The organism is Fibrobacter sp. UWB5 (genome assembly GCF_002210295.1).
Taxonomy (GTDB): Bacteria; Fibrobacterota; Fibrobacteria; order Fibrobacterales; family Fibrobacteraceae; genus Fibrobacter.
Window position 1 is genome coordinate 1 of record NZ_MWQH01000007.1, and the last position, 115,343, is coordinate 115,343.

A 115,343-nucleotide genomic window follows, 5' to 3' on the forward strand; every position below is an offset into this window, starting at 1 on the left:
CGCCGATGGTACCTGGCCCACGGGCCCGGGAGAGTAGGTCGCCGCTGGATTCACGGGCCCCTTGAGCAAACGCTCGAGGGGCCCTTCTTTTTATATACCGCTCGGCTCCATTATATTGTGCATGCGTGGCCCCGCCTCGCTCTCGCCGCCACGGCCTGTCAGTACAGGCCGCTTGCGGCTCACAGCCCCTTGCCGCAAACGCCCGAGGGGGCTTTTTTTTATACGCATTCCCCGCCGCGTCATGCTGAACTCGGTTCAGCATCGGCTTCTTGTAGATGCTTTTTACTCTCTGCAAACATTTGCTTATTGAGTATTGTACAACATTTTTCCGCTAATAATCTGTTATTTATTCCGATTTGGAATAAAGAATATATTTTAAAGATTGGAGTTGTTTGTGCGAAAGATTGGAAAAGTCTTTCGTGATTAAAGGAATTGTGTTTATGAAGCATTGGGTTTGGGTAGTTTATGCCATCTTCTTCTTGTCTGTTGCCGCAAATGCGGCGTTGACTGTGCATATTCAGTCTCCTTGGCGTGATGATGCCTCTAAGGCCGATTATTTCTTGCATGTTCTTGGGGGTGCTGGTGGCGGTTATAACCCTTCTTTTGGTGCTGGTTCCACGACTATTATGACTGACGAAGGTGATGGCTGGTTCAGCTACACCTGGAACAAGAATGTGTCCGATTTTCAGGATTGGGAATCCTTTACGGTAAGCATTTATCCGAATACGGCCGACAACAACTTCAATAACAATAATGGCGAGCAGTGGAAGGCCGGTGGCGAATTCAAGATGGGTACGCTGTTCGGCACCGATGTAGAAGTCTGGCTTTATACTGATCTGTCCGACAAGAGCTATACCAAGTCTTTTGTGGCTCCGGGCTCCAAGATGGTGTGGTTCAAGAGTCCGTGGGGTAATCATGCGCTTCCGCAGATGATTTTCGGGACCGATTCTGTGATGATGCGCTATGCAGTCGATGACAAGTCGAACTGCGGTTGGTTCTATGGTGCGATTTCGCCGGCGATGATTGCTCGCAATCCCGTGCAGTCTGCGCACTTTATTCGTTTGAATACGCCTTACATGGCATACCCCGCGCAGGGTGTAGTTGAACTCGGCAATTACTTTGCCGTCATGGATACCGTTTTTGTGGATGGTACGGTTGCAAATTCTGAAGTAGGCGACAAGCTCGGTTCGCTTGGCGAATGTTTTGATTCTACCCGCGTGCTGCACATTTACCATCCGTGGCGTACGAATTCCACGTTCAAGGACAGCACGATTTTTATTACGGTTGGCAACAATATTATCAATAATCCTGTTGCAACCGAAAAGGATGCGTACCCGTACTGGTACCATTATGATTTTGCGCCTGCAACGGTGAATTCGGCGAACTGGAATTCTACGATGGCCCAGTTTAACATTTACCGCCGTCAGAATGAATGGCCTCAGGTCACTTATTTTGCCGAAGACAAGCGTCCGCTTGCATCTAAGCTGTTCCCGACGGGTGTCTACGAGACTTGGCTGTTTACCAATAGCAATGGAGAGCTCGATCTTTCGTTCAGCCCGCTGGAACCGAAGACGATTCGCTTGATGAGCCCGTGGGACAATATGTCTCCTTCGATGATTGTGGCCGGCGAATTGGTGCGCATGGGCCCGATTTCGGCAAGTCCGTTTGATTCAACCCAGAGCGATACTTGCGGCTGGTACCAGGGCACGTATTACAAGCATACCGATGATTGGAGTGTGCAGTTCAGGCAGTCCTTCGGTACGGATTTCTATAGCCTTGAGGGCCTGATGGGCGAAGGCAAGGAAGCCGGTACTCCGATTTCTCTCGATTCCATGGTCGCGCTTTATGACACGGTGTGGGTTTATCCCTACCCGCTTTCGAGCAGTACGCCCAAATTCAGCGAAACATTCCCAGGTCGCCTGGGTATTTGCCCGACCATGAAGATTTCGGCAATGATTCTCGACTGGGCTGGCGAATCGTATGACGATGCAATCGATATTGACTTCGGTAACATCTATAACGGTAACGAATACACGACCGTTGTCCGCGATGGTGCGGAATACAAGACCTGTGGCGGTCACGTGCTCGGCATGGTGCAAGATACCTTGAGCGAACTTGGGCTCCCGTTGCGCGTAGATTCGCTCGCTTTCCCGTGGGAACAGTGCTCTGCTGGCCGTGAGGTAGACAAGTGGTTTATTCCCGAGGTCTTGGCGACAGACCCTGCGACGGGCCGCGAATACACGAATGCGACTTGCCGCGATATCGACCTGGTGCTCGATGCCGAAGGATTCTGGCTTGCCGATGTGACGGAATCTCCGAACGGCTGTAACGACCCCGTGAATCCGGGATTCTACCCGATTGATGACTTCCAGTATCTTGATTCGGCAAAGACTATCAAGAACCCGAAATACGACTGGGATATTCAGGGTTGCAAGCACAACTACAGTTTCTCGATGAAGATCAATGCGCAGTTCAAGTACGTGAAGGGACAGTTCTTTGAATTCCGCGGCGATGACGATGTGTGGGTGTTTATCAATAACCGACTGGTCGTCGACATTGGCGGTTGCCATAGCCCTGTCGAAGGCGCTGTGGACCTCGATACGCTTGGCCTTACCGAAGGCAAGGAATACCCGTTCCAGATTTTCTTCTCGGAACGTAATGCCACGGGTTCCAACTTCAAGATGCGTACTTCAATCAACTTGCAGACGCAAAAGACTTATTTCCCGGTCGAGAAGGCGAATTCCAAGGGAATTATCGAATACGAACTATTGCAGTTGCTTGTCGATGAATCCCTGAGCTGCGATGTGTCGAGCGTGTCCAAGATCGATACGACGTATGCGCAGTCCGTGTTCCGCCTGGTTGGTGGCGGACTCCCTGCCGACGGAGTGCTGCTTGAACCGGGCCTGAATTACGGCGGTATTTTCATTAGCGAAAACATGGCCGGATTCTCGATCGACACTTCGGCTTTCGTGAATTCGCGCACGCTTAGCCCGGGTCAGTATGTGCTGATTTGCTACTTGGCCGCAGACGAAAGCCAGTATCAGATGATTCCGTTTACGGTGCCTGAATACCCGCTTCCGGATATTGCGTTTGTCGACGTTTTCCATGTGACCGATTCGCTGGTGTTCGACCCGAAGGGCTATACGCTCCGTGGCGATGTGCTTGGACTCGATGGCGGCAAGAACGATACGTTGCTTGCGCACGTGACCTACCCGGATACGGTGCCGTTAAAGGTGGTGCTGTTGTATGGCTCGACGCCGTGCGGCAACATGCTTGCAAGCTCGAATGTCAATTGCGTGGCTACATTGAATTTGAAGACGAAGTATCCGCTCAGTTTCCTGGATGCCGACAACCAGCGCGTAACCACGATTACGACTGATTCTTCGGGCTATGCAAGTTTCTATGTGGTGGGTGATTCTGCAACAGTCGATGCCTTCTTTACCATTGAAGGCGAAGGCGTTGCAAACAAGATTCACTGGACTGATATCCATTTCAAGGAACCGCCTGTACCGTTTGCAGTAAAGGCTGCCATGTTCGATGTGAATGGCGACGGCATTCCGGATAGTCTTTCGGTTCCGTTCAGCAAGGCGTTTGACAAGGTCGTGCCCGATACGGTTTCGTGGGCGTTTGGCGGTACGCAGTTCCATACGATAGCGGGTCAAGAAAATATCTGGCCGCTGGTAGAACAGGAATCGATTATCACCTTGTTCAATCCAGAAGGGCTTCGCGAAGATGTATTCACGGGTTTATCTGACCAAGTTTATTCGGGTTCGCTGCTGTACCACTACACTTATACCGACGAAGATTCTTTCGAAGAAGTCAAGCTTTCGATGAACACCTTGGTCGAGGACCATGTGGCTCCGATTATTCTGAGTGCATCGGTCGAGCCGAAATCCGAAGACGTGAGCGTGGTGACTATCAATTTGAGCGAAGGCTCGAACATCAAGGCGCTTGATGCGAAGAACGCCTTCGTGTTCTACCGCGATTCTGCAGTCTTTATGGATTCGCTCAATATCGTGAGCTGCGACAAGAATGCACAGGGCAATGTGTTCAGATTGTACTTCCAGCGTACGGCGCAGGCAACGCTTCCGGAAGTTGGCGATTACGTAAGGCTGTTGCCGGGCGAACTCAAGGACCGCAGCGAAAATGCGGCCCACGTGAACAACCCGAAGGTGCGCATTGTAGGCGACCAGAGAACCGATGTCAAGGCCCCTGGCGTGGTGACGATTTCGGGCGATGCCGAAGAATGGCCCTACAGTGAACCGATCGTTCCTGTGGTGGTGCCGATGAACAAGACGGTCAAGGAAATCATCGACAGCATCGGTAAGCCGGGCTTGTTGCTGAGCTTTAACCTGGGTGAACTCGCCACTTCGGCAATCATGAATTTACCCAGCGGAGCCAACAGGGATTCTGCCCTTGCGTTAATCAAGATCAACTGGGAAAACTACTATTTCTCGCACTTGGGTAGCTTTGTGAACAAGGCCGATGGAAGCATCGCCTGTAACGACGCGACTGTGTTCTACAATGCGGCCGATCCTGAAAAATCCAACTGCTACGACAATCCGGGCAACCTGTTCTTCGAATGGGGCGCTCGCAGCGACAAGGGCCGCCTCGTAGGCACGGGTGCCTACATTTCCAAGATGAAGGTAAAAATCAAGAACGGAAAAGAACAGGCCGGCAGCAGCGACAACACCTTTACAATCGGCATTCGCCGCAGCAAGAACTAATTCTTGCTAGCGGTGTTGTACAGGTCAAGCGTTTCCTTGAGCTTGGTAGCAACGCCATTGATGGTGTTGAAAATATCGCTCAAGTCAGTCTGGATCTTTTCGAAAATCTCGAGGTTGCAGAACAGGTCGTTTCGATAAGTCTTGTTCGACTGGTAAAGATCGCGTAGTGCGCGCAGGATCTTTGCCTGCTGTTCCATTTGAGCCTGGGCCTCTTTCTGGCAGGCTTCAAGTTCAATCCGTTTTTTCTTGGCGACTTCGGGATCGTTTTCGCGAAGAATGTACGTCGGAAGGGTTGCGAAATCTTCGAACTTGGCCGGAGCGGGATTTTCGTTTCGGGAATTGTTGTTGCGAAGACCCGTGCTCTTGACGGCTGAATTGATGGAGATGGTGCAGCTCGAAGTTCCGTGGAAATTGCAACGCACGTTCTTTTCGACTTTGCGGAGTTCGTTGTACGGGTTGAAATCTTCGTCGGTTTCTACGTAATGCAACGGAACGTAGAGCGGAGCCTGTTCGCCGGCCACCGTAATGCGGTAGCTGATGCAAGGTTCGCCGTTGAATTCCTTTGTTTCGTACAAATTATTCGAACTGTTCAGCATGCCCTTGACTTTGCGGTAAAGGGTGTCTGCATCGTAGGTCGTGGCGATGACGTTTGCAAGGTCTTTGAGAATGACGCTCTTGACAATATCGATAAAGCTTTCTATGATGGAGTTGTTCGATGTAGAACGGCCCCAAATCGGAGTGCCGAGGAAGAGCGTGTCAGAGAATGTCGTTTGGTTGCGCCCGTTAAAGAAGGCGATGGTGCGTGCGATATTGGCAAGCGAGAGCCACTTGCTGATAGGCACGTAGATTGCGTTTTGAATGCAGAGGTCCGAAAGCTTTCCGATGATCGACATGGTTTCGGCGGAAAGGGCGACCTTCTGGATTTCGTCGGCCCACTGCGTTTTTTCTTCTTCAGAAATGGTGTATTCTTCGGGAGCCTTAAAATCTTCGCTCAAGCTGTAGTTTTGCAACAGCATGCACAAGGCGTCCGAAGAAAGATTGTCGGGCATGCAAATGGTCAGCGTGATCTCATCGACGATGTCGGCGCGGCCCATGGCGTTTTCGGGGCGCACGTCGCTGCTGAGAATGAGCGTGGTGTGCTTGCGCTTTTGCAAAGCGTTGCGCACGCATTCCTTGGTGGCGTCATCAATCGGGTTGAATCCTTTGAACAGGACTACATCGTAATCGTCGATAGAGCCTGGAATTTCGTGCGGATGGCTACCCATTTCGATAAAGCGGGGCTTCTTGAACGCTGCAAGCAAGCGGCCAATCATGAAACTCTTGCCCGAACCGGTGCGACCGTACAGGTAGAAAGGCTCGTCATTGATAGCGGCCAGGAATGCCAACTGGAGTCGGTCTTGCCTTTCAGGAAATTCCTGACAAAGAGCCTGCATCAAGTTCTGGATACGGTTTGTGAGCGTCATGATTTCATCCTTCTTTTGCAGAAATATAAAAACTACAAATGAAGTTTGAAATGCGTGCCTGAATTTAGGGGAGATTTTGGACTACATCGGGCGAGACGAGTGTTGCCTGGTATGCGATGTAAATTTGGCTTTTTACGTTTTTTTGAATAAATCCGGCAGGGAGCCTGGCCGCATCTTTTTCGGAAATCACGAAGACGTCTTGCGGGCGGCTTTGAATGATTTTTTCGAGCCGGGTGGCAAACGCTTTGCTGTGATCCTTGAAGAAGAGCTTGCGGTCGATTTTGATACCGAAATCCTGGAGGTCCCTGCAGAATCGCTCGGGGTTTCCGAGACCGCACACGACGTTCGCTTTTGCGCTATTTTTGACAAATTCTTCGCCCGAATAAAAATGCAATACTTTATCTATAACGAATCGTACTGCCGGATTTCCGCCTTCACACCTTAGTATGCGGACCATAGGAGAATCCAGGTCGTGGTCTTTCGCAAGGCTGCGCATGTTGCCGCAGGGCCAGAGTTCCGAAAGTTTCGAGGGTGCATTCTCCCACTGCAAGAGGATGGTGGTTGCGCCGACTAGGCGGGTGTCTTCGAATCCGTCGTCGCAAACGATGCAGTCGAACTTTTGCGAGCGGTCAAGTTCATGTGCCAAACGGTAGCGGTTGCATGTCGCAAAAATCTGGACGCGCGCGTTGTCTGCAAATTGCCGGCGGAGCATGGCGACTTCGTCGAAGGCGTATTCGTGGGCGAGGAGTGCCACCGCCTTGCCTTGGGCGGCCAGGTGATTGCAAAGCCAGATGCAGAAAGGCGTCTTACCTGCACCACCGGTGCGAAAGCTTCCGACGACAATCAATTGCGAATACTGAAGAGGCGCGCCCGGCTTAAGGCAGAGCGCATGATGCAACAGGTATGCGGCGCGGTAGCAGAATGCGGCGAGTAAACGAAACATGAATCCTGCCGACTGCGACTAAACCGCTACAGACAATGACGTTTTTGCTGCAAGAACAAGTCTGCCAAAACGAGGGCTGCCATGCTTTCGACAATCACCGGTGCGCGGACTGCGACGCAGGGGTCGTGACGACCGCGGGCGGCCAGCGTTCCGTTTTCGCCACCGCGGCCCGCAGTCTTCTGTTCCTGCGAGATTGTGGCGGTCGGCTTGAATGCCATGCGGCAGTAAATGGGTTCGCCGTTGCTGATTCCGCCGAGGGAACCGCCCGCGTTGTTGGTGCGGGTGTGGTAGGCGTGGCCGTCAAAGTAAAGTTCGTCGTTGTGCTTGCTGCCGTGCATGCGGGCCGAGGCGAAACCGCTTCCGATTTCAAAGCCCTTGCAGGCGGGGATCGACAGCATTGCCTGGGCGAGTAACGCATCCAGGCGGTCGAACACCGGTTCGCCCAGCGCCACCGGCGGGTTCTTGACCAAGAGGCATACGGTGCCGCCAATGCTGTCGCCGTTTGCGCGGGCATCGAGTACGGCTTGTTCCATCTTGGCGCTCGCGTCCAGGTCGGGGCAGCGTACGGGAGACTTTTCAATCTGTTCGAGCGTGAGGCTGTTCAGGTCCAAGGGGCCGCAATCCACTTCGCCGATGGAATTCACCCAGGCGATGATTTCGGTGCCGTTTACCTGCTTCAAGAGTTTCTTGGCCACGGCACCTGCGGCAACGCGTCCGATGGTTTCGCGGGCGGAGCTGCGTCCACCGCCGCGGTAGTCCCTGAACCCGTACTTGAGGTCGTAGCAGAGGTCGGCATGCCCAGGGCGGTACCATTTCTGGATTTCGGCGTAGTCGTGGCTGCGCTGGTCTTCGTTAAAGACGGCGAAAGAAATCGGGGTTCCGGTGGTTTTGCCTTCGAAAACGCCCGAAAGGATCTTGACCTGGTCCTTTTCGTCGCGGGCGGTGGTCATTTTGCCCTGCCCGGGGCGGCGGCGGTTGAGTTCCGCCTGGATTTCTTCTTCGGTGATTTCGAGGCCTGCAGGGCAGCCATCCAGGACTGAGCCGACGGCCGGACCATGGGATTCGCCCCAGGTAGTAACGCTAAAAATTTTGCCAAAAGTGCTTGCCATGAGTCAAAATATAGATAATCGGCGTTTTTTCTAAGAAAATATCAGATAAGGACTTACCAACATGGCAAAGTTTACTATCTTTTACAAAGATTCTAGGAGAATCCTGTGAAACACTTTGGATTTATTATAACGATTTTGACCCTGCTGCTTTCTCTGGAAGCGGCCGCCCAGCGTTATAATGACTTTGCGGGTATTCCCTTCGGTGCCACCCGTGAGACCGTTATCGAAGAGGTGATGAAGCTCGGTTACGAGCCGTATGGTCAAAGTGGCGAAGGCGAACGTGTCGTCATTCCCGTATTTATGTTCGGTGAACTGCCGGTCCAGGTTGACTTTATTTTTAACAAGAATGACAAGTTCTATTCTTTTGAAATTCGCACCGGTCGTGTCGAACGCGCCCGTCTGAACAAGTCTTTTGAAGCTGTAGCCTACATGTCCGAACAGTTTACACTCAAGTACGGCAAGCCCTCGGGTAACCCGGCCATTGACGAAACTTCGGCCCTGAAGGAAAGCATTTTGAACCTGTACCAGCAGTGGTTCTCGCAAAAGGTTCTGAATATTTACACTGGACTGGTTCAGAAGGACGGCCGTTACTTTGCTGTCGGCGCCGTGACCCACCGCAAGCTTGCGACCGAAAAGAACGCCGGCTCGGGCCGCTCCGCAGAACGCGCCACGTCCAACAAGCCTGTATTCTAGTTTATTCGTAATACTTTCAGATTTTGAAAAAAGAAGCCCGACTTTTCAAGCCGGGCTTTAATTGTTTTGGTCGTGCGCCAAGGTTAGGTCTTGAGCTTGTCCAGGGCCTCGTTCGGGCCAATCACGAACAGCACGTCGTTTTCCTTGAGCACGTAGTCGGCGATGTTACCGATCTTGGGCTTGGGTTCCAGCGGGTCGCGGATAGCGATCACCTGGATGCCGTACTTGTGGGTAAGGGACAAGTCCTTGAGGGTCTTGCCGAGGAATGCGTCGGGGCAGGCGATTTCGACGATCGAGAAGCCTTCCATGAACGGCAGGTAGTCGAGCATGTTCGGGCGGTTGAGCCTTTCAGCCAGCGAAATGGCCATGTCGCGTTCCGGGTGGAAGATGTCTGCCACGCCGAGTTTTTCCAGAATAATGGTGTGGGCTGGGCTGCTGGACTTGGCGATAATGTGCTTGACGCCCAGTTCCTTGAGGTTCAGGACCGTCAAAAGGGAGGCCTGAAGGTCTTCACCGATACAGCAGATGACGCTGTCCACCTTGGAAAGCGGGAGCGACTGGAGCTGCTTTTTACGGGTGCCGTCGGCAACGACTGCCTGGGCTACCTGGTTCGAAATATCCTGGATTTTTTCGGGACTCGGGTCTACGACCATCACGTCGTGTCCGAGTGCGGTCAAATGACGGGCCAAAAAGTAGCCCGTGTTACCCAGTCCTATCACTACAAATTGTTTAGAAGCCATGGCCTAAATGTAGTAACTTAGCCGACCATGATGTCTTCTTCGGCGTACCACATGCCCTGCTCCTGCTTTTTAGCCACTGCAGAAATCAGGAACAAGGGGCCCATTCGGCCGACAAACATCACCGTACAGATCACAATTCGGCCTGGAATCGAAAGATCGGGGGTAAGCCCCATGGAAAGACCGCAGGTACTGTAGGCGCTTGCCACTTCGAAGAATACCTTGAGGAACGAAACTTGTTCGATGGAATTGCCGGCGGCCTCGGTTTCGAGCAACACGAGGGTTGCCACCACCACGACCACGATAGCCACCACGAAGATTCGCACGGCCTTATCCACCGTGGTTTCGGGAATGGTTCGACCCAGAATCTGGGTCTTGTTGCGGCCCAGCAGGCGGTTGAATCCGAGCAGGAAAATCACGGCGGTCGTTGTCGTCTTGATACCGCCACCGCAGCTACCCGGGTTTGCACCGATCAGCATGATAATCACAAAGAAGAACAGCGAACCCACGCTCAGGGCCGAGGTGTCGATGTTGTTGAGGCCCGCGGTGCGGCTGGTGAATGCCATAAAGGCGCTGGATTCCAGCTTTTCTCCGAAGTTCAGGCCTGCAAAAGTATTGCTCCATTCGCTGAACATGAAGAAGGCGATACTCACGAGAACGATAATTAAGGTAAAGCCCGTGGCAATGTGGGTATGCAGCGACACCTTGCGGATAGCACGCTTTTTAAAGTCGAACAGGTAACGGATTTCGGTAATGGCCAAGAAGCCGAAACCGCCCGCCAGCGCAAGCACGCAGGTCGTAATGTTCATGAGCGGGTTCAGCTGGAAGCGCACCAGGGAATCGGGGAACAAGGTGAAGCCCACGTTACAGAAGGAGCTTACCGCCTGGAACAGACTGCAGAAAAGGCGGTCGTATAGTTCCATGTCGCTGAACTGCGTAAAGTAGATGACGGCGCCAATCGCTTCAAGCCCGAAGGTAAAGGGGAGCACGGCCTTGAGGATTCGGCCTGCGTCGACGTTACCTTCCTGGGTGTAGTTCGCAAGGAGGGCCGACTGGTGGTTGAATCCCGGGTGCATGCCGGCAAGGAGGATTATCACGGTAGAAATCGTCATGATTCCAAGACCGCCCGCCTGCATGAGAATGACTAGCACCCAGTTGCCGAAGGTGGTAAAACTGGCACTGATATCGATGGTAGAAAGACCGGTGACGCATACGGCAGACATGGCCGTGAAGAAGGCGTCGAGTACGCCGACCGGTTCACGCTGCGCAAACGGGAGCGACAACAGGAGTGCCCCTAAACACACCAGCGCGAGGTAGCCGGACACAATCATCAAAATCGGGTTGCCCGACTTTTTCTTGACTTCGGCCTTCTTTTCCACGAAGTCAAACGCTTCGTACCTAGAACGTAACATGGGCGTAAATATAGAAATTAATCCCCATCTTGCCTAGGTTTTGGCGGTTTTCTACATTTGGGCCCGTATGAAGAATTTACGTGCCATTTTGATGCCGATTGCGATTTTACTCGGGATTTTGCTCCCGCAGGCACACGTGCTTTCGCCGTTAATGCCGTTTTTGATCGGTACCATGATGTTTTTGACGTTTGTGACTAAAATTCCGCCGCAAACCCATGGCTACACGTTTAAAATTGAAATTCGAGCCCTGATTGTGAGCCTAATCCTGGTGGCAGCTATTGCGGGCATCGTAAAGCTGTTTGACCTTCCGCGCGAAGTCCTTTTGGGCGGTGCGATTATTGCGCTTTGCCCGCCTGCAAATGCAGCCCCTGCCATGGCCAAGATGCTTGGCGGTTCGGCCTCGCTTGCCTTGAAGATTTTCTTGAGCGGAAACCTGATTGCGTGTTTTTCGATTCCGATTGTGTTCGGTTACCTGACCGGAACCGATGCGGGCCTCCGCGAAATCGCGATGAAGATTTTCAATACGATTCAGCCCATCATCAGCATTCCGCTTGCGTTTGCGCTTGGCCTGCGAGCATTCTACCCGGAACTTGCCGATCGCGCCGCCAAATACCAGAAGTACACCATGTTCGTGTGGACGTTCTCGGTGTTCGTAATCTTGGCGAAAGCCAGCTACGACATCCGCGAAATGGGATTCACGGATTTGTGGAATAGCGGAAAGCTCCCGATGATGGCGGGAATTTCGCTCATTCTCTGCATTCTGCTTTACGCCCTCGGCTGGTATGTCGAAAAGAACCGCCGCCCCATCGAAAGTGCGCAGAGCATGGGCCAAAAGAACACCACGCTCGTCATCTGGATTGCCACGCTGTATGCGGGCCCTGTGGTGGCGCTTGCCCCGACTTGTTATGTGGTATGGCAGAATCTGGTGCTCAGCTATCTGAGCGCAAGGATTAAGCCGAAGGAACCTGCACAAACAGGAATCGCAAAATCGGAATAATTATATTTATTCCATGACCCACGCCGAACTTGTCAAGCGCCTGTTGGCCGAACAGGATTTAAAGTATCGCGATTTTCACGCGTCGCTGTTGCCGAACATCGACAAGAAAACGATTATCGGCGTGCGCGTGCCTACCATGAGGAAAATCGCGAAGGAGTTTGTGGATTCGGCGGTGAAGGGGGCAGCGAAGGGCTCAAAAATCATGCCGAAGGATGTCGCGAACTTTTTAGACAAGCTCCCGCACAAGTATTTCGAAGAAAACCAGGTGCACCTTTTTGCGGTGGAACGCATCAAGGACTTTGACGAATGCCTCGCCCGCATCGAGCAGTTCTTGCCCTACATTGATAACTGGGCCGTATGCGACGGCAAATCGCCCAAAGCTTTGCTCAAGGATGAGGCTCGCTTTTTCGCCAAGATTTGCGAATGGATAAAGTCCACCAAGCCTTACACGGTGCGTTTCGGCGTGAACATGCTCATGAACTTTTTCTTGGATGAACGCTTCAGCAAAGAACACTTGAAGCTCGTTGCCGCCATCGATGAAAATCTTTTCGATGACGATTCGACTGGGGCTGCGCAGGCCTCGGTAAATGCCGCCCGTCCCACCGACCGTTACTACGTGCAAATGGTTATCGCCTGGTACATGGCGACCGCCCTCGCCAAGCAATGGGACGCAACTTTCCCCTACATCAAAGGCCGTAAACTTTCGCCCTGGATCCACGCAAAATCCATCCAAAAAGCCTGCGAAAGCTACCGCATCACCGACGAACAGAAGAAAACCCTGCGCGGGTTGAAATAGAACATTTTGCTTGGCAAAGAACCCTGTTTCCCGTGAAGTCGCAATTTGCTACTTCACGGATTTAAGGCGGCATGCTCTATATCTTTCATCGTCAGCTTCTTTGCGTTACAAGCAAAAATACTGCTCAAACACGCAGTGTTTTGGAGTGGAGTCAAGAGAAAAATGAGTTTTTTTTCAAAAAAATGGGAAAGCGGATATATTTGTCGCAAATTTAAGATATATTTTTTATCGACATAGCCCTTGGCCAACGCCTTGGGCGCCCGTTTTATTGAGTATTTGCTCTAGTCTCCGTTCCGAAATCGGCAAAATTTCAAAACATACGAGAATAGGGTAAACTGCTCACGTCCCGATTGGGGCGTGGGTCGTTTGCGTTTATTGGTATGTTAGGCTTTGCCGAGCCTCGGAATGCAGTAAGCGCTTCAGCGGCTCCACGCCTTTTTTATATGCCCAGCTGAAACTCTCGACTGTCTTTTGCTCCATATGCGGTGATTTTTAGATGGAGCGATACGGTGAAGACTGTATTTGGAAGAGATGCTGTTTCGTTAGATTCCCTTTTTGCCGAAAAGGGTTTTACTCCCAATTCTAACCAAAAACTGGCCATTGAAAATACCAGTGGACCACTTTTGCTGACAGCAGGGCCAGGTTCTGGCAAGACTCGCGTTTTGCTTTGGCGTTGCGTAAATCTCATTGTTTTTGAAAATATTCCTCCGGAAGAGATTTTTTTGGCAACCTTTACCGAAAAGGCAGCCTTGCAACTTAAACAGGGCCTACAGGGATTGCTTTCTATCGCGAGTACTTTCACTCACAAGCCTTATGACATTGCGGAGATGTATGTTGGCACACTACATTCGCTTTGCCAAAAACTTTTGACCGACCGTCGTTTTAGGGAACATGGCTTGCGTAGTCGTCGTCCACTCATTATGGACGATTTGGGGCAGTTCCTTTTTGTAAGAGAACATTTCAATAACCTTTTATCGGAATCTGGCTTTGACATCGAAAAGCCAACTGACGTATATAAAGAAATTAATGGCTGGTTTGGAAAGGCATCGCCTTCTCGTACAGACGCAATCTCCAACTGCATATCGTTTTTCAACCGCATGAGCGAGGAAGACTTTGGCGAAGAAGAACTTTCCTTGAAGTTAAGAGATAGAACCATTTCAAAGCTTTTCAAGATGACGATTCTTTATAGGCAACTGCTTTCCGAAAAGGGCTTTGATAGGGTTGATTTTTCATCTTTGCAACAGCGTGCCTACGAATACATTTGTCAGAAGAAGGATGCCGGTTCGGTATTCAAGCACGTTATTGTTGACGAATATCAAGATACTAACACGATTCAGCAAAAGATTTATCTAAAACTTGCGGAAGGAACGAAAAATATTTGTGTTGTGGGCGATGATGATCAGGCTCTCTATCGTTTTCGTGGTGCAACTGTAGAAAACCTAGTTGACTTTGAAAACATATGCAAAAAAGAGATTGGAGTAAGGCCCAAGCGAATAGATCTGAACATCAATTATCGATCTCGCAAGCAAATTGTTGACACCTATACGCAGTTTATTGATTTGGTCTCGTGGAAAAATCCATCCAAGCCTTCTGAATTTTTCAGAATACAGAACAAGGATATTCAAGCTAATAGCAAAGATGCAAACACATCGGTTGTGTTGGAAACGGGCGATAAGCAAACAGTAACTGAAAACATTGCTTCTTTAATAAAGAAACTCAAACGAACGGGCAAAATCAAAGATTACAACCAGTGCGCGATCTTATTTCCAACAATTCGCGGCAATGCCAGCGGTGAAATGTCGCCTAAAGTTCAAGCTTTTGCAGATGCCTTGGAGGAAGCAGGAATCAAGTATTATGCACCTCGTGCAAAAAATTTCTTGTATACTGAGGAATCCCTAATCACATTCGGTCTATTTGCAAAAATATTCGGTTACTCACCATCTGGTATCACTTATGGAGGAATGGCGGATTTCTCTAATTGGGCTGAAATGGCGATTGATTCGGCCGATGAAATTATTGAACAAGATAAACCGCTCGCAAAATTCATAGAAGATACACAACAATCTATCAAGGCGAGCAGACAAAACTACAAGTATCTCAGCGACTATTGTGAAAAGAATGGAATCGATCTGGATGATGATTTAACGATTCCTCTGCTCAAAAAATTCTCTCAAATACAAAGGATAGACGATTCTGTCCGAAGGACTTTGGTGAATAGGGGGATGCTTGCATTTACTACTCGTCGAACAAATGAAGGTAAGCCTTTGCATGTTTCTTACGCACTTTCTCGTGCAACCGCAATGGACTGGACTCTTCTTGACCTGTTTTATAAACTCAATAGTTTTGAGTACTTTGCAGAAAAGTATAGGCAAGCGGAAGATGGCGGTGAAGACTCCGGGCTATATAATCTTGGAATGATAACAAAATACATTGCGCAGTATCATGAAACAGCAAATCCAATTCTTTCTGGAGCGACATTTGCCAAGGATTTAGTTCGTAAAATCTTCTTTGGCTCATATATGTATTCGCTATTTCGCTTGAACGAAACGGAATATGAAGACTCTGAAGACCCGTTCCCAAAGGGGTGTGTGCCTTTTTTGACGGTTCACCAATCAAAGGGATTGGAATTTCCTGTGGTTATTTTGGGATCTGTTTCGCACAAAAGTAAGGATGCTAGAACCCTAGATGTTTTAGTCCGTAGCATGCAACAAAAAATGGGAATTATGCCAACCATATGCGAACCTCTTGATTCTATGGATACATATGACACTATGCGAATGTTCTATGTGGCATTATCAAGGGCAAAAAATCTGCTGGTCTTATCACAATTTAAAGGACAAGGTCAAACGACATATAATCCGTTTAAGGCGTTGATTGAACAAATTAATTTTGAATCAATAAAAAAACTAGATGTAAAAACACTCCCTGATTCTGAAGATAACTCGGACAAACTTCCGCATGTTTATACCTATACGGCCGATTATCTGCCTTACAACAACTGTCCACGAAATTACATGGTATTCCATAAGTACGGCTTTGTTCCTAGTCGTAGTCAAACGATGTTCTTTGGTTCTCTAGTTCATCAAACCGTGGAAGATTTACAAAACTTCGTGATGGAGGACCGATAAATGAAACAATCTGAATTTGAAAGTCAACTCGGCGAAATGTTCGAGAATAATTTCCGCTTTTTATGCGAAGAAGCTGGGCACTCCATTAACGAATACCTGAAAAAATTGGCGTTTGATCAGGTCCTTTATTATTATCGCAAGAATAAGAAAATTATTGAGCAGATAACCCGCGCCGAAGTCAAGTTGTCTCTTCCTGAACAGGAAACACCTAATGACAAGATTCCCTATACAATCGAAGGTGTTGTTGATATTGTGCGTGAAGGGGACGAAACCTGGCTTTACGACTTAAAGACACATGACCCTGATCGTATCAAGGCTGAACCGGGAAAATATAAAGAACAGCTAAATATTTACGCATACATTTGGAAAGGGCTGCAAAAGAATGAGTTGGACAATACAGCAATTATCGCCACACCGTTGCCTAATGGTTTGAGAGCAGCAATTGAAAACGGTACTGAAGAGAAAATTCAGGCCGAATTTGACAAATGGGAACCGGTTATACCCTTCGGTTATGATGAAGACGAAGTTGCTGATATGATTGAAAACTTTGGCGAGACTGTTGAACGAATTGAGAATTCAGAATTCGCACCGCCAGACGTAAAAAGACTTGAAAGTAAGATGCCGGGAATGAAAACAAATTTTGCAACTCATGTTTGTCGTAACTGTGATGTTCGATATTCTTGCTCGTCTTATCGAGAGTATATGAAAAAAACTCGAAATGCAAGAAAAGATAACATAATGAAATTTATGGCCCCTACAGCAAGTGAGCAAGACGAGTTTGTTGAAGGCTGCCTTCAGTCAATTTAATTAAAAAAAGGAATCGCTATGTTAAGGAACTCTTTTATTCAAGCAACAGCTCCCAAAGATGAAAAAATGGAACTACTGAAGCAGGCGTTCCCAGACTTTTTTAAGGACGGGAAGATTGATATTAATGCAGTAAAAGATTTTGTTGGAGAGGAAAACTTCAATGAATCTGATTTAGGTTATGGTTTGTATTGGCCTGGAAAACGCGAGGCTAAAATTTTGGCAAGAAAACCGGCTGAAGGTACATTGAAACCGGTTGTTGGAGATGGTGTTGACGAAGAAAATACAAAGAATATTTATATCGAGGGCGATAATTTAGAGGTTTTGCGTTGCTTGAAAAATAGCTATAAGGGCCGAGTAAAAATGATTTACATTGACCCCCCGTATAATACCGGCAAGGATTTTATTTATCGAGATAAATTTGAAGAACCTGTGGAAGATTTTCTTAAGGCTACAGGCCAAATGGATGAAACAGGCGTTGTACTTGTGTCGAATCCTAAGAGTAATGGAGCCTATCATCGCAGATGGCTAAATATGATGTATTCTCGGTTGCAATTGGCGCGAGAGTTATTAACAAAGGATGGTGTGATATTCATTAGTATTGACGATAATGAATTGGCAAATTTAAAGTTGTTGTGTGATGAAATTTTTGGAGAAGCAAATTTGTGCGGGCAATGGAATTGGTTTAAGTCTGCTACGCCACCAAATTTGTCAAAAAAAATTAAAAAGAATGTAGAATATATTCTTGCATACCATGCTGGCGAAAATGACGAGGTTTTTTCAGGTGTAAAAAAGACTAGTTCAAGCAATGATCCTATAACAAAGCCTCAAAATACAATTAAACAACTGTCCTTTAAATCAGGAGTTCTTCACACAAAATTACCTGACGGCATTTATAAAAAAGGTACTTATGGAACTGACAAATTCCCTAACACTTTGCTTAACGATTTAATTGTGAAAAATGGTGTTAACCAAAACGACGTAACATTCTCAAACAAATTCATCTGGGTGCAAGAAAAACTTGATGAGGAAATTGAAAATGGAACATACATTGAATTGTCAAAATCGCTAGTAATTTCATATAAAAAAGCTGATTATCGACCAGAGGTCCCTCCAAACTTTATCGATGATACAGTGTCTGTAGATACAACAGAAAATGCAGGAACAATGTTGACAAATTTATTTGGTGGGTCAAAAGTTTTTGACTATCCAAAACCGATTTCATTGATTGCATATTTGACAAATTTCTTTATCAAATCAAATGAAAACGCTATAATCGTTGATTTCTTTTCTGGATCTGCAACGGCGGCTCATGCTATCATGCAATTGAATGCAGATGATTTGGGCAATCGAAAGTTTATAATGGTGCAATTGCCAGTAGAACTTAGTAATCTGGATGACACAGAGAATGAAGCCATTAAATTCCTTAACACCATTAAGAAACCACCTACAATCTGTGAAATAGGTAAGGAACGCATCCGTCGCGCAGGCAAGAAAATTCTAGAAGAACATCCTGAACTTAAAGGGAAAATAGATGTAGGCTTTAAGGTTTATCGAGAAGCTAAATCAAATCTAGAACCATATAAACCTGTAAAAAACGATTCTAAAAACTCTTTAAATGATTTGTTTCAGGAATTAGAAAAACAAGTAACACCTCTCCGCAAAGGCTGGACGAAGGAAGGCCTTCTTACAGAAATAATGCTACGTCAAGGTTTTGCTCTAGATTCTATAAAAGAATCTTTGAAATCGCTCAAAAAAAATGATGTCATATGCATAAAAGATGATCGTTTTGAAGGACGATTAATCGTCTGCCTTGATGATAAGATTCATAAAGACACCATTCTCTCGTTGCAATTAGGAGATGATGATCTTTTTGTTTGCCTAGATTCTGCAATAGATGATGAAAATTACTGTCAACTGTCTGATAAGGGAAGGATTGCGACGATATGAAATCGGTAAAGCTAAAGTTTGATTCTAATCAGCAATATCAGATAGATGCTGTAAACGCAGTTGTCGATTTGTTTGATGGCTTGTCAAAACAAGAAGACCGTGAATTTACGCTAACAAATGAAGGCGATGCTGAACTGCGCCAAAGCATGTCAGAAACGATAGCCAATACAGACGAAATTTTCGATGAATTGTGGTTACTCGAAAATATGGTTCAAATACAGCAACGGAACAATATTCAACCGCAAGCCGACTTATCAGAACCAAACTCGGGCGAAACGCTCTTGCTAGAAGATTATTCATATCCTGAATTTACCGTAAATATGGAAACGGGTACAGGAAAGACCTACGTGTATCTTAGGACAATCTATGAATTGCGCGCTAGATATGGATTTAAAAAATTTATTATAGTCGTTCCGTCAGTAGCAATTTATGAAGGTGTAGTTTCTTCGTTCGAAGCAACGAAGGAGCATTTTCGAACGTTGTTTAAAGAATACCCGGGAACAGTCCCCTTAGATATAATTCAATATGATGGTGATGTGGCGTGCTGTAGCGATTTCGCTCGTGCAGACTGTACTGAAATCATGCTGTTGACAATTGCATCATTCAATAAAATAAAAAATGTCATATTTAAAGAAACAGATCAATTAATGGGAGGGAAGCTTCCTATTGAATATATTCAGGAAACCCGACCAATATTGATTCTTGATGAAGTTCAAAATTATCAAACAGACACCGCTCGGCGTGCTTTGCGAACCTTGCATCCTCTATTCAGCATTGGATATTCCGCAACTCCAGGCAAAACACCGCCAAATCTAATTTATAATTTGACGCCTTTTGCTGCTATGCAAATGAACTTGGTCAAGAAGATTGAAATTTGTGGCAAGCAAGAAGAAGAGGCCATGTCTGAAGATCCTGGATTCTTTAAGGTTCAAAATGTTTCTAAAGGTAAACCCATTACGGTAACGCTTGAAGTTCTTGTCAAAGAAGCTGGTGTTCTTAAACGAGATTTCAAAACATTTAAAACAGGCGAATCGTTGAAACAAAAAACAAAAAACGATGCCTATGGCGACTTGACTATTGAAAATATTGTCGCAAAGAAAGGCGACGAGTCCGTTGAAATTAACGGAATGAGGTTCCTTCTCAATGAATATAGCTGCGCAAATTTGTCAAGAGAAGCCGTATTCCGTGAAATGATACGTGAAACTATTAAGGCGCACATTGAAAAAGAAAATATTTTACAGCAATATGGATATAAAGCAAAAGTACTAAGCCTTTTCTTTGTAGATAAGGTTGCTAATTATATTGGAAAAGACGCTCTTATCAAAAAAATATTCAATGAAGAGTTTGAACAACTGAAAGCAGATTCAGAATGTTTAAAGAAAATCAGTGCAGAAGATGTTCAAGCTGCATATTTTGCCAAAAAACAAACATCCAAAAAAGGCGAAAGTGAGTTTTTTGATTTAGGAGAAGACGGCGGCAGCAATGATGCTGAACGTCAGGCCGAGAAAGAAGCGTATCAGCTAATTATGCGGAATAAGGAGAAACTTCTTTCTTCTGATAATCCGGTTCATTTTATATTTGCTCATTCCGCTCTTAGAGAAGGTTGGGACAACCCAAATGTTTTCCAAATCTGTTCGCTTAGAGAGATTACTAGCGAAAATAGTCGAAGACAATCTATTGGACGAGGCCTACGTCTTCCCGTCCAAGAAGGAACTAAGGATAAGCCAGAACTTGCTGGGACTCGTATTCAAGACCCGTATGTTAATAAACTGACTTTGATAGCGCATGAAGATTTTAATCGTTATGTGGCCGAATTGTATAAGGAATATCAACAAGATGGTTGTGAAGACGACCTTCGCGAAAGTTTTGCTAACGCTCGAAAGAAGAAAATTGTTAAACGAACGAAAATGTTCCAGAGTTCTGAATTTAACGAACTATGGAATAAAATGAACCGTAAGACAGAGTATCAAATCCATATAAATAAAGATGCTTTAGTTAAAACAGCCATTAGGGAAATTGATAAAATTGAATTTAAGCCACCTCAAATTATTACAACGCGAGGTATTTACAAAGCTACTCGCTACAGGTTTACTCTTTTAGAGATTACTCAGTCGAAAATGGCGAAGTTTTCTGTAGAAATTAGCGATACAGATGGCCGCTCTTATGAAAAGAACAAGATTGAGTTTTGCGTAAGAGAAAAGGATTCGTTCCCATCGGGATTTGATTCACTGTTAGAATCTATTCAGGTGCTAAAGATTAATGCGCAAAAGGGTTTTGTTGAATTATCCAAAAGAGCGGAACCTCTAGAAATAGACATACCTGTAGAAATTGAAGCCCTAACGGTTGTGAAGCCTGATTCTGCTGATGATACGCAGGAATCTGCTGAGGCAGAAGTGAAAAATTTACCCATTCCGAATATTTTGAGTCGGGTTGCAAAGGAAGTTCCTTTAACGCGTAGGACTATACTTGAAATTTTTAAGGGAATTAAAGTAGAAAAGCAGGATGCGTTCCTCTTGAATCCAGAGGCTTTTATCGGGAAGTTTATTGAATCCTTGAAAGAAGTTCTTGCAAATCATATTGCAGAGAATATAGAGTATACTCCCAGCGACACGCCCACAGGATTGAATTCTGAAGAAATGTTCCCCAAAACAGTTCTTTATCCTATGGGAGAACTAGTTCCGGCGAATGAAAAGAGATCAATCTATAATCAAATACAAGTGGATTCTGATGTAGAAAAGAACTTTGTCCATAAACTTAATACATGTACCCTTGGATCTGGAAATGTGTCTCTTTATTTTAAGTTTCCGGGAAATTACAAAATTTATGCCCCTAAAATTATACAGAATTACAATCCAGATTGGGCTATAGCTCGTATAGATGATTTGGAACATAAACTTATTCTTGTTCGAGAAACGAAGGGAACGTCTATTATCAAGAATTTGCCTCATACAAGTGAAGCTCGAAAAATTGTTTGTGGAGCGAAACATTTTGAAGCTATCGGCGTAGACTACGATTTTGTCGATGACAAGGAAGAACGATGGTATGAAACAATCCATCATAATTTGGCTCAATATTTGTTAAACGAGCCGGATACGAATATTATTCCAGTCAAAACATACCAGATGGCTCAACAAGAATATTCTAATGTTGCAGAAAAGCCTAAACCCTATAAGGCTTAACATAATCAGGGTGAATACATTTAAAAGGCTGGATGATTTGTCCAGCCTTTTTAACAAAGATTCTATAATTACATTGGCTATGTAGAACTTTCGTGTTGAAAGGACGCCTTTCGTTTAAAATTTTAAACACAGTCCTGTTTTAATGGTCAGTTCGCCATTCCTTATCGGGCGACTTATCCACAACAATAAAGTGCTACATTGCCGACGAAAATATGCTCAAGTCGCGGATATATACTATTCGCGGGCTCAAGGTTATGCTTTGACGCTGATTTGGCGGAAATTTATGGGTATAGCACCAAAGTTTTTAATCAGCAGGTTAAAAACAACATCGAAAAATTCGATGAAGATTTTCGCTTTCAGTTGAATTCGGAGGAAATTGAAGAACTTTCAAGGTGCAAAATTTGCACCTTGAACATGGAATCTGAAAATATCGAATCTTCAAGGTCAAAATTTTTGACCTTGAACAAGGGTTCTCGCGGTTCAAACATAAAGTATGCTCCATATGCATTTACCGAACAGGGCGTTTATATGCTCATGACGGTTCTTAAGGGCGAACGGGCGACGGCGCAAAGTAAGGCTCTTATCCGCCTTTTTAAGCAAATGAAGGACTACATCATTGCGGAAAATCGGAATTTATTGGGTTATGACGGCATTGCCCAAATTGCCGTGCAAACGGAACGGAATACCAAGGATATTGCGGCCATTCAGTCCGACCTTCAGAAGGTTATGGAAAATTTCGTCGATCCTTCGACTTTCAAGCATTTCTTGATTCTGAACGGGCAGAAGCTGGATGCCGATGTCGCCTATACGCAGATTTACGGTATGGCGAAGAAGTCCATCACGATTATCGATGACTATGTCGGTGTAAAGACGCTTGACCTGCTGCGCGGAATCGCCAAGGGCGTTTCCGTAATGATTTATAGCGATGAAAATGGCTATGAATCGCTGACTGAACAGATTAAGAAAGATTTTTTGAAGGCTCGTCCTGATGTTAAATTCGACAACAAAAAGACGAAGGAAAAATTTCACGACCGCTATATCTTTCTGGACTACGGATTAAGAGGAGAAAAACTTTTCCACTGCGGCGCTTCAAGTAAAGATGCTGGCAACAAAATCACTACCATTATGCAGATTGAAAATACTGAAATTTATCATGTACTGATGGAAAAACGTGATGCTACTTAATTTTTAGAAACCATTTCCCCCGATAGGTTCTGCCATCGGGCTTTTCTTTTTCTCGATATTCTATTGGTAATTCTTTTTGAGGGTCGTATATTTTCAAAGTTGTTTTATTTCGTTTTGCCACTACCCAATGCCAATTTCCTGTTTTGGGGCTGTATCGGACCGCTACTAAATTCAGTCCTTCAATATTATCCCACGAGGAAAAATTTTTAAAAGTATTCCTTTGGGAAAACCCATATTTTGCAAGTAATCTGAGAATATCGTTCCTGCTGGTTCTGGAATTTGTCTTCACTGTTTTGGGATCCCATTTAAATAAATCTATTGCTTTTTGGATTACAACAGTAAGTGATTTTTCTGCAATCATTGCAACACAGGCAATGCCACATAAAGTTGAGTTTTGTGGCTGGCGGATTAAACGCATTTTGATTTTTCCTGAATAATTACTAGTGTCCACTATAAATTTAAAATAATTTCTTGAATACACCCTAATATCACACATATCCCTTGGGTTGTGCTTTGATTTCAAAAGCGATTATCTATGGTGCAGTCCGTGCTGTTTAATGCATCGCTGGTTGTCATTTCTTGATCCATTGGGGGGGGGGCTTTGAAGATTTTCAGTCGATCTGACAAAATTTCTAGACAACTGATTGCAAAGAACCCCGCTTGAAGCGGAGTGGGCTACACACAATACGCGATAACCTATGTCAACCATGAAATTATTGCGTTGCTTCAGCGGCAAATTTTTGGAGTGATATAGTCGCCCTCGCTTAAACGATGACCATTTGAGAGTAAAATCGTTTTTGTTTCAATACCCACTACATTTAGATTTCCGAAATCGGGATGAATCTCGGAAAGAGAGACTCCGAGTTTCAAATTTTTCCCATGTCGTTTTCCCAAGGAATCTTCCCAAGAAAATTTTACCTCGTTGTTATTTTTATCAATTTCCCTGATTTTTATTTTAATGTCTGATGTGTTTGGCATAGTTGAACCTCATTTTTGATATACTGTAAAATTATATTTTTTTTACGATAAATGATGTCGTGAACAAAATTATTAGTCAATCCTCGTTTATAATTCTGTACGGTTTCCCCATTTCCTTTACGCGGTGAATGTTTTCGCCGGTGCCATTGCTTTTCCCATCCCAAATCATGAGAGCCGTATCGCAGTCTTGCGCCATTTGGATGTCTTTCACATACTGAAAAGCTCTTCCTGTAAGGCCTTTGGCGGCTTTTGCGCAAGAGTGGACTTTTGCTCCCGTAACAAAATTGTTCCTTGGCGTTTCTCCGCTGCAATAGATGGTTACGTTGCGGTACCCTTTGGATTCCAGGTATTTTTGTACCGCAGCATCAACGCCGTAACAATCTCCTACAAGAAATTCTGTACCCAGGGCAATATGCTCGTCAAGTAAAGATTTCACTTCTTCGGACAATGCCGAAATTGACTTTGAACCGGAGATGAAAACTTTCATCACCCCTCCTTTTTTATATAGAAGAACCGGTTAAGTTCGTGGTCGGTTCCGATGGTTTTGCCATAGCAAATAAGAACCCACGGGTTGGGCCACGCCTTGCCAATGGAGTCTAAGAAGGCTTTTTCCATTTCTGCGGCTCTTTTGTCAAGATCCGTGGCATCGACAATGATGTCGATATGAGCAAGGCGCCCTTTATGTTCGGTAAGCCGCGAAAACGCCTCTAAATTATTTTCCTGAATCTCGTTCCCATTGTTCGCAAGAATGTAGCCTGCGATATATTCCCACATCTCGTTCCGTTCTTTTTCGTCTGCATACGAACGCTTTACTAGCGATTTCAAGTCGTTGTATTTTTGTGTCGGTGTCATGATAATGTTCATATTCGCACTCCTTATTTTAATTTATCTTCATAATTTAGCAGCTTCATCAACTCTATTAGTCGAAATTCATTTCTTGAAAAATGATGGTCTTGCTCGGGAACAATGACAACGCGCATATTCTCGCGTTCCTGTAGCTTGAGAAGGCCTGCTAAATGTGTCGAAGGATCAAGACTTCCGAAAACGAATATCATCATGTCGCCATCAAACGCCTTGGCACTACGGCATATCCTAGTTGTGTTTATCATGAGCGGAGGGTTCACCAATAGAAAACGGCTGATTTCTGGGAACAGCGCTCGGCCTATGCACCCGATGGATGCGCCCATCGACATTCCCATAAAATAGATTTGTGTCTGCCCGCTAATCTCAAATTCAGATTTTACCACTTCGGCAAATTGAATCATTTGGATTATGTCCGATGATGGAGTAGATGCGCAAACTACCGAAAACCCGTACAGGTCCCGCATTTCGCAAGCGAGTTTTAGGTACTTGTTATGATAACCATAAACGGAACCGCCTTGTCCCGCTTTTATCAGCAGAATTTTCTGCCGGTTGCCGCCGAGGACGAATCCGTAATCAACCTGATTTTCTCCGTTGCCGATAGATTTAATTAAATCGAATTTTTCTAAACCCATTAAATCCCCAAATCGTTTGCTGTTAACCTTTCCCAGGTTCGTGATAGACCGGATTCAGCATGCGCCTTAATAATTCGGCCTTGTGCTGGTCGGGATAAGCATCAAGTTTCTTCATGAACGCTTCGTACTCCTCCGGCGTCCATATGCGTCGGGTCCTATTTGGCCCCTGAGTCTCTACGTAGCCCCTCTCCTTATCCATTTTCTGCTCCTTATTTTGACATACTATGAAAATAGATTTTTATTGTGACAAATAGTGTCATTTACAAATCCACATTTGACATTTAGTCATTTTGGGGGTATATTTAGGGGTATGATGGGTATTGGTAAAGATTTTAAAGTTTCGGGCGTGGCCCTTGCCGCGTTCTGTTTAGCAGGTTTATTTGCCCCTGCGCATGCACAGACTAAGGTGGTCGTGGACCCTGGCAAAAAGTATCAGGTTTTCGAGGGCTGGGGCACGAGTCTCTGCTGGTGGGCCGTGAAGGCGGGCGCCTGGAGCGAGGCGAACCGCAGCAAGCTTCTGGGTGCGATTGCCGACCCCGACACGGGTCTGGGCTACACGATTTTCCGCTACAACATCGGCGGCGGTGACCAGCCGGGCCATAACCATTTGGACAAGGGTGACGGCGGCGCGAACGTTCCCGGCTACAAGCCTACCGAAAAGGGCGATTTCGACTGGACGGCCGATCCGTACCAGCGCACAATCGCGATTGAACTTTCTAAACGCGTGAAGAGCCCGATTTTCGAGGCGTTCAGCAATTCGCCCCCGTGGTGGATGACCAAGAGCGGCTGCGTTTCGGGCAGTAGCGACGGTAGCGACAACCTCAAGGAAGACTATTTCGACGACTTCGCGGACTACCTCTCCGAAGTGGCGCTGCATTTCAAGAAGGAATGGGGAATCACGTTCCGCACGGTGGAACCGTTCAACGAGCCGAGTGCTGGCTGGTGGAAGTCCAATGGCGGGCAGGAAGGTTGCGGCTTCAAGAACAACCAGACGAAGATGATTGTGGAACTCGGCAAGGCGCTTCAGAAGAAGGGCCTGTTCCCCGAGACTTCGGTGAGTGCTGCCGACGAGACGAACATCGGCGATGCCCTGAACCAGTTCAACAAGTACAGTTCCGAAGCGCTCTCTTACATGTTCCAGGTGAACACGCACAGCTATTCCGGCGGCGACAACCGCGCAAAGCTTTTCAATGCGGCGTTCGCGAAAGACAAGAAGGTTTGGCAGTCCGAAACGGGCCCGCTTCACAAGAGCGGCGACGAGAACATTGCGCTCTGGATGGCGGGCGTGATTCTTGCAGACCTGCGCGACATGAAGGCGAGTGCCTGGGTGGATTGGCAGATTGGCGATCCGGCCGAGAACTGGCGTAGTCTCGCGCTGAACCACAGCAAGCAGACTTTCAGCCCGAATGCGCGTTACTATATGCATGCCGCATTCAGCCGCTACATCCGTCCGGGCTCCCGCATTATCGATAGCGACAACGGCAACACGCTCGCGGCACTCACGCCCGAGGGAGCGCTGGTGCTTATCGTGCGCAATAGCGGTTCTAGCGACGTGAAGTATGAATTCGACCTGGGTGAATTCGTGAAGATTGGCACGAGCGCGAAGGTGGCGCGGTTCGAACTGCCGGGCAGCCTCACCAAGCAATCCGATATCGTGGTTTCGGGCAAGGCGCTTTCGATGACCGCGAAGTCCAACACGATTACCACGATGGTGATCGAAGGCGCCGAAGGTGGCGTCTGCAAGCCGGATACAATTATCCCGTATGTGAAGGTGCATAACGGCGGCTGGAACGAGACTACCGATGTTCAGGTAAATAAGGGCGACTCGCTGGTGATTGGCCCGCATCCGTGGGAAGGTGGCCGCTGGGTTTGGAGTGGTCCGAACAATTTCACCTCGACCGATCGCGAAATCCGCTTCAAGAATCTTGACGGAAAATCGAGCGGTTACTATAAGGCGGTGCACACAAATGCCTCGGGCTGCGATGCTTCTGTAACCATCAAGGTGGTGGTGGACGACCCGGAAAATCCGTTCGTGGAGCCGGACACGACTCAGGAAGATTCGACGACGGCGATAAGGAATCGCAACCTTGCGGGCTTCGAAATTGGGCCGAACGAGCCAATTCAGGTCTTTGATATGCAGGGCCGATTCTTGGGGCATTCTTTAAAGCAGGCTCCGGGAACTTACCTTGTCCGACAGGGTAAAAACTTGCGTCAGGTGCGAATCAAGTAGGTTTGACCGATTATTTTGTAAAATATTACAAAAAACTTACCAAACAAGCGTGAATTTTGCTATCCTTTATTCATGCTTTTACAAACAACTGCTCAAAAAATCGTTTTTTCTGTCCTTGCTGTGTTCCTCCTCATTACGGCCGGCAAGGATTGGTTTGACTTCTATTCCTGCGGCGCGGTAAGCCAATGCCTGTCGGATTCTGGCACCTTGCAGCTTTACACCAAGTCGGTTATGACAACCATGCTGACGATTCTTGCTTTCATTACCGCTTCGAAGGCGTTCTCCGGCCGCGATGGCAAGTTGCTGCGTGCGGCGTTCGTGTTCTCGCTGTTGGCGGACTACAGTTTCAGCCTGCTCAAGGCGACCGTTGCCGATGCGGGAACCCTCAGCACCATTCTCGGTATTACCTTCTTCATGGTGTTCCAGAGCATCTTGATTTATAGGCATTCCCGCAAATCCGAAGACGACAAGAGCGTTCCTAAAATCTATGCGCTTTTGGCCGTAGCCGTTCTTGCTGGCATTGCCTTGATTGCTACCGGCACGTTGGGCCTCACCGTGGCTGTTGTCGTGGTTTACGGCGTATTCGTCATTACTTCGGTGGTCGTCGGTATTCTTGCTCCGCGCAAGGGATATTTCCCGGCCGCCAATGCAAAGCTGATCCGTTGGGGCATGGTTGCCTTCTTCTTTGGCGACGTGTGTGTTGGCCTTTCGATGGTCACGGGTGACGACCACAGCGCACTGCAGTCGGTTGCCGAAATTGCAAATAATATTATATGGTGGCTGTATGTGCCGGCGCAGCTCATGCTGATTCGTGCCTGCGTCAAGCCGAAAGCATAAATTGCAAGTCAGGCGATATTAAAAAAACACCCTTTTAGGGTGTTTTTTTATTTGGAAATTTTGTCAGGGTACAAAAAAGGCATCCCTCACGGTGGAACACTCGAAGCTACTCACTTAAAAATGATAGCAGTGCCTCGGGGCTTTGTTTTTCGCGTCGATGCGCGCCTAAACTGAACACCAAGAGCGACGAGCTTTAAAAATACTGTTAGATCGGGCGTTAATCCGTGGGATGCCTTACCTGTAATATAGACAACTTGAAGGGCAAAAGCAAGCGAAAAAACGAAAAATATTTTTTTGTCCTTTTAAAATAAATGATAAGTAAAGAATTCTTATCGTTGCTTGGCGAAATTAGTTCATAAAGGTCGTTTTTATACAAACGAGCCTTAGTCCACTTTGGAATATTCAGCCTTCTGAGTCTTTGTTGTCATCTAAACCGGATGGTCTGATAAAATCTGCACAATATTTTGCGACTTGGTCGCGTAGGTTGTTTCCGCGGACCTTGCCGAGCAGGATTTCGATGTCTTCGATGGGGGCCGCCATGAACGCTTCGGCGCTTCTGTACTTGCTCAAAATCTTGACGCGGGTCTCGTGACCCACACCTGGCATCTTGAGCCATTCGACTTCCAAGTCCTTTTTGCGCTTGCTGCGTTGGTAGGTGATGGCGAATCGGTGCGCCTCGTCGCGGGCATTCTGCAAAAGCTTTAGTGCAGGGCTGGTGCGGTGCAGCACGATGCTCTTGCGGTCGTCGGGGAACACGATTTCTTCGAGACGCTTGGCGAGGCCGATGAGCGGTAAATCTTGGTCGTGGCCGAGCTCCTTCAGAATCTGCATGGTGGCGTCTACCTGGCCTTTACCGCCGTCGCATACCCACAAGTCGGGCATGGGTACGCCCTCGTTTTCGAGCCTGCGAATACGGCGGGTCATCACTTCGCGCATGCTGGCGAAGTCGTCGACTCCTTCCACTGTCTTGATGATAAACTTGCGGTAGTTGGCTTTGTCGGGGCGCCCGTTCTTGAAGGCCACAAGGCTAGCTACGGTGTTCGTGCCCGAAAGGTGAGAAATATCCACGCACTCGATGCGGAACGGCGTCTTTTTGAGTCCGAGAACTTTTTGCAGTTCGAATACGCTCTGGTCGATTTCGCTGTACTTTTGCACTTCGGCGCGCATTTCCACGAGAATCATGTCGGCATTGGCGCCAGCTAGTTTCAAGAATCCGAGCTTTTCGCCGCGCTGGGGGCTTGAAAAACGCACCTTTCTTCCGGCTTTTTCCGAAAGTGCCTGTTCCAGAATCTCGCGGTCTTCCGGGAGCACGATGTCGGTTGCGATTTCGGCAGGAATCAGGGGCGCCTCCATATACCAAGGAAGCACCATCTGCCTGAATATTTCGGTCTCGTCGTCTTCGAGTTTGCATTCCAGCCGGTAATGCCTGCGCCCCATGAGCACGCCCTTGCGGTATTCCAAAATCACGGCCGCGGCCATGTCGCCATTACGGCGGAGCGTTACCACGTCCAGTGACAAGTTCGGGTCGCTGGTATCGGTCTTCTGGTGCGTGCCGGAAGCCTGCAATGCCTGGATTGCATCGCGCTTTTTCATGGCGGTTTCAAAATCCAGGTTGGCACTCGCTTCTTCCATCTCGCGCTGCCATTTGTCAATCAAGTCGTCGCGTTTGCCTTCGAGCATCAGGCGCGTACTTTCTACATCCTTGGCGTACTCTTCTTGCGTAATGAGCCCGGCACAGGGGGCGCTGCAACGCCCGATATGGTAGTTGAGGCAGGGGCGCACGGGGTGCTTGGCCGGCAGTTCCATGGAACATTCGCGAATTTTGAACAGCCTTGCCGATATGTCGATGAGCTTGTCGATGTATCGCGAACCCATGTACGGGCCGTAATACTGGCGACCGTCCTTCTTGACCGAGCGCGAAAGCGATAGCCTCGGGAACGGTTCCTTGACCGAGAACGCCAGGTACGGAAAGTGCTTGTCGTCCTTCAGGAGCACGTTGTACTTGGGCGTGTGCTTTCGGATCAGGTTTGCTTCTAGAATCAGCGCCTCTTCTTCGCTTTCGGTAATAATCCACTCGATGTCGCGAATGTGGGGGAGCATCAGCGTGGCCGCACGGTGGCCGTTGTGCTCGGAGCCGTCGAAGTAACTGCGGACGCGGTTCTTTAGAACTTTAGCCTTTCCGATGTAAATGATTTTCCCTTGGGCGTTCTTCATGATGTAAACGCCCGGCCGGTCCGGCAATTCCGTCAGTCGCCGCTGTATATGTTCATTTACAGAAATCATTTGTTTTTTGTGAAAAAATTTAGTTATCTTAATAATGTTAAAGTTCTAAAACTCATTAGACGGAGCAAAAATGAATTTAGAAAAAATGAGTGTTTTATCTCAAAAAATCGAGGGTGTGCTGGGCACGGTCCGTACCCTCAAAGAAGAAAATGCAAAAATCAAACGCGAATTGTCGCAGGCTGTGGCCATGGCGCAGGACAAGACCCTGTTGCTTGAATCGGCCAAGCACGACCTGGCAGACTGCAAGGCCGCCCTTGACGCCCGCGCCAACCAGGCAAACGCGCAGCAGGAAATGCTGAATCAGAAAGATGCCGAAATCGCAAAGTTTGTCGACCGTGTCACGGTCTTTGGACAGCAGCTTGTCGAAAAGGACGGCTGTATTGAAAGCCTGAACGACAAGATCCGCGAACTGACCGAAAAGTCCGACTTGCTGACCGGCCAGGTGAACGAAAAGGCGGAACTCCTGGGCGCCCTCAATACCCAGGTGGCCGAAAAGGATGCGACTATCGCAAGCCTCATGGAACAGCTTTCCGAAAAGAACGCCCTTGTAGACAGCCTGAACGAACAGCTGCAGGCCCAGAACGAAGAAATTGCCGAAGCCCAGGAAAAGTTCAACCAGTTGGTGGCAACCATCGAAAACGAACTGGGTACAGACATTGCTATCGACCAGGATGAATCTGCCGAACAGCCCGCAGAAGAATCTGTCGAAGAAACTGCAGAAGAAGCCCCGGAAGAACCTGCTGAAGAATCCGCAGAACAGGCCGACGCTGCAGATGATCTGGTGCTTGAAGAAGTGCCTACCGAAGAATCTGCGGAAGAAGAAGTGGCTCAGGAACCCGAAGACGATGTTCCGACTATCGAAGTTCATGGGGCCGACGAGAACGACAACGATCTGTTCGCGAGCAAGCAGGAGGGCTCGCAGACAAATTTTTTCGGATAAGGATGCTGATGGACGATGATCCATTCGGCGTAGGGATTAAATAATGGCTAGCATCGAACCTTTGAAATCGGTAACTATTACCGTTGCCCAGGAATCCATTCAGATTCGCACCGACTTGCCCGATGCGGAATTGAATGACATCGTGGAAAATATCAACCAGCGTTTTGAACGCTCGGCAAAGTTCCAGATGGACAACCGTAAGCGCATGGCATTGCTTACCGTGGAGCTTATGTCCGAAATCATGGAACTCCGCAAGCAACTGGGTCGCGCTAAAAACTATTATGACCAGATGGAAAAGGAAGTCCAGAACCTGACGCTCCTCTTGGACGAAGGCGTGGACAATATCGAACAGCTTTAACAAGTCTTACAAATTAAAAGAAAACCCGAGCGCTCGCCCGGGTTTTTCGTTTGTTAAAGGTTTAGGTTTATTCGACGTCGGCGCCTTCGACGCAGCGCACGTTGTAGGCACGGGGACCTTCGCTGGACTGGAATGCCTTTTCGACATCTTCGCCGGAATAGGCCTTGATTCTCCAAGAGGTGTTGCTACCGTTTTGGATAATCCAGATGTAGCCTTGTCCGTCGTTCAGGCCGAATTCCGAGACCTTGCCCTCTTCGTCGAGCTTGAATCTTCCGCCAATGACCCACCAGCTATCGGGCTGGGCTGCGGCTGCGGCGGTGACTTCGTCTGCGGTCGGGAGACGCCAGCCCATGGGGCAGACTCTCTGTGCAACGCCGTAAGTGTAGTACACGCTCTTGTTCTTGGCGCATACGTCGTTGCCTTCCTTGTCTTCGCAGAAACTTCCGTTTTCGGTCTTGTACCTCAGGTTTTCAGCCATCCAGCGGACGCCAGCGACCGTTTCCAGTTTATAGGATTGGTTGTCGCGCATATCCGTCATGGTGTTGCCGCTGATGGTCGGCGGAACCTTTGCTTCTTCGGACATGCCGATGTCGATGCTGAGAGCAGACGACGAGGACTGGAGATCCGGGTTGGAAGTCATTCCGGCATACTTGGTTTCGCACTCCTGGCTCCAGCAGAAAACGCCACTGCTGTAGTTCGGGGTTTCGATCTTGCTCAAGTCAATGTCTTGCTTGACGATGGAATCACGGGTAATTGTTACCGTGCCGGGTTTTCCATCGCTGGACGACGGCGTCGGGTCCGAATTGCCATTAATAGAGGAAGAGCTTGTTGCAGGAGCTTCCGTTAATGATGAAGAAGATGACGCGACCGGAGATTCTTTTGCAGAAGAAATAGCAGGCTCTTCAGCAATAGGTCCGTTCGGGGTCAAGATATCATTGTCGGAACACCCCCAGAATAAGCACACCACACCCACACATCCCAAAAATGTAGTGATCTTTTTCATGCCTGTAAATATAGTTTACATTTTGGGACTTAACGAGAAAAAAGAAATTTACTATGTTTTAACTCACTATGTCGAACGTTGAAATCTTTGATACTACTTTTGCAATGACCATCCTTGTGGTCCTTGCACTCGTTGTTCCCACGGCCCTTTTGGTGGCAAACTGGTTCCTGCACCCCGGGAAAATCAAGGGGACCTCGATCAAAGGTACGTCCTACGAATGCGGTGTCGCGCATGTTTCCGGTACTTCGGGTGAACGATATCCCGTAAAGTATTACATGGTCGCCATGTTGTTCCTGGTCTTTGACCTCGAAGTGGCGTTCCTCTACCCCTGGACCGTTCAGTTCCTCAAGGGCGGCTGGGACTTGCTGTTCGTGTTGCTCGGATTCCTCGTGATTCTTGAAGCAGGCTATATCTACCTGGTCAAGAAGGGTATCCTCAACTGGACTCGAATCCAAGACTAAGATTCGGGAAAGAGTATTCTATCTCAACTAAACGAGCGCGGTCCCATGGGGCCGCGCTTGTTTTATGAACAAAACATTTTTCTACTTTATTGACTATGAATAACGCAACGCCTGACTTTAATTCGCAACATTTTGAAGTTGCCGGTTTTATTCGCGAAGTGTTCGGCTATATGGAACGCTTCAAGGGCCAGCTGTTTGTGCTGAAAATCGAGGATGACCTGATGAGTCACCCCCTTTTCCCGGTGCTTATGCGCGACATTGCGCTTTTGCACAAGGCGGGTATCCGCATTATTATCGTGCCGGGTACGCGTAACAGCATCGATGCCCAGCTCAAGGCGTGGGAACTGGAATCCACGTTCCATGCCGGCGTGCGTCTTACCAGCGAAGAGGCCTTGCCCCACATCGAGCAGGCTTCTCTCGGCGTTGCACAGCATATCATGAGCCATCTTACGGCAAGCGGCCTGAGGGGCATTCAGGGTAACTGGGTGCTGGCTCGTAGCATGGGCGTTATCGACGGTGTCGACTACATGCGCACCGGCCGTATCGAACGTATCCAGCGCGATATCCTGGAACAGCTTTTGGAAGAAAAGTTCGTGCCGATTATTCCGCCGATTGGCTGGAACAAGCTCGGACACGCCTACAATATCAGTTCTACTGAATTGGCGACCGAACTTTGCAAATATATGAAGGTGGGTAAGCTCTTCTTCATCGGTAACCAGAACGGTATCAAGCTCGAAGGCCTTGTGACCGGCCGGAACACCAAGTACCTGGAACCCACGGATTCGGGCGTTATTTCGGCTATGGACGTGGACCAGGCCAAGGAACTGTTGGAACTCAATTCCGACCAGCTTGACTTTGCGCAGATGGATTACCTGATGAATGCCATTCGGGCGTGCGAAGCGGGAGCGAACCGTGTTCACTTGCTGAGCGGTGAATTCCAGGGCAGCGTGCTGCAAGAAGTATTCAGCGCCCGCGGTGACGGTACCATGGTGTACGCCAACCAGTACTCCAGTATCAGGCCCGCGAACATCGAAGATATTCCCGATATCCTGCGCATTATGCAGGACTACATCGACAAGGGATTCTTGGTGCCGCGTACCCAGGAAAGCATTTCCGAAAAGCTCAAGGATTACGTTGTCTACAGCATTGACAACAGCATTCACGGCTGTGGCGCCTTGCACGAATTCGAAGACGGTATGGCCGAAGTCGCCGGCATTGCAGTGGGCGCGAATTACCGCAAGTCGGGCATTGGCGACGCCATCGTGCGCCACTTGATTTCTGTCGGCCGCATGAAGGGCTACAAGAAGTTGTTCTTGCTGACGACGCAGGCGCTCGATTGGTTCTACCACTTCGGATTCGAAGATGGTACGGTCAGCGATTTGCCCAAGAGCAAGCGCGAACATTACAACCAGAAACGGAAATCCCGTATCTTGATTCTTCCGCTGGAGAAATAATGAATACTCTTGAAGCTATCAAGACTCGTCGTAGTACCCGCAAGTTCAAGGCGCAGCCAGTGGAACTTGAAAAGTTGCAGACCATCGTGGATGCGGGCCGTTTCGGCCCCACCGGCGGTAATGCGCAGACTAACCATTTCTTCGTGATTTCGGATGCGGCGGTGATTGCAAAGCTCAAGGAACTCGTACAGTCCGCCTTTGCCGCGATGGAACTCCGCGAAGACCTTTACAAGAGTCTCAAGAATTCCATTACGCTTGCCCGTAAGGGCAACTATTCCTTCTGCTATACCGCACCCGTGCTTATCGTGGTCGCAAACAAGAAGGAATACGGCAACAATATGGCCGATGTCGCCTGCGCCGTCGAAAACATGATGCTTGCGGCGAACGAACTCGATCTCGGCAGTTGCTACATCAATCAGCTCAAGTGGCTGAATGAAGACCCGACTTTGCTCGAATACCTGCGCTCCCTCGGCCTTAAGGAAGACGAACGCGTGTACGCTTCCGTCGCCATTGGCTATGCCGATACCGAAAGCGGCCTCCCGAACCGTACGGAATCCCCGCGCATCGGAAACGAAGTCGTATTTGTGTAAACATCCTTTTGGTTAGGACATTTTCTAGTTAGGATATTTTGTCCATACGGAATGCGTCTTGAATGATTCAAGGCGCTTTTTTGTGATGTATATTTTAGCTGGGTTGTTTAAATAAGGGTTGCATGCGCTTCCCTAAAGGGTTGTTTATGCTTAAAAGCATTCTCAGGACTGCGGCAGTGGCCGCTTCCATTTCCGGGGTTTCGTTCTCGTTCGCCGAGACGCTCCCTACTGCAAATCAAATTTTCGAGAAGATGGGTTTCGGCATCAACATCGGTAATACGATGGAAGTGCCGGGGAATCCGACCGGTTGGGGCAACAAGTTCCCGACCGAAGCCTATATCGATTCGGTCAAGGCGGCGGGCTTTAGCACTATTCGCATTCCGTGCGCTTGGGATAGTCATGCGACAAACGGCGTAATTAACGAAAGTTGGATGGATTCGGTGCAGACGGTCGTGGACATGTGCATGCGCGCAGGACTAGTGACCGTCTTGAATATTCACTGGGATGGCGGCTGGCTCGAGGGCAACTTGAGCGACGACAAGAAAGACGAAGTGAATGCAAAGCAGAAGGCTTACTGGACGCAGATTGCAAACCGCTTCAAGAACTATAACGAGCGCCTGCTTTTCGCGAGTGCGAACGAGCCTGCGACTACCGATGACAATTACAAGCACGAAACCGAAATTCTCATGACATACCACCAGACCTTTGTGGATGCCGTGCGCGCCACCGGTGGCAACAATGCAAGCCGTACGCTCGTGATTCAAGGACCGTCGACAAGCGTGGACCGCACTTGCGAAGTCATGCCTGTTTCTAAACTGCCGAAGGACGTGATTGCGGACCGCCTGATGGTCGAGGTGCATTACTACGATCCGTACACTTACACGCTCATGAACGAGCCTGCCGATTGGGGCGCAATCGTGCAACCGCAGTATTACTGGGGTACAGAAGACTTGGCGACTGGCGATGACATCGTACACAACTGCGGCTATAATGCTTGGGCAAATGCCATGGGCGATCCCTGTACAGGCGACCGCATGGACGACCAGTTCGGCAAAATGAAGACGAACTTTGTCGACAAGGGAGTTCCTGTCTTAATCGGCGAATTCGGCGCGAACGACCGCGTGGGAGTTCTGACGGGCGACAAGTATGCCAAGCATCGCAAGGGGCGCCTTGCGTATTATGACTACTTGATGAAATCTGCCTTCAAGCACAAGGTGGTGCCTGTCGCCTGGGATACGGGCCACGAGGGCGAAAACAATATGACGATTATCCGCAGGCAATCGGAACCCGACGGCTCCGTGTTCGATCTGGAAGTTCTGAACATCATGCGTCACGCTTATGGGCTTGCCGATTACGTGAATAACGGAATCACGCATGTCGAAGACTTTGCCAGTCCGACAAAGATTGCTGCGGCGAAGTCGCAGGCCGCAAATTTGGGCCAAATTGTCCGTGTGGGTAATCGTCTCGAAGCGAACGGTAGTATTACTTTGTTTGACATGAACGGTGCGTTGGTGCGCCGCGCTGCCAATAACCTCTCGCTTGAAGGCCTTCCGCTTGGCATCTATTTTGCTAAGTGCAAGGGTAACTTGACTAAGGTAAATCTTAGATAACATTATTTTGTAAAATTACGTTTAATGTCCAAGGAAAATCCAGGTTCCATGAGAATCTGGATTTTTTTGATATATATTCACTCTGTCACATTGAGTGATGAAGAGAAAAAATGTTTCGTTCTGTTTACGCAGTGTTAGGGTCCTTAATGCTGTTAGCCGCAGTGTCGGCTAACGCCTACACGATTAATTATAATCTGAACGGCGGCGTGAACAATCCTGAAAATCCCGAAAGCTATGACGAAGTCGCAGGCCGCTTCGACTTGAAAGATCCTTCTCGCGAAGGCTATTCTTTTTTGGGTTGGTATATTGAATTTTCCGAAGGCGTAGATGTTCCGCCCAACATGTACTACGGGGAATATCAAGATTATTCCATGTATGTACTGGCAAACTACCTCGGCAGCTTTAGCGTGTATGCCAGATGGGGACTCATTCCGCAGACTCCGCAACAAGATGAACGCGGCTGCTACCTGATCTATACGGCCGAAGAACTTTACGGCATTGCAACCGTTTCGATTGCCGATTCAACGGCGTTCTCCAAAAAAGACGATTATAAATTCGAAGGTTGCGTTTCTCTCCAGAACGATATCGTGGTGAACGAGAATCTTCTAGATTCCACCGGCAATTTGTCCAGGGAAGATTATGTGTGGTGGATTCCTTTGAAGTTCAAGGGAACCTTTGAAGGCAATGGCTACAAGATTTCTGGCTTGCGCGGCGGTGACGGATTCTTTGTAACTCTCGGCGACGAAAACGATGTGTGGGGCAAGAATGTCACGGTCGTAAGGAACCTGGGCGTTACGGATTCTTATTTCTCGGGCAGCGATGCTAGCGGAATTGTAGGCAAAGTCGTTGGCCTTGTCCAGATGACGAATGTCTATGCCGATGTCTCTATTCAAGGCTTGCGTTCTACGGTCGCAAGCAGCACTCCCGCAGCCGACAGCGTCCAGTTTGAAATTCACTACGTCTTGAACGGAGGCGAAAACAGCGAACTGAATCCGGCCAGCTATGTCAAGGGCGATTCTGCCATCGTTCTTGCCGACCCGCAAAAAGAAAACGACGAATTCGAAGGCTGGTTCTTGGACGAAGACTTTACGCAGAGAATCGATACCATCAAGACGGAACATTACGGCGATTGGACTCTCTATGCGAAATGGAAGAGCTACTTTGTCGTCGACATCGAAATGAACGGCGGCCAGTTCTATAACGGCACCGAATTCTACAAGCCCCATGTAGTCAAGTGGTCGGCGGATTCTGCGGCCTATGTGCTGGGGAAGGCTTACTGGTCCGGCTTTGAATTTGCGGGTTGGTATGCGGACTCGCTTTTGGAAGAAGAGATTACGGAAATCCCCGCCGGCAATACTGAAGACCTTACGGTTTATGCCAAGTGGAATACGACGGAATATACCATCACGTACCACATGAACGGTGGCGAAAATAACTTGGAAAACTTGACCGCGTTTAACGCAGCCGATGTCGGTTTTGAATACAAGACTCCTACTCGCGAAGGAGCGAAATTTTATCGCTGGACACCGGAAAAACTCAGCTACTATTCGGCGGTTCAGTTGACAGAGAAGAAAAGCGTCGATCTGTTTGCGGAATGGACTCCGGCTCCGCAGATGCCCGCACAAGATACAACGGGTTGCTACCATTTAAAGAACAAGGAAGAACTTTATTGGTTCGCGGGCCTTGTCAACGGCACCTTGGATAGCATCGAGCGCAATCCCAAGGCATGCGCCTCGCTCGACTCCGACATTGTCATCAACGAAAATATATGGCAGGATTCCGCGTTGAATCTCGACGACTCGCTGACCTATTTCGTGTGGGACGCCATCTGGGATTACGAAGGCGTGTTCTCGGGCAATGGCCATTCCATTACGGGCTTACTGGCGAACAGCAGCTGCGGTGACGAACACCTGTTCGCGGGAATGTTCTGCAACGTGAGCAATCACAAGAATGTCGTGAACGTCAAGGTCAATGGTTCCTATGTCCAGGAATTTGGCTACATTGACAACTTCGTCATTACCGGCGGTACCATGCCTGTGCAGCCGACGCACCAAGGCGAATGGCGCGCCGTGGTGGGTGGCAAGAGCGTGAGCCTGTTCGGACTTGCTCCGGGCAAGATGCTTTTCGTGTACGACTTGCAGGGCCGCCTGCTTCGCCGCGAAAGAACGGAACCCATGATGCTCATGGACTTTATGGATGCCGGCAAGTTCCTGATCCGCTACGGAAACGAAACTCGCGCTGTCACGATCCGCTAATTTTGCTATCTTTGGCCCCATGATGGATTTTAAGAAAATGGAAGACGGCTTCCGGATGATTCTGGAAGGCATGGGCGAAAACCCGAATCGCGAAGGTCTTATCGATACGCCCAAGCGTGTCGCCAAGATGTACGCCGAACTCATGACGGGCCTTTCGGGCGAGACACGTGCCGAAGACATTCTCAAGACTCGCTTTCACGAAAAGTACGATGAAATGATTATCGTGCCGGATATCGAGTTTGCAAGCATGTGCGAACACCATTTTCTTCCGTTCACGGGCAAGGCGCATGTGGCCTACATTCCGGGCGATTGCGTCGTTGGCCTTTCCAAGATTCCGCGCGTGGTAGAATTCTATGCTCGCTTCCCGCAGATTCAGGAACGCATGACGCGCCAGATTGCAGAACTCATCCAGAAGGAATTGAATCCGAAGGGCGTCGCGGTTGTTTTGGAAGCGTCTCACATGTGCATGACCATGCGCGGCGTCAAGAAGCCGGGTGCAACCATGGTGACCACACAGCTTTTGGGCCGATTCAAGACTGACGAAAAGACTCGCGCCGAATTCATGTCCAGGATTTACGCTCCTAGGTAAACGTTCTTTCAAAAAACGTGTTAATATTTTTCTGGTTTTAGTCCCCCGCTCTGGTCGGGGGCTTTTAATTTTTTTCAAAATAAGCTAAATGGGGTCGCCCGGCATGTGTAAGAATAACCTTATCCATTATGGATAAATTACATATAAATTAGAACGCGAAAATCTTGCTTTTTGAGCTAATTTCGCCATTTTTGGCTCCTTTTGACTATGGACTTATTGTCCATGGAAACTCGTTTCGGACTGTTTTTTTCGCTTGTTTTTCAAGGTATCTTTAGAATGGTGCTAAGGGAAAGGTATAAAAGGAGTCACAATGAAATCGAAATATTTCAAGAATTTGGCAAAGGGCCTGGTGGTTGCAGGCGCTGCCTTTGCTTTGGTCAACTGCGGCGATGCTGCGGATCAAGTCAATAACGCCGTTGCTGAAGCCCAGCAACAGTACCAGGATCAGCAACAGGGCGGTGGCTTGGCCACTGATCCGGCTACAAATCCCTCACAGACGGTGACTGACCCTGCACAACAGGGGACCGTTACTCCTGTGGATCCGGCAGACCCGAATGCGACTCCGACAGATCCGAATCAGGGTGTGACTGACCCCACTCTGCCTGCAGATTCTACGCAGACTGCTCAGCCCGCAGACACGACTGCCCAGGTGATTCCCCCCGAAGAACTTTGTTTGTCATCTAGCTTGCCCGATGCTTGTGGACCAGGAACGAATCCGCTTCCGACCAGCAGCGCAACAGTTGATCCCGTTGCAAGCAGTGCATCTGCAGAACCTGCTCAGTCCAGCTCCAGCGAAGCCGTAAAGCCGGCCTCCAGCTCTAGCGAAGCAGTCAAGCCCGCCTCCAGCTCTTCTAGCGAACAGGTTGTGTCTTCTTCTAGTGCAGCTCCCAAGGGCGTGTTCCTTGCCAGCGGTAAGGAAGAAGAAAAGGACCAATTGCAGGTCGAATACAAGACGGATACCGGTTGGGATCGCGGTGGCATTCTCGCTTACCCGAAACAGCTTTCTAACGACCAGAAGCACGCCGTCGTGGTGTGGGGCCCGGGTGGTGGTACTAAACCGGGTGCCTACGAAGGCATGATTCGCCGCCTCGCTTCTCACGGCTTTGTGGTGATTGCCCTAAAGGAATCTCCGGGTGATGCTTCTCAGGCTATCAAGGCGATTGACTGGATGGATCGGCAGAACAAGGATTCCAACAGCCCGCTTTACAACAAGCTTGATTTGAACACTGTCGGATGCTCCGGCCACTCCATGGGCGGCCTCGAATCCGAACAGGCCGTCATTAAGGACAAGCGCGTTCTTACCGCATTCCTGAACAACAGTGGCGACTGGAATGGCAACGGTGCGAACAAGGTTCCGACCGATCGCTCCATCGCAATCCTTTACGGCGAAGTTGGTATGGAAAAGGACAACGCCAAGAATGACTATAACAACCAGGGCGTTCGCGCTCCTGCCTGCCTTATCGAAATGAATGGCGGTCCGAGAAACAGTGAAGGTGGCTATGGCCACGGTTCCGGTTCTTGGGATGGCATGGCTGCAACGGTTGCTTGGATGCGCTGGCATCTCGGTGGCGAAACCGAACGCAAGGCCGACTTCGTTGGTTCCACTGGCAAGTATATTGATGGCAGCATCATCGGTAAGCAGGGCCATTGGAAAACCCAGTGCAAGAATTTCTAAGAAACTCCACACTCACTCCTTACACTCCGTCCGAATGGGCGGGGTGTTTTTTATTGACGAAGTCAATTCAAAACGCGGCGCCTCGGTCATGGGCAAGCGCGCTTGCCCGCGACTCTCGGCTTGGGTGTTTTTTTGTGGATTTCATCTTCGTTTATGCCGCAGAAATTAAAAGAATACACCTACATTTTTATTACGGGTTTGTCCGGTGGGCAAAACAAAGCTATCTTAATGCAGTAAACGGAGTTTAGTTCCATGAACGCAGCAATTTTGACGAATGAGTTCCCGCCGGAAATTTATGGCGGTGCAGGTATTCACGTAAAGTTCCTTACGCAGGAACTTGCAAAGCTTTGTCATGTGGAAGCACGTTGCTTTGGCGTGCAAGACGAAGACAAGGACAATATTCGCGCCATCGGTTTTTCTCGCAAGTTGGGTTTGAACCCGCACGATGATCGTTTCCAGAAGATTTTCAAGCCGCTCGACATTAACCTCCAGTGGGCGGCCGCTCTCAAGGATATCGACGTCATTCACTGTCATACATGGTACAGCCATTTTGGCGGCGTGCTCGCTAGCCGTCTTTTGCAGTGCCCGTTGATTCTCACGACGCATTCGCTTGAACCGCACCGTCCGTGGAAGGCCGAGCAGTTGGGCGATGGTGGCTACGCCATGAGCTGCTGGATTGAACGCACCGCTTACGAAGCGGCCGACGGCGTGATTGCCGTGAGCCAGGGCATGAAGCGTGACGTGATGAAACTCTACGGCGTTCCCGAAGACCGCGTGAAGGTGATTTACAACGGTATCGATCCGGACTTTTACGCTCCGACATTCAATGAAAGCATCCTCACCAAGTGGGGTGTCGATCCGAAGCGTCCGTATGTGTTGTTCGTGGGTCGCATTACGCGCCAGAAGGGCATTAGCCAGCTGATCCAGGCGATTCCGCAAATCGACAAGGGCGCCCAGGTGGTGCTCTGCGCCGGTGCTCCGGATACCATTGAACTTGCCGACGAATGCAAGGCTCTCATCGAAGAAGTCCAGAAGACTCGCGATGGCGTGGTCTGGATTCAGGAAGCCGTTCCGCACGAAGAACTCCGCGTGCTTTACAGCCATGCGACCGTGTTTGCAACACCTTCCCTCTACGAACCGTTCGGCATCATCAACCTCGAAGCTATGAGCTGCGGTACGCCGGTGGTGGGCTCTGCAGTGGGTGGAATTCCCGAAATCATCGTGGACGGAGAAACCGGATTCCTGGTTCCGCTCAAGGCCAAGTCTGAAACGGATTTCGAACCGGCTGACCCGAAGGCTTTCCAGACGGACTTCGCGAACAAGCTCAACAAGATTCTCGAAAACCCGGAACTGGCGAAGAAAATGGGCGAAGTCAGCCGCAAGCGTGCGATTGACGTGTTCAGCTGGAAGTCGATTGCCAAGCAGACCTTTGACTTCTACCAGGAATGCATCGACCGCTACAAGCGCGAAGGCAAGCGGTAGAAAAAAAGGAAACCGTTAGGTTTCCCAAATCCGTGTGGCAAAAAAAATCTTGGGCCTCTCTTCTCGGAGAGGCTTCTTTTATTTTTGCGAAGTAATCTTCTCGACGATTGCGCTCGTTGTCAGTAACTCGGGCAGAACAATCTGTCTAGATACATCGCCAGCCGGATAAATCGCATAAGCGGGCACGCCCGACTTGTGCATGCTCTTTAAGAGTGCGTTCACTTCGGGAGTTTCGCGAGTCCAGTCGGCTTTTACCAGCGCCACATTCAAGCTATCCATGGCGCGGCGGAATTCGTCGCGGTTGAGAACGGCGGCTTCGTTCGTCTTGCAAGTGAGGCACCAGTCGGCGGTGGCGTCGATGAAGACGGTGCGATTTGCTTTCGCAAATTCTTCGATGAGCGCGGGGCTATAACGGTACCAGCCGTCAGCCGTCATCTGCTCTTGCATGCGGGTGTTGAACTTTTCGCTGGCAGCACGTTCGTATTCAGGAGCGATTGCGGCAAACCAAATTGATACAAGAACTGCGACGCTCAAGCCGATTCCGGCGACTTCGCGCCCGAAGGCAACTCCCGGCGGCGCGAATTTGCCGAGCAGAACGCTGCAGGCGATACTTGCTACTACGACAATGGCAAACATCCCGACGCCCGCGGTGCCGGCTTGTTCATTCACAATCCACAAGAGCCATACGACGCTTGCAAGGAGCAATACGCCCATCACCTTCTGGAGCTTCACCATCCACGGACCCGGTTTCGGGAATACCTTGAGGACTTTCGGGAAAGCGCTTACGAGCATGTAGGGGAGCGCAAGGCCGAGCCCTGCCGCGGTAAAGAACAAGAAGAGCACGGGTGTCGTCTGCGCAAAGGCAAATCCCATGGCTGTGCCGAGGAAGGGGGCCGAGCACGGCGTGCTTAAAAGTACAAGAAGCGCGCCGGTAAAGAAGGCGCCTGCGAAGCCCGCCTTATGGCCGGCTTCGTCCATTTTGGTGGTAGCACCCCACGGGAGCCACACTTCGAACACGCCGAAAAAGCTCATGGCGAATGCGGTCAGAATCACGACCATGAAGGCGATGAATCCAGCACTCTGGAATTGCATGCCCCAGCCCGCGGACCCGCCGCCGGCCTTGACGGCGGCGACAACGGCGGCCAGCGCCCAGAAACTTGCCAGAATGCCCGCCGTTGTGGCTCCTCCCAAAGCGAGGAGCCGTCCGCGACTTTCGCCGGCCTGCTTGATCAGGCTAAAGAGCTTGAGCGAAAGCACCGGCAGTACGCACGGCATCAAGTTCAGAATGATTCCGCCGAGGAAAGCGAAAAACAGAAGGGCGATAATTCCTGCCGAAGCGGTGGCGCCTGCATCGCTCACGGCACCCATATCCGTGTTCTCGTTGTCGCCTGTGCTGGCGGCTACTTCTGTTTCAGAGTCGTTTTTTTTTGCGCTGCTATTCACATTGCTGGATTTTGTACCAGCCGCATTTTTGCTGAGCGAAATCGTCTTGCTTGCAGGCGCGAGGCAAATGGAATTGTCGCAGGCCTGGTAATGGAAAGTCGCTTCGGTTCCAAGGCTATCGTACTTGTCGGCAACACTCTTCACCGGAATTTCAATCTTGAATTCCCCGCGGAAGGTGAGGATTTCAAGTTCCAATGCTTCGTTGTATTCCTTGATCGGCTTGGGCCATACCACATCGCCGAACTCGATTCCTTCGGCCTTCACCACAATTGAAGAGGGCTTCAAGAATTCGTCGGTAACTTCGTTGGCGTTCACGTGCCACTTTTCGGGAATGGTCACCCATACGGTCAGCTTTCCACCGTCTTTCAATGCGCCCGCGCTGTACTGCATCTGCATTTCCGGGGGCGGCATGGAGTTCATATTGAACTCTTGCGCGTTCACAGATTGTGGATAAATTACCAAAAATAAAGCCAAACTAAAAAAAGCTGTTGATAGCTGCAAACAATAGTTTGCAAAATTTCCAAAAATTCGTTTTTTCGCTTTTATTTTCATAAATTTTATCGCAACTGAAAGTTCGCTGTCAAAATTCCGATAGGCTTATGGCTAAATCCAGAATTTTAACAGAAGAACCTCCCAAATGGGTTGAAAAGGTGTGGCGTAAGAACGCTTCACAAATTTACAAACTATGTCAGTTTCAGAGTAGCGACCCCGATGGCGCAAAAGACCTTTTTCAAGAGGTTGCGCTCCGTTTATGCCGGTCAGCGTATACTTTGGACTTGAATAAGCCGATGACTCCGTGGTTTCGGGCTGTCATCCATAACGCTTTTCATGACATGAACAGGAGATTGCTCCCGGTAACCCCGTTTTCGCAGCTGTCTGACAATTTTATTGCCTACGATGCTTCGGGAACGGGCGCTATTGCCCGCGAAGTTTATGAACAACGCCGCAGGCGCGTCATCCGTCGGGAATTAGACCGCTTGATGGAAGACCTTACCTCTGCCGAGAAAATGGCTGTGGAATATTCCTATATCGGCGAAATCCGGGCTTCCGAGGCGTGCCTGTATTGTGGCGTGAACCGCAGTACGTTCCAAAAAAGAAAAACCGATGCAATCAAGAAGATGCGAAGAAAGAAGAATGGATATATGTCCAAGTATAAAAATAATGAAAGTTCTTGCATGAATTTGGACGATTTGCTAACGCGGGCGAGTGAATTTTCGTAATTTTAGGGAGTGAAGTTCAAATCTCTAGTTTTTTGTTTGCTGCTTTGGTCAGCTTATGTGGGCGCCTACGATAAATGGGGGGCGTTCTCGGATCCGTTCCCGATACATGATGTGACACCTTTTGCTAACGGTGTTCTTTTGGCGACCGATGGCGGCCTGCGTTTCCGTTCCATTTACGAAAATGTCGTGTATCATTCGGAACATGGCCTAGAAACATCCAGGTTCTATTCTGTTGTTTCTTCGAACAATGCGGTCTATGCGGTTTCGGAATACGGCCTTATAGCTGTGTTTGCCGATGGTAGTATTCCTTGGCGCGTCATCAACCGCTCCTATGTCAAGAACAATGTCCGTGCGGTGCCCCATGGCGCAGTCATGAGCGGCCAAATCATGACAATCGCTTTCGAAGACCGTCTTGCGTTCTTCGATGCCTTGCAAGGCCGTTCTTTGTTGACTATCGAGCGTATTGGCTCAAGGTCCCTCTCCATCACTCCGGTTCGCGAGCTTTTGATTCGCGGCGATTCCTTGTACGCCAAAATGGACAAGGAAACCTATGTCCGCAAAATGGATTGGGCGAACTTGGCTACTGACAAGCGCCTGAGCGATCCGAATTCGTGGTCCCTTATTCCGGCAGGCACTACTGTAGAAGGCTTTGACGAACCAGTTAAGCAGGTGAAGGTGGACTCAGAAGTTTTGACCGATGAGCAACTTTATCATGACGATGGCTCTAGCAAGGTCAAGTGGCAGGTTAAAACGGCAGACGGAACATATCTCGTCGGTTCCGAATATGTCTTCTTTAACAAGATTGGCGAAAAGACAGTAACGGATCTTACCGGATTCAATGGATATACCCCTGGCGAAGTGTACGAAATAAAGGCGACTCCCGAAGGTGGCGTCTTGGCGATGTCTGTCGATGGCAAGTTGAGCTATGGTAGCATCGGTGGCTGGGGCGAGCCTCATTACGCTTATTCGACTTTGGCAAACGGTGCAAATGGTTATTCTGCTAGAATGAAGACTTTGTCTTATTTGCCCGATGGCCACATGTTCTACCATATTTGGGGATTTGTGTATTTGATGTATTCAAAGTGGGGCGCCCATCTTGAATATGATTTCAAAGCCGAAGACAACCATTGCTTTGACAAGTACCTTCCCAATTACGCCATCTCTGTTGCAACCATTGCGGCTCCCGACAATTCGGGCTTCTTGTCTTCAACGGGTAACAATCCCAATTACGGTGTTGTCTACTTTACCAAAGACGGCGAAGTCCATTGTGCAAACGGAATTGGCTCTAACCCGATACCTGGTGTGATGCATTCTAAAATCAACGAGGACGGCAAATGGGTTGTGTATGTCGCTAACAAGAATGGTACGGCCCTTGCAAGCGAAGGCGGCCTCGACGTAATCACGTTCCCCTCGCCGAAAGCCAATGGTGGCGAACTTGTTAATGGCCAAGTCAAATATTATGGCGGCATGAACCCCGCCCCGGTCGACATGGTGTACGACCCCGTGGGTGACAGACTGTGGCTGGTCTCGATGTCGTCGCTTGCCTATCTGGACGAAGAAGCGGATACGCTCATGACGCCGGCTTCGACAAATGGTATGCTCGGTGCTGAATTCACATCGATCGATGTCGATAGTCACGGCAACCTGTGGGTCGGAACAACGAACCAGGGCGTGTATCGTCTGTCGCCCAAGAACGGCTCTCCCGATACGTTGAAGATTTTGCACTTTACCACGAAAGACGGCTTGCTTGACAACAACGTCGCTGACCTCGCCATTGACCCGGTTGTGGGTGCAGTCTGGTTTGCACACGAAAAGGGCGTGAGCTACTACCGTCGTAACGATCTTAAGGATGCCCACAAGAATATGACCGATTCCGCCGAGGTAAAGGTCCATGCTTATCCGGTTCCGTTTAGGCCCAAGACTCAAGCCTTCCTCACAATCGATGGCATTGCCGAAAAGTCTACGGTAAGTATCTATAACCGTGGTGGCGCCTTGATCAAGTATTTCCGCAACGAAGATGTTTTGGGCGGCAAGGTGGAATGGAACGGCCGTGAAGATTCTGGCAAGTTGGTGGTACCGGGTGTCTACTACTATGTCGTAAAGAAGGGCTCCAAGGTCAAGAAGGGCAAGTTTATTATTGCCCATTAATGGGTGCAGAGGTTTTTATGAATCGTATTGCTGTATGGTTGTTTTTGGGCTTTGCCATGCTGCTGGTGAGTTGCGCGGGTGAGCGCCAGGGACTGGTGTGCGAAGAAATGGAATACCGCTTAAACACCATGACCTATTCGCCTGACCAGCGCGCTTATGCCGAAGAAGAATTGCGCGTGTGCCGCGAAGAAGAAGCGCTAAAGAAGGCCGAAGGGGCTGCCACCCGCAAGAGCATTTATGATCGCTTTGCCGCATCGGATACGACAAAGTCCAAGTTGGTTGATTCGACGAAGGCCGGTAACGATGGCGAGGTGTCTGTGACCAAGGCGCTTCATGATTCGTCGGAGGTAAAGACCTCCAGTATTTATGACCGCTACAAGTCTGCCGAAGGGGCTGCTGAAAATCCGGAACCGGACACTTCTGCTGCAGATGCCGGCCGTTTCCAATAAGGCGGTCTTTCTAGATGGCAAAGTTGCAGACACTTGCAGGCGAGTGGTTTGAACCGGATTTGCCCGGACGCTTGCTCAAGATTGCTGGTGATATCCGTGAAGCGGGTGGGCGCGCCTTCTTGGTGGGCGGCTGGGTCCGCGATGCGCTTTTAGGCAAGTCTTGCCGCGACTACGATGTCGAAGTCTACGACATGGCGCAAGACGCCCTTGTTCCAATTCTTTCAAAGTATGGCCGCACCAATTTGGTAGGCAAGGCTTTCGGCGTGATTCACCTCGCCATGAAAGGCCTGTCGCTTGATTTTTCGTTCCCGCGTACCGAAAGCAAAGTGGGCTATGGCCATCGCGGTTTCGTGGTGCATACCGATGAAAAACTGAGCTTCAAGGAGGCCGCCCTCCGTCGCGACTTTACCATCAATGCCATGGGCATGGAACTGCCGGAACTCACGCTCTGCGACCCCTATGGCGGTATTGACGACTTGAAATCGCATACCTTGCGTCATGTGGGCCCCGCTTTTGCCGAAGATTCCCTGCGCATTCTGCGCGGGGTGCAGTTCGCTAGCCGTTTCGGTTGCACGCTCGCTCCCTCTACGGTAGAATTATGCCGCACGCTTTCGCTCGATGACTTGAGCGTGGAACGTCTGTTCGAAGAATTCAAGAAGTGGCTTTTAAAACCGGGCAAGCCTTCGCTCGGTCTCAAGGCTTTTTTAGACATCAAGCTCAACGAATATTTTCCTGAGATTCATCCGTTCAAGAATTCCTGGGAAACTCTCGGAACGATTCTCGACAACATGGTTCCCTTGCGCGATACCTTGCCCGAAGCTCAGGCGATGGAATTTGCCTTTGCGGCCTTTTTGAGTGACAGCGCAGAAACCTCGCTCAAGTTCCTGGAACGCATTACGAATGAAACACACTTGCTCAAGATTGTGCCTCCGCTTTTGAAGGCATACCAAGAGCTGGATGCGGCTATTGTAAACGATGCTCCGGCACTTCGCCGCCTCGCGGTAAAACTGGGTGGCTTAAAATTGCTCGGCTTGCTCGTAAAATGTACTCCCTGCGAATTCTATGCGGGCTCTACGGCCGATGGCGAATGCTTTGCCGACAAGCTTTGGAATGCGGCAAGCGAACTGGACTTGATCGAAGAAGCCCCGCAGCCTTACCTTACGGGCAAGATGCTGATGGACTTGGGCGTAAAACCCGGCAAGCAGATGGGCGAAGTCATCAAGGCGAGTTTCGAACTCCAGCTCGATGGCGAAATCAAGAATGCTGACGAAGCCGTGGCTTGGGCGAAATCCCGCCTGTCGTAATTATTTCCAGCGGAACATTCCGGTGATGCCTGCGGGCACGGCAAATACGATCATCGGAACTTGAATGATTTCGGTGGGCAAGAATGCAAGCATCTTGCGCTTGGCATGCAATTTCCAGGAAGCGATCATCAGGAATACGAAATCCACGAGAATTTTCGGAGCGATGCTGAATACGCACCATTGCCACGGACAATCCAAAAAGAGGACGCACCACGGGCTAATGAACATCCAGATGTAGTAGGTGTAAATCAGCGTGAGCATCAGGATGTATGCCTTGCTTTCGTAGTTGGTGCCGTTGCTGCTCCAGCGGGCGCGCTGGTTAAAGAGCTGTTTCCAGGTATGCACCGGAGCGGTTTCAATCACGGCGTCCTTGTCCAGATTGTAGCAGACCTTGGTGCCCGGGATTTTCATCATCTTGTGGATGAGCATGTCGTCATCGCCACTCGAAAGGTTCACCAGGTCGCCAAAACCGCCCACGGCAAAGAACAGGTCTTTTTTGTAGGCGAGGCATGCGGCAGATGCTACAATCGGGTGTCCCCAGCTAAAGCCGGCGGCTTCCATGGCGGTGTAGCCCAGGGTTTCCAGTTTCTGGTACAGGTGCGGCATCGTGCGGCTACCGTTATTCTGCTTAGGGCCTTGCACAATGCAAATGCCGTCGTTAAAGCGGCCCGCCATGGCGGTAATCCAGCTTTTGCGCGGAATGCAGTCGGCATCCATGGTCAAAAGGACTTCGTACTTTGCGATCTTGAAGGCGCTTTCGAGGGCGCGCTTCTTGGGGCTTGCGATAACCGGCAAGTCCTGCGGCAGCGAAAGTACCCTGAATTTCGGGTGGGTGGCCGCAAACTTTTCCAGGATTTCCTTGGTAGAGTCGGTCGAACGGTCATCGACACAAATCACTTCCCATTCGCCGATGTAGTCTTGCTCTGCGAGGGCTTCGAGCGTGCGTTGCGCGAATTCTTCTTCGTTGCGCATGGGTACGACTACGGTAACGCTCGGGGTGGCCTTGGGACCTCTATAACGGTGCGTGCGAATCACTCCTATTATAAAAAACAGGAACAGGATTACGTACAGTGCTGTCAAGCATGCAATGATGATACCACCCATGCGGGAAAATGTAGAAAAAACAGAACTTAGAACTTAGAGCTTAGAGCTTAGTTGAATTAAAAATTTCTAAGTTCTGCCTACTAAGTTCTGCCAATTGTGGCGAAGCCACGAAAAATGCCTATGATCCATCCTTCTGCATTTGTAAGCCCGCAAGCAAAAGTCCATGAATCGGCCGTTATTGGCCCCTGGTGCTTGGTCGATGCCGGCGCCGAAATTGCCGAAGGTGTCATTTTGGAATCCCGCGTACATGTTTACGGCGGGGTCTCGGTCGGAAAAAACACGCATGTGTACGACGGCGCCATTTTGGGTGGCCCTCCGCAAGATTTAAAATACGCGGGCGAGCCGACCCGACTCGAAATTGGCGAAAATTGCACCATTCGCGAATATTGCACGCTCAACCGCGGCACGGTCCAGGGCGGCGGTTGCACGCGCGTCGCAGACCATGTCTTGGTTATGGCCTACTCGCATATCGCCCATGACTGCGATATCCGAACAGGGGTCGTCATCGCAAACAGCTGCCAGTTGGGTGGCCACGTGCGCATCGGCGAATATGCGACCATCGGTGGCGTTACCGCCATCCAGCAACGCAATCAGGTCGGCGCCTACGCTTTCGTGGGGGGCACCCACAAGGTGGACCGCGACGTTCCCCCATGCACCAAGGCATCGGGCAACCCCATCCGCTACGGCGCCCTGAACCTGCATGCCCTGCGCCTGCATCCCGAAGATTTTTCCGAAGAACGCGTTCAGAACTTGCAGCGTGCCTACCGCGAACTTTACCGTAGCGGGCGCCCCGTGGTCGAGGTAATCGAGGAATTGAAAAAAGGCCCGGAACCTTTGTTCCAAGCCTTTTTCGACGAACATTGGGGCGGCACGCTGGTGCGCCCGTAGAATATAAGACCGGACTGGCTAAATTCTACAGAGTCCTTATTCTGGAGCCAGTCCTCTCGCCGACACGACTCATTAAGATGAGTCGCTTTCGGCTCACATAAATTAGCCTCTTACAGTCCGAATGCAGCGGGGAAGCCTTCGTACCAGGTGGCTTCATTTCGGTCGTAGGCTTCGAATCCGCCGACCTTTGTAAAGCCCCAGTAGTGCCAAGAGATGTCAAGGCTTTCGGCAACCTGAATCGACGTTTCTGCCCACTGGGCCTTCATTCTTGCAGACGGGAGAACGCCGTCGGCGTCGCATTCCCTGGAGTTTGCAAAGTCGCCACCGCCCGAGATTCCGAACTCACCCATGTTCATCGGGATGTGTCCGCCATTTACGTCCGGATAAAGTGTTGTAGCCTGCTTGACATAAGCCTGAAGGTCGTACATGGCGCTGTTGGCGTAGGCGGCGTCGCCCTTGCAAGCGTAGCTGTGTCCCTGGTGGCTGTAGCCGAAGGGTTCGTAGTAATGGCCGGAATAAATGATGTTTCCGTCTTGCGGCAAGTGAAGAATGTTCAAGTCGGCGAATTTGGCGGCGTGGTAAGATTCGAACATAATCGTCTTGCCGGGTGCCGTTGCGCGAATTACTTTGTATGCATCGTTCAGGAGCTCGTCCACCAATTGCGGGTTTGCGATGGTGGGTTCGTTCAGGATTTCAAAAACGAGCATTGAGTCCGGAGCGATGGCGTCCAATTCGGCAGCGACCTGTGCCCACAAATGCAAGAAATGTTCCTTTTCGGCGTTGTAGGTTTCCGGATCGGTGCTGAACTTGTTGCCGGCATTGTTCAATTCCACATAGTGGTGGAAGTTCACGACGACGGCGAGGCCCTGCGCCAAGGCGAGCTGGATATCTTCCTTTACGCCGGCGAGACGTTCGGGGTCGACCGTATGGGTGCTATAGTCGGAATTCTGCTGCCAACGAACCGGGAGACGGATGGAGTTGAAGCCCGTCGCCTTGATTACGGCGAAATCGGAATCTTCGATGCAGTTGCCCCAGCTGCAATCCAGGGAGTTGCCCTGAGAATCCCAAGAGTTCCCCAGGTTCATGCCCTTGCCTAGACGCTTGTTCATGGCGCGGCCTTTGGAATAGTCAACGGCGATTACCTGGGTTTCTTCCTCTGGAGTTGGCTCCACGGCTTTGTGGCTACTTTCGCTAGAACAGGCGGAAAATAGGATGCTGCCTGCGAGCGCAAGAGCTAACGAATAGGAGTACGGAAATTTCATAAAAACCTCTATAGTAGGTAATGTCTAGCTTGTAAAAGAAAATTACACTTTTTTTACAGAATGGACAATCTATACAAAAAATAATGTGTTTACTTACGAAAACGCGAAAAATAGCGAAAAATAAGAAATTTGGGGAGAAATTGTCCCAGTTCAACCTTTTTTTTGCAAAAGCGCGTCACTGAACCCCTCAAAAACAAGTTATATTGTACCCGTCCGTATCTGGAGAATTTTAGATATTATGAAAGCAAATCCGCATAAAGCAAGCTGGGTGTGCGCCTTGGGCGTACTCCTTTTAGCGTCTTTCTCTTTTGCTGGTTATGGTTTTAGCGACTATCGCGACCGCGACCAGTCCCGTTTTGTCACTAAACAGGCTAAGCCGTTCCGACCCGACAAAGATGTCGTGTCCGTCGTGATGCGTGAAGCTATTCCGCGTGGAGGTGGTTATACCTACCAGTACCCGCGTGAAAACCCCGAACCGGTACTTACGGACAAGTATGCCATGGAAGGCGCCCTTTCCATGGAAATTGAACTTATCGCAAGCGACTATTCCGGTGTGGCTATTTGTATTGCCGGTTCTGTCGACTTGACCCCGTATTTCGAAGAAGGTGTCCTTGAATTCTGGATTAAGGGTGCCCAGGGTGGCGAAAACGCCTTGTTCGTGTTGGTGGACGATGGCGTGAAGAGCGGTGGCGAATCCCTGCAGGTGAAGCTCCGTTCCAAGAGCCTTGGCGAAATCACTACGGAATGGAAGCACTTCAGCATTCCCCTCAAGTTGTTCGGTACGACTGGTGTGTACTGGGATGCCAAGAATACCCGCGAAGTCATGTTGCCGTTTAGCTGGAGCAACTTCAAGGGATTCCGTCTCGAAGTCCGTAAAGACGAAAACGAGTCCTTCAAGGTCTGGATTGACGATATCGTGATCAAGAAGCACGGTAAGGCTTACGAAGGTCCGATGAACTATCCGTTCCGCAACGAGATTTAAGAGGATTTTATGCGCAAATTACCTACACTATTTACGACTCTGCTTTGCTGCTCGTCTTTGGCCTTGGCCCAGATGGACGACGAAGTGTCTTCTACCGAAGAATTCGAAGATTCTGCTCCGGCCGTAGAAGAAGCCGCACCCGCTGCTGAAGAAAGCTCCGAAGAATCTGTTGCAGAAGCATCCGAATCTGAACCGGCCGCAGACGAATCTGCTGTCGAAGAAGCTCCGGCAGAAGAACCTGTCGAAGAAGCCGCTGCCGAACCTGAACCGGCAGCTGAACCCGAACCGGTGGCCGAAGAACCTGCCGCTCCCGCTCGCGACCTTGCTACTCCGGCCGAAAAGGCTCCCTACCAGCCGCTCGTCGTGAACGCCTCCTCGCATCTTGATCCCAAGACGCAGATGGCTAACGTGGAAGAAGGTCTTGATACCCTTGCCAACAACATGGAATCGACCATTATGGGTAAGGACGATCTTCCGATGGCGGTTTCCGGTTACCTGGCCTTCCGCTTGAAGAACTTCCACTATTCCGATGTTAGCCCGTGGGCCAAGAACGACATGGCCCGTACCTCGGTGGACGCCGTGCTCAACATGAACATTGTGGCCATGCCGAACTCTTACATGACCCTCTGGACGAACATGAGCTTCCCGTTCGACCTTTCCGGTCTCTATGGCAACAACCTTGCCAAGCACCCGACTCAGGTCCCCGGCAACAAGGACGAACATGTTCTGTATGACCACTCTACGGACTTCTACTCCACGACCGTGAACGAAGAAATGAACTTCGGCGTGGACATCCGCGCAGGCGTCTTTGGCGCTTACGTGACCGCCGGCGGTGTTATCTGGGCAAACGCTTCTCCGCTCACCATGTGGGAACGTGAAACCAACCCGCGCTTCGCTTGGCAGTACGAACTGTTCGAAGACGAAAAGACTGTTTCTACCTACTATAAGGAAAAGGTGTTCAAGCCTGTTAAGGAAGGTGGCCGCGCATTCTGGACCAACCGCAGCTTCGGTGGTGTGTTTGCCAACGTCTACCAGCTCCCGTTCAACATGAAGGCCCAGTTCCTCGTGTCCCAGCCGGCCGATGCCGATATCGGTACTCGTGACGGTCTGCGCATGTACGGTGGCCAGCCTGGCGAACTTGAAATGTCCGGTACTTACGATTTCCGCGGTTCCATCTACCACGGCCGTATCGCCAAGGAAAAGATCGCGGACAACCTGACTCTCGGTGTGAACTACATGGGCGTCATCTTTGACGACGACATCATTTACGAAGACGAATTCCGTAACCAGTGGATTAAGTTCTCCGATGTCGGCCCCACGATCCTCAATACGCATGTCGCTTCTATCGACGTCAAGGGTAACGTTACTCCGAAACTCTACTTGATGGCCGATGTGGCCCTCAGCATGACGGACTCTGTCCGCTTCTACCAGACTGCCGATGCCGCTAACTACAGCGAAGCAAACGTCAGTAGTGGTTACCTCCCGGATGCTAACGAATCCAAGATGAATACCCCGCAGGTGGGTGTTTACGTGAAGGCCCAGTCCAAGTATGTCGAAGGCTGGCCCATGACGGTCGAAGCAATCTTCCTCCCGAAGGATTTCTACTCTCCGTATTCTTTGAGCAACCCGTCCCGCTTCAACAGCTGGCGTAAGGACGAAGCCTACCTGAACGGTGGTTCTCTCCGTTACACCCCGAACATGGCCGGCCTTAACTTCAAGTTGGAACCGACCTTCAACCGTGGCTACTTCGACTTGCAGTACGGTTTGCATCGCCAGATCGAAGACGGTCAGGATGTCATTTTCTTCAACTACCGCTTGAACGGTCGTAACATGTGGGAATCCACGAACTCCTGGACCAAGCACAAGCCTCTGTTCGTGGCTGACTCCGGTAACGCCGATGGCGCTGCTTACGTGGCCCGTACCGGTACCATGGTTGGTTCCGACAGGGGTATCAAGCAGTATCGCCAGCAGGGCGGTCTCTATGGTGGAACCTGGGAACTCTGGGAATCCTTCGTTGCCTACGAAAGCACCGAACAGATCGAAAAGGGTGAAGTTCCGTCTCACACCAAGTGGTCTTCTTACCTCTCCTTCATGGGTGGCTACGATATCGGTGGCTGGTTCGGTACCGACCGCACGATCATGATGACGGGCTACGCCGCAATCTCCGGTCTCTCTACGACGATCGCCCCGATTGCTTACAGCGAATCCCAGAAGGACATGCTCATGTGGAGCTTCTATGGTCAGTTTGAACCGTCTGTCGCTGTGACCCCGACCTTCCACATGGTGGGTGTTCTCGGTCTTGAAACCTTCCGCGCCGAAAACGCTTATACGGCCAAGGAAGTATCCCCGAACATTCCCAAGACCTCTAGTCTGATCAACAGCTTTACTTCTCTGTACTACGAAAAGGCCCCGATCAACTACCTCGAAACCGCAATCGGTATCGGCTTTGACTGGGACTTCGCCGATCGCGCTGGTCTGCACGTTCGCTATAAGTGGATGACTCATTCCGACGAAGCGATTTCGGTTAATGACTGGCATTCCCACTACATTTCTGCCGAAGCTAAGGCTTGGTTCTAATAGGGGGTGCAGAACATGAAAAAGATTATGAATATGAAAAAGACTTTTGCCGCCATTCTTGCCGCCTCCATGGCCGCTTCTGCAGCTACGGCTGTAGAAAATCAGGAATTGCTCGAGAGCAAGGTAGATTCCATCAACGCCAAGCGCGGTCTTGAAATCACCGGTGCCATTCGCGCGGTTGCCCAGTCGTCCAGGTTCGAAACCGACAACGACTATTCGGGCCTTAACCACATGCCGAATGTCGAAAAAGACGAATTCGTGACTGCTGACATCAACTTCGGTTTCCGCCCCTGGGAAAACGTGCGTGCAAACGCAATGGTCCGCCTGGGCGCCGGCATGCAGGAATACTTCGCTTCTGCCGCAAAGACCGTCTCGGTCGCATGGCTCAATGTCGAAGGCAATCTGGATGATTCCTTCTACTGGGTCGTCGGTGATTTCCGCCAGCAGTACTCTCCGCTGACGTTGTTCTTGCCGAGCCTCGATATCATGTACGAACCGCAGATCTTTGCCCGCAAGCGTTACATGGCCGAACACGAACAGATGATCGAAGGCAACCAGCGTAACCTGCAGGGTGTCAACCTCCAGTTCCGTAAGGATCTCGGTTCTGCCCTTGGTCAGGTCCGTGCCGAAGGTTTGTTCGCCCGTATCAACCGTACCGCGGTCTTGGACCTCGGCGGTGCCGAAGGCAACATCATGCCTAACGAACAAGTTTGGGGCGCCTCTCAGGCTGCCAACATGGACAAGTTCCTCTTGGCCGGTAATTTCGAACTCCTGCCTGTCGATCGCAATGTCTACGTGGGTGTGACTCCCATGTACATCTTCGATAACGAAGACAGCTATTCCTACACTTACCGTCATCCGAAAAATAACTACACGAACCCGTATGAACGCGAACCGATCAACCCCTACGAACTCAACCCGCAGAAGACTTTGGTCGTGAGCGGTCGCTTGGGTGCCGACGTGGCATCGCTTATCGGGAACAACAACCTGATTCTCGATGTGACTGGCGAATTCGCGATGTCCAACGACAAGGTCTATACGGCCGACTCTTCTTACGCTCTCCAGTATGACGAAATGGGTAACCTGGTCGGTCTCGCCTTGGACGAAGACGAACAGCCTTATGTCGCTCTCGACAGCTTCCATACCGAAGACCTGAGCGGTACGGCTCTCTTGGTCAATGCGAACGTGGGCTACAAGAACGAAACCTTCGGTGCCCGCCTTGGTGTCGACTTCGTGATGAACGACAGCAACTGGTTCAACAACCTCGCTCAGTCTCCGCGATTCTTTGCCCAGCGCATCCAGAACTCCGATAAGGACGGTCAGACGGTCAAGTTCGGCGTGAACTCTCCGCTGTATTCTTCCTTTGACGCTCTCTACAATTTCGACCCGAAGTTCAGCCCGGTGGCAACGACTCTCGGTACCGACGATAACGCATTTGCCGGTTCCGATGTCGAAAGCTACAGCATTGCTAACTACAACAAGAATTCCTGGACGACCAACGTCTTCACGCGTAACCAGCTCGCTCTGATGGAAACGCTCTATGACCCGGCTCTCCAGCTTGCCTTGCCCAACGGCCTTGCTACTCCGAACCGCATGGGTGCCCGTGCTACCTTGACCGGCAATTTCAAGGACTTTGCCGAAGTCCAGGGTATGTTCAGCATGTTCAACCAGGTCAAGGGAAATACGATTGTAAATGACGACCACATGGGTAACGTTATGACGTTCAGCTACAAGGCTGCAAGCTACATGGAATTCGGTGGTGGCGCCAAGGTCGACATCTTCAAGATGATCGGTTTCACGAAGCCGCTTGAAATCTCCGGTTCTTACAAGCATTCCGAACGTTCCTTGGAAACCGATTTCATGGCAGCGGTTGGCGCAGCTGAGCTGAAGTCCGAAGTAAAGTCCGACTTCATCAACGGCGGCCTCTACGTGCAGTACCTGCCGCGCCTCGGCGTGAATCTCGGCGTGCAGATGATCAATACGGAATTCACGAATACGTCTAATGCGATTACGCAGAACGCTCCCTTGCTGAAGGGTACGCAGATGCAGTGGATGGTCGGCCTCGACTACAACATTGCTCCTAGCGCATGGCTCGCCGTGAACTTCGGCATGATCAATGTCGAAAACGAATACAATACCGGCCTCCTTGTCGCTGGCGCCGATGGCGGCTCCCCGAACCTGCCGGATTATTACGATGTAAAGAAGGATGCGACTGGAAAGTTCAAGCATGAATTCTCGCAGATGCTCCTTGAAGCCTCCATTAACGTGGAATTTTAATGGGAGGGTGTAAGTATGATGTTCAATAAGAAAATTTCCGCTTTCGGTCTTACTTCCGCAATCCTCTTCTCTGCCGCGACGGCTTTTGCCGAAGGCGAGAGCGTGGAAGCCCAGCAGACTTCTTTGCTGCAGAAGCTTGACTCTCTGAACGCCGCAGTTTTGGGACTTAAACTCAACGGAAACATCAAGGCTGGTGGCCTTACCTCGATGGCCAAGTCCGACCAGTTCAGCGATGATTCTCCGACTCAGGAAAACCAGGCTTATACAGACGCTAACCTGGTGCTCACGGCACGTCCGAGCTCTGAAACCCAGATCCACTTGGAACTCCGCCTGCACAAGGATTGGCAGAACGCTTTTGACGAAAACAACAATCCGGTGATTGGCCACTGGTTCAGTTACGATGGCTCTATCTTGAACAAGCACCTGGATTTCAACCTGGGTTACATGCGCGTAGGCTTTACTCCCTATACCTTGTACACTCCGCAGCAGAAACTGCTCCAGGAACCCGAAATCTTTGCCCAGAAGCGTGTCGAAGCTTTGGCCATGCGTAACCTCGATACCACGAGCAATCGCCTGATGCAGGGCTTGAACGCCGACTTCCATAGCGGCAATGTCGGCCCCTTCAGCGACATTCATGCTCAGGCAACGGGCGCCCGTATGCGCAACACTGCCAAGAAATATGACCAGGTGTTCTTCGACTTCGATTTCTCTGACCGTTACTTCTATGGTCTGCGTCTCGGTGCCGATGCCTTTGGCGCTCACTTGGGCGTGAACTACACCGACGTGTTCGACCGCGAAAAGAGCCGTCGCTCTCGCGCCATCGACAAGTCCGATACCGTGTACTACGAAGACAACGCAGTGGTTTCTGCTGAAATCGGTTTCGATTCCAAGGAACTGCTCTCGAATCTTCCGGTTTCCTTCGGCTTGAACGGCGAACTTGCCATGAGCTGGTGGAGTGTTGACCGCGACTACGTCAGGGACTACAAGCAACAGGAATACGCTCTTACTGAATACAACAGCAAGACGGACCCGGCTATCACGAACCCGATGGATACGTCCTTCATCTACATCAAGGTTTCCGAAAGCACCAGGCAGGAAGAAGTCCATGAAGAAGAAATTGTCAAGGACGACGGAATGGCCTTCTATGTGGAACCGTTCGTGAACTTGGATGTTGCAGGTATCGAAGGTACTATCAAGGTGATGTACTTGCAGAACGATGAAAAGTTCTGGAGCGAAATGGCTTCTAGCCCGGTGTACCGTGGCGGTACGACAGTGCTGAACGCTAACGCCCTGTTCAAGGATGCCAACTACACTAGCTTGGTTGACGAATTCGGCATGGCCAGCCTTGAAAACATGTACTTGGCCGTGTACAATTCCAATCCGCTCAACGCAACGAACCTCATGACGTCTTATTCCAAGAACGCCTTGACCGACGATGCGGAATCCAACAACATGTACTCTCGCCTGTATAACAACTACAAGAACGCTCACTTCTATCGCAACGGCTACAATGCCGATGTCCTGAAGCGTCTCGAACTTTCCGAACAGAACAAGGCCTTGTTCCTGATGGATCCGGCAAACGACATGTCCCTGCCCATGGGTGTTGCTACTCCCAACCGCAAGGGCCTGAATGTCAATGTCGACCTCAACTGGAACAGTGCTGTTGAACTGAATGCAATCTTCGGCATGATTTCGACGGTTGCTTCCGATGTTGAAGAAGTCAAGTACACGCGCTATGGCGCAGGCCTCGGCGTGGACGTCGGCCGCATTGCCGGTCTCGATCGCAAGATCAAGGTCCAGGGCTCCTACGACCACAGCGAAGAAGACAAGGCCTTCCAGCGTAAGAGCGACCGCATCATGGCCGGCTTGAACGTGGATGTCGTCGGTCCTCTCGCTCTCTTGGCTGGCTACCAGATGTCTACCCGCGAATTCGGCATCGCTTATCCGGTGTCCGGCTCCGCCTTGATCAACAAGGCCGAAGAATCCTTGCTCCTGGCTGGTCCTCGAGTCAAGATCGCTCCGAACTCCTACCTTTCTGTCCAGTACGGCTTGCTGACGGACAAGGTGACGTTCCAGACTATCGACCTTGCTACTGGCGCTCCTGCTAATCAAGAACTTTCTATCGACAAGAACGTTATCATCGCCGACGTGACGGTGAACTTCTAAGAGGTGTGCAATGAAAAATTTTAAGCTTTTATTCTCTGCTGCGGTTGCCTCTGCTCTTATCGGCTGCTCCTCTATGGATGTGGACGACGAAGAGGCCTTGGCTGGAAACTTCCCCGCAGATTTCAGCGATGCTGCTTACATTCAGCTGCACCCTGAATTGGTCCGTGTCCAGATCAAGGATTTTGTGGCCAGCTACAATGCGAAGCTGAGCGATGCCGCCAAGGCAAATGGCACTCAGGCTGTTTTCGATTCTACGAAGGAAGCTGACATTGCCAAGTATGCCGCAAATACGGAAATGCTCCACACTATCATGACCACAACCCAGCTTGCCGGCTTTACCGAAGCTGACTGGGAAAAGGACTGGGCCGGTGGCACGAAGGATTCCATTTTCGCAAGCGAAACGAGAAGGGATACCTTGGCTCTTGCCATTGACGACTCTACCGACGCCGATGCGCCTACTACGACTATTGTCAACTTTGGTGCAAAGAAAGGCGCTGTGACGGGTAAGATCGATTATGCGGAAGACGGCGTGACCATTACGGCTGTTCATGGTTACAAGAAATGCGACAAGACCGCATGTTCCGACACTGTGGATATCGTAATCACCGAAAAGATGTCTTTCAATAAGAAGGGTACCAAGGCTGAAACGGACACCCTGAAGATGGACACCATTCCGGTGCCGACTGAAGGTGCAATCTCTGCTGCACACATGAAGGTTTTGAACCAGTTGAACTTCTATGGTGTTGACGACGACTTGACGATGCTGCAGAGCGTTGCCATCGATACGTTCGCCATTTCTTACCAGTACGTCATGTTCGGTAAGGCTCATGGCTGGGCTTATCGCCCCTGTACCGAGGCTGAAAAGGCAAATCCGGTGAAGACCGAGGTTTATCCGGCAACCAAGCTTTACTGCGACGACAACGGTCAGATCCGTGAAATTAACTAGGGCGAGGTGAAATTATGAACATTAAATCGATTCTTTTGACTTTTGCTCTTGGAGCTGCGGTTACTGCCCAGGCTGCCGCCGACAAGGTGGTTGGATTCTATCCTTACTGGAGCCAGTATTCTCAGTTCTATCCGAAGGATATCCGCTATAACTTTGTGACCGACATTCATTATGTCGGCCTCGCTGCCGGTGAAGACGGCTCGGTCGCCTTTGCGGACGAAAACGATGCCGAAAACTTCAAGACGCTCGTGCAGATGTCCAAGGACAATAACGTGAAGTTGATCGTCTCCGTGGGCGGTATCGAAAACGAAGGCAACCTGAAGGCAATCGCTTCTTCCGAAGAACTCCTGCCGACTTTCGTTTCGAATGTCTCTAGCTGGCTTTCTGCAAATGGCGGCGACGGCGTCGAAGTCGACTGGCAGAACCTCACGGCTGAAGATGCCGAAGATTATGCCAAGTTGCTGAACGCCTTGGTCGATGGCCTTTCGGGCGCTCCGGTGACCGCCGTGATTTATCCGGCTGCCGGCATGGATGCCTACAAGGCTGACGCTCTGAACCGCCTCGCTTACGTGGACGTGTTCATGGCCGACCAGATGACCGAAGACAATTCTTCCGTGGTTCCGAACCAGAGTGCCACCTCTGTCGAAGAAACCCTGAACGCAGTGAAGGGCGCCGGCGTGAACGGTGACTTGCTCGTGCCGGTGATCTTCCTTTACGGCAAGACCTGGAGCGGTGCCAAGGGCCTCGGAACTTCTCACCAGGGTACGGGTAGCGGTAACGAAGGTTACGTGTCCTACGCCGAACTCATGGGCAAGTTTGATTCTCCGGAATACAAGGTGACCTTCGATGCCTCTTCCAAGTCCGAAGTGGCTGTGAGCGACGCAGAAACCATCGTGTTCATGGGCATTCCTTCTGTGAAGGCTGTTGCCGAACAGGTTAAGAGCGAAGGCATGGCCGGCGTTGCGGTTTACGACCTCTCGCAAGACCATCACGAACCGATTGTCTCGCTCCTCGTGACCATCGGCTTGCAGCTTCGCCCCGAAGTCAACTACAAGCCCAAGAAGAAGTAATCTTTAACTTGAGTTAATTAATGGCCCCGCAGTAATGCGGGGTCTTTTATTTATGTAATCGCAGGTCTGCGTCCTTCTTGTCAACATGCGGTTCTTGCCCTATATGGCCCATGCTACGCCGCTTTCCCGGCGCGTCGCTTCCATCCCACCCCTTGCGCAAACCGCCTGCATTCGCCTGCAATAATCGCTGGCTGACGTGGGCCGTAATAGGGTTGTCGGCAATATACGCTTGGACAACGCACGCTGGGGGGGGGGGGCGCTGGGACGGTGTACATGCATTGTATTACGTTGCAATAGGGTGCGCACAAACGAATGCGTAAAAAAACACAGGCTAATTGTTTAGCCTGTGTTTAAAATGGATTGCGCTTTAGTTCGCGGGAACCGGATTATTCAGCCTTGTTCCACTTGACGTTCAGCTGCTTGATGTCCTGGGTAATCACGATCAGATAGGAACCGGTCGGGATATTGGCGAGAGACATCGTTGCGTTGTTGCGCATGGTCTTGGAGAGAACCTTCTGGCCCGTCACCGAGAACACGTCCACGTTGATGTCGCCAGCATCGCGAGAGCCTACGCTCAGCATGGATTTGGCGATAGTGGCGTGCAGAGGCAGAGTCATCTTCGTCTTGATGATGCCAACGCCCGTATCCGGCGGAACGACGACCGGTTCAGAAGCGTAGTATTCATCCTTGTTGACGGCCTGAGTGCTGTCGCCCACGATCACCGTAATGCTCTGGTGGAGTTCCAGGTAGTTGTCTGCTTCCGGAGAGTTGGCGGTAATGCGCACGATCGCGTTCTGGTTGCCGGCGGTAAGGCCGTTGCCACTCTTGGTCACGTAAGGAGAAGATTCCTTGCCGTTGAAGGTGTAGGTGACCTTGGTATGGTACATCGTGGTGTCCGGGACCAACTTGGGAGCGCTTGCGCCGAAAGCGAGCGTGGTGTTCTTGAAGTTGTTGGTCATCTTGTTCGGAGCCTTGGTGAAGGTCACCGTGATGGTGTCGTTCAGAGCGCCGAAGCCGGTAGCTGCCGGAGCGGTACCGACGATCTTTGCAGTGCCAAAGCCCTTGAATTCATACATGGTCACCTGCTTGCCGCTCTGCGTGTTAGAGCAGTAGTCCGAAACGCAGGAGGCTTTTTTGACTTCAACAATTTCGGGATTGAGCGATGTAACAGTAAAGGTAGAACCTTCAAGTGTCTTGGTATCGGTGGTCAAGATCCATTCTTTCTTCTTGCTGGATTTGTCCTTGTCGGAGTAAGCAACAGTACGGTTGACGCTGCAGGTTCCGCTGTAGTTGCAAGACAGATCCTGGAAGTTCGGGATGGTCTGCTTGGGAATTGCAGTGACCTGTACCACAGACTGAGAGCCGTCGTTAGCGGTCATGATGACGTAACCTGCGCTCTTGACGTCGCCAGTAGAGGTTACGACGCCTTCGTTGCTGGAGGTGTAGGTACAACCGGACTTGAATGCGCTTGCAACGCTAGTTTCAGATTCCTTAACCGTAGTGGCGTTAAAGGCGCAGGAACCGGTCTTCAGGGTTTTTGCAAGCATGCTAGCCCAATCGCGCTTGTGCTTTGCGAGGTACGGCTGAACCAACTTACCGGATGCACTGTAGCTTGCGCTGTTGAGCTTGCCGACAGTGTTCAAATCTCCGTCTGAGCCTCCATCGAATATGGCTGAAGTTTCTTGCTTGCCATCGGTTGCGTATTGGCTACCGACAGCGCGCAGACTCCAGTTACAGTTACTGATGTTGTTCTGGTCCATGAAGCTCATCCATTCCTGGGTGCTGCCGCTGCTCGGGCTGCCAGCACCGTCGGCATTGGTGGTGCCCCATTCGGTAATGAACACGGCGTTACCGGAGCTCTTGGCCTGGGTAGCGCGTCCACCGTAGGTTCCGACACCATGGGTGCCTGCATAGAAGTGGAGCACGTAGCCCACGTTCGTGCCGCTGACGCCACCGTACTGGGTCATCTGAGACCAGCTCGGCGTACCTACGAGCACCAAGTTTTGGGTATAGTCGCGAATACCGGGGATAACGGCATTGGCATAGCTCTGGATCTGGTTCCAGCCCTGGTTCACGGGTTCGTTAAAGATTTCGTAAATGACGTTAGGAACGTCTTTGTACTTTTCCGCCATCTTCTTGAAGAAATCCTTGGCGATGCTTTGTTCGCTGTCGGCGCGGTGGCTGTGCCAGTCGAGAATGATGTAGATGTCGTTTTCGATAGCGGCTTCCACCATTTGGTCGATCGTGGTCATGTATCCTTCGGGTGCGCCCGCATAGGAATAACTCTTGTCGAGGGCATTGCTAGTACCGCCATTGCTGTCGTAATAGTTAATACCCATGGCGAAACGGAAAACGTCCATGGGCAGGTTTTCGGCTGCCCAGCTAATGACGTTCTTGTTGTAGTAGGGTATACCTGTAGCGTCGGACCAGAAAAGGCTCATGCCGCGGATCACGGCTTCTTCGTTGTTCTTGGCGCCAATGATTTTACCACCACTGGTGTGAAGTGCTCCGTAGTAGCTTACGGGGCCAATTCGTTTTGGGGTTGCATTTGCTGCAGCGGCCATTGCAGGAATGGCTGCGAAGGCGAGCAGGCAGGGGAGTAATTTTGTAGCTTTCATGAGTTTTCCCTTATAGATTCCCATACTTTTTCCCATCGATGTTAAAGATACCTTAATTATGGAGAAATTGGGGCTAGTAACCCTTAAAATAATGTTTACCTGCGAATACGGAGACTTTTTTGGACGCCTTCGCCCTTGATTTGGGCGATGTAGTTGCCCTTGGCGTGAACTAGCTGGTCAATGGCCAGGGAACCGGACTTCTGGAGGCCCGTCGAGGCGATTTTGTTGCCGTTCATGTCGAAGATTTCGAGCTTGGCGTTGCTCGGCATGTTGCTGAAAACGATGTTTTTGCCCTGAATTTGGGCATTTTGGGCGTTTACGGCACGTTTGGGGCTAATGGCGTCGAAATTCCCGTTCGTAAGGCGGGTGATCACCTGACCCTGGGCATCCAGGAGTTCGAGGGCGTAAATGGTGATGGCGCCGAAGCCGCCCTTGCTCATTTTGGGCTCGAATTTGAGTCCGCGGACAGCCTTCATGACCATGTCGCGGTCATTTCCGCCGCCGCTCACCCAAGAAGGCGTTACAAACTTGTCTTGCAGGTAGTCTTCGTAACTGGATCCGAAATCGTTTTCGGTGACCCCGATATTCACGGTCGTGCCTTCGGCTGCCGGATGCAAGAAGAATCCGGGCTCGCCCCCTTCGTTGTTGTCAAGGATGGTCTGCTGGTCTAGAATGGCCAAGCGGATAACGCCCTGGCTCGTGTAGGTGAGCCTGATGGCGGCGAGGTCGGAAAGGTCGTAGTAACCGTCTTGCTTGTCGAAAGAAAGGGCTACCCCTGCAAACGGGTAAATCAAGTCGACGCCTGCTTCGTAGGTGGGTTCGGAGGCGATTCGCATTTCGGCGCTCACGATGTATCGGCCGTCGGCCATCTGGTAAACGCCCGAGCTGCCGGAATCAGGAACCATGACCGTGACGCCGTACTTGTCGGCGTAGGTGCCCCAGTTTTCGTAGCCCCATACGGCAGCGCCGGAATTGACCGGCATCAAGGTGGCGTTCGGGGCGGCCGGCATGCGGGTCTTGGTCTGGGTGTACTTGGTAAGTCCTGTCATGTCGTAAAGGTTGGGCATGTTGCCACTCATGGAGAGCATGTACAGAATGTTGAGCGTGGCGGGGTAGTACTTTTCGCCCTTGTAGGCACCGGCCTTCTTGGCGCCTTCGGAGTTTGCAAGAACCGTGTAGACCGATTCCAGGTAATTCTTGGGATCGTCTGCAGAACCCATGGCAAGTCCGAGTCCGCCGACATAGGTAGAGGTGGTGAAGAAGGCGTAGGGGCAGCTTGTGCCGTCAAGAGAGTAGCCCGGCCAAATCATATTGGCGTCGCCGTAGGTCGACTTTTCGAGCCACGGGACAATCTTGTCGTTCACCTGCTTTGCTTCCTTGATTCCGTACCAGTTGTAGGCCATGGCCATGCGCCAGGGAGTACGTGCGGCGTCATCGAAGAATCCGCCCTTGCCACCCGAAACGGCGGCTCCCGTATTGTCGGCGGCCTTGTGGTTGGTCCAATCGCACCAGTCGGGCATGAGGCCCGAAGTGGCGTTCTGGCACTGCGAAAGATGCTTGAGGTTTGTGCTGACGGCGGTTTCCCAGAAGGAATCTCCGGTGACGTCGGCAAAGAGCTTGAATGCGGCGGGAATCACGTAGCTGGGGTTCAAGGCCGGGTTCCAGTTGCTACCGGCCTTGACGCGGCCGTCGCTTTCCATGTCCTTGGATTTCATCCAGCTGATAAGAGTCTTGGCGTCGTTCAGGTAGGTGGCGTTGTTCCACTGCTTGGAGGCCATGATCAAGGCGAAGGCGGCGTCGATGTCTGCGTCAGAAGCAGAGCCGTTGTCGGCATTTCCGCTCTTATTGTTCACGTGCCAGTTCATGCCTGCGGCAGAGCCGCCGGCGTACTTTTTCCAGTAGGCCCACAGCTTGTCAAATTCGCTTTGGTGGTCAGCCTGGGTGCTCGACATGTAGACCATGATCATCATGCCATAGGCAATGCCTTCGGACACCGACATTTCGGTACTGTCGTTGGGGCTGATGATTCGTGCGGTTCCGTTGCCCATGTCTTCGTACCAGGCGCTTTTCCAGTCATTGAAATGAGTCTGGATGACGCTCGGGTCGACATACGTTGCGGTATTGCCGTACTTATATGTCATTTGTTGGGGGAAGGGGTATTGCGGTGCTGCGAAAGCCTGCGTTGCAAAGAGCGTGGCGATAGATGCTGCAGCTAGCACATTATATAGAGATTTTTTAGGCATAGCGATAAAATTAAATTATTTTCCTTTTTTATCACTTTTATGAAAGAAATAAAAAAGTTGAGCATGTATCAAGTGTGATGTAGCTAACATTCGGAATTTGAGCGAATTTAGGGGTTTCTTGTAAATTTTTGTAGACCTGTTTGCGTTTTTCGTTAAAATTTGGCGTTTATTGCAAACCCGTTTGACAAAAGCCGTAAAATGAGAAAAAATCTTTGACAAGGGGCCGAAAAAAAAGATATATTAAGGGGCAAACCGCTCATTTTGAGCTATCACATCAAAAAAAGAGAGAGAATTATGAACAAGAAAATTCTTACTGCTTCTGCCTTCCTGGCTGCAGCTTCGATGTCTTTCGGCTTCGAAACCTGGATGGGTGACGGCATGGTCTACCAGATCAACACTGAACTCGACGCTGGTGGCGAAAAGTCCGGTTACTGGTTCAACTATGGTGACGACGCCGATGGTGGTGCTTCCACTGTTACTTGGCCGGTTGATAAGGGTACCGAATGGTCTGCTGACGCACTCGACCCGATCATCGACTACTGCGGCGGTGTTTGCGGTACCTTCAAGTTGAGCAAGGGTACTTTGACTTATGACCCGTTCGTTGGTATCGGCTTTAACGTTGCTGGTAGCGAAGACGCTGATTCTGAAGTGATGGTCGCTGCTGACGCTACCGCTATGGGCGGTGTTTGCATCGCTTACTCCGTTGACGTGGGCGCAAGCCTCGAAATGGGTCTCGGCGACGCTGAAGACAAGGCTCTCGGCTACGACAACCCGTTTGTGACTCTCGCCAAGTCTACTGCTGGTACCGTGAAGGAATTCGCATGGTCCGGCTTCAAGCAGGCTGGCTGGGGCGACGGCAAGATTACCGGTGACGAAGCTGCTACTAAGCTCGTTGCTCTGAAGTTCAAGATCCAGGCTAAGGATGGTACTACTGGTAGCTTCAACATCATGTCCATCGGTGCTAACGGTGGTGGATGCGCTGTTACTCAGGCTGCTATCGGTGCCAAGGCTATCGCTGGCTCTCTCAAGGCTCAGCTCTCTGGCCGTACCCTCTCCTTCGGCAAGTCTGTTGCCAAGGCTGAAATCGTGAACCTCCAGGGCCAGGTCGTGATGGCTGCTTCCTCCGTGAAGACCATGGACCTCTCCAAGCTCCAGGCTGGTGTCTACATGGTTCGCGCTATGGGTCTCTCTCAGCAGATCATGCTGAAGTAATCTTACTTCGGTAAAATCTTAAGAAAAGGTCGCGCTTCGCGCGGCCTTTTCTAATTTTATACAGGGTAAAATGCAAATAAACAAAAAAAACTTTAGCTCAGTGAAAATAAAGAGATATATTAGATAACAAAGTGTCTGTTTGGAACAAATACAGACAAAGGGGAATTATGAACAAGAAAATCCTTACTGCATCTGCCTTTCTGGCTGCAGCTTCGATGTCGTTTGGCTTCGAAACTTGGGTTGGTGACGCCATGGTCTACCAGATTAACACTGAACTCGACGCTGGTGGCGAAAAGTCCGGTTACTGGTTCAACTATGGTGACGACGCCGATGGTGGTGCTTCTACTATTACTTGGCCGGTTCCGAAGGGCACTGAATGGTCTGCTGACGCACTCGACCCGATCATCGACCATTGCGGCGGTGTTTGCGGTACCTTCAAGTTGAGCAAGGGTACCTTGACTTATGACCCGTTCGTTGGAGTTGGCTTTAACATTGCCGGTAGCGAAGACGCTGATTCTGACGTTATGGTTGCTGCTGACGCTACCGCTATGGGCGGTGTCTGCATCGCTTACTCTGTTGACGTGGGCGCAAGCCTCGAAATGGGTCTCGGCGACGCTGAAGACAAGGCTCTCGGCTACGACAACCCGTTTGTGACTCTCACCAAGTCTACTGCTGGTACCGTGAAGGATTTCACTTGGGCCAACTTCAAGCAGGCTGGCTGGGGCGACGGCAAGATTACCGGTGACGAAGCTGCTGCTAAGCTCGTTGCCCTAAAGTTCAAGATCCAGGCTAAGGATGGTACCACTGGTTACTTCAACGTTATGACCATCGGAGCTAGCGGTGGTTGCGGGGTATGTTGTGGGGTCGGTGACAAGGCTATCGCTGGCTCTCTCAAGGCTCAGCTCTCTGGCCGTACCCTTTCCTTCGGCAAGTCTGTTGCCAAGGCTGAAATCGTGAACCTCCAGGGCCAGGTCGTGATGGCTGCTTCCTCCGTGAAGACCATGGACCTCTCCAAGCTCCAGGCTGGTGTCTACATGGTTCGCGCTATGGGTCTCTCTCAGCAGATCATGCTGAAGTAATCTTACTTCGGTAAAATCTTAAGAAAAGGTCGCGCATAGCGCGGCCTTTTCTAATTGTATACGAAATTGTGATTTAGACCATACCTATTATAATTTTTGAGGGTTATTTTTCCGTATAGGGGGAATAAAATATATATTTAACTCAAAACTGTAAATGAGGCTATTATGCAGATTAAAAAACTTTTAGCTCCGATGTTTGCCCCTCTGGTTTTAAGTGCGGCATTTGGTTTAATGGCTTGTGGCGATGATTCGTCGGCAGCTCCTGCTAATCCGGTTGTAGATCCTTCGACCGACCCTTCTTTGATTCCGACAGACCCCTCCACGAATCCGTCTGTGAACCCGACGGATTCCAGCACGAATCCGACTGTGACTCCGACCGATCCGACGCCGACGCCGGTGGTTGTTGATCCGACGGCTCCGTGGACTCCGACGGTGGCTCTTGCCTCTACCGCCAATACGGCTTATCCGGCAACGGTTTACCAGGCTTGGAAGCCTTTCCACTTTGTCACGTTTGAAGAAGAATCTGTTTATTATGCTGACATTGCCCAAGATTATGCAGACATTTTCTTCCCGGAATTTCTGCCTGCGGGTCGTGTCATTTGGTCTTCCCAGACTACGGGCTATTACGCCAAGCAATGCCAAGACAAGAACTCTACTGTTCCTGGCATGAAGGCCCGTGGTTGCACGGTGTCTGAAGGCACGGGTTACGGCATGCTGTTGACCTATTTCAATGGTGATGAGGACGCGTTCATTCGCTTGTGGAATTACTCCAGGGCTTATCGTGCGTACAATTCTACATCGACAGTTCCGGTTTATTTGACTCCGTGGATTACGTTCAGTTTCCACTATAATGAAATTGACAATTCCAGTGCTACGGATGCCGACTTGGATATCGCGACTTCGTTGGTGTTGATGTACTACAAGACCCAGAACCAGGCATACCTTGCTGACGCCTTGAATATCATTGGCGCCATTTGGGACCACGAAGTCAATAAGACAACCCTGTTGCTTTACTCTGGCGATACGGATGTCTGGAACGGTGGTAACGGCAAGGAAGTTGTTTACAACCCGAGCTATTTCTCTCCGGTGGCCCTCCGCTTGTTTGCCATGGTGGACCTGAACCACAACTGGGCTGGTGTGCTTGATGCTATGTATGCTTACATGGCTAAGATTCAGACGGCTGGTACCGGCGTGTTCCCCGATTGGAGTAATGACGCTGGTGTTGCGGCTATTCCGAATAACGGTTCTGCTGACAATACTTACTGGACCTTCAATAAGGAATCCGTGCGTATCCCGTGGCGTATCGCATGGGACTACTACTGGTTCCAGGATCCGAGAGCGCTCGCTATCTTGAATACCTTGAATGCGTTCATTGTGGCCAAGTCCGCTGGCGATCCGTCTAGCACAGCTCTTGCAACGAACTACTCTTGGGATCCGGCTAAGAAGGATATTACCACTGCGACTGTTCCGTCACACTGGCTTTCGGCATGGTGCGCAACGGGTCTTGGTACCAACCCGACTTGGCTTGAATCTTGCACGGCCTTGGTCAATGCAAAGGTTCCGTCCAATAGCGGTAGCAGCTACTTTACCGATATTCTGCTTGGAATGTATAGCGCCTTGCTGAACGGTGCTTTTGTAAGACCGTTCTAATATAAAAGCTCGGGGCGAATACGAAATTGCATTAGCGTAAATAAGCGCCCCTCGCCGGTATAAGAAACCCTAGACTGAAACGTCTAGGGTTTCTTTTATACCGCGCAAAACTTGCTCGCGACTCTTGGCTTTTTATATATGGACTCTGCTTTCGCAGAGTCATATTTGACGCCTCGGTCATGTGCAAGTGAACTTGCCCGCAACTCTCGGCTTTTTATATATTGTACGCGTATGGAAAACGATTCTTTGAATGTGGAAAATGTGGTGGCGGATTCGGTGCAGTCTGCTGGCGCTAGCGATAGTGTTGTCGCGGCGCCGGAGATCGAAATGCCGACGCCGGAACAGCTCGGGATTTCGATTTCCGCGGGGCCGCAAGGTGGAATGCCCGCGGTGACCGTGGGCGACACGTTTGAATTCCCGGTGACGGTTTCTTGGGGCGTGCAAGGGAGTGCGCTTTTGGTGGTGCCGACGGGCACGGCGAATGCGAAGGGCCTGACTCAGGTGGGCATGTCGCAGGAATCGGCGCGCTCTGTGAAAGACGGCAAGGAAGTGGCCTCGATTACGTTTACCTACAAGATTTTGGCTGCCGATACGGGCAACTTGCATATTCCGGCGATGCGGTTCGAGATTCCGACGCAAATGGGGCAACCGCTCGATTTGCGGAGCGAAAGCGTGGATGTGCGCGTGAATGAACCGTTTAACCCGCTTCCGCTTGCCGTTGGGCTTATTGTGGCCGTTTGCGTGCTTTTGGCGGGCCTGTGGCGCGTGAAACGCCGTGCTGCCGTGCGAGAGGCTGCCGCGGCTAAAAACGCTGCAGAAGATGCCTTGCGTGAACGCATGATGGTTCTCAAGCAGCGCGTGAATACGGCAGATAGCCGCGAATGGCTCCTGGAGCTCGAAAGCATTTGCAAGGAATACGTGGCGGGAAAATTCGGAATGGCCGCCTCCGCGGTCAACCTCGACAACCTTGTGAAAGATGGAAAGCTCGAAGGCTGGGAATCGCTTGTAGAAGAATTCGCGCACGCCCGCTACGGTGGAGGCAAGCGCGATGGTTTTGAAAACAAGGAAACCTGGAAAGGTGCCATGACCCTTATGGGAATTTCTGAAGAAGACTAATCGGTTGTATTCATGAAAATTATTCGCGTTACAAAAGAAAGCGAACGGGCTGGTGCTTACTATGTGCGCATGGCTGCGATGATGCGTAAGTACCAGATTCCTCTTGATGCTGAAATCGATGCGCATGATGGCGAGAGCTGTCATTACATTTTGGCGCTGGACGATATTTACCCGGTGGCCACTTGCCGCTGGTTTGAAGTTCGCGATGGCGTTGCCGAAATTGGGCGCGTCGTGGTGCTGCCGGAATATCGTGGCAAACATTTAGGCCAGGCCGTTGTTGCTGAGGCTGAAAAGTGGATGCGCGAAGTTGGCGTCAAGAAAGTCGAAATTTCGAGTCGCGTGAATGTCGCAGATTTCTATGAAAAAATGGGCTACCGCTTCAACGAAAGCGGTAAAGCCCATCATGACACGTTTGAGTGCGTGTTTATGGAAAAAGTTCTTTGAACCTAGTGGATATCCATCTTCGAGAATAGATTCAGCACGGCAACGCCTGAAATAATCAGGACGAGTCCGATAATGGCGCCCAAATCCGGCATCTGCTTGAAAAAGAAGATGCCGCTTATTGTAATGAGGGCGATGCCGAGTGCCGACCAGGTGGCATATGCGATGCCGATGGGGATGGTGCGCAGACAAAGACTCAGCAGGTAGAGTGATGCCACGTAGCAGGCCAGCGAGGCAATGGAAGGGACGAGTTTGGTGAACTGCTCCGACATCTTGAGGAGCGTGGTGCCGGCCGCCTCCGCGATAATGGCGAGAATAAGGAATATGTAGTTGAGCATAGGGAGAATATACAAATTAATTTTTGGAATATGAATTGGTTCGGGTGAAATTGCTGATTTTGCAGGGGTTGTGTCTTTTTTGTATGCGGAAAAATCTATTTTTTTGAAACGATGAAACTTGCTTGTGTTATAGCCTTTTTGCTTTTGACCGGTTGTGCGTGCAACGATCCGCGCGGTTGCCATGTGATTGATGGAGTCGGGAATACGCCGGATGACCGTCGCATGGTGAAAGAAGGGCGAGATGTCCAGACATACCAAAATGCAAGGATGCCGGACCCATCTGCAGAAAACACAGTGAACCGTTCAGATGGGGTTTCGCTGCGAGTGTATAATCCAAGCGATACAATACATATCGACGACAAAATTGACTGGACGAAAGTGGAGTAAATAGTTATGCCGAGTTCTGAAAAGTTTCGTGACCATGTTCTGCAGCAGTTCAAGGGAGAATTGCGTGTAACGACGCGTAAGATGATGGGCGAGTATATTCTGTATGCCGACGGGAAAGTTTTCGGCGGTATTTACGATGACCGCCTATTGGTAAAGCCTGTGGCTGCGGCCTTGGCGATGTTACCGGGTGCAAAGAAACAGTTGCCCTACGATGGTGCAAAGCCCATGCTCCGTGTGACCAGCGAGCAGATTGCCGATAGCAAGTTCCTGGCGAAACTCCTGGACGCGATGCTCCCTGAGTTGCCAGCCTCTGCGAAGAAGAAAAAGTAATTTATATATCTATATTTCGGGGAAAAAGGTGGAGGAATTGAAATGAAGAGATTTTGGGTTAGAGTTGCCTTTTTGGTGGCGGTGATGTTCTTGGCCGGGTGCTCGAGGCATTATGCGCCTTCGGCGGCCCAAATGATGAATGCGCGGGACGGTGAAAATTTTGGCATCGGAACGACGGTGCGGACTGGTGACCTATATGATTCGGATATGGTGGACTCCCAGGGGGAAAGAACTTTTGAAGCAGATGAAAATAATTGGAATATTGATTGGTTTGCGTATTCCAAGTATTCGTATTTCGTGTTTGGCTTGAATTTCGAAAATCTGGCCCCGCGTGTCGTGGCAGGTGCACGGACGGATTATTTGGGACTGTTTGGTTGGTACGGCATCCCGGTGACAGATGAAAAAGATCACGACCATTATCCGGCAGGTGCAATGCTTGCGGAACAGCTCCCGATAAACGAGAAGATTAAAATCGGTGTCAGCGAGTACATTTCAAACAATATGTACCCCGTAGAAGAAACGACCGAAGGCAGCTCTAAAAAGACATATGTGAATATGTATACCGAAATGGGTGGCGGGCTTTATGCGGTGTACAACAATACGGTGTCGGTGGAGTTTCGTGTCGGAAAAGAATTGGATGAACCCAATTACAGATACTATTTGCTGGTGAATATAGCGGGGAATTCTCCGCCCCAAAAGAAGTAATTTGCCTTTTTTCGTGGAATTTTGTATCTTAATTCGCGAAAACAGAAGAGGTTAACTAAATGGATATTCAGGAACTTTCGGAAAAGGTTAGACAGCAGAGTGCTTTTTGCATGAACTTGCTGCGTGAAGTGGAAGGGACGGTGATTGGCCAGAAGGCTCTGGTCGAAAGCATTCTGACGGGTATTCTGGCCGATGGTCACGTGCTGCTGGAAGGTTTGCCGGGCCTTGCCAAGACGACTGCGGTGAAGGCTTTTGCCGATGCCGTTTCGTTGGATTTCAAGCGCATCCAGTTTACTCCTGACCTGTTGCCGGCCGACTTGCTGGGTACCACGATTTACAACGCGAAGGAAGCGAAGTTCGAGACGCGCAAGGGCCCGCTCTTTACGAACCTGGTGCTCGCCGATGAAATTAACCGTGCTCCGTCGAAGGTGCAGAGCGCCCTCCTCGAAGCGATGCAGGAACGCCATATCACCATTGGCGACGAGACGTTCAAGCTGGACGAGCCGTTCCTGGTGCTTGCCACGCAGAACCCCATCGAGCAGGAAGGTACGTATCCGCTGCCTGAAGCCCAGGTGGACCGTTTCCTGTTGAAGGTGAAGGTCAGCTACCCGAACAAGGCCGACGAAATGAAGATTTTGGACGCCGTTGCCGGTGCGGGCCTCCGTCAGCCGCAGGCTGTCGCCACGAAGGAAGACATTTTGGCCGCCCGCCAGCTGGTGAAGCAGGTGTACGTGGACGAACGCGTCCGCGAATACATCGTGAACCTGGTGCTTGCAACCCGCGATCCGGGCAGCATCAAGCGTAGCGACCTGGTGGGCTTTGTGGAAGTGGGCGCCTCTCCGCGTGCTTCTATCGGTCTTGCCCAGGCCTCGAAGGCCCACGCATTCATCCAGGGCCGTGCCTACGTGACGCCGGAAGACGTGAAGGCCGTCGCTATGGAAGTGCTCCGCCACCGCATTATCCTGAGTTACGAGGCCGAAGCGGAAGAAGTTTCTGCCGAAACTGTGGTGCAGAAGATTTTGGATAGCGTAGAAGTTCCGTAAGGCGTGTGTCGCAGGCATCAAGCTTGCGTGAAAATCGTGCGAAATCATTAAAAAAGAAAAACGCTCCTTGTCGGAGCGTTCTTTTTTGTTATAGGTTCGAGGCTGCTTACTTCAAGAAGCCGCGGTCCATAGCCGTGACCGGGATGATTCTGATGTTGTCGGCCATATCTGTGATGATGGCAACACCGGTCAGGTAGTTGATCCAATGCTTGTCATCGGAGGAATACTTGTGATAACGCAAGTCGCGTCCGTCTGCGCCATGGATTTGGCGCTTGCTGATGGAGATGACGAACGGAACCAGGAATTGGTCGTGCGAAATGGCCAAGGTGACGCCCGGCTTCATCTTGTCATAGGTGAAGTACTTATGGACGATTACGTCTACGATGCTGTCGACATCGAAGAAGGCGGCTTCGCAGTTGCTTTTTTCGGTGCTGTTGCTGTAATCCCTGTAAGCCGCTTTAGAGAATCCGCCCCAGCCGGATTTGCAGGAGTTACGCTTGCTTTCGTTCTTGACGTACACCTTTTCTAACAGGTCGTTGTTTGTGGTTTGGTATTCGTTATCGGTTTCGCTATACCATTCAGTTTCGGTGCCGACGTCCTGACCCTTATTTTGGGCGATAATCCATGCGGATTGCTTGGCGCGATAATAGTAGGTGTGCATATAGGAAAAATCGTCGAGATCCATTTCTTTAAGTTTGTTGCCTACAGTTGTGCATTGCTGTATGCCGGCTTCGTTCAGCGGGTCGTTTGGACCGTACTTGTCGCTGGGGCGTTCGGCGTGGCGGAGAATGAACGCTACCTTTTCGGAGGGGCGGAGGCAACCCAGGACATCGTAGATTGAGGAGAATTGGTCGGTGGTGGAGCGAAGCGCCTTGCATTCGGCGCTGAGCGGCTCAAAGCCTGCGCCGTCTTTTCCATCCTTGCCGTCGACACCATCTTTACCATCGGCTCCATTTTCGCCGTTGCGGAGTTCGCCAATCTTTTCGGTGCCGCAATAGATGTCGTAACCGTTGATGGCGTCATTCTTTACGACATAGCAAGAGGTTCCGTCCTTACCGTCATTACCATCATGACCATCGGTACCGTCTTTACCGTCGGCACCATCCTTGCCGTTTTCACCGTTCTTGAGTTCACCGACCTTGATGTTGCCGCAGAAGATGTTGTAGCTGTTGTTGGTCAGGTTTTCTTCGATGCGGCAGGAAGTTCCGTCCTTACCGTCGTTTCCATCCTTGCCGTCTTCGCCGTCTTTACCATTGGCACCGTCCTTACCGTCAGCGCCCTTTTCGCCGTTGCGGAGTTCGCCGACTTTGAGCTCGCCGCAGTAGACATCGAAACCGTTGATGTTTTCGTTGGCTTCAACGCGGCAAGACGTTCCGTCCTTACCGTTGTTGCCATCCTTACCATCTTTTCCGTCCTTGCCGTCAGCACCCTTTTCACCATTGCGAATTTCGCCGACCTTTTCTTTACCGCAGTAGACGTCGTAACCATTGATGTCGTCGTTGGCTTCGACGCGGCAAGATGTACCATCCTTACCATCAATGCCGTTGTTGCCATCATGACCGTCGTTACCATCTTTACCGTCGGCGCCGTCCTTGCCGTCTTTACCGTTGTAAAGTTCGCCAATCTTTTCGGTGCCGCAGTAGACTTCGTATCCGTTGATCTTTTCATTCTTTACGACGGAGCAAGAGGTTCCATCTTTACCGTCCTTGCCGTCGATGCCGTCGTTACCATCTTTACCGTCGACACCGTCCTTACCGTCAGCGCCCTTTTCGCCGTTGCGGAGTTCGCCGGCCTTTACGCCGCCGCAAATGATGTCGTAGCCGTTGATTTCCTCGTTAACGGCAACAGTGCAGGATGCGCCATCCTTACCATTGTTGCCGTCCTTTCCGTCTTCGCCGTCTTTACCGTCGGCACCATCCTTGCCGTCAGCGCCCTTTTCGCCGTTGCGAAGTTCGCCGACCTTTTTGCCGCCGCAGAGGATATCGTAACCGTTGTCGTTTTCGGCTACGGTGCAAGAGGCTCCGTCCTTACCGTCTTTACCATCCTTGCCGTTAGTGCCGTCCTTGCCATCCTTGCCGTCGATACCGTCTTTACCATCTTTACCGTCGACACCGTCCTTACCGTCAGCGCCTTTTTCGCCGTTCATCAGTACGCCGACCTTTTCGTCGCCGCAGAAAACGTCGAATCCATTGATTTCCTTGTTAACGGTAACGACGCAAGAAGAACCATCCTTGCCGTCCTTACCATCCTTACCGTCTTTTCCGTCCTTGCCGTCTTTACCGTCGGCGCCCTTTTCGCCATTGCGAAGTTCACCGATCTTCACGCTGTCGCAAATGACGTCGTAGCCGTTGATTTCAGGATTCTCTTCAACTGTACAGGAAGAACCGTCCTTACCGTCTTTACCATTCGTTCCGTTGGTGCCGTCTTTACCGTTGACACCGTCCTTGCCGTTGGAGCCATCCTTACCATCGGCACCCTTGTCACCGGTGTCACCTTTGTCGCCCTTGTCCCCCTTGGCGCCTTTTTCACCGGTTTCTCCTTTTTGTCCAGCCTCACCTTGTTCTCCCTTTTCTCCTTTTTCACCATTGCGGAGTTCACCGACCTTTTTGCTGCCGCAAAGGATGTCGTAGCCGTTGATGTCCGGATTTTCGATGACGGTACAAGAGGAACCGTCTTCTCCATCCTTACCGTCTTTACCGTCGGCACCGTCCTCTCCGTCTAGGCCATCCCACACGACTCCTTTGAGCGTGTCGGCGCAAATCAGTTTGTAACCGGTCCTGTTGCTGAATCCAGTTGTGTCGACGACGGTGCAGCTGGTTCCATCCTTACCATCCTTGCCGTCTTTACCATCTTTACCGTCCTTTCCGTCTTTGCCGTTGTTACCGTTGTTTCCGCCGGAACTCAGTTCGTCTTGGACATCGTTGAGGGTGTCTTCGCAACCAGAGAGTGTGATTGCCATAAATAGGGGGATTGCTGACAATACAGCAACTTTAGTGACTAGTTTATTCATATTTTCTCCAATAAGTGAGCGGATGCAAATTTAGTTTATATGTGTAAAGTTTTCAATACGTATTCCGTATAAAAGTTGTAAGTTTTTTGTAACATGCTATGGCCGTTTTTGGGCTGTTTTCGCCAATGGTCGGGTTGTGACGGCTGTCACTAGCGGTTCACTTTTTTATCTTTATGGCGAAAAAGGGCTCAGGGAAATTCCCTGGGTAGCTTATTTTCGTGTTTAACTAGCTTAAAAAAACGAAGGATATATGGCAAATCGTGTTGTAATCGGTTCCCAGTGGGGTGATGAAGGCAAGGCCAAGGTTGTTGATTTTCTGACTCTGGACGCAGACTATATCGTGCGTTTCCAGGGCGGCGCCAATGCAGGCCATACCGTGGAAGTGGGCGACAAGAAGTTCGTGTTCCACTTGATTCCCTCGGGCATTATGCATGATGATAAGATTTGCGTGATCGGTAACGGCGTGGTGCTTGACCCGGTGCAGACTTTGGCCGAAATCGCCGACTTGCACACCAAGGGAATCAACCCGGAAGGCCGTCTGTTCATTGCCGACAATGCACACGTGGTGCTCCCGTACCACTCCACCCTTGACAAGGCTAAGGAAAAGAAGGCTGGCAAGGGCGCTATCGGTACCACGGGCCGCGGCATTGGCCCCTGCTATAGCGACAAGGTGAACCGTATCGGTGTCCGCGTGGGCGACCTTATGGACGAACGTGAACTGCGCCCCCGCGTTGAAGCGATGGCCAAGGTCCACAACGAAGAATTTAAGGTGATGTACGATGTTCCCGAAATCGATCCGGAACAGGTCATCAAGGACTACCTGGAACTCGGCCAGAAGATCAAGCCGTTCGTGCGTGACGTGAGCGCCATGCTCTATGAAGCCGTTAAGGCCGGCAAGCGCCTGGTGTTCGAAGGTGCCCAGGGTACCATTCTCGACGTGGACCAGGGTACTTACCCGTTCGTGACCTCCAGCAACACGGTCGCAGGCTATGCTAGCTGCGGCGCAGGCATTGGCCCCACGGCCATCGACCAGGTGGTGGGCGTTGTGAAGGCTTACACGACCCGCGTGGGTAATGGTCCGTTCCCGACTGAACTTTTGGATGAAACGGGCGACACGCTCCGTAAGATTGGTAACGAATACGGTGCAACGACCGGTCGTAACCGCCGCTGCGGTTGGTTCGACGCCCCGGTGGTCCGCAAGGCTGCCGTGGTGAATGGTCTCACTCACTTGGCCATTACCAAGCTCGACGTGCTCGACACCTTTGATACCATCAAGATTTGCACTCACTACGAATGTGATGGCGAAAAGATTGAAAACTTCCCGAACCAGCTTTCCAAGGTCGGCCGTTGCGTGCCGGTTTACGAAGAAATGCCGGGTTGGAAGTGCGATACCACCAAGTGCCGCAAGCTCGAAGAATTGCCGGAAAATGCCCGCAAGTACCTGAACCGCATGGCGGAACTCGTTGGCGTGAAGATTGGCATGATTTCGATCGGTGCCAAGCGTGACCAGAGCATCATCGTAGATTTGGACTAAGAATCTAACCGAAGGAGAAAGAAGAAATGGACAGCAATGTATGTGGACTCTTGAAAGGGGTTGACCTTTTCTCTGAATTGACGGAAGAACAGCTTGGCTTGCTTGCCAACTTGGTTGTTGTCCAGGACTTCAACCGCGACGAGACGGTGGTGCTCGAGGGCGACTGCTCGATGAAGGCGCTGTACCTGATTGCTTCGGGTACGGTGCAGGTCTATATGACCGGCATCGATGGCCGCGAAACGATCCTCAGTTTCTTGGAACGCGGTGACTTCTTTGGCGAAATGTCCCTGATCGACGGCGAACCGAGGTCTGCCTCGGTGCGCACCGTGACCGACGCGCAGTTGATGATTATTCACCGCGAGCCGTTCTTGACCTTGATCCGCCAGACGCCTGAAATTGCGATGTCTCTGTTGTCTGAAATGAGCAAGAGACTGCGTAAGGCGAACAAGCAGATCGGTTCCTTGTCCACCATGTCTGTAAGTGGTCGCGTGGCGGGTACTCTCCTGAACTTGATGGAAGAACGCGGTATGCGCATTCATACCGACAACGGCCAGATGGTGACGGTGATTCACAACCGTCCGACCCAGCAGCAGTTGGCGGACATGTCGGGTACCACTCGCGAAACGGTGAGCCGCATTTGCTCGATGCTTGTGAAGGCAAACGCTATCGCCATGACCGGAAAGGACATTGTCATTTTCGATGAAACCGCTTTGCAGGAAAAAGCGACTAAAGGGTAGTTTTACCTACTATGGATAAAGTAAAGAATATTGCGAATAAATTGCTCGCGTGGGCCAAGACAGCGCCGATCGTAAAGGCTGTCGGCATCTGGATTGTGCTACTGATCCTGTTGGCTTTCTTTGTGGATAAACTCGTAATGCCGATTTTCTCGGGCCATTTTGCCTCTACGGGCGAGGTTCCGAATTTGGAAGGCATGAGCGAAGAAGCCGCCCAGAAGGCCTTGGACGATGCCGGTTTCAAGTACGAATGGCTCGAAGAAGGCCGTTACAGTGCACAGATTCCTGCCGGCATGGTCCTCGTGCAGATGCCTGCCGCCGGACGTACTGCGAAGCTTGGCCGTACCGTCAAGCTTACCAAGAGCTTGGGCCTGCGTGAAGTGGAAATTCCTGATCTGCGTGGTAAGAGCCAGAAGCAGGCTGCAATTTCTTTGAGCCGTGCAGGTCTTGTGCAGGGCGCAATCGTGAAAGGCGCTCACCAGAGCATTCCTCGCGGTGTCGTGATTCGCACGATTCCTGTGGCCGGCGAAAAGGTCCGCATTGGCGACACGGTGAAAGTCGTGATTTCGGCTGGCGCTACCCAGGGCAAGACTGTGCTGCCTGACTTTAGTGGCGAACAGATCGACAACGTTTACATTAAGGTTGAGACTCTCGGCTTCAAGGTCGGAAAAGTCAAGCGCAAGAAAGACGAAGAAGGTCGTGCTCCTGGTACGGTGATCGAGACTTCGCCGAAGCATGGCGATTACTTGCCGCCCGATACCAAGATTAACTTCGTGATTGCGGATTAAAAAGCTCATGAGGGCATTGCTACTTTCACTTTCTCTGATAGCGACTCTCTTTACGATGTCGCTTTCGCTCGGAGCGTGCGCTTCGTCGAAAAAAGGGAGTGCCCTGACCGCTGCTGATTCTGCAGCTATCGCGGCTGCAGTCAATGCAAAACTCGATTCCATCAAGTTCGCCGAAGAGCAGGCTTACGCGCCGAACGTAGACGCGGCCCATGAATCGTTTATTCGCGCCCAGGAAATGGAACTCCGCGGCGAAAAGGCCTTGGCGAATGTGTTCTGGCAGCATGCTGCAGAATCGGACACCAAGAACCGCTTTTTGGCATTCAAGCTTGCTGAAATCATGATGGCCCGCGGCGCCGATTCCGCCGCCTTGGTACAGGCCCAGCATGCGCAGACTTTGAAAGGCCGCGCAACGGCTTCGCAGTTGGGAATTCTTGCCCACCTGTACGTGAAAGACGGCCGCGCCGATTCGGCCCGCAAGTACTTTAATGAGGCTCTAGATTCTTCGCGCTACCAGGACATGACGCTCCTGTATGATTACAGCTTGTTCCTGGAAGCGGTTCAAGACGCCAAGGAATTGGTTCGCGTTTATGACTTGCTCTTGCCGCAGGTGAATTACATGCCCTCGCTGTTCCAGCGCCAGCTAAAGCTTTTGCTTGACTTGGGCAAGGACTCCGCCGTCGTGGAACTCTTTGAAAAGGGCCACGAGGCGACCGGCGACAAGAAAATGCTTTTGCAGATGGTGCAAGGGCTTGTGTTCCAGAAGCGCATGAAAGAAGCGCAGGCGATTGTAGATACGCTGACGGAATCGACCGAAGATGACGAGTCGATGGTCGTGCTCTTGATGAGCTCGCTTGCCGAAAGCAACAAGCGCGATTCCGCTTATGCCCTGCTCAAGAAAAAGTATTCGGTGGACATGGTGCGTACTCCGCTCCTTGCGAATTTCTTGGGCCAGTACGAAAACGTGTACGGAGACTATGATAGCGCCAAGGTGCATTTGAAGTATGCAGCAGAGAATATTGCGGAACAGCGCATTTATGTGACGGGTGCCTACCACACGCTTTCGGCCATTGCCTTTAAGGAGAAGAAGCCTAAAGACGCCGTGCGCTATGCCGAAAAGGCGGATTCTGCCGCCATGGGTGGCGACAAGGCCTCGCTTGCGTTGACTTACGGTACCGCCGGAATGTACAGCAAGGCTTACAAGATGCTTGACTCGGTGATTGCCGTGTGGGACAAGTGGACCCCGATGGAAGGAATCGCTGACTCTGCCTCGATGATGCGCATGAAGATGGACGTCGAACGCAACAGGCGCCAGTTCCGTAACGTGTACGCCCGCCTTTTGAGCGCCGAAGCCCAGGAAATCTGGCAGAAGGATATCGGAGATTCTGCAAGGATCAAAAAATCGATGGCTTTGCGTGAGCGCGCCGATGAATTCTACAAGGATCTTGCCTCGAGGGATTCTTCGGACTTGCAGACCCGCGTGCTGCGCGCCATGAACCTGGAACGTATGGAACGCTACGACGAGGCGTTTGCCATATTCGAGTACGTGCTTCGCTTTGAAAAAACTTCGATTGACCGCGCCGAAGTCTTGAATTACTACGGCTACACGCTGATTGACTTGAACCGCAGCCCCGAAGAACTGGACAAGGGAATTGCCATGGTGGACAAGGCCCTGTTGATGGAACAGGGTGGCGAACCTTCTGAAGCATACCTTGATTCGAGAGCCTGGGGATTTTACCGCAAGGGAAAATTCGAAGATGCGCTCACGGTGATGAAACTCATCAAGAGCCCGCATTTTGATGACGACTATGTTTACTGGGAACACATGGCGGCCATTTACGAAGCGCTTGGCATGAAGACCGAAACCAAGGCCGCTTACAAGAAATTGAAAAAGTTGCAGCCGCGTCACCCTGCCGTGAAGAAATACTATAGCGGGAAAAAGTAGAAAGGATTTTGCGTGAGCAAAATCGAATCCGTGTGGCAATAAATGCGCTTGTCTTTTTTGAAACTGTTAGGCTTGTTTGCGATGTGCGTTCTTGTCGGATGCGCGGGTAAAAAGCCCGTGGTGGAGCCTGCCGCTATGGCCGATAGCAATGCGACTGTCGAGGCTCCGCGTGATAGCTTGCGCGCCAAGTTCTTGCTCACGATTGTTCAGCAAGATACGGCGACAGGAAATGCCACGACGCAGGAACTGGATGCCGTGATATTCTCGGTGCCGGGTAAGCGTTACCGTATGGAACTCACGGGCCCGCTGGGAATCGGGGTGGCCTCGCTCCTGTGGCAAGAAGAAGGCTGGCAGATGACTTTCCCGACGGAAAAGCTTTACATGAAGGGTGTGGGCTACATGGTCGGACTCTTGAACAACGATGCACTCCCGATGGTGCATATTCACCAGGTGGCCGACATTTTTGACGGGCGCCTGTTGCCCGAAGGCTACGAAGAAGTCGCCCCGCCCGAAGATTCGACACGAGTGGAAGGCGTAATCTATGCCCGCGAAAAGATGGGTAGGGCCTTCCGTTTTGCAAAAGAGGGCGAACATGTCGCCTGGATTTCGCGCATGGGTCGCGGCGGCAAGACCGAAACGATCCATTTTAATGATTTCAAGGAATTCGAGGGTGTAGAAACGCCGTCAAATATTATATTTGAATTAGACGGCGTGAAATTCCTTGAAATAAAAATCAAGAAGATTGCTCGCAACAAATCGTTCAGTTCAGGAACCTGGCGCTTGAATATCCCCAAGAGTTTCAAGCGGGTCGGGGACTAAATTTCTCAATTAAGAAGGGGGGGGGTGATGAACAGAATATTTTTATTAAGCGCGTTGACCGCCTTGTTTGTGGCGTGCTCTGAAGATTCTGTCTCGGGCAATGACGATAGCTCTGGCGAAAAGCTCGAAAGCTCCAGCAGCGTAGAGGAATCGTCGAGTTCGCTCGTTAAGTCAAGCTCTTCTGCAAAGAAGGCTCAGTCCAGTTCCTCGGAAAAGTCCTCTAAATCGAGTTCTTCAGAAAAATTGAAGAGTTCCAGTTCCTCAAAAACAAATTCCAGCTCTTCCGGAAAAACAACCGCTACGAGCTCTTCTCAAAATGTTCAGTCCAGCTCTTCTGCAGGATTGCTGAGTTCCAGTTCGGTACCTCAGTCCAGTTCGTCCGTGTTTGTGTGCAGCCAAAAATGGCCCTGCAGTATTTTGACTGAAGAATGCGACGCCTCTAAGATTGGTAATACGACGTTTTATCCGGATGGAAATAAAAAATTTTATTATGTGTGTGATTCGACGGGTTGGGTTGAAGCCACTTATGTAGAATATGACGTTTCCGGAAGGAAGTGCAAGGCTGATGGAGACACGCTTTGGGGCCATGTGGACAACTATCTCCATACGGATTCGTTAAATCCGTATAGGGATTTGTATGTTTGCAGAAATGGGGAACTCTACAAAGATAATAGCAAGAGGTATTTTTCCAAGGAATGCAATGCCGCCAGAGAAAATGAGGAGCTGAAGAAAAAATACGTCACTTATGTTTGTAAGGGCGGCTACTGGAGTCGTAAAAGTCAACATACCGGTACAATGACCGATAGCCGTGACGGACGTGAATACAGAACTGTCGGTATCGGCGACCATTTATGGATGCAAGAAGATTTGCAATATAAAGAGAATACTCTTTATTCGTGGTATACGGCGACGGGTAATGGCAGTAATAATGGCGAAATAAGCGCCATGATTCGGGGCGTGTGTCCGGAAGGATGGCATTTGCCTACCTACTGGGATAGACAAGAACTCTCTGCATATGGCGGGTATGATGAATGCCTTGTCGGAAAAACGGGTTGGTCTGCTGATTCGATACGTTATTTTAAAGGCACGGATTGCTTGAATATGGAATTTTTGCCTAGAGACATCAGCAAACTCAAAAGTAAAGATGAAGGCCATGTGACGGGGATGTGGTATGCTGAGGCCAGTTCCAGTTATGCGTATGCCTTGATTATTGAAAATGCAATTTATAGCGATGGAGCATCGGTGTCGTTTAGCACATACGCCTCTCGCAGCAAGTCGGATAGGCTGGTTGTTCGGTGTGTTATGGAAGAACCCGGCGATCGAAGCTACAAATCTACGTCTGAAGCCCCGTACTACGAGAAATCGCGATAGACGGGAAAGCTCTATTTTATAAATTGTGAGTAGAAGCAATAAGAGAGGGGAGTATGAAAAAAATCTTGTGGCTTTTTGCCTTGATGGCGCTGTTGGCTGCGTGCTCGGCAAGTGACTCGACATCGGGAAACGACGATCAGTCTGTCGCGGAAGAATCTTCCTCGAGCGTATCAAAAAATGATTCGGATGATGACGATATAAGCAGCGAGTCTTCGAAAGACAAGTCTTCGAGTTCTAGCAAAAAGGCGAAAAGCTCCAGCAGTGCAAAGGAATCTAAATCCAGCTCTTCTTCTGTTGCGGCCAAGGAGTCGTCTTCATCGAAGGGAGTGTCCTCTAGTTCAGAAGACCTGTCCAGTTCCAGCGAGGAAGCGCCGTCGTCTTCGTCAATAGCTTCTAGCTCGTCACGTTTTAATTGCCAGAGGGATTATTATTGCGCTTCGATTGCTGAAAAATGCGATGAAGATATGCTGGATTCCTTTAAGATTGTGACTAAGTCCGAAACTAGGTATTATCATTGCGATACCAATGGATGGCAGTATCTTACTCATGCGGAATATGATACCTTCGGGAAAAAATGTGAGGCCGATGGCGATACGCTTTGGAGCAACCATGTTTTTAAGCATGAAGATGATTCGTTGAATACGGGCAGAACCCTTTACATTTGTAGGGAAGGCAAGCCTGAACAAGTTATTAATTACTTGAAACATATTTATTTCGAGTGTAACGAAAAGAACCAAAACAGAGTAGTTCAGAAAAAGTATTCCTCGTTTATTTGCCAAGGCAATGCTTGGAGCCTGCTTGACCAGGAAACGGGAACGATGGTGGATCCGCGCGATGGAAAGGAATACCGTACGGTGGGCATCGGGAATCACTTGTGGATGCAAGAGGAACTGCGGTATAATCAGAATCCGAGTACTAATGTGACTTATACCTGGAGCACGGCGATGGGCGGCATTCCGGCTGCTGTGAAAGAGGGGGCAATCCTGAATACCTATGTTCAGGGGGTATGCCCGGATGGCTGGCGCGTAGCGTCTCACACTGATTTGGTTGAACTTTCCAGTTACTTTAAAGCGATGAGCGCATGGGTGTCTAATTTTGAGCAGCAGTGCTATATTGGGAAGGAAAATTGGTTCCGTTCTGGATCGCAATATGACCATTATGAAGGGACGGATTGTATGAACACGATGTTTTTCCCTGCAGATATAAGTGTCATCGGCAAAAAGTTGAAGGAGTCTGATAAAGGGCACTTGACGGGAATGTGGGTTTCTTGGGGGCGAGAGTATGAGGGTGAAGCATTATTGATTAGTAATGCGCGGTTTACGGGCGGAACGACGGTCCCTTTTAAGGAATACGGCAATTACAGCATGTCGTCTGCATTTACGGTCCGCTGCGTCAAAAACGAAGACGGGGAATACGCCTATAAAACCGCTTTGCAGGCGCCGACGTATACCGTATCCAGGTAGTGTTTTTTTGTAAATTATGGTTATGAAGTTGAATGCTAAGATTTTTGCATTGGTTTTTGGGCTATTCTCTTTAGCGACGACGTTTGCGGCAGATACGCTGCAGGTGTTTGCCATTCGTGTGGAATTTGCCGAAGAAAAGACAGATAACAGCCTGACGACAGGAACGGGGCTTTTTGATTCGGACAAGGCGAAGAAAGATGCCTATAGCCTGGACCCGCAGGGGGTTCGAAACAGCGCTCCTTACTGGAGAAAGCATTTTGAATTTGCCAACGCCTACTTTAACAAGGCGAGTAACGGCAATGTGGTGATCGATGCGCATATTTATCCGAAGGAATCGAGCGCCTACAAGCTGAAAAAGCAGATTATCGATTATAACCGCACGAGTAAGATGAAAGGCGAAAAGACCGCGGAATTCGACGATGCCCGCAGCCGCGACTACTTGCAGTTTATTTATGACGCCGTAATGGCAGCGCACGAATCGGGCGATTCTCCGTTCAAGGAACCGCTTTCGAAAAACCCGAATACCAAGCGTGCCTACATGATTATCCATGCGGGCGCAAGCCGCCTGGTCGATGGCGGTAGCATGGGAACGCGCGGCGCCGATACGCCGGGCGACTTCATGGATGTGTACATTGACAAGTCCGCCTGGCAGTACTTGCCGGATTCGATCAAGAATGCGGCATTCCATAAGGAAGGCAAGAAGGCGAATGGCAAGGATTCGCTGGTGGCCGAGGGTCTGATTTTGAAGGGCGCTGCCGTCGATACGCTGAAGTCAATCATGGTCACGAGCGAAACCGCGTCGCAAGACGGCCTGAACTGGGGCGTGAACGGAATCATCGTGAACCAGATCGCGCGCGAACTGGGGCTCCCGAATACCTACGATGTGGTGAAGGGCATTAGCCGCTTGGGTTATTACGATGTGATGGACTTTGCGGGCTACAACGCGGGCAATGGATTCTTGCCTTCGCTGCCGGCGGCATGGGAACGCGCCTACATGGGCTGGACTCCGGTAAAAGAAGTGCGCCCGGTGGCGGGTAAGCCTGTGACAGTCGAAATTTCGGCGGCTGGAACGGGAAGCGGAACTGAAATCGTGAAAGTCCCGCTAAGCGCAAGCGAATACTTGCTGATTGAAAACCGTCAGCGCAGCTGGAATAAAGAAGGCGAAGTCAGCGTGTCGTTGAGTGGTGCGGGCGAAAGTTCCGATACGACAATCAAGACCGTGCCTGTAGACAGCTTACATTTGGTTTTTGAAGATAGCGTGGATTGTGCGAAAAAGTGCAAGGCCAACAAGAAAAAGGCGAAGGGCGTTATCGTCGACATTAGCAGCTACGATGCGGGCCTCCCGGCGAGCGGCATTGTGGTGTGGCGCGTGAATGACTGGTACTTGCGCGAAACCTTGGAATATGGCATCGCGAACTTCTGGGGTGGCGACACCTTGCGCGATCACCAGTTCGGTATCGCGATGGTGGAAGCTGACGGCATTTTGAGCATTGGCAAGACGTTCAAGAATGCCCTTGGCGAAGATACTTATGACTACGGCTCGGGTACGGACTTGTTGCCGCACTTGCGCAAGCCGGGCAAGGATTCCAAGCAAAAGTTCGATACGGTCAAGACGATTGGTTCTACCGGTTATGCAAACACCATGACAACCCAGGGCGGCTATACCGGAATCAAGATTGCGGTGAATGTGCCGAAGGGTGCCCGTGTTGAAAAGACCTCTAATTCGTTCATGGGCGATAGCGTGGTGAACTTTGGCGCGCAAAAGATTAGCGTGACCATTAGCATTGACGACGGAAGCATCGATGGTGCCGAATTCCCGCGTAACATTGGCCTTGCCTCTGCCGTGCGTGGCGCCGTGTTTGTAGACGATCCTGAAAAAGATGGCGAAAAGCTCTTGGTCGTAGGCGCCATGGATGGAACGCTCCAGGTATTCAATGCGATGGGCGACACCTTGTTCCCGGCGGATACGGTTATCAAGCAGAAGACTTTGACCCGTAACAGCGCCGAACGCGAGGTGCCTCTGTACCGTGTGGGCGCAAGCTACGGTCCGTTGGTAGGCATGGCAAGCGACGGCAAGGATGTTTACAGCTTGCATACCAAGAAACTCGTGAAGACGTCTTTTGCGGGCGGATTCCCGGTGCAGCAGGAAATTGACATCGATTCCGCGACGGCGGGGCCTCTGGTTTATGATGGAAAAATTATGGTTGCAGATAAAACGGAAGGAAGGAACTTTGTGTGGACCTTTAGCGGGGCGTCGTTTGACGGGAAGTCCGCTCCTATACGTGAAATTCCTGCGCCCGTTGTCGATATGGTAAAGTGCTCAAGAACGGATGATGCTTTCGCCCTTGCTGTTGTGACGGCCGAAAATTTTGTTTATAAAAAATACGGGAAGAAACTGGATGGTGTGTCCGGTGAAAGGTGGAAAATTGCATGCACTGATTTGGACCGCGATGGATCGGACGATGTAATCGTGGTGGGCAGTCGCGGTACGGTGGCTGCATACGTCGAGGGCGAAATGGAACTGAAAGCGCTCTGGACCAAGAGCTACAAGCGCGGCGCCGCCGGTACGAGCGGCTTGAAGGATGAAACCTCGGGCATTGCTATCGGTGACATCAACGGTGATGGCTACCCCGAAATCGTGTTCCTGGGCGATAATCTGGTTTATGCGCTGGACCGTTCGGGACTTCCGATTGCAGGGTTCCCGGTGAAGATTAGCCGCGGTGCGCCTGTTTATGGATTCTTTAGCGACCCGATTCTGGTGGACGTCAATGGCGACGATATGCCTGAAATCCTGGTGCCGAGCAGCGATGGTCTGGTGTATGCGTTTACAGGCAAGGGCAAGCAGGTGACGGATGGCTTCCCGCTGGCGGCTGGCAGCTACGAAGACATGGATTCGACAAGCGTGATTCAGCCGATGAGCATCTTTGTGGCGAATGCCGTGTCTGACAAGAAATCGAAGGGACCGGAACTTTATGCATTGCATCGCGACGGTGTGACCGCTTTCCGCCTGCGCAAGGCCTCTAGCGATGCCGCAGAATCGGATGCCGCATGGACGCTCCCCGCTGGCGGTAACGAACGTACGGGTTACTTTGATGCCTCCAAGCTTGCTGACGTAAAGAAGGTTTCTTCGAAGGATGAAATTTCGGAATTCTTCATGTTTCCGAACCCGGTTCGTGGCGGCAAGGCGAAGGCCCGCTTTGAAGTGGGTGCGGATGCAAAGAATGCGACCATTGAACTCTACGATATTACGGGTCTTTGCGTATTCAAGGCCAAGATGAGCGATGTGAAGCAAGGTCGCAACCAGTTTGAAAACCTCGATTTGAAGGACTTGGGTTCCGATGTCTATACCGCTCGTCTCAAGGTAAAATTTGAAAGCGGCAAGACCAAGCAGAAACTCTACCGCGTAGGAGTGGTGAAGTAATGTCTAGAATGGGGCTCCTGTTGGCCGGTATGGCTGTGTTTTCCCTAGTCGCCTGTACGGCGAATGGGGATTCCGCCGATGCATCGCCCACGTACCATCGTGGCGGAAATGCGAGTGCAGACAAGAGTTCCGACAGCAAGGCGACTTCTAGTTCTTCGACGGATTCGGATTCTTCGGATTATTCGATTCAAGATTTGGTTGAAATGGTGAGCGTTCCCGCCGTTGCGTATTCTCGCGGGACGGTCGAATACCGGGTGGATGCATTTGCAATCGGTAAAACCGAGGTGACTCAAGGCCTGTATCGCAAAGTCATGGGTGCCATTTCTAAAGATGACGACTTGGGCGACGATTTTCCGGTTTTCAATGTGAGCTGGTACGATGCAGCTCTCTTTTGCAATGCGCTGTCTAAAAAGGCGGGGTTGGATACGGCTTACGTTTACGAGTCGGTCAATGATGGTGGTGAATTGATTAATTTGTCTATAAACTACGCTGCGACGACTGTACGACTCCCGACTGAAATGGAATGGGAAATTGCAACTCGCGCGGGTACTTCGACCACCTACTACTGGGATACCGATGTGGCCTCGAAATATGCGTATTACGCACAAGATAAGGGACCTGTGGCGGTCGCCGGCTTTACTCCGAATGCGCTCGGCCTTTACGATATGGCGGGCAATGTCGCCGAATGGGTGAACGATTGGTACAGCGCGTATCCGACGGTTTCGCAAGAGAACTATACAGGCCCTGTTGAGGGTAAGTACAAGGGAATTCGTGGCGGCGGGTGGTCCGATAAGGCGCCTGCGCTTGCTTCTGCCGAACGCGACAAGAAAGACCCCAAGTACCATAGTCAGATGGTCGGTTTTAGGGTTGTCTATTCCAAGGGATTTTAGGCGTTTTAAAAGCCTGTCTAAAACTTAAATTGCTAAATTGTGAACCATGAAGAAGTTGAAAACCGTGGTTCTACCTGTTGCAAGAATGGCAATGCCGTTGCTTGCTGTTTTTGCCCTGATGGCTTGTGAAGAGGAAAAGTCCGAGCCCCTGCCGGATCTTCCGCCGATTGAAATCCCGAAGGATGTTCCGGGGCTTTATTCCGGTAGCCTGCCGTGCGATGACTGCACTAGCCGTATGGTGCGCATGACGCTTGGCGAAGACAGCTCCGTAGAAGCGATTCAGCTTGTTTTGCGCGATACGATGGAAACGGATTCCCTGAAGGGAACGTATGCCGTGACCGACAGTACAATCAAGGTGTCTCTTGAGGGGGGCAAAGGTCATTGGAACTTCAAGCGCGCCAAGTTCGGCAATTTGCAGTACATGACGGCGGCCGGTACCGTTTACGAAGACAAAGACGGCATGAAGTCTGAATTGATCCGCATTTTCAAGGTTAAGCCGAAGACGCTCGCGAAAGATACTGCAAAGGATGTCGCTAAGGATACGGCCAATGTGACCGCCAATGATTCTGTTGCCGCGGACACGGTTAAGAAGGAAGAACAGCCCAAGGAGTAATATGCAGTGTACTGCACTTGTCATTGACGACGAACCGCTTGCCCGCAAGCGCATGATTTCGCTTTTGGAACCTTATACTTCCGAGATTGAAATCTTGGGGGAGGCGGGCTCTGGTGCGCAGGCTGTCAAGATGATTCACGAAATGATTCCTGACGTGGTGTTTCTGGATATCCAGATGCCCGATATGGATGCGTTTGAAGTTCTGCATTCTTTGCAGGGCGACGATGTGCCGCTCGTGATATTCACGACGGCGTTCGATAATTTTGCCCTGAAGGCTTTTGAAGAAAATACGGTGGATTACCTTTTGAAGCCGGTGGTGCCCGAACGCTTGGCTGTAGCCATTGAAAAATTGCGCAAGGCGATTCCGCAGGTGGATGACACGACGATTCCCTCTGACTTGAACTGGGAAAAGTTGCGTAATCTTGTGGACATGAGTGGCCTGTACTTGCAACGTTTGCAGGTGAAAGTGGGCGACCGCATTGTATTTGTGAATATTGACGAAGTGATTCGTTTCCACAGCGAAGAAAAGTACACGACCGTCTATACCGTGAACGGCCAGTATGTGATTGATACACCGCTGGTGGAACTGGAAAAGAAACTGGACCCGAGGCACTTTACGCGTGTGCACCGTTCGCATATTGTGGCAATCGATTACATTGCCGAATGCCGTAAGGGTGATGCCGGTCGCATGGTGATGGTGCTTCGCGACAAGGCTGCAACCCAGCTGGTGGTGAGCCGTTCGCTCGTCAAGAAAATCCGTAACCTCTAATAGTTTATTCCGATGGAAAATAATAAAGAACCGTTTTCGTGGAAAAAGTTTGCGAAGGGCCTGCTCCGGGAAATCATTGTTCCGGTGGCTCTTGCTTTAATTGTGATTCAGTATGTGATTCAGGCTTTCCAAATTCCGAGTGGATCGATGGAAGATACGTTGCATACGGGAGACTTTTTGCTGGGCCTCAAGTTTACTTACGGCTCTCCGATTCCGTTTAGCAACCAGAAATTCCCGGGCTACGCATACCCTGCCAAGGGCGACGTGGTAATCTTCCGTTACCCGGGCGAGCCGGAATACCCCGATGGCAATCCGCAGCGCTATACCCACTTGTTTAACGCGCTCATGTTCGGAAACTTTTATTGGGATCACGAACCGAAGGCGGGCCAACCGCACCTGATCCACTACGCTGACGGTCCGAAGGACTACATTAAGCGCTGCGTGGCGGTGAGCGGCGATACGGTCGCTGTCCATAAGGGTCGTCTTTTCGTGAATGGCAAGATGCAGGACACTTTGCCCGGTCGCGGCAAGTACACGGCTTCTGCCCGTACGTTCTCTCCGCGCGATGAACGCGATGAATTCGTGGTGCCCTCTGTGGGCGATACGTTCACGGTAGAATCGATGCCGCTCGAAAAACTGTGGTGGCTGCGTTCGCTGGTGGCTCAAGAAAATCCCGATGAAACGGTGGAACTTGATATTTCCCTGTGGAAGGATTCTGTCGAAATCAACAATTACGATTTCGAGGAATTCAAGATTCCGGTGGAAAATGATCGCGGCCTTGCGCTGAATGAACTTTTCCGCAGGAACCGCATGGTGCTGCAGCAGCGCCTGACCCAGGGCGATACGGTATCTGGCGTGATGTCCTTTGCATACTTCAGGGAACTGTCGCGCATGACGTACTTGCCCATGATTGACCCGAATATCCAGGGCGGATTCACTCGCCCGGTGAGCTATATGGCATTTGAAGGTTCCTTGTTGCGAGACCTCGAAGGCAACGTGGCCTTGCTGAACCAGGCCGAAGAAGATAACGCCGGAACGGTGGAATTGGTCGATGTCGATGCTCCGCAAGATGGCGCTAAGACGGTGGAAGGCGTTGCCGGCGATACGCTCGATGCTCCGGCAAAGGCAAAGTTCGAAATCCGCCGCAAGCTGCTCGTGGGCGGCAAGCCCGTTGAAAGCTACGTGGTCAAGACGCCGCAGTTCTTTATGATGGGTGACAACCGCGACAATTCTGCCGACAGCCGCTATTGGGGTTTTGTGTCGCTCCGCAACATCCGTGCCAAGGCATTCGTGATTTACTTCTCGTTCGAAAACGACGACGAAGCGTTCGCCTTGAAGAATCCGTTTACTTGGTGGCGTCTGCCGTTTAGAATCCGCTGGGGTCGTCTCGGCAAGATTATCCAGATGATTGACTAATGCGTTCGTTGTTGAAAAAATACGGTGCCGCTTTGGCGGCTTTGTGTACGACGGTATTCCTGTCGTGCGCAACGCAGGTGGCGCCAAGCGGTGGTCCCGAAGATAAACTTCCTCCGCGCATTGCAGGCGTTTATCCGGCCCCGAATACGACGAATCACCCCAACGAGCTCATGATCAAGCTCGAATTCGATGAATGGATCAATGCGTCGATTCCGCGTAGCGCTGTTTCCATTTCGCCTCCAATTGACAAGAAGTTGCGCTTTGAAGTGAGCGGCAAGACGCTTGTGCTCACATCGCGTGCGGTGCTCGATACCGGAACGACTTACACCGTGACCTTTGCGGGTGGCATCAAGGACTTGCATGGCAATGCCTTGGCAAAGCCCTTCCACGTGGTGTTCTCGACAGGCTCGATTATCGATTCGTTGACGCTCTCGGGCCGAGTGCTTGTGGACCAGGCCATGGCCCGCAAAAAGGAATACCCGAGTATCGGCTTGTTCTTGATGGGCGAGGAACGCGAATCCAAGCATTACCTGGACAAGTACCGCGATACGACAACGAAGGAACTGAGCAAGGATCCGATGCTGTTGAAGGAACCGCCGCTGTACCTGACGCGCGCAGACAGTGCCGGCCATTTTACGCTCACGGGGCTTAAGGCGGGCCATTACCGCGTCGTCGCCTTTATGGACGGTAACGGCAACCAGAAAATCGAACTTTCGACAGAACAGGTGGGCCTTTGGACGGGCGACTTGGAATTGACCGCCGAGACGAAGGATACCTTGTGGCTTGCTATTGCCGACATGGATACGACCAAGCTCGAACTTTCTTCGGTGACGCAGCCGTACGCCAACGTGCTCGAGGCGACCTTTACGCGCAACGTGTACTTCGATTCCGCTTTTACGGATACCTCGAATTGCTACTTGGAATCTCCTGAAAAGAAGAAACTCTATCCGAAGCTGGTTTATCTGGGCTCAAGTACCAATAGGCCGCAGTTCTATTTTGACCCTGCACCGAAAAAGGAAGTGCTTTACAAGTTCATTTGCTCGGTGGCGAAGGATTCCCTGTTCCGCACGCTCGATACGCTCCGCAACGAAGTGGAGTGGGAGTGGAAGAAGATGGAAGGCGATACGCTTCCGCCGAAGGTGGCTGGCGTGAGGGCGAATTCCAAGGCGAAGACTTTGTTCCCGGACGATTCGCTGGTGGTGTTCTTTGACAAGCCCAAGCTCGATTCCTTGGAACAGACGTTCTATATCGCGATCAACAAGGATACGACTCAAGTTCAGGTGAAACAGATGGACCCGGTGCGTTTTGCGGTTGAAAAGCCTGCGCCGTGGGGCACCGATATTTCGGTGAATTTCCTGATGGGCTATATGGATACGACTCTTGCCGCTGCCGACAGCAACGGAAAGCGCGATACGGTGGTAGAACTCAAGTACCAGCGCCTGCAAAAGTTCGAGACGGTGAGCAAGCTTAAACTTGCCAAGTTGAATGGTAAGATTCCGGGTGCTTCTGCGAAGACGGTGGTACGCTTGCTTTCGGCAGAAACCAGGAACTACTATTTTGAAAACTGCAAGGCCGACGGAAGCTTTAGCTTTGGCGACCTGGTGGAAGGTGCTTACCTGATGGATTATTATTTGCCCGAAGAAGGCAAGATGTTGCCGGATGGCGGTTCGGTGGACCCGCTCCGTTATGGTTCCCCGTGGCGAGCCATTAACGATACGCTCAAAGTCAAGAACGGTGAAAATGTGTTGGACAGCTTGACTGACGTGGTGCCTGCCCTGTAGCGACGCCGGCAAAAAAGTTTTTAAGAGGATTCTAATGGAAATGAAATCATTCGTTGCAATTGACCTGGAAACGACGGGCCTCGATTTTGAAAAAGACGAAATCATCGAGGTGGCGCTGGTGCGCTTTGAAAACGGTGTAGAAGGCGAATCGGTCGATTACTTGGTCAAGCCGACGAGTGTGACGCTCCGCCCCTTTATCGAAAGCCTTACGGGTATCAGCAACGCCGACCTTGAAAATGCGGAACCCTTTGCGGCTGTCGCCCAGAAGATTTATTCGTTCATTGGGGACTTGCCGATTGTGGCGCACAATGCGATGTTTGATTCCAAGTTCCTGAAGCAGACTTTTGCAAAGGTCGGCATATCGTTCGAGAATCATCCGGTGTGGGATTCGCTCACGGTTTCCCGCATTGCCTACCAGAATGTGCCGAATCACCGCCTGGACACCCTGGTGCAGGAATTGGGCATCGAGCGGAGCCGCGCGCACCGCGCCTTGCCGGATGCCATTGCGTGTGGCGAGCTTTTTGTGATGGCGCTGAACAAGATTGCCAGTGCGGACCCGTGGCTTGTGAATGCCCTGGCGAAGGTGGCCAGGGGATCGGACTGGGCGTTGGTCTGGAACGAATCGGAAGGGGCTGCCGAACTTCCGCAGTACAAGTTGCCGGATGCGCCGCTCGAAGATGCGCCGGCCAAGGAACGTGCCCCGCGTGTCAGTGAATTCTTTAAGGAAGGCGGACTGCTTTCGACGAAGGTGGAAAATTTCCAGATCCGCCACAACCAGCAGGATTACGCCTCGGTGGTGGAACGCAACATGCACAAGGGCGGCCTTTGCGTGCTTGAAGCCCCGACCGGTTCGGGCAAGTCGCTTGCCTACCTGGTGTCTGCCGCCTGCAAGGCAGTGTCGGGCGAGCGCGTGGTGATAAGCACCGCGACCCGGGCGCTGCAGGAACAGCTTTCTAGCAAAGATATTCCGATGGTTGCAAGCCTGTTTGACGGTAAGCTCAAATCGGCCGTGCTCAAGGGCCGCGAAAATTACCTGTGCCTTCGCAAGTTCGAAGAAATCCTGAAGGCGCCGCAGAGCCTGTTGCTGCACGACGAACGCGATTCCTTCATGGCGATTGTGCCGTGGGTGTTTACGACCGAAACGGGCGACGTGAACGAATGCAATTCCTTTAGCCAGGGCCGCAATCGCGTGCTGTGGTCCAAACTTGCAAGCTCTGCAAAGTCCTGCCTCGGCGAAAAGTGCCCGCATTACGGCAAGTGCCCGGCATTGGCCGCCAAGCGCCGCGCCATGAATTCCAACCTGGTGCTGGTGAATCATTCGCTGTTCCTTGCCGACATGGGTCTCGATTTTGCCCTGCTCCCGCTTTATGAACACATCGTGTTCGATGAAGCCCATAGACTTCCGCAGGTGAGCCGTCAGGCATTTGGCCGTACCATTTCTTTCTTTGCGCTCAGGAACATCATCAAGACTCTCGTTCCGTCGAAGGGCCACGAAAATGAAAATCGCGATGGCCTGTTGGCTGAAATCGAGCGCCGCCTTCCTGTCGAAGAAACGGAAATCCGCGCACTCTGCGTCAACCTTTCGGAATCGCTTTCTGAAACCGAAAAGGCTCTGCACCGATTCTTCATGAAGATTGGCAAGAAACTCGCGAAGCAGAAAAACACCCGCAACGGCTTTACCTACACTTCGGGCATTTTGGCTGAATACGAAGCTGACCCCAGCGCCTTCATTGAACAGGGTCTCAATGCAATCAAGCTTGCTGATACGTTGGCCGCCTCGGTGCGTGCGCAGCAGGCTCTTTCGGGCTTGTTGAGCGATGTGGGCGGTCGCATGACCGAACTTTCTCGCTTCTTGCAGGACTTTGAATTCATTACCAAGGCGGGCCGCGAAGATTGGGCCTTCTATATGGAAGAACCTTTCAACCCGCACACCATCAAGTTGCATGCAAGCCCGCTCGATGCAAGCTCCACCTGGAAAGAAAAATTCTATCCGTGGATCAAGTCTGCCACATTTACCTCGGCGACGCTTTCGGTTCAGGGCGACTTGACTTACTTTGTGCAAAAGATGGGCATGGACGCTCCGGGCGGAAAGAAGTCCCCGTTCTTGCGCGTGTATAACGAATCTGCAAAGAGTGACGAAAACCGCTCGGTGATAGTCGCGAAGTTCTTGCCCAAGCCCTCGGCTCCGGAATACAACGATGCCGTGAACGATACGCTTGCGCATATTTTGCCCGAAGTCGAAGAAAATACGATGGTCCTCTTTACCAGTGTGTCTGCCATGATGAAGGCGCAGGCGGCCCTCGCTCCGCTCTTTGCCGAAAAGGGCAAGCTGCTCTTGTGCCAGCATGTAGACGGCGCCCTGGATGGCCTTGTGGCGATGTTCCGCAAGTCTCGCGGTGCATGCCTGCTTGGCTGCCAGAGCTTGTGGGAAGGCGTAGATTTTCCGGGCGACGCTTTAAAGCTGCTTGTGATTCCGAAGCTCCCGTTCCCGAACCCGGTGGATCCGCTGGTTGCTGGAATTACCAACAAGATGAAGGCCGAAGGCAAAAATGCGTTCAAGGAATTCTTTGTCCCCGAAGCATTCATGGAATTGCGTCAGGGCCTTGGCCGTTTGATTCGCTCCGAAGAAGATTCGGGCAAGGTGCTTATTCTCGATAACCGCGTGGTGGTTGAACACTATGGCAAGACCTTCATGCGTATCTGGAACAACAAGCAAAAAGTCGTCGGTTCTGTCGACGACATCAAAGCGGCTCTGAAGTAGTTAAACCGGAAAATTATTCTTCGCCATCGCGGCGCTTGTATTGCAGCTGCGTGTAATAGCTGGTCTTTTCTTCTTCCATGGATCTGGTGATTTCGTCGATGAAATCGTCCATGCTCTTGGAAGGATCGTAGCTCTGGCTGCAAATGCAGGTGGTGAGCTTGTAGGACTTGCTAAAGGTGTTGAGCTCGTTGAGGCTGGAACGGATACGCGTAATGCACATGCTCACGGCCATTTCGTTCGTGGTGTTGATGAAGGCGATAAATTCATCGCTGGAATAGCGGATGATGAGCCCGAGTTCACCGACGGCGCGGTTTAAGATCTTGGTCATTTGCACAAGCACTTTGTTGCCTATAACTCTGCCGTAGTCGTGGTTGATTTTCTTGAATCCGTTGATGTTTACGAGAATGCCCGTGACGTGCAGTTCTTTCTTTTTCTTGTAGGCGCGGCCAAGGTTTGCCAGGTAAGCGTAATTGTAAACGTTGGTGAGCTTGTCCCTATAGACGCGCTCGCCGTGAATGGACGAGAACACTCCCGCAATTGCGATGGCCGTGCACGAAGAAATCGCGGAGATCCCGTAAAAGAGGGATTGGGCGATAGTGCCTGCAATGATCGGGGCAAAGAATATCCAGATGGGGAAGGATTTAAGAGGACCGCCCTTGTGCTTGCAAATGAAATAGATGATAAGGCTGTCCAGCATGAGCCCGTAATCTATAATGGTGTAGATCCAGAAGTATCTGCGGGTATAGACATTGTTTGCAGAGATGTCAAAAATAATCGGGACGAAATTGTTGATGATGACAAGGACTACCCCGAGTACGACGATGAAACCGAGAATGTTGCGGTGCGCGATCGAAAAACGGAAGTTCAAGTGCTCTGCAAGGAATAGAAGCCAGAAAAAGCAGCTGAACATGTTGGTGAGGTATAGAAGATCGTTGCCGCCGTAAACGACGATGCGGGCGATTGTTCCAAGGCGACCGTCTGCAGTGTAGGCAATGGGGTCTAGGACACAGGTACAGAACGTGAAGAAGAGTAACAGCTGAAGGTAGGCGTTCTCGGATCCTCTTTCACGAAAGCGCCAAACGTTGCCTGCCATTAAAACGGCAAGTAACACAATCCCGAATATATTTGTTGCGTAAACCGCTGTAAGTTCAAAAGTCGGTTCCATACGATTCCCCATCCTTAATATAATATCTTTTTCGTAAAAAAGGTAATAAATATGTAAGATACCGCTTTCGTGTGATACCGTGTAATACAAAGCGGACTTTTTAGTGCTTTCTGCGATCTAGAACCCTATGGGAGGCGTAAAAGGCCTTCTTGTTCTCGTACATGCGGGAGTCGATGGTATTGATGAAGCTGTCGACGCTTTCTTCTTTGAGGTTTAGCTTGTGCGAACCGATAGATGCGGTTAGCTTGTAAGGCTTTTCGCTATCTTGGTTGTATTTCTCAAAAAGCTTCTGTATTCTGTCGATGTAGGTCTGGGTCTCGGAGTCGTCTTGTGTATTGATGAGGATGATAAATTCGTCGCCTGCGTAGCGGATGACGATTCCGTGGCTGCCAACGGCCCTTTGTAGAATTCTTGTCGTGGCAATCAAGGCTTCGTCACCGATGGAGTGGCCCAGGTCGTCGTTGATTTTCTTGAAGCCGTTCAGGTCGAGCATGAGGCCCGTGATGCTTTGCTTGTTCGGGCGCTTTGCGAATTTATTGAGCTTGTAGTCCAGATAGGCCCGGTTGAAAATGCCTGTGAGCGCATCGCGGTAGATCATTTCGTTTTGCAGGCTTGCGAGAATTCCTGCAATCGAAATGGCGATGCTTGTTGGAACAACGGAGATGCCGTAAAAGAGGGATTGGATGACTCCGCCTAAAAGGATGGGAACGATGTACACCCAAATGGGGAAAAACTTGAGGATGCCGCCGTTTCTCTTGCTCTTGTAGTAAGTGATAAGGCTGTTGATGACAAGAAGGTAATCGATGATCAAGAAGAAGAAATAAAACTTTTCGCGGGAGTAAAGATTGTCTGCGTCGATCGAGAAGACAATGGGATGGAAGAAGTTGATGACAAGAAGAAGCAAACCGATGGATACGGTCACGTTCAGCATGCGGCGGGTCTTTCTGGACATGCTGCCGTTCAGGTAGTAGGCGAGGAACCGGTTCCAGCAAAACACGGAAAGCATGTTAGCTGCAAAGAGCCAGGTGCTGGTGGCGTAGACGGCGATTTTCGGGAGGAGCCCCGGCAGGCCTTTCATGGTGTAAGAGATCGGGTCGGCAACGCAACTGAGCAAGGTGAGGAACATCATGGCCAGTAGATTCATGTTGGCATGAGTCTTACTTTGCAGACGCCAGAGATTGCAGACGATCATGACGGCTAGCAAGATAATGCCGATGATGTTTGCAACGTAGATGCTCTCTAGATTGAATAAAGGATTCATTGTATTAAACCCGATAGCTCTTTAATTATAGATAATATTTTTGTATCTTTTTGGTAAAATTGGAGTAGCTCATGTCTAAATTAATGCGTTCTATTTCGGGTATCCGCGGAATCGTGGGTGATACCCTTACCCCTCAAGTTCTTAAGAGCCATGTGAGTGCCTTTTTGCAGATTACCAAGGCCAAGCGTGTGGTGATCGGCCGCGATAGCCGCCCCACTGGCGATGCCATTAGCCAGTTCGTGGCAGGCATTTGCCGCCTGTCGGGCGTGGACGTTGTGGAAGTCGGCCTTTCGACGACGCCCTCGGTCGAAATCCTCACGACCGAACTCAAGGCAGATGCCGGTATCATCATTACCGCAAGCCACAATCCGCTGGAATGGAACGCTCTCAAGTTCTTGAACAACAAGGGCCTGTTCCTGGGTCCCGATGACGTGAAGAAGTTGTTCGAATTGGCCGATGCCGATAACTTCCAGTATCCGGATTACCGCGGCATGGGCAAGTATGAATTCATGAAGGATGCCGATGGCGTTCACGTCGATGGCACATTGAAGATCCCGTTCGTGGATGTCGAAGCCATTAAGGCCAAGCACTTTAAGGTGGCAGTGGATGCCGTGAACGGCGCCGGCAGCTACATTGTGCCGCGCCTGTTGGAACAGCTCGGTTGCGAAGTGGTGCGTGTGCACTGCGAACCCGATGGCACCTTCCCGCGCGGTGCCGAACCGATTCCTGAAAACCTGGGCGACCTGCGCAAGGCCGTGAAGGATAACGGCTGCGCTGTCGGCTTTGCCGTGGACCCCGATGCAGACCGCTGCGCCCTTGTGGATGGCCTTGGCCAGAGCATTGGCGAAGAATACACGCTCGCTATTGCAACTGAAGAAGTGCTTAGCCAGAAGAAGGGTAGTGTATGCGTTAATTTGTCTACAAGCCGCATGAACGAAGACGTTGCCGAAAAGTACGGCTGCGAATTCAGCCGCGCCAAGGTGGGCGAAATCAACGTGAGCCTGCAGATGATCGAAAAGGGCTGCGTGATCGGTGGCGAAGGTAACGGCGGCGTGATTCTGCCGGCACTCCACTACGGTCGCGATTCCTTGGTGGCAGCCGCTCTCGTGCTCAGCTGGATGGCTCACCATAACGGCGGCCCGGAAAAGTTCGTTGCCGAAAATCCGTCTTACGCCATGCCCAAGAAGAAATTCGAACTCGGCGACAAGAAGGTCGCAGACATCTTGCCGAAGGTCAAGGCAGAATTCGCCGGCTGGACCATGGATGAACGCGACGGCCTGTGGCTCGGTCACGAAAAGTCCTGGGTGCATGTGCGCGCCAGCAATACGGAGCCGGTTATTCGCGTGATTGCAGAAGCACCGACTGCGGCTGAGGCCGAAAGCCTGTGCAGCCGCGTAGAAAAACTTATATAGTCTTCGCTATGCGGCGTTACTCGCCCCCTCACGTACGACTTAGTACGCTACGGGGGCTCGCGCCTGGCCTAGCTTGACTCTCTAAGTTTTTCTTTGATTCATGTATGTGATAATTTAGAGCCCGCTTTATGCGGGCTTTTTTGCGTTAGGGCTGAGCGGTCTACCGTGAGCAAAAAGCCCCAGGCGTTAAGCTGGGGCTGTTGCGAGAGCGAGGCGATATCACATTCTGGTTTATGCGATAGAGCCGAGCGGTCTTAGAACTGTTCGAAGAACTTGTGTACCTCTTCCGGCACCCACGTGCTTTCCCAGTTCCAGCCCACGCCCATGTTACCGGTGTCGTGAGCAGTCCATTGGTGGTCACCCGGCCAGCTGCACCACTTGACGGGGAAGCGTTCATCCACATTCTTGAAGTCGTAGCAGACGTGGCCCGTATTGCCGCTCACTTCTTGCGGCTTTTCGGAACTGGCGTCGGTGAAGTCGCCGTTTGCGTCGGCCTTGCCGTTACGCTTCAGAATACGCGGGAGGGCGCTGTTCTTGGCGCGGCTGTAATCGCAGCGGCCGTCATTCTTGCCATGGACATTCATCCAAGCAATCGGCAGGTTCTTCATGTTGTTGCCTTCGGGCAGCCAGATGTTGTAATCGGCCACGGCGTAGGTGGCGGCGGCACGCACGCGGCTCTGCATGTCTTGCATCAGGGAGTAGCTGAACATGGCGCCGTAGCTGAAGCCCGTAATGAACACGCGGCTCGTGTCGATACAGTAGTTCTCGTTCAGGGTGGTGAGCGTCTGGGCGAAGAAGTCATGGTCGCCCTGGCCCTTGTTCCACAGGCCGCCAATGGCGTCGAGCGAGACAAAGATGTAGTCGCCGTTCTTGTCGAGCACCTGCTGGCCGTAATACGGAGTGGGATGGTCGTAGTCGGCGGCGTGGTGCACGAAGTCTTCGCCGCTGCTACCGTAGCAGTGCAATGCGAACAGAACCTTGTGCGGTTTCGTGTTGTCGTAATTCTTGGGCAAGGTGATAAAGTATTTGCGGCTGTCGCTGCCTACCTGTATCTGGAACTGGTCGCCATTTTCGACGCTCTTGACTTTTTGCAACTTGGAGTTGCTGCCGCAGCCCTTACTCGGGGTCGGCGAGTTGCCGAGTGCGTAACCGAACTTGAATGTTTCTTCGGTAGACACTTCGTTCATCTTGATCGTGACCGTCGTATCGAGATTCGGGAGGTAGACCTTCACGGTTTCGTAGCCTTCGAAGGCCACGCTCAAGGTGTCCTTGTCGGCGCCGTCGACTTTCATGAGGGCGTTTCGATTTTGCTTGAAGGAACCCGAATAGTTGCCCGTGGCGTTAAAGCGGATGGTTTCCTGTGCCGAGCCGAGCTTGACGCGGGCGAGGTAAGTGCCCTGCGATTCGATGACGGAATTCAAGTCCATGGAACCCGAACCCTGCAAGGTCTGTGCGAATACCTGGTTTCCGACCAAGTCAAAAACCTTGACCTGTACCGGGGAGTTCCCGTTTTGAGAGAAATTCAAGACACCGTTGGTAAGGCTAAAGCTACCGGCGCTACGAACTGCGTTCAAATGGGCCGATTCTTCCTTGAAGGTAAATTTGCCTTGTTCGTCGGTGGTGGTGGCCTTGTTCTTCTTGACGAGCTTTACGTCGGCCCCTTGAATGGCCTTGCCGTCTTTAGTGGTAACAGTGCCGTTTAATGTATAGGCAGATGCGTAGCCGCAGAAGGCCAAAAGGCATGCTGCCGTAAATAGATTAGGTGTATTCATCATGACTCCTTTTTTTCACCAGACCTTCTTATAAATTAATCCGAAATGCGATGAAAGTCGCAAGGAAAAACGCCCTGCCCGTGGACGATTTATCTACAAAATGATTTTTACCGAAGGGTGCCCGAGGGCTGCTATAACAAAAGGGCGTACCGTTGATGGTACGCCCTTGAGGTTGGAGTGTGTGTGTAGGAAATTTTAGAACTGTTCGAAGAACTTGTGGACTTCTTCGGGTACCCAGGTTTCCTGCCAGCCGGCACCGACGTTCATGCTGCCGTTGTCGTGGGCGGTCCACTGGTGTCCACCCGGCCAGCTGCACCACTTGACCGGGAAGCGTTCGTCGACGGTCTTGAAGTCGTAGCAGACGTGTCCGGTGTTGCCGTTCACTTCGGTCGGCTTTTCGGAGCTTGCGTCAGTGAACTTGCCGTCTGCACCGGGCTTACCGTTGTTCTTCAGGATTCGCGGAAGAGCGCTGTTCTTGGCGCGGTCATAGCTGCACATCTGGTCGTTCTTACCGTGCACGCCCATCCAGGCGATCGGCTTACCCGTGTTGGACGGGAGCCAAATGTTGTAGTCGGCGGTAGCATACACAGCCACAGCGCGGAGGCGGTCCTGCATGTGCTGGGCGAGAGAGTTCGTGAACATGGCGCCGAAGCTGAAGCCCGTTGCGAACACGCGGGTGGTATCGACGCAGTAGTTGTCCTGGATCGTCGTAATCATCTGGTTGACGAAATCGTGGTCTTCCTGTCCGTTCCAAGTACCATTGTCATTACCCTGCGGAGCGGCGAAGATGTAGTCGCCGTTCTTGTCCAGGTTCTGCTGGCCATAGTACGGAGTCGGATGGTCATAGTCCGGAGAATGGTGCACGAAGTCTTCGGCCTTGGAACCCATGCAGTGGTTTGCAATGAGAACCTTGTGCGGCTTGGAGTTGTCGTAGTTCTTCGGCAAGGTGAGGAAGAAGATACGGTTTTTGCCGCCGACGTTGATCTGGAACTTCTGACCGTTTTCGACGGAACCGATCGAGTTGATGGAAGAATTCTTGCCGCAACCCTTACTCGGACGCGGAGTGTTCTTCAAGGCGTAACCGAAGGCGAATGTTTCTTCGTCACCCGAGCCCGGATTCACGGAGGAACCAGCTTCTGTGAGTTTGATGCTCACGGTTGTGTCGAGGTTCGGAAGGTACGTCTTGTAGGTGTTGTAACCTTCGAAGGCGACGCTCAAGGTGTCCTTGTCGTTAGACAGTCTTGCGAGAGCCTTGTGGCCCTGCATGGCGGAACCCGAGAAGTTGCCGGAGGCGTTGAAGCGGATCGTTTCCTGTGCGGAACCGAGCTTGACGCGGGCGAGGTAGGTGCCCTGGGCTTCGATAACGGAATTCAGGTCCACGGAACCGGAACCCTGGAAGGTCTGTGCGAAGACCTGGTTACCGACCATGTCGAAAATCTTGACTTGAACCGGGGTGTTACCATTCTGGGTGAAATTCAAGACACCGTTGGTGACGCTGAAGCCGCCGGCGCTACGAGCCTGCGTAAGGCCGATCGTTTCTTCTTTGAAGGTGAATTTTCCCTGGGCGTCCGTGGTGGTGGACTTGTTTTTCTTGATGAGCTTGACGTCTGCACCCTGGATAGCCTTGCCATCCTTATCGGTAACGGTTCCGCTCAATGTATATGCTGAAGCGCTGCTGCACAATGCAGCGACAAGTGCTGCTGACAACAGCGTAGAGAACTGTTTTCCCATACTTACTCCTTTTTTGGCCCAAATACACTCTTTAAGCCTCATTGCCCTTAAAAATATATTCCGCGGGGTAAATTGTTCCGGAAAAAGCAAAGGGCTCATTGACAAACTGTCCATAACAAAAAGTTTACACAAAAAAGACCCCTTTCGGGGCCTTTTTTGGGGAAGGAGCATGATGAAAAAGAGAAATTTTTACACGATTTCCGCCCTTTTGGAGGGCGTTTTTCGTGTTTTTTGACCCCGTTTTAGGGTTTAGTCGATCGTCAGTTTGCGGGCTGCTGCTGTCTGCTTTTTCGACAAGGTGAACGACAAGACGCCGTTTTCGAGGGAGACCTTGATGTTTTCGGTGTCGATATCGTCGGCCAGGCGGAAGCTGCGCTCGTAAGTGAACTTGCTTTCCTTGCGGTTACGCGTTGCCTTGACGGTGATGATGTTCTTTTCGACCTGGATGTCCAAGTCTTCCTTTTTAACGCCCGGGAGTTCCACTTCAAGCATGAAGCCGTTGTCGACTTCATAGTAGTCGGCCTTGGGCGTGTAGCTGCATTCGTTCTGGGCGTTGCAGGCGTTCAAGTTGTCAAGGAAGTTCTGGATACCGTAGAAAGTGCTCGGAATAAACTGTGTCATAATTTTAACCTCTTTGGATGTGGGTCCAATCTTTGGCGGTTTGCCTCGGCTTGGCGCCCTGTTTTTGTTTACACCCACCTAATAGCAAAGACCGTGCCAATTCTGCAGGAGTTTTGGCCGTGAAAGAAGAAACGGGCTTTTCAGGAGCGAAAAGGAGGTGCCATCCCCGTTCCGGCATGACTTTGGGTACAAAAAGAAACGCCCTCTGTTTCAGGGGCGCAACATCGGGTGTTTATTTTTGGAATTTTCCCGTTTTTTGTTAAATTAGGGATGAATGCTTATCAAGAAGACTTTCTCCGGGCAGCGGTTTCGCGCAATGCTCCTGACGGCCTCGATTTCGGTGTGTGCCGAAATCGCGAACGTTTTTATTGATAAAATTGTAGCCGCCCAGCTTCTTGGCGAAAAGGCGCTGGCCTCCATTTCGTTTTTCTCGCCCCTGTTCTCGTTCATCTTTTTCCTGAACGCGCTTGTCGCCGTGGGTAGCCTCGCCTGCTATTCTATAGAGCTTGGCCGCATGGATCGTGACCGCGCAAACAGGTTCTTTGGACAGAGCATTCTGCTGTCGTTTGTGGTCGGGATCTTGATGGTGGTCCTCTTTACCTTCGGAAAGGGATTCATGTTCCACTTTATGCACGTGGATCCGGAACTGTTGCAGTATGTCGACGAATTCTATGTCTGGTTCCTGGGAATCGCGTTTTTCATGCCACTCTGCAATGTCTTGCAAGAGATGATTTTTGCCGATGGCGATACCCGGATTTGCAATGCGTCGTACGCCACGCTCCTTATAGGAAACATTGTGCTTTCCTGCTTGCTCTGCACGCGCATGGGCATGTCGGGAATTGCGCTTGGCACCCTGCTTTCGATTGTGTTGAGTATCGCGGTACTCTGCCTGCACTTCTTCAGGAAGAACAACAGCCTTCGCTTTGTATGGCATTTCAAGATTGCCGACGTGGGGCGTACGTTCCGTTTTAGCATGGCGGAGGCCTGCGAATACCTTTATTTCTCTTTGCTGACGGCCTTGTTGAACTTCTACTTTGTCGAACACTTCGCCGTTGAAAAGTTGACGGTGCTTTCCATTGTGTACGAAATCGTGGAGGTGAGCGTCATATTCAACGGGATTTGGCTTGCGGCTGAACCGCTCATCAATATTTACCGCGGCGAAAGGAACGGCAAGGGTATCTTGCAGACCATGCGGTTTGTCAACTGGGCGCTTGTCAAGGAGGGCGTGTTCTTTACCGCGTTCCTGGTGATTTTTGCGCCCGTCATGACGCATCTGTTCGGCATTCATTCCGAATCGCTTGCCGACGAAACCGCGTTTGCCATTCGTGCTTGCGCGGTGGGGCTTTTCCCGCTCGCCCTCGTCAAGACTTACGCCAGTTACCATGTGCACGAACTGCCGCTGCTTTCGTTCGTCTTTATTTCTTTGGTGATGTTCATTTGCCCCTTCGCGGGTGTTCTCGGCATACATGCCTTCGTGGGCGAACAGGCCATGTGGAGCGCCTTCGGTGTCGCGCCCTATGTGGCGCTTGGCGCGAGTGTCGCCATCCATTTGCTGATTCATGGCAAGAGGCATTTCCCGCTTGAACTCGAGGAATTCTCGATCGAAAATTACTGGTTCATGCATGACATGGAACTTACGCCCAAGAACCTGATTCTTTACCGAAACAGTATCAGCAAGCTCTTGACTCACCGCGGCGTGAGCGGGGACGTTCGAATCAAGGCCATGCTGATTCTAGAAGAATTGGGAATGGTGGTTTACGAACGGAACAAGGGCAAGAAGGTCTTTGTCGAAATCGACGTGAACCTGAAACCTGATAGCCTGACGATGGTCATTAAAGACGACGGAGTCCTGATGGACTTGACCGACTTTGAACAGCGCGTGACCGATTTGCGCATGTACCTTGTCAATATGTTTATGACGGTGCAAGAAGATAAATGCTATCTGCTGACTTCTAACTATAACCGTCACGTGTTCCGTTTTGACCGGAACGCATGACTAGTCCGGAACGCATGACTAGTCCAGCTTGCCCTGATAAAGTTCCAGAAGCTTGCGTGAAAGCAGGCTCGTGTACTTGGCGTTGGTGAGCGTGATCTGGGCTTTTTCCAGATTGTTCTTCTGGGTCAAGAAATCCGTGTAGGTGAGGGCGCCTGCGTTGCGTTGTTCTTCGGCAACGACGAGGGCTTCGGATTCGGCTTGCACCTGGAGGATGGCGGCCTTCCATTGCATGTCGGCGCTCATGGCGTTCAGGTAGAGCTTTTCGAGATTGTTCTCGAGAGTCTTCATGTCTTCCTTGAGGCTGACCTGCGATTCGGTCTCGCTGACTTGCGCCTGCAGGACTTTGCTGGCGGTGGCGCCGCCATCGATAATCGGGATGTTGATGCCGAGCGTAATGGAATTTTGCCAGCCGTACTTGAGCTGGTCCTTGTAGGCCTTGGACTGCCAAGCCTGCAGGCCCGTGCTGGAATTGGCGCCGAGGGTCACGGTAATGGAGCTGCCCTTGCCGGCGACTTCCGTGTTCTTCTGGGCGGCGCGCACGGACACGCTGTCGGACTTGAGTCCGGGGTGAGCGTTTTGGGCGTCGGCCTTCAATTGTTCGTAAGTCGGAAGCGCTTCGAGGGAATCAGGGCTTTCGATATTGGTTTCAGGGGCGCTGATCTGGAATTCGACATTGTCGTCCAGTTCCAGGAGCTGGCGCAGAGTCGTCTTGGCGGTGCTCACGGAGAGCTGGGCGGTAAGCTGCGAGGTCTGCTTTTGCAGCACGTTGGACTGCGATTGGGTCAAATCCTTCTTGGTGATAGAACCCGCTTCGTAAAGCTTGCTGTAGTGCTCGAATTCGGCCTGGGCAAGTTCGACCGAGGCGTCTGCCGTGCGCAGGTTTTCGCTTGCGGCCAAGAGGCTCATGTAGGCGTTCAGCACGCTTTCCTGGACGCTGCGTTCGGTCTGCTGGGTGGCAAGGGCCGTCGCTTCCTTGGTAAGTGTCTTGGATTCTACGTTCAGGCTCGTGGCGCCCCCGTCCCACAGGGTGTAGGAACCGGAAATACCGAGGTTCAGACGGTAATGGTCTTCGTTATAGACGAAGGGGTGGTCGTAGAGCGTGTTCTGGATGCTGGCGCTTACAGTGGGGTAGTTGCCCGTTTTCGCCTGTTTGATGGAAATGTCGGCGGACTGCTCGCGGAGCTTTGCGGATTCAAGCTTCAGGCTAGACTTTTTGGCCTGCTTGAGGCAGTCTTCTAAGGTCCAGGTGCCTTCGGCAAAAGCCGTCGTCAGGGCGGCCATGGCGAAGAATGCATTGATGAGGACTTTGGTGTTAATCATGCCTTTTAGATGCCTACAGGCTTTAAAAAGTTGCGTTGTGGAGACAAGATAACAAAATTACTTGCCCGAAATGTATAAAAACAAAAAAGACTTCCGGGGTAGGAAGCCTTTCTAGTGGACGGTACTGGATTTGAACCAGTGACCTCTGCCGTGTGAAAGCAGCGCTCTAAACCAACTGAGCTAACCGTCCGAGGTAGGCGCAAATATATAAAATCTAAATCAGTTTGTCAAGGGGATTAGAGGTATTTGTCCTCGGCGGCGCGGAGAATGGTCAGGAATTCGGCCGGGTCCTTGGAGGCAATCAGGTCCTTGCGGACGCCACCGTCGGCCAAAAGACGGCTGACAGAGGAAAGAGCCTTGAGGTGCGGGCCCACGGTGTTGCCCGGGCTTACGATCAAGATGATCAGGTAGACCGGTTCGCCATCGAACGAGGCGAAATCGAGGCCCCCTTCGATAGTGGCGGCTGCCATGCACATGCGGTCCACGCAGTCGATCTTGGCGTGCGGAACGGCAAGTCCGCAACCGATACCGGTAGAACGGCTCTGTTCGCGGGTCCAGACGGCATCGAAAATTTCGTCGCGGTGTTCCAATTTGTAGGCACTGCAAAGCGTATCCACGAGCTCGTTCAGGATTTCTTCCTTGGACGTGCTCTTGGAGTTAATCAAGATGCAATTGTCAACAAATCTTTCGGAAAGACGCATATTGTTTTCCTTTTATAATTTTCAATATGGATATTTAGCAAAAAAATGCGCCGTTTGGACAAAAATATGCCCTTTGAAACGAAAAAATATCAAAAATGACTAGAATTGGTTCAAAAAAGCCAAAATTTCCATCTGGGAGTGCAAATTTTCGGCTTGATCGAGGGCGCGGCGCATCACGGAGACTTCGATTTGCCCGGGAGCCTCGGAATGGCCAATGGAACCGTAGGTGAGGTTCGCTCCTTCGTTCAATGACCAAAGGCGGCTGACCCTGCCTGTTTCGCCCATACCGAAGGCGGCAAACATCTGGAATTTCTTGCCGTATTTTTTTGCGAACTTGTACAGGCGGTCACAGTCACTGTCGGAATTGCTCATGGCGGCAATCTTTAGCCCTTGGGCGCCCACGCGTTTGATGTCGGCGGCAAAGGTTTCGAGTTCCATGTCGGTCGGAATTCGCACGAAATTGTGCTCCGAAATGAGCAGGCTGACGCCTATGGGGTAGGCCATATCGTTCAAGGCCTTGAAATCGCTCAGGCAGTCGCGTTCAAGGTCGAGCCATTCGGGAACCTGCTTGCCCGAAAGAATGCGTTGCCAGAGTTCCAGGCGTTCTACGGCGCGGGCGTCGGGGAATTTACCGCCGTCGCGCTGCAGGCGGATGGTGCCGATCTGGATTTTGTTGTCAACGATGTGGCGGACTCTTTCGGAGAGCGATGGCCATTCCGATTCGTCGAAGAAATCGTAGCGGATTTCGATGGCGTCGCAATTGTCGAGGTCGAGACGCACCGGGTGGAACAAGTCCTTTTCGGCGGCTTCGAGAACGTCTGGGCCCACAAGGCCAACAAGGTATTTGCGAGATTCGGAAGGCATGGCGCAAATATAAAAATTATGCAGGCTCTTAAACGAGCTTCCAGTCGAGTTCCTGGCCGGCGGCGAGCGGCACCACGCCGTTTACGATAGCGGGCACCGTCCATTTTTCGTGGACGACTTCGATCTGCTTGGTCGTGCGCGGAAGGCCGTAAAAGTCGGCACCGTAGCTGGCAATGAAATTCGGGAGCTTGTCCAGGTGGCCAGCCCGTTCGAATTCTTGGACCAGGAGCGGGATGGCGACCGGGGCGCTGTAGACGCCGGCTGCGCCGCAGGGGCATTCCTTTTTGCCGAGCTGGTGCGGCGCAGAGTCCGTGCCGAGAAAGAACTTGGGATTGCCGCTGAAGGCGGCTTCGCGAATGGCGGCACGGTCTTCCGGCCGCTTCGGCAAGGGCTTGCAGAAATGGTGCGGCCGTAAGGCGTCTCCCACGATGTCGTCAAGCGTCATCATCAGGTGGTGCACCGTGAAGGTGGCGGCCACATTCGCGGGGAGTCGCTTGACGGCTTCCACCGACTTTGCAGAGCTCAAGTGCTCGAAAACGATTTTGAGCTTCGGGAATTTTTCGGCCAAGGTTTCGACGCGCTTGATGAAGGCGCTCTCGCGGTCCAGGCAGAACTCGCCCGGTTCTTCGCCGTGGACGCACAGTACGAGGCCGAGCTTTTCCATCATGGCGACCACCGGGAAAATGCCTTCGAAATCGCTGATGCCGTCGGCGCTGTTGGTGGTCACGCCGGCGGGGTAGTACTTGCCTGCCACAACACCGACCGCCATCATGTCCTTCAAATCCTGTTCCGTGTAATTCGGGTTCAGCTTGAACGTCATGAGCGGGACAAAGTCCGCGCGTACGGCCTTTGCCGCTTCCAAGATCTGCGCCTTGTAATCGGCAATCGCCTTCGCGCTTGTCATCGCGGGTACCGTGTTCGGCATGATGATGGCGCGGCCAAATTGTTGAACCAAGTCACGAACGTAGCCGGGCATCAATTCGCCCTGTCTCAAGTGCGCATGAAAGTCGTCGGGTAGAGGGAGAAACATTTTGAAATCCTTTTGTAAAATGTGTAGTGTGGGATGTGGAATGTGTAGTGTGTAATGGTTAATTATTCATTTGTCATTTCACATTTCACATCGCGGCTTCGCCGCTCTACCCGCTATTGCGGAGGTCGCGGAACAGTTCTCTGGAAATTTCGCTGTCGGTGTTGACCCAGTATTCAAACGGCTTGGGCTCGGTCAAAGTCTTGCGGTGCAAGAAACAAATATTGCAACCGAGTTCCTTGGAAATCATCAAGTCGTGAGTCACGATAAGAATGGTGGTTTTGAACAGCGTACGCATGTTGTCGATCAGCGGCAGCAAGTTGCGTCGGTTGTAGTTGTCAAGACCTGCCGTAGGTTCGTCCATCAACAATAGCTTCGGGTCCATGGCCCAGCTACGGGCGATAGCCACACGCTTTTGCATGCCCATACTGAGCATGTGCGGGAACAAGTCGGCTTCGTCGCGTACGCGCATCAAGTCCATGGCCATGTTGATCTTTTCTTCGATTTCGGCGGGTGTTCCCATTTTGTGGTAGCGGAGCGGGAGCGCAATATTGTCGCGCACGCGCAAGTTCGAAATCAGGGCACCGTTCTGGAACACCATTCCCACTTGGCGTTTTGCCACTTCCAGGGCGGTCAACTTTTCGGGCGGAATGTATTCGCCGAAATAGTAAATGTTGCCGCGGGTGGGGCGAGTAAGCCCGGCAATGACTCTGAGAAGGGCACTCTTTCCTTGGCCAGAAGGTCCACCAATGCAAATGGTTTCGCCGCGTTTAACCTTAAGGTTCACATTCGAAAACAGTTCCTTTTGCGGGTCCATTTCGATGCCTCTGAAATACCCTAAAATTCTCGGCTTAGAGAACATTGCACCGGCAAGGTCCCTATAGGCGAGATGGATATCTTCCAGACTTAAGGCTTCGTCAAACATTAGATCAACTGGTTGAGGTTATTCATGTAGTCCACTAAGTAGAATATCGAAATAATCACATCGGCCACGACAACATACAGGAAAGATTTAATCACGGAACGCGAAACGGCCTTGGGCACCTGACGCACATCGCGCGGAATGTTCAGGGCCTGGTAGCAGGCGTTGGTGGTAATAATGGCGCCAAAGACAAGGGGCTTCAGAATAAGGAAGATAAAGTCTTCGAGCGTAATGGCTTTCAGGATTTCGCCACTCAGGTAAGACCAGGTCAGCTGAATGCTGGACATTTCGCTTTGCATGACGCCGCTCATACCGCTCATGAATATCGCGCACTTGGTAAGAATGAATCCGCCGCAAATGGCGCTTGCGCTAAAGAAGATGTTCATGATGAGCATGGCGATGCAGCCGCCAATCAGACTCGGCATGACCAAGAAACGAATCGGGTTTACGCCCATGGTGGCAAGTGCATCGACTTCGTAGTTGATCACCATGCTCCCGATGTAAGTCGTAAGCGAAGAACCGCTTCGGCCTGCAATCAAGAATGCTGTAAGGATCGGGCCAAGTTCACGGATGACCACCACCACGATCATGTTGCCCACAAAGTCGGCGAAACCCATTTTACCCATCATCGAAATCACTTCGATAATGGTGATAGTTCCGAACAAGGTGGCAACGACAAAAAGAATCGGGAAAATTTCGACGGCCGTAAAATACGTCTGCATGATGATGTTACGGGAGTCGGTCTTCAAGCTACGGTTTTTGGCGAAGATGCTAGAAATGGCTCGGCAGAACAAAGCGATTTGTTGGCCGAAAGGACGGCGCAACAGGAACAGGCCCAGCAAATGGAATGCCTTTGCGGGGGCTGTGAATCGTTGCC

General features: G+C 50.9%; 86 protein-coding genes, 1 tRNA gene and 1 pseudogene (1 of these 88 running past the window's edge). 57 read left to right on the top strand and 31 right to left on the bottom strand.

From position 1 onward, the window contains the following. The first annotated feature begins 440 nt into the window (after positions 1 to 440). Positions 441 to 4,727, top strand: coding sequence for a fibro-slime domain-containing protein (locus tag B7989_RS10490; RefSeq protein ID WP_088628542.1), 4,287 nt, complete (start codon positions 441 to 443; stop codon positions 4,725 to 4,727). Here B7989_RS10490 and B7989_RS10495 read toward each other — a convergent pair. The 3 genes from B7989_RS10495 to aroC all read right to left on the bottom strand — a co-directional run bounded on the left by B7989_RS10495 (position 4,724) and on the right by aroC (position 8,242). Continuing rightward, positions 4,724 to 6,190, bottom strand: a complete 1,467-nt coding sequence (locus tag B7989_RS10495; RefSeq protein ID WP_088628446.1) for a hypothetical protein — start codon at positions 6,188 to 6,190, stop codon at positions 4,724 to 4,726. The two genes, B7989_RS10490 and B7989_RS10495, sit on opposite strands and share 4 nt — an antisense overlap. A 64-nt stretch (positions 6,191 to 6,254) precedes the next feature. Continuing rightward, positions 6,255 to 7,133, bottom strand: a complete 879-nt coding sequence (locus B7989_RS10500) for a tetraacyldisaccharide 4'-kinase (protein WP_088628447.1) — start codon at positions 7,131 to 7,133, stop codon at positions 6,255 to 6,257. A gap of 26 nt (positions 7,134 to 7,159) precedes the next feature. Beyond that, positions 7,160 to 8,242 (bottom strand): chorismate synthase, encoded by a 1,083-nt coding sequence (aroC, locus tag B7989_RS10505; RefSeq protein WP_088628448.1) that lies wholly within the window; start codon positions 8,240 to 8,242, stop codon positions 7,160 to 7,162. A gap of 105 nt (positions 8,243 to 8,347) precedes the next feature. On the opposite strand from aroC, the gene B7989_RS10510 reads away from it, so the two are divergent. Then, positions 8,348 to 8,935, top strand: coding sequence for a hypothetical protein (locus B7989_RS10510; protein ID WP_088628449.1), 588 nt, complete (start codon positions 8,348 to 8,350; stop codon positions 8,933 to 8,935). An 83-nt stretch (positions 8,936 to 9,018) separates the two neighbouring features. On the opposite strand, the gene B7989_RS10515 is transcribed toward B7989_RS10510, so the two are convergent. Further along, positions 9,019 to 9,675, bottom strand: a complete 657-nt coding sequence (locus B7989_RS10515; RefSeq protein ID WP_072800294.1) for a TrkA family potassium uptake protein — start codon at positions 9,673 to 9,675, stop codon at positions 9,019 to 9,021. Between the two features lie 17 nt (positions 9,676 to 9,692). Next, on the bottom strand, positions 9,693 to 11,084 hold the full coding sequence (locus B7989_RS10520) for a TrkH family potassium uptake protein (protein WP_088628450.1): 1,392 nt from the start codon (positions 11,082 to 11,084) through the stop codon (positions 9,693 to 9,695). Positions 11,085 to 11,151: 67 nt separating this feature from the next. On the opposite strand from B7989_RS10520, the gene B7989_RS10525 reads away from it, so the two are divergent. The 7 genes and pseudogenes from B7989_RS10525 to B7989_RS10560 all read left to right on the top strand — a co-directional run bounded on the left by B7989_RS10525 (position 11,152) and on the right by B7989_RS10560 (position 23,123). Beyond that, positions 11,152 to 12,081 carry a bile acid:sodium symporter family protein gene (locus B7989_RS10525; protein ID WP_144265029.1) on the top strand — a complete coding sequence of 310 codons (930 nt, stop codon included), beginning with the start codon at positions 11,152 to 11,154 and terminating at the stop codon, positions 12,079 to 12,081. A gap of 13 nt (positions 12,082 to 12,094) precedes the next feature. Continuing rightward, positions 12,095 to 12,877 carry a DNA alkylation repair protein gene (locus B7989_RS10530; RefSeq protein ID WP_088628452.1) on the top strand — a complete coding sequence of 261 codons (783 nt, stop codon included), beginning with the start codon at positions 12,095 to 12,097 and terminating at the stop codon, positions 12,875 to 12,877. Between the two features lie 509 nt (positions 12,878 to 13,386). Further along, positions 13,387 to 16,005 (top strand): ATP-dependent helicase, encoded by a 2,619-nt coding sequence (locus tag B7989_RS10540; protein WP_144265030.1) that lies wholly within the window; start codon positions 13,387 to 13,389, stop codon positions 16,003 to 16,005. Further along, a complete protein-coding gene (locus tag B7989_RS10545) occupies positions 16,006 to 16,812 on the top strand; it encodes a PD-(D/E)XK nuclease family protein (protein WP_088628455.1) in 807 nt (268 codons plus the stop codon). It begins immediately after the preceding gene. 18 nt (positions 16,813 to 16,830) lie between these two features. After that, positions 16,831 to 18,759, top strand: a complete 1,929-nt coding sequence (locus B7989_RS10550; protein WP_088628456.1) for a site-specific DNA-methyltransferase — start codon at positions 16,831 to 16,833, stop codon at positions 18,757 to 18,759. Beyond that, positions 18,756 to 21,938, top strand: coding sequence for a DEAD/DEAH box helicase family protein (locus B7989_RS10555; RefSeq protein ID WP_088628457.1), 3,183 nt, complete (start codon positions 18,756 to 18,758; stop codon positions 21,936 to 21,938). Before B7989_RS10550 ends, B7989_RS10555 begins: the two co-directional genes overlap by 4 nt. A gap of 212 nt (positions 21,939 to 22,150) precedes the next feature. Beyond that, positions 22,151 to 23,123 (top strand): annotated as a pseudogene (locus tag B7989_RS10560) (ORF6N domain-containing protein). On the opposite strand, the gene B7989_RS10565 reads toward B7989_RS10560, so the two are convergent. From B7989_RS10565 to B7989_RS10585, 5 genes are all read right to left on the bottom strand, one after another. Next, positions 23,116 to 23,541: a cysteine peptidase family C39 domain-containing protein gene (locus tag B7989_RS10565; protein ID WP_158212899.1), complete on the bottom strand. Its 426-nt coding sequence runs from the start codon at positions 23,539 to 23,541 to the stop codon at positions 23,116 to 23,118. The pseudogene B7989_RS10560 and the gene B7989_RS10565 overlap by 8 nt on opposite strands. Before the next feature lie 308 nt (positions 23,542 to 23,849). After that, entirely contained in the window at positions 23,850 to 24,101 is a 252-nt protein-coding gene (locus B7989_RS10570) for a hypothetical protein (RefSeq protein WP_088628459.1), read from the bottom strand. A 76-nt stretch (positions 24,102 to 24,177) separates the two neighbouring features. Beyond that, positions 24,178 to 24,588, bottom strand: coding sequence for a hypothetical protein (locus tag B7989_RS10575; RefSeq protein ID WP_088628460.1), 411 nt, complete (start codon positions 24,586 to 24,588; stop codon positions 24,178 to 24,180). Next, positions 24,588 to 24,965 (bottom strand): hypothetical protein, encoded by a 378-nt coding sequence (locus B7989_RS10580; protein WP_088628461.1) that lies wholly within the window; start codon positions 24,963 to 24,965, stop codon positions 24,588 to 24,590. The genes B7989_RS10575 and B7989_RS10580 overlap by 1 nt, the downstream gene beginning before the upstream one ends. A gap of 11 nt (positions 24,966 to 24,976) precedes the next feature. Further along, positions 24,977 to 25,597 carry a hypothetical protein gene (locus B7989_RS10585; protein WP_088628462.1) on the bottom strand — a complete coding sequence of 207 codons (621 nt, stop codon included), beginning with the start codon at positions 25,595 to 25,597 and terminating at the stop codon, positions 24,977 to 24,979. Positions 25,598 to 25,907: 310 nt separating this feature from the next. On the opposite strand from B7989_RS10585, the gene B7989_RS10590 reads away from it, so the two are divergent. After that, the gene (locus B7989_RS10590; protein WP_233144366.1) at positions 25,908 to 27,827 is read left to right on the top strand and encodes a glycoside hydrolase; all 1,920 of its coding nucleotides are present in this window, start codon (positions 25,908 to 25,910) and stop codon (positions 27,825 to 27,827) included. 72 nt (positions 27,828 to 27,899) lie between these two features. After that, positions 27,900 to 28,664 carry a hypothetical protein gene (locus B7989_RS10595; RefSeq protein WP_088628463.1) on the top strand — a complete coding sequence of 255 codons (765 nt, stop codon included), beginning with the start codon at positions 27,900 to 27,902 and terminating at the stop codon, positions 28,662 to 28,664. Positions 28,665 to 29,066: 402 nt separating this feature from the next. On the opposite strand, the gene uvrC is transcribed toward B7989_RS10595, so the two are convergent. After that, positions 29,067 to 30,947 carry an excinuclease ABC subunit UvrC gene (gene uvrC / locus B7989_RS10600; RefSeq protein ID WP_088628464.1) on the bottom strand — a complete coding sequence of 627 codons (1,881 nt, stop codon included), beginning with the start codon at positions 30,945 to 30,947 and terminating at the stop codon, positions 29,067 to 29,069. A gap of 85 nt (positions 30,948 to 31,032) precedes the next feature. Here uvrC and B7989_RS10605 point away from each other — a divergent pair, with 85 nt between their 5' ends. Further along, positions 31,033 to 31,887, top strand: a complete 855-nt coding sequence (locus B7989_RS10605; RefSeq protein WP_198959554.1) for a hypothetical protein — start codon at positions 31,033 to 31,035, stop codon at positions 31,885 to 31,887. Positions 31,888 to 31,930: 43 nt separating this feature from the next. Then, positions 31,931 to 32,245, top strand: coding sequence for a hypothetical protein (locus B7989_RS10610; protein WP_088628465.1), 315 nt, complete (start codon positions 31,931 to 31,933; stop codon positions 32,243 to 32,245). A gap of 67 nt (positions 32,246 to 32,312) precedes the next feature. Here B7989_RS10610 and B7989_RS10615 read toward each other — a convergent pair whose 3' ends face one another. Beyond that, entirely contained in the window at positions 32,313 to 33,248 is a 936-nt protein-coding gene (locus B7989_RS10615; protein WP_088628466.1) for an FISUMP domain-containing protein, read from the bottom strand. A 68-nt stretch (positions 33,249 to 33,316) separates the two neighbouring features. Between B7989_RS10615 and B7989_RS10620 the strand changes: the two genes are divergently transcribed. The 8 genes from B7989_RS10620 to glgA all read left to right on the top strand — a co-directional run bounded on the left by B7989_RS10620 (position 33,317) and on the right by glgA (position 43,364). After that, a complete protein-coding gene (locus tag B7989_RS10620; protein ID WP_073319767.1) occupies positions 33,317 to 33,709 on the top strand; it encodes an NADH-quinone oxidoreductase subunit A in 393 nt (130 codons plus the stop codon). 95 nt (positions 33,710 to 33,804) lie between these two features. After that, positions 33,805 to 35,163 carry an amino-acid N-acetyltransferase gene (argA, locus tag B7989_RS10625; RefSeq protein ID WP_088628467.1) on the top strand — a complete coding sequence of 453 codons (1,359 nt, stop codon included), beginning with the start codon at positions 33,805 to 33,807 and terminating at the stop codon, positions 35,161 to 35,163. Next, a complete protein-coding gene (locus B7989_RS10630) occupies positions 35,163 to 35,753 on the top strand; it encodes a nitroreductase (protein ID WP_088628468.1) in 591 nt (196 codons plus the stop codon). Before argA ends, B7989_RS10630 begins: the two co-directional genes overlap by 1 nt. A gap of 146 nt (positions 35,754 to 35,899) precedes the next feature. Next, a complete protein-coding gene (locus tag B7989_RS10635; RefSeq protein WP_088628469.1) occupies positions 35,900 to 37,363 on the top strand; it encodes a glycoside hydrolase family 5 protein in 1,464 nt (487 codons plus the stop codon). Between the two features lie 146 nt (positions 37,364 to 37,509). Then, on the top strand, positions 37,510 to 39,618 hold the full coding sequence (locus tag B7989_RS10640) for an InlB B-repeat-containing protein (RefSeq protein ID WP_233144367.1): 2,109 nt from the start codon (positions 37,510 to 37,512) through the stop codon (positions 39,616 to 39,618). Between the two features lie 19 nt (positions 39,619 to 39,637). Further along, positions 39,638 to 40,207, top strand: a complete 570-nt coding sequence (gene folE / locus B7989_RS10645) for a GTP cyclohydrolase I FolE (protein ID WP_088628471.1) — start codon at positions 39,638 to 39,640, stop codon at positions 40,205 to 40,207. 310 nt (positions 40,208 to 40,517) lie between these two features. Then, positions 40,518 to 41,882 (top strand): alpha/beta hydrolase, encoded by a 1,365-nt coding sequence (locus B7989_RS10650; protein WP_233144368.1) that lies wholly within the window; start codon positions 40,518 to 40,520, stop codon positions 41,880 to 41,882. A gap of 252 nt (positions 41,883 to 42,134) precedes the next feature. After that, on the top strand, positions 42,135 to 43,364 hold the full coding sequence (gene glgA / locus B7989_RS10655; RefSeq protein ID WP_088628472.1) for a glycogen synthase: 1,230 nt from the start codon (positions 42,135 to 42,137) through the stop codon (positions 43,362 to 43,364). 78 nt (positions 43,365 to 43,442) lie between these two features. Here the strand turns inward: glgA and B7989_RS10660 are convergent, their stop codons facing one another. Beyond that, a complete protein-coding gene (locus B7989_RS10660; RefSeq protein WP_088628473.1) occupies positions 43,443 to 45,227 on the bottom strand; it encodes a thioredoxin family protein in 1,785 nt (594 codons plus the stop codon). A 179-nt stretch (positions 45,228 to 45,406) separates the two neighbouring features. Between B7989_RS10660 and B7989_RS10665 the strand changes: the two genes are divergently transcribed. The 4 genes from B7989_RS10665 to B7989_RS10680 are packed head-to-tail and all read left to right on the top strand — an operon-like array spanning position 45,407 to position 49,928. Further along, on the top strand, positions 45,407 to 46,027 hold the full coding sequence (locus tag B7989_RS10665; protein ID WP_088628474.1) for an RNA polymerase sigma factor: 621 nt from the start codon (positions 45,407 to 45,409) through the stop codon (positions 46,025 to 46,027). Between the two features lie 36 nt (positions 46,028 to 46,063). Beyond that, complete coding sequence (locus B7989_RS10670; RefSeq protein ID WP_144265032.1) at positions 46,064 to 48,175, top strand: hypothetical protein; 2,112 nt, start codon at positions 46,064 to 46,066, stop codon at positions 48,173 to 48,175. Between the two features lie 17 nt (positions 48,176 to 48,192). Further along, on the top strand, positions 48,193 to 48,624 hold the full coding sequence (locus tag B7989_RS10675) for a hypothetical protein (protein WP_233144369.1): 432 nt from the start codon (positions 48,193 to 48,195) through the stop codon (positions 48,622 to 48,624). A gap of 14 nt (positions 48,625 to 48,638) precedes the next feature. Further along, complete coding sequence (locus tag B7989_RS10680; protein ID WP_088628477.1) at positions 48,639 to 49,928, top strand: CCA tRNA nucleotidyltransferase; 1,290 nt, start codon at positions 48,639 to 48,641, stop codon at positions 49,926 to 49,928. Here the strand turns inward: B7989_RS10680 and B7989_RS10685 are convergent, their stop codons facing one another. Further along, positions 49,929 to 51,032 (bottom strand): glycosyltransferase, encoded by a 1,104-nt coding sequence (locus B7989_RS10685; RefSeq protein ID WP_088628478.1) that lies wholly within the window; start codon positions 51,030 to 51,032, stop codon positions 49,929 to 49,931. A gap of 114 nt (positions 51,033 to 51,146) precedes the next feature. Between B7989_RS10685 and lpxA the strand changes: the two genes are divergently transcribed. Further along, complete coding sequence (gene lpxA / locus B7989_RS10690; RefSeq protein WP_233144370.1) at positions 51,147 to 51,920, top strand: acyl-ACP--UDP-N-acetylglucosamine O-acyltransferase; 774 nt, start codon at positions 51,147 to 51,149, stop codon at positions 51,918 to 51,920. A gap of 110 nt (positions 51,921 to 52,030) precedes the next feature. Here lpxA and B7989_RS10695 read toward each other — a convergent pair whose 3' ends face one another. Then, on the bottom strand, positions 52,031 to 53,182 hold the full coding sequence (locus B7989_RS10695; RefSeq protein WP_088628480.1) for a glycoside hydrolase family 5 protein: 1,152 nt from the start codon (positions 53,180 to 53,182) through the stop codon (positions 52,031 to 52,033). Between the two features lie 238 nt (positions 53,183 to 53,420). Between B7989_RS10695 and B7989_RS10700 the strand changes: the two genes are divergently transcribed. The 6 genes from B7989_RS10700 to B7989_RS10725 are packed head-to-tail and all read left to right on the top strand — an operon-like array spanning position 53,421 to position 63,200. Further along, on the top strand, positions 53,421 to 54,164 hold the full coding sequence (locus B7989_RS10700) for a carbohydrate binding domain-containing protein (protein WP_073319062.1): 744 nt from the start codon (positions 53,421 to 53,423) through the stop codon (positions 54,162 to 54,164). A gap of 9 nt (positions 54,165 to 54,173) precedes the next feature. Further along, positions 54,174 to 56,741: a hypothetical protein gene (locus B7989_RS10705; protein ID WP_233144371.1), complete on the top strand. Its 2,568-nt coding sequence runs from the start codon at positions 54,174 to 54,176 to the stop codon at positions 56,739 to 56,741. Between the two features lie 15 nt (positions 56,742 to 56,756). After that, complete coding sequence (locus B7989_RS10710; protein WP_233144372.1) at positions 56,757 to 59,018, top strand: hypothetical protein; 2,262 nt, start codon at positions 56,757 to 56,759, stop codon at positions 59,016 to 59,018. Positions 59,019 to 59,033: 15 nt separating this feature from the next. Continuing rightward, positions 59,034 to 61,184 carry a hypothetical protein gene (locus B7989_RS10715; RefSeq protein ID WP_088628481.1) on the top strand — a complete coding sequence of 717 codons (2,151 nt, stop codon included), beginning with the start codon at positions 59,034 to 59,036 and terminating at the stop codon, positions 61,182 to 61,184. Between the two features lie 10 nt (positions 61,185 to 61,194). Then, positions 61,195 to 62,130 (top strand): hypothetical protein, encoded by a 936-nt coding sequence (locus B7989_RS10720; protein ID WP_088628482.1) that lies wholly within the window; start codon positions 61,195 to 61,197, stop codon positions 62,128 to 62,130. 14 nt (positions 62,131 to 62,144) lie between these two features. Then, entirely contained in the window at positions 62,145 to 63,200 is a 1,056-nt protein-coding gene (locus B7989_RS10725) for a glycoside hydrolase family 18 protein (protein WP_088628483.1), read from the top strand. A gap of 386 nt (positions 63,201 to 63,586) precedes the next feature. Here the strand turns inward: B7989_RS10725 and B7989_RS10730 are convergent, their stop codons facing one another. Both B7989_RS10730 and B7989_RS10735 read right to left on the bottom strand, forming a co-directional pair. Continuing rightward, entirely contained in the window at positions 63,587 to 65,818 is a 2,232-nt protein-coding gene (locus B7989_RS10730; RefSeq protein WP_088628546.1) for a cellulase family glycosylhydrolase, read from the bottom strand. 95 nt (positions 65,819 to 65,913) lie between these two features. Then, positions 65,914 to 68,061, bottom strand: coding sequence for a glycosyl hydrolase family 8 (locus tag B7989_RS10735; protein ID WP_088628484.1), 2,148 nt, complete (start codon positions 68,059 to 68,061; stop codon positions 65,914 to 65,916). A gap of 294 nt (positions 68,062 to 68,355) precedes the next feature. On the opposite strand from B7989_RS10735, the gene B7989_RS10740 reads away from it, so the two are divergent. The 5 genes from B7989_RS10740 to B7989_RS10760 all read left to right on the top strand — a co-directional run bounded on the left by B7989_RS10740 (position 68,356) and on the right by B7989_RS10760 (position 73,562). Next, positions 68,356 to 69,273 (top strand): T9SS type A sorting domain-containing protein, encoded by a 918-nt coding sequence (locus B7989_RS10740; RefSeq protein ID WP_088628485.1) that lies wholly within the window; start codon positions 68,356 to 68,358, stop codon positions 69,271 to 69,273. 167 nt (positions 69,274 to 69,440) lie between these two features. Continuing rightward, positions 69,441 to 70,352, top strand: a complete 912-nt coding sequence (locus B7989_RS10745) for a T9SS type A sorting domain-containing protein (RefSeq protein WP_088628486.1) — start codon at positions 69,441 to 69,443, stop codon at positions 70,350 to 70,352. Between the two features lie 165 nt (positions 70,353 to 70,517). Then, positions 70,518 to 72,002, top strand: coding sequence for a glycosyl hydrolase family 8 (locus B7989_RS14185; protein ID WP_088628487.1), 1,485 nt, complete (start codon positions 70,518 to 70,520; stop codon positions 72,000 to 72,002). A gap of 231 nt (positions 72,003 to 72,233) precedes the next feature. Then, positions 72,234 to 73,118 (top strand): BatD family protein, encoded by an 885-nt coding sequence (locus tag B7989_RS10755; RefSeq protein ID WP_198959555.1) that lies wholly within the window; start codon positions 72,234 to 72,236, stop codon positions 73,116 to 73,118. Positions 73,119 to 73,130: 12 nt separating this feature from the next. Continuing rightward, entirely contained in the window at positions 73,131 to 73,562 is a 432-nt protein-coding gene (locus B7989_RS10760) for a GNAT family N-acetyltransferase (protein WP_088628488.1), read from the top strand. A gap of 2 nt (positions 73,563 to 73,564) precedes the next feature. Here the strand turns inward: B7989_RS10760 and B7989_RS10765 are convergent, their stop codons facing one another. Next, positions 73,565 to 73,897: a multidrug efflux SMR transporter gene (locus tag B7989_RS10765; protein ID WP_088628547.1), complete on the bottom strand. Its 333-nt coding sequence runs from the start codon at positions 73,895 to 73,897 to the stop codon at positions 73,565 to 73,567. Positions 73,898 to 74,008: 111 nt separating this feature from the next. Between B7989_RS10765 and B7989_RS13900 the strand changes: the two genes are divergently transcribed. Genes B7989_RS13900 through B7989_RS10780 form a run of 4 tightly spaced genes read left to right on the top strand, consistent with a single transcriptional unit; the run spans position 74,009 to position 76,362 of the window. Continuing rightward, on the top strand, positions 74,009 to 74,284 hold the full coding sequence (locus tag B7989_RS13900; RefSeq protein WP_144265033.1) for a hypothetical protein: 276 nt from the start codon (positions 74,009 to 74,011) through the stop codon (positions 74,282 to 74,284). Positions 74,285 to 74,290: 6 nt separating this feature from the next. Beyond that, positions 74,291 to 74,614: a TfoX/Sxy family protein gene (locus B7989_RS10770; protein WP_088628489.1), complete on the top strand. Its 324-nt coding sequence runs from the start codon at positions 74,291 to 74,293 to the stop codon at positions 74,612 to 74,614. 42 nt (positions 74,615 to 74,656) lie between these two features. Beyond that, entirely contained in the window at positions 74,657 to 75,319 is a 663-nt protein-coding gene (locus B7989_RS10775; RefSeq protein ID WP_144265034.1) for a hypothetical protein, read from the top strand. Positions 75,320 to 75,378: 59 nt separating this feature from the next. After that, positions 75,379 to 76,362: a MoxR family ATPase gene (locus B7989_RS10780; RefSeq protein WP_072807678.1), complete on the top strand. Its 984-nt coding sequence runs from the start codon at positions 75,379 to 75,381 to the stop codon at positions 76,360 to 76,362. A gap of 106 nt (positions 76,363 to 76,468) precedes the next feature. On the opposite strand, the gene B7989_RS10785 is transcribed toward B7989_RS10780, so the two are convergent. Beyond that, positions 76,469 to 79,372 carry a histidine phosphatase family protein gene (locus tag B7989_RS10785; protein ID WP_088628491.1) on the bottom strand — a complete coding sequence of 968 codons (2,904 nt, stop codon included), beginning with the start codon at positions 79,370 to 79,372 and terminating at the stop codon, positions 76,469 to 76,471. Between the two features lie 250 nt (positions 79,373 to 79,622). Between B7989_RS10785 and B7989_RS10790 the strand changes: the two genes are divergently transcribed. The 14 genes from B7989_RS10790 to B7989_RS10855 are packed head-to-tail and all read left to right on the top strand — an operon-like array spanning position 79,623 to position 99,674. Then, a complete protein-coding gene (locus tag B7989_RS10790; RefSeq protein WP_088628492.1) occupies positions 79,623 to 80,906 on the top strand; it encodes an adenylosuccinate synthase in 1,284 nt (427 codons plus the stop codon). A 26-nt stretch (positions 80,907 to 80,932) separates the two neighbouring features. Further along, positions 80,933 to 81,643, top strand: a complete 711-nt coding sequence (locus B7989_RS10795; RefSeq protein WP_088628493.1) for a Crp/Fnr family transcriptional regulator — start codon at positions 80,933 to 80,935, stop codon at positions 81,641 to 81,643. Between the two features lie 11 nt (positions 81,644 to 81,654). Continuing rightward, entirely contained in the window at positions 81,655 to 82,428 is a 774-nt protein-coding gene (locus B7989_RS10800; protein WP_088628494.1) for a PASTA domain-containing protein, read from the top strand. Positions 82,429 to 82,483: 55 nt separating this feature from the next. Next, on the top strand, positions 82,484 to 84,370 hold the full coding sequence (locus tag B7989_RS10805; RefSeq protein ID WP_088628495.1) for a hypothetical protein: 1,887 nt from the start codon (positions 82,484 to 82,486) through the stop codon (positions 84,368 to 84,370). A 57-nt stretch (positions 84,371 to 84,427) separates the two neighbouring features. Then, positions 84,428 to 85,189: a hypothetical protein gene (locus B7989_RS10810; protein ID WP_233144373.1), complete on the top strand. Its 762-nt coding sequence runs from the start codon at positions 84,428 to 84,430 to the stop codon at positions 85,187 to 85,189. Between the two features lie 27 nt (positions 85,190 to 85,216). Then, entirely contained in the window at positions 85,217 to 86,560 is a 1,344-nt protein-coding gene (locus tag B7989_RS10815) for an FISUMP domain-containing protein (RefSeq protein WP_144265036.1), read from the top strand. 53 nt (positions 86,561 to 86,613) lie between these two features. Continuing rightward, complete coding sequence (locus tag B7989_RS10820; protein WP_088628498.1) at positions 86,614 to 88,023, top strand: FISUMP domain-containing protein; 1,410 nt, start codon at positions 86,614 to 86,616, stop codon at positions 88,021 to 88,023. 22 nt (positions 88,024 to 88,045) lie between these two features. Next, positions 88,046 to 91,444, top strand: a complete 3,399-nt coding sequence (locus tag B7989_RS10825; RefSeq protein ID WP_088628499.1) for an FG-GAP-like repeat-containing protein — start codon at positions 88,046 to 88,048, stop codon at positions 91,442 to 91,444. After that, a complete protein-coding gene (locus tag B7989_RS10830) occupies positions 91,444 to 92,334 on the top strand; it encodes a formylglycine-generating enzyme family protein (protein ID WP_088628500.1) in 891 nt (296 codons plus the stop codon). Before B7989_RS10825 ends, B7989_RS10830 begins: the two co-directional genes overlap by 1 nt. 46 nt (positions 92,335 to 92,380) lie before the next feature. Beyond that, complete coding sequence (locus tag B7989_RS10835) at positions 92,381 to 92,947, top strand: copper resistance protein NlpE N-terminal domain-containing protein (RefSeq protein ID WP_233144374.1); 567 nt, start codon at positions 92,381 to 92,383, stop codon at positions 92,945 to 92,947. Between the two features lies 1 nt (position 92,948). After that, a complete protein-coding gene (locus B7989_RS10840; protein ID WP_088628502.1) occupies positions 92,949 to 93,716 on the top strand; it encodes a LytTR family DNA-binding domain-containing protein in 768 nt (255 codons plus the stop codon). 12 nt (positions 93,717 to 93,728) lie between these two features. After that, a complete protein-coding gene (lepB, locus tag B7989_RS10845) occupies positions 93,729 to 95,132 on the top strand; it encodes a signal peptidase I (RefSeq protein WP_088628503.1) in 1,404 nt (467 codons plus the stop codon). Next, complete coding sequence (locus B7989_RS10850; RefSeq protein ID WP_088628504.1) at positions 95,132 to 96,913, top strand: Ig-like domain-containing domain; 1,782 nt, start codon at positions 95,132 to 95,134, stop codon at positions 96,911 to 96,913. The genes lepB and B7989_RS10850 overlap by 1 nt, the downstream gene beginning before the upstream one ends. A 34-nt stretch (positions 96,914 to 96,947) precedes the next feature. Further along, positions 96,948 to 99,674, top strand: a complete 2,727-nt coding sequence (locus tag B7989_RS10855; protein WP_088628505.1) for a helicase C-terminal domain-containing protein — start codon at positions 96,948 to 96,950, stop codon at positions 99,672 to 99,674. A 13-nt stretch (positions 99,675 to 99,687) separates the two neighbouring features. Here B7989_RS10855 and B7989_RS10860 read toward each other — a convergent pair whose 3' ends face one another. Both B7989_RS10860 and B7989_RS10865 read right to left on the bottom strand, forming a co-directional pair. Continuing rightward, positions 99,688 to 100,839 carry a GGDEF domain-containing protein gene (locus B7989_RS10860; RefSeq protein ID WP_158212901.1) on the bottom strand — a complete coding sequence of 384 codons (1,152 nt, stop codon included), beginning with the start codon at positions 100,837 to 100,839 and terminating at the stop codon, positions 99,688 to 99,690. Positions 100,840 to 100,939: 100 nt separating this feature from the next. Further along, complete coding sequence (locus B7989_RS10865; protein ID WP_088628507.1) at positions 100,940 to 102,100, bottom strand: GGDEF domain-containing protein; 1,161 nt, start codon at positions 102,098 to 102,100, stop codon at positions 100,940 to 100,942. A 71-nt stretch (positions 102,101 to 102,171) separates the two neighbouring features. Between B7989_RS10865 and glmM the strand changes: the two genes are divergently transcribed. Further along, a complete protein-coding gene (gene glmM, locus B7989_RS10870) occupies positions 102,172 to 103,512 on the top strand; it encodes a phosphoglucosamine mutase (protein WP_088628508.1) in 1,341 nt (446 codons plus the stop codon). 254 nt (positions 103,513 to 103,766) lie between these two features. Here glmM and B7989_RS10875 read toward each other — a convergent pair whose 3' ends face one another. The 3 genes from B7989_RS10875 to B7989_RS10885 all read right to left on the bottom strand — a co-directional run bounded on the left by B7989_RS10875 (position 103,767) and on the right by B7989_RS10885 (position 107,636). Beyond that, positions 103,767 to 105,287: a T9SS type A sorting domain-containing protein gene (locus B7989_RS10875; protein WP_088628509.1), complete on the bottom strand. Its 1,521-nt coding sequence runs from the start codon at positions 105,285 to 105,287 to the stop codon at positions 103,767 to 103,769. Between the two features lie 192 nt (positions 105,288 to 105,479). Next, a complete protein-coding gene (locus B7989_RS10880; RefSeq protein ID WP_088628510.1) occupies positions 105,480 to 107,015 on the bottom strand; it encodes a carboxypeptidase regulatory-like domain-containing protein in 1,536 nt (511 codons plus the stop codon). A 249-nt stretch (positions 107,016 to 107,264) separates the two neighbouring features. Beyond that, positions 107,265 to 107,636, bottom strand: a complete 372-nt coding sequence (locus B7989_RS10885; protein WP_088628511.1) for an Hsp20/alpha crystallin family protein — start codon at positions 107,634 to 107,636, stop codon at positions 107,265 to 107,267. A 274-nt stretch (positions 107,637 to 107,910) separates the two neighbouring features. Here B7989_RS10885 and B7989_RS10890 point away from each other — a divergent pair, with 274 nt between their 5' ends. Continuing rightward, a complete protein-coding gene (locus tag B7989_RS10890) occupies positions 107,911 to 109,632 on the top strand; it encodes an MATE family efflux transporter (protein WP_088628512.1) in 1,722 nt (573 codons plus the stop codon). Positions 109,633 to 109,650: 18 nt separating this feature from the next. Here B7989_RS10890 and B7989_RS10895 read toward each other — a convergent pair whose 3' ends face one another. The 7 genes from B7989_RS10895 to B7989_RS10925 form a co-directional block, all read right to left on the bottom strand. Further along, on the bottom strand, positions 109,651 to 110,952 hold the full coding sequence (locus B7989_RS10895; RefSeq protein WP_088628513.1) for a TolC family protein: 1,302 nt from the start codon (positions 110,950 to 110,952) through the stop codon (positions 109,651 to 109,653). Between the two features lie 115 nt (positions 110,953 to 111,067). Next, positions 111,068 to 111,142, bottom strand: a tRNA-Val gene (locus B7989_RS10900). Positions 111,143 to 111,188: 46 nt separating this feature from the next. After that, complete coding sequence (locus B7989_RS10905) at positions 111,189 to 111,653, bottom strand: PTS sugar transporter subunit IIA (RefSeq protein WP_088628514.1); 465 nt, start codon at positions 111,651 to 111,653, stop codon at positions 111,189 to 111,191. A gap of 99 nt (positions 111,654 to 111,752) precedes the next feature. After that, on the bottom strand, positions 111,753 to 112,517 hold the full coding sequence (locus B7989_RS10910; protein ID WP_088628515.1) for a type I 3-dehydroquinate dehydratase: 765 nt from the start codon (positions 112,515 to 112,517) through the stop codon (positions 111,753 to 111,755). Between the two features lie 28 nt (positions 112,518 to 112,545). Further along, positions 112,546 to 113,547 (bottom strand): dihydroorotase, encoded by a 1,002-nt coding sequence (gene pyrC / locus B7989_RS10915; RefSeq protein WP_088628516.1) that lies wholly within the window; start codon positions 113,545 to 113,547, stop codon positions 112,546 to 112,548. A gap of 106 nt (positions 113,548 to 113,653) precedes the next feature. Further along, a complete protein-coding gene (locus tag B7989_RS10920; RefSeq protein WP_233144375.1) occupies positions 113,654 to 114,469 on the bottom strand; it encodes an ABC transporter ATP-binding protein in 816 nt (271 codons plus the stop codon). Beyond that, positions 114,469 to 115,343, bottom strand: partial view of an ABC transporter permease gene (locus B7989_RS10925; RefSeq protein WP_088628517.1) — the 3' portion only. 25 nt of this gene lie beyond the right edge of the window; the window shows 875 of its 900 coding nt (coding positions 26–900); the start codon falls outside the window, past its right edge; its stop codon occupies positions 114,469 to 114,471. Before B7989_RS10925 ends, B7989_RS10920 begins: the two co-directional genes overlap by 1 nt.

Bases quoted from the DNA above. Each gene is read 5' to 3' on its own strand.
- glmM (WP_088628508.1), top strand. From the start codon at position 102,172: ATGTCTAAATTAATGCGTTCTATTTCGGGTATCCGCGGAATCGTGGGT.
- B7989_RS10880 (WP_088628510.1), bottom strand. From the start codon at position 107,015: ATGGGAAAACAGTTCTCTACGCTGTTGTCAGCAGCACTTGTCGCTGCA.
- B7989_RS10875 (WP_088628509.1), bottom strand. From the start codon at position 105,287: ATGATGAATACACCTAATCTATTTACGGCAGCATGCCTTTTGGCCTTC.
- B7989_RS10780 (WP_072807678.1), top strand. From the start codon at position 75,379: ATGGATATTCAGGAACTTTCGGAAAAGGTTAGACAGCAGAGTGCTTTT.
- B7989_RS10545 (WP_088628455.1), top strand. From the start codon at position 16,006: ATGAAACAATCTGAATTTGAAAGTCAACTCGGCGAAATGTTCGAGAAT.
- B7989_RS10500 (WP_088628447.1), bottom strand. From the start codon at position 7,133: ATGTTTCGTTTACTCGCCGCATTCTGCTACCGCGCCGCATACCTGTTG.
- B7989_RS10515 (WP_072800294.1), bottom strand. From the start codon at position 9,675: ATGGCTTCTAAACAATTTGTAGTGATAGGACTGGGTAACACGGGCTAC.
- B7989_RS10725 (WP_088628483.1), top strand. From the start codon at position 62,145: ATGAACATTAAATCGATTCTTTTGACTTTTGCTCTTGGAGCTGCGGTT.
- B7989_RS10590 (WP_233144366.1), top strand. From the start codon at position 25,908: ATGATGGGTATTGGTAAAGATTTTAAAGTTTCGGGCGTGGCCCTTGCC.
- B7989_RS13900 (WP_144265033.1), top strand. From the start codon at position 74,009: ATGAAACTTGCTTGTGTTATAGCCTTTTTGCTTTTGACCGGTTGTGCG.
- pyrC (WP_088628516.1), bottom strand. From the start codon at position 113,547: ATGTTTCTCCCTCTACCCGACGACTTTCATGCGCACTTGAGACAGGGC.
- B7989_RS10520 (WP_088628450.1), bottom strand. From the start codon at position 11,084: ATGTTACGTTCTAGGTACGAAGCGTTTGACTTCGTGGAAAAGAAGGCC.
- B7989_RS10885 (WP_088628511.1), bottom strand. From the start codon at position 107,636: ATGACACAGTTTATTCCGAGCACTTTCTACGGTATCCAGAACTTCCTT.
- B7989_RS10695 (WP_088628480.1), bottom strand. From the start codon at position 53,182: ATGAAATTTCCGTACTCCTATTCGTTAGCTCTTGCGCTCGCAGGCAGC.
- B7989_RS10805 (WP_088628495.1), top strand. From the start codon at position 82,484: ATGTCGCTTTCGCTCGGAGCGTGCGCTTCGTCGAAAAAAGGGAGTGCC.
- B7989_RS10795 (WP_088628493.1), top strand. From the start codon at position 80,933: ATGGACAGCAATGTATGTGGACTCTTGAAAGGGGTTGACCTTTTCTCT.
- B7989_RS10530 (WP_088628452.1), top strand. From the start codon at position 12,095: ATGACCCACGCCGAACTTGTCAAGCGCCTGTTGGCCGAACAGGATTTA.
- B7989_RS10785 (WP_088628491.1), bottom strand. From the start codon at position 79,372: ATGAATAAACTAGTCACTAAAGTTGCTGTATTGTCAGCAATCCCCCTA.
- B7989_RS10615 (WP_088628466.1), bottom strand. From the start codon at position 33,248: ATGAAAAAGATCACTACATTTTTGGGATGTGTGGGTGTGGTGTGCTTA.
- argA (WP_088628467.1), top strand. From the start codon at position 33,805: ATGAATAACGCAACGCCTGACTTTAATTCGCAACATTTTGAAGTTGCC.
- B7989_RS10905 (WP_088628514.1), bottom strand. From the start codon at position 111,653: ATGCGTCTTTCCGAAAGATTTGTTGACAATTGCATCTTGATTAACTCC.
- B7989_RS10620 (WP_073319767.1), top strand. From the start codon at position 33,317: ATGTCGAACGTTGAAATCTTTGATACTACTTTTGCAATGACCATCCTT.
- B7989_RS10895 (WP_088628513.1), bottom strand. From the start codon at position 110,952: ATGATTAACACCAAAGTCCTCATCAATGCATTCTTCGCCATGGCCGCC.
- B7989_RS10710 (WP_233144372.1), top strand. From the start codon at position 56,757: ATGAAAAAGATTATGAATATGAAAAAGACTTTTGCCGCCATTCTTGCC.
- B7989_RS10525 (WP_144265029.1), top strand. From the start codon at position 11,152: ATGAAGAATTTACGTGCCATTTTGATGCCGATTGCGATTTTACTCGGG.
- B7989_RS10910 (WP_088628515.1), bottom strand. From the start codon at position 112,517: ATGCCTTCCGAATCTCGCAAATACCTTGTTGGCCTTGTGGGCCCAGAC.
- B7989_RS10715 (WP_088628481.1), top strand. From the start codon at position 59,034: ATGATGTTCAATAAGAAAATTTCCGCTTTCGGTCTTACTTCCGCAATC.
- B7989_RS10860 (WP_158212901.1), bottom strand. From the start codon at position 100,839: ATGGAACCGACTTTTGAACTTACAGCGGTTTACGCAACAAATATATTC.
- B7989_RS10740 (WP_088628485.1), top strand. From the start codon at position 68,356: ATGAACAAGAAAATTCTTACTGCTTCTGCCTTCCTGGCTGCAGCTTCG.
- B7989_RS10800 (WP_088628494.1), top strand. From the start codon at position 81,655: ATGGATAAAGTAAAGAATATTGCGAATAAATTGCTCGCGTGGGCCAAG.
- B7989_RS10605 (WP_198959554.1), top strand. From the start codon at position 31,033: ATGAGTGTTTTATCTCAAAAAATCGAGGGTGTGCTGGGCACGGTCCGT.
- B7989_RS10700 (WP_073319062.1), top strand. From the start codon at position 53,421: ATGAAAGCAAATCCGCATAAAGCAAGCTGGGTGTGCGCCTTGGGCGTA.
- B7989_RS10815 (WP_144265036.1), top strand. From the start codon at position 85,217: ATGAACAGAATATTTTTATTAAGCGCGTTGACCGCCTTGTTTGTGGCG.
- B7989_RS10790 (WP_088628492.1), top strand. From the start codon at position 79,623: ATGGCAAATCGTGTTGTAATCGGTTCCCAGTGGGGTGATGAAGGCAAG.
- B7989_RS10595 (WP_088628463.1), top strand. From the start codon at position 27,900: ATGCTTTTACAAACAACTGCTCAAAAAATCGTTTTTTCTGTCCTTGCT.
- B7989_RS10630 (WP_088628468.1), top strand. From the start codon at position 35,163: ATGAATACTCTTGAAGCTATCAAGACTCGTCGTAGTACCCGCAAGTTC.
- glgA (WP_088628472.1), top strand. From the start codon at position 42,135: ATGAACGCAGCAATTTTGACGAATGAGTTCCCGCCGGAAATTTATGGC.
- B7989_RS10555 (WP_088628457.1), top strand. From the start codon at position 18,756: ATGAAATCGGTAAAGCTAAAGTTTGATTCTAATCAGCAATATCAGATA.
- B7989_RS10745 (WP_088628486.1), top strand. From the start codon at position 69,441: ATGAACAAGAAAATCCTTACTGCATCTGCCTTTCTGGCTGCAGCTTCG.
- B7989_RS10580 (WP_088628461.1), bottom strand. From the start codon at position 24,965: ATGAACATTATCATGACACCGACACAAAAATACAACGACTTGAAATCG.
- B7989_RS14185 (WP_088628487.1), top strand. From the start codon at position 70,518: ATGCAGATTAAAAAACTTTTAGCTCCGATGTTTGCCCCTCTGGTTTTA.
- folE (WP_088628471.1), top strand. From the start codon at position 39,638: ATGATGGATTTTAAGAAAATGGAAGACGGCTTCCGGATGATTCTGGAA.
- B7989_RS10830 (WP_088628500.1), top strand. From the start codon at position 91,444: ATGTCTAGAATGGGGCTCCTGTTGGCCGGTATGGCTGTGTTTTCCCTA.
- B7989_RS10835 (WP_233144374.1), top strand. From the start codon at position 92,381: ATGAAGAAGTTGAAAACCGTGGTTCTACCTGTTGCAAGAATGGCAATG.
- B7989_RS10610 (WP_088628465.1), top strand. From the start codon at position 31,931: ATGGCTAGCATCGAACCTTTGAAATCGGTAACTATTACCGTTGCCCAG.
- B7989_RS10820 (WP_088628498.1), top strand. From the start codon at position 86,614: ATGAAAAAAATCTTGTGGCTTTTTGCCTTGATGGCGCTGTTGGCTGCG.
- B7989_RS10665 (WP_088628474.1), top strand. From the start codon at position 45,407: ATGGCTAAATCCAGAATTTTAACAGAAGAACCTCCCAAATGGGTTGAA.
- B7989_RS10650 (WP_233144368.1), top strand. From the start codon at position 40,518: ATGAAATCGAAATATTTCAAGAATTTGGCAAAGGGCCTGGTGGTTGCA.
- B7989_RS10585 (WP_088628462.1), bottom strand. From the start codon at position 25,597: ATGGGTTTAGAAAAATTCGATTTAATTAAATCTATCGGCAACGGAGAA.
- B7989_RS10705 (WP_233144371.1), top strand. From the start codon at position 54,174: ATGCGCAAATTACCTACACTATTTACGACTCTGCTTTGCTGCTCGTCT.
- B7989_RS10890 (WP_088628512.1), top strand. From the start codon at position 107,911: ATGCTTATCAAGAAGACTTTCTCCGGGCAGCGGTTTCGCGCAATGCTC.
- B7989_RS10770 (WP_088628489.1), top strand. From the start codon at position 74,291: ATGCCGAGTTCTGAAAAGTTTCGTGACCATGTTCTGCAGCAGTTCAAG.
- B7989_RS10660 (WP_088628473.1), bottom strand. From the start codon at position 45,227: ATGAACTCCATGCCGCCCCCGGAAATGCAGATGCAGTACAGCGCGGGC.
- B7989_RS10920 (WP_233144375.1), bottom strand. From the start codon at position 114,469: ATGTTTGACGAAGCCTTAAGTCTGGAAGATATCCATCTCGCCTATAGG.
- B7989_RS10490 (WP_088628542.1), top strand. From the start codon at position 441: ATGAAGCATTGGGTTTGGGTAGTTTATGCCATCTTCTTCTTGTCTGTT.
- B7989_RS10675 (WP_233144369.1), top strand. From the start codon at position 48,193: ATGAATCGTATTGCTGTATGGTTGTTTTTGGGCTTTGCCATGCTGCTG.
- lpxA (WP_233144370.1), top strand. From the start codon at position 51,147: ATGCCTATGATCCATCCTTCTGCATTTGTAAGCCCGCAAGCAAAAGTC.
- B7989_RS10765 (WP_088628547.1), bottom strand. From the start codon at position 73,897: ATGCTCAACTACATATTCCTTATTCTCGCCATTATCGCGGAGGCGGCC.
- aroC (WP_088628448.1), bottom strand. From the start codon at position 8,242: ATGGCAAGCACTTTTGGCAAAATTTTTAGCGTTACTACCTGGGGCGAA.
- B7989_RS10735 (WP_088628484.1), bottom strand. From the start codon at position 68,061: ATGCCTAAAAAATCTCTATATAATGTGCTAGCTGCAGCATCTATCGCC.
- B7989_RS10635 (WP_088628469.1), top strand. From the start codon at position 35,900: ATGCTTAAAAGCATTCTCAGGACTGCGGCAGTGGCCGCTTCCATTTCC.
- B7989_RS10850 (WP_088628504.1), top strand. From the start codon at position 95,132: ATGCGTTCGTTGTTGAAAAAATACGGTGCCGCTTTGGCGGCTTTGTGT.
- B7989_RS10840 (WP_088628502.1), top strand. From the start codon at position 92,949: ATGCAGTGTACTGCACTTGTCATTGACGACGAACCGCTTGCCCGCAAG.
- B7989_RS10565 (WP_158212899.1), bottom strand. From the start codon at position 23,541: ATGCGTTTAATCCGCCAGCCACAAAACTCAACTTTATGTGGCATTGCC.
- B7989_RS10865 (WP_088628507.1), bottom strand. From the start codon at position 102,100: ATGAATCCTTTATTCAATCTAGAGAGCATCTACGTTGCAAACATCATC.
- uvrC (WP_088628464.1), bottom strand. From the start codon at position 30,947: ATGATTTCTGTAAATGAACATATACAGCGGCGACTGACGGAATTGCCG.
- B7989_RS10760 (WP_088628488.1), top strand. From the start codon at position 73,131: ATGAAAATTATTCGCGTTACAAAAGAAAGCGAACGGGCTGGTGCTTAC.
- B7989_RS10775 (WP_144265034.1), top strand. From the start codon at position 74,657: ATGAAGAGATTTTGGGTTAGAGTTGCCTTTTTGGTGGCGGTGATGTTC.
- B7989_RS10720 (WP_088628482.1), top strand. From the start codon at position 61,195: ATGAAAAATTTTAAGCTTTTATTCTCTGCTGCGGTTGCCTCTGCTCTT.
- B7989_RS10575 (WP_088628460.1), bottom strand. From the start codon at position 24,588: ATGAAAGTTTTCATCTCCGGTTCAAAGTCAATTTCGGCATTGTCCGAA.
- B7989_RS10855 (WP_088628505.1), top strand. From the start codon at position 96,948: ATGGAAATGAAATCATTCGTTGCAATTGACCTGGAAACGACGGGCCTC.
- B7989_RS10640 (WP_233144367.1), top strand. From the start codon at position 37,510: ATGCTGTTAGCCGCAGTGTCGGCTAACGCCTACACGATTAATTATAAT.
- B7989_RS10825 (WP_088628499.1), top strand. From the start codon at position 88,046: ATGAAGTTGAATGCTAAGATTTTTGCATTGGTTTTTGGGCTATTCTCT.
- B7989_RS10495 (WP_088628446.1), bottom strand. From the start codon at position 6,190: ATGACGCTCACAAACCGTATCCAGAACTTGATGCAGGCTCTTTGTCAG.
- lepB (WP_088628503.1), top strand. From the start codon at position 93,729: ATGGAAAATAATAAAGAACCGTTTTCGTGGAAAAAGTTTGCGAAGGGC.
- B7989_RS10680 (WP_088628477.1), top strand. From the start codon at position 48,639: ATGGCAAAGTTGCAGACACTTGCAGGCGAGTGGTTTGAACCGGATTTG.
- B7989_RS10685 (WP_088628478.1), bottom strand. From the start codon at position 51,032: ATGGGTGGTATCATCATTGCATGCTTGACAGCACTGTACGTAATCCTG.
- B7989_RS10730 (WP_088628546.1), bottom strand. From the start codon at position 65,818: ATGAAAGCTACAAAATTACTCCCCTGCCTGCTCGCCTTCGCAGCCATT.
- B7989_RS10570 (WP_088628459.1), bottom strand. From the start codon at position 24,101: ATGCCAAACACATCAGACATTAAAATAAAAATCAGGGAAATTGATAAA.
- B7989_RS10755 (WP_198959555.1), top strand. From the start codon at position 72,234: ATGGAAAACGATTCTTTGAATGTGGAAAATGTGGTGGCGGATTCGGTG.
- B7989_RS10550 (WP_088628456.1), top strand. From the start codon at position 16,831: ATGTTAAGGAACTCTTTTATTCAAGCAACAGCTCCCAAAGATGAAAAA.